Genomic DNA, 103,736 nt, shown 5'->3' with positions numbered 1-103,736 from the left:
ATACATTTAGCTGACCATTACTAATAAATTGATAGGTTTAGAAGTTAAGATGTATTTAAGACATTTTAATGAATTATTAATTACTATTCAGTTTTCAAAGAATAAGCCCAGAAGGGCATTTTTTTATGCGTTTTATCTCTTTTTTAATAAAAAAGGTTTTTTTAAAGTTCTTTTTTAGTTTTATTAATAAATATTATTCGGAGGAATAATGAATAATGATAACGAATTAAAAAATATTATAAATATAATAGAAAAAAAATATGGAAAAGAGACTATAATGTTTCTAGGAGAAGTTCCAGAAATTGATTTAGAAACATTTCATAGTGGAAGTTATATTTTAGATGATTTATTAGGGGGTTTCGGGTATCCTAAAGGAAGAATTATAGAAATATATGGGCCTGAAAGTTCAGGAAAAACAACACTAACTTTGCATGCTATTGCAGAAGTTCAAAAAAATGGTGGGCTCGCAGCGTTCATTGATGCAGAGCATTCGATAGATCCATCTTTTGCACAAAAAATTGGCGTAGATATAGAAAATCTTATTTTATCTCAACCTGATTCAGGAGAACAAGCCTTAGATATCGTTGACATATTAGTCAAATCAGGAAAAATTGATCTTATAGTAGTAGATAGTGTTGCCGCCTTAGTGCCTGAAGCAGAACTAAATGGTGAAATGGGCGACCAACAAATTGGTGCACAAGCTAGACTTATGTCAAAAGCACTAAGAAAAATTACTGCGAATTCAAATAAAAATAAAACAACAATAATTTTTATAAATCAAATTAGAGAAAAAGTAGGTGTTATTTTTGGTAGTCCAGAAACAACTCCTGGAGGTAGAGCTTTAAAATTTTATTCATCAATAAGGGTTGAAGTGAGAAAAGGAAGTCCTATTATCGAAAATAAAGATATTATTGGTGCCGAAATAAAACTTAAAGTTGTAAAAAATAAAATAGCTCCTCCTTATAAAAATGCTCAAACAGAATTTTATTTTAATGCAGGAATTGATAAAATAAGTGAATTAGTAGATATTGGAGAAAAAATAGGTAAATTTACTAAAAAAGGTTCATGATATTATATTGACGGCAATAGTGTTGCTCAAGGTAAAAAAAATATGAGAGAGTATTTAAGTGAAAATGTAAATTTACAAAAAGAAATAATAAATTTTATTAAAGAAAATTAAAGTTTATTATAAAGTGTAATTATTGTTTTTAAATATTGTATAATATAGGAATGAAAAATATAATTGATGTAAAAATTGAAATTCAAAAAAATTCAAGAATAAAATATGAATATAACAGAAAGACAAATTTAATAGAAGTTGACCGTATTTTACGTGGAGATTTTGTTTATCCATGTAATTATGGTTTTGTACCTAACGCTTTAGATTGAGACGGGGATGAATTGGATGTGTTACTATATTCTGATGAAACATTCCAACCAGGTGTTTTATTAAAAGCTAGAATTATAGGTGCAATGAAAATGATTGACGATGGAGAAACAGATACAAAATTAATTGCAGTTCATGCCGATGATTATCGTTTGGATAATATTCAAACTTTAGAAGACTTACCTGAACCTTTTTTAAAAAATGTTGAAACTTTCTTTAGTACATATAAAAATTGAAAAAGACCAGGAATTACAAAAGTCTCTGGTTTTGAAAATGTAAATTGAGCATTACATGAGTACGAAGAGTGTGTACATTTAATGAATAAATATGGTTCAATGGACAAAAAAGAATTTATTAAAAAAATGCAAAAAGAACATCCTGAAAAGTATGAGTAAAATAAAAATGCTAGAAAACTAGCATTTTTGATTAAAAAAAGTATAAAAAAATGGTACATCATACAGGGTTCGAACCTGCGACCCACTGGTTAAGAGCCAGTTGCTCTACCTGCTGAGCTAATGATGCACTCTAATTATATTCTTTTTATAAAAATAAAAATTATTTTTTTAAAAAAAGGAGATTTTTAAAATGAAGAAAATAAGAACAAGATATGCTCCAAGCCCAACAGGTTATTTACATATAGGTGGTGCAAGAACCGCTTTATTTAATTACCTATTTGCGAAGCATTATAAAGGTGATTTTATTTTTAGACTTGAAGATACCGATATCAAAAGAAATGTGGTTGGAGGTGAAGAGTCACAATTAGATAATTTAGCCTGATTAGGAATAATACCAGATGAATCGCCACTTAATCCTATAGAAAAATATGGTAAGTATAGACAAAGTGAAAAAATAGATAGATATAGAGAAGTTTTGGAATATTTATTTAAATTAGGTGTGGCCTATAAGGCTTATGATACAACAGAAGAATTAGAACAACAAAAACTTGAAAGTGATCAAAAAGGTATTCCAAACTTTAGATATAATAAAAACTGATTAAAATTAAGTGATGAAGAGAAACAAAAAAGGGATAAATCAGGGGAATATTCTATAAGATTAAGTATTCCTAAAAACGAAGAATTATCTTGAAACGACATTGTTAGAGGAAAAATTTCTTTTAATTCTAACGATATAACAGATTGGGTAATATTTAAATCTGATGGATATCCAACATATAACTTTGCGGTTGTTGTAGATGATCATGATATGGAAATTACTCATGTTTTAAGAGGTGAAGAACACATTGGCAATACTCCAAAACAATTAGTTTTATACAATTATCTAAAATGAGAAAAACCAGAATTTGGTCATTTAACAATTATTACAAATATGGAAGGTAAAAAACTTTCTAAACGTGATACTAGTTTAAAACAATTTATTTCGGATTATAAAGAAGAAGGCTACATACCACATGGAATATTTAATTTTTTAACATTATTGGGTTGAACTTCAAAAGATGGTTCTGAATTAATGACACATGATGAAATAATAGAAAAATTTGAACCTGAAAGACTAAGTAAGAGTCCATCTAAGTTTGATATTTTAAAAATGAATTGATTTTCAAAACAATATTTAAAAAATATGAATAATCTAGATTTAATAAAATTATTTAGAAATGAAAAATTATTTTCAGAAGAATGATTATTTCTCTTTATTGATACTTTTAAACAAAGTTCAACTACTATAAAGGAATTATTTTCAAATTTAGAAATTTATAAAAATCCAACAAATAAAGAAATCGAATTCACTAGTGAAGAATTAATTGTTGTTAGAACTTTTAAAAAGATGTTAGTTGAAAAAATAAAAGACAGTAAATTTACTGTAGAAGATATTCAAGAAGTTATACAAAATGTACAAAAAGAATTAAATGTAAAGGGTAAAAAATTATTTATGCCCATTAGATTAGCTTCTACTTCTCAAGAACATGGTCCAGAGTTAGCTAAAGCTATTTATTTATTTGGATACGAATTTATTTTAAAATCATTGGATAAATATTAAAATGAAATTAAAATTTTTATCGTTAATAAATCAGAATGGTGAATCTAATAAAATTCAATTCGAAGTAGAGTGTAAGTTGAATGTAAATGGTAAGTTTACTTCATTTGAATTTATAGATCCACAAAGCAAAGAAAAAAATCTCATCGAAATTAGTGAAGATGAAATTAATATTTTTTCATCTAGTGCATCTATTTTCTTAAAATATAATCAAAAAATAAAATTTGATTATGAAATTGAAAATCAGATTTTACCTCTTAGTTCAAAATGAACGAATAAAGACTTTTCGAAAAATAAATATAACTTTACATATTCTCTAAGTAGTTCTGATTTTGAAATTGGGACCTATCAAATTTCTATTGAAATAATTCGAGATTAAAATACTAATTAAAAACAAACTGAATATTATGGTTTGTTTTTTTACAAAAACTATTTTATTTTAATTGTAAGTTTTAAAAAAGGGTAAAAGAAAGATATAAGGTTTGGTATTGTGAATTTATTCTTTTAGTTAAAATAATGTATAATTTAAATATTAGGATAATGGTTATTGATTACACTATAAAGAAGGGATTTTTATGGACAAAATTTACAATCATAAAGAAGTAGAAAAGGGTATTGAAAAAAAATGAAGAGATAAGAAATTTTTTATGACACATGATGTTAAAAAGAAACCTTTTTCAATTTTGCTACCTCCACCGAATGTAACAGGAAAATTACATATTGGGCATGCTCTTGATTCTTATATTCCGGATACAATTATTAGATTCAAAAAGTTAAAAGGTTTTGATGTTTTATGATTACCTGGTATGGATCATGCGGGTATCGCTACTCAATCTAAAATAGAAGATATTTTATTTAAGACAACCGGACAAACTAGACATGATTTAGGTTATGAAGCATTTATAAATAAAATTTGAGAATGAAAAGAAGAGTATGCGAATTATTTTAGAAATCAATGACAAACACTAGGTTTAGCTTTAGATTATTCTAGAGAGCGTTTTACCCTTGATGAAAATAGTAATGAAGCAGTATTGAAAGTTTTTGTAGATTTGTACAATAAAGGTTTAATTTATAAAGGTGTAAGAGCGGTGAGTTGAGATATAAAATTACAAACCGCAGTTTCTAATATCGAAATAAATAATGTACCAACCGAACAAAAAATGTTTTACATTAAATATTATTTAGAAAATTCTAATAAATATTTAACAGTTGCAACTGTGAGAACCGAAACTTTATATGGCGATGTAGCATTGGTTGTTAATCCTAAAGATAAAAGGTTTACTAATTTAGTAGGGAAACGCGTTATGCACCCTCTTAGAAATGTTTTAATACCTATTATAGAAGATAGTTATGTTGACCCAAAATTTGGAACAGGTATAATGAAATTATCAACCCATGCAGAAAGTGACATTGAAATAATTCAAAAACATGGTTTTGAATTAATTGAAACAATTGATAAATATGGTTATTTAAAAGTTCCTAATTCTCAATTTAATAAGATGGAACGCTTTAAAGCTAGAGATGCAATTGGTGAATATTTAAGTAAAAATAATATGCTAGAAAAAGTTGAAATAACAACTTCTAATATTTCAATTTCTGATCGTTCTAAAACAGTTATTGAAACTTTAATATTACCTCAATGATTTTTAAAAATGGATTCATTTAAGGAGTTGATATTAAAAGATTTAAAATCAAAAGACGGGGTCGAGTTTTTACCTAAAAAATATAAAAAAACAATGAAGCAATGAATGGATAAAGTTTATGATTGAACTATTTCAAGACAGCTTTGATGAGGACATCAAATTCCTGCTTGATATAAAGATGGTGAAGTAAAAGTTCAAATCGAGTCACCTGGAGAAGGATGAATAAGAGAAACTGATGTTTTAGATACTTGATTCTCATCTGGATTAGCACCATTTGTATTTATGGGTTGACCTAAGAAGAATAGTATTTTAAAAAGATATTATCCAACTAATTTAATGGTTGCGGGGACTGACTTAATTTTCTTTTGAATAGCTCGTATGTACTTTTTTGGGCTTGAATTTATGGATAAAATTCCGTTCAAAAAAGTTATGTTACATGGGCTTGTTCGTGATTCTCAAGGTAGAAAATTTTCTAAATCATTAAACAATGGAATAGACCCTATTGAAGTCATCGAAAAATATGGTTCAGACGCTTTACGTTGATCTTTAATTACTAACTCAACCCCTGGATTTGATCTCAAATTTTCGAATGAGAAAATCGAGAGTGCTTGAAAGATAAATAATAAATTATGAAATATAGCAAATTACATTAATGAATTGCCTGAAAATCATTCAAATGAAATGGTTGATGCAGATAAATGAATATTGGATAAATTATCAGTATTGTCAAAAAACATTAATCGTTTAATGAAAAAATATGATTTTACAGTAATTGGTTCTGAAATTTATAAATTTATTTTTAATGATTTAAGTAGTTGATATTTAGAATTTATTAAAGTTAACAATAACAAAAAAACAACATTAGAAATATTTAAAAAAGTTTTAATAATTCTCCATCCTTTTATGCCTTTTATAACTGATAAAATTTATTCAGAATTATATAAAAGTGAAATTTTAGAATATAAATGACCTAGATTTTATAAAAAAGACAAATCTAAGTATATTGATAGTGTTATTTTAGTTGTAAACGAAATTCGTAAATATCGTGAAGAATACAATATTTCAAAAAAAGAAGTTATCGAATATTTTACAGACATAGAATTAGATATTCATTCTCGTAATATCATTAATAAAATGACAAATTCAACATTTAAACAGAATAATGATTATTTAATTTCAATAAAAGGAAAATCTTTATTTATTGTTGTTTCTGATGATCAAAAAAATCAAAATAAAATTTCTTTATTAAAGAAAATAGAGACAACAAAATTCGAAATAAATAGAGCCGAAAAAATCCTTTCAAATAAGAGATTTGTAGAGAGTGCACCTAAGGAAAAAGTTGATGCTGAAAGACAAAAATTAGAAATGCATCGTAGTAATTTAGAAAAATACGAAGAGGAATTAAAATGAAAATATTAAGTGGTAAAGAATTAGCAAAACAAGAAACAGAAAAACTAAAAGAATTAGTAAAAAAAATAGATCCGGATGATAAACCTGTTCTTTCTATTGTTCAAGTAGGGGATAATCCAGCTTCTACAAAATATGTAAATGCTAAATTAAGAAAGTGCGAAGAAATAGGTATTAAAGGGATTTTACATAAATTTCCTGAAACTATAAGCCAAAATTCGTTGCTTAAAAAATTAGATGTAATTAACGAAAGTTCTACTGGTGTAATAATTCAATTACCTTTACCAGATCATATTCCACAACAAGTTATATTGGATGCTGTTCCTACAATTAAGGATGTTGATGGTTTAAGTAGTCGAAATGAATTTATTTTATACAATGATATCGAAGAAAATCATTTTGTTCCTGCTACTGCTAGAGCAGTTTTGGAATTAATGGAATATTATAACATCGATGTAAAAGATAAAAAAGTTTGTGTAGTAGGCAGAAGCCATGTTGTTGGTAAACCTCTTGCGCATATAATAAAAAGAATGGGCGCTGACGTAGCGACGTATAACGAAAATACAGGTGTTAAGGGAGTCGAAACCGGCGATATAGTCATTGTCGCAATTGGTGTTGCCGAATATATAAAAGAACAAAATATAAAAGAAGGTGCAATAGTTATAGATGTAGGTACAAATTTAGATGCTAAATTAACTGAAAAATTAGTTGGTGATGTGGATGCTGAGTCCGTTTCTAAAAAAGCTTCCGCATTATCTCCTGTTCCTGGTGGAGTAGGGCCTATGACTGTTGTTTGCTTATTAAAAAATTTATTAGATATTTATAGATAATTAAAAAGAGGATAAAATGAGAAAAATAGCTATTTTAACATCTGGTGGTGATGCTCCAGGTATGAATAACGCCGTTAGAGCGGTGGTTAAAGGTGCTAAATCAAATGGTTTAGAAGCGTTTTTAGTTTATGAAGGTTATAAAGGTTTATATAACGATAATATAGTTAGTGCGGATAATGTTGATTTAGATTTATTTTTAAATCAAGGTGGTACTGCAATTTATTCAGCAAGATTTCCTGAGTTTAAAAAACCAGAAGTAAGAGAAGTTGCAATTAATAATCTTAAAAATAGAGGAATAGATGCTTTAGTTGTTATTGGTGGTGATGGAAGTTATCAAGGAGCTCAACTTTTACATCAATCAGGAATTAAAACAATTGGGTTACCAGGTACCATTGATAATGATATAGCTTCAAGTGATTTTACTATTGGTTATGATACAGCATTAAATACAATAGTTGATGCGATTGATAAAATAAGAGATACTGCTCGTAGTCATAAAAGAATTATGATAGTTGAAGTTATGGGTAATGGTTGTGGTGATTTAGCACTTTACTCAGGTCTTGCAACAGGTGCAGAAATTATTGCTACTAAAGATTTTCAACCTTCAATGGAGGAAATTGCAAATACATCATTACAATTGACTAAACAACCTAACCGTAGAAGCGTAGTTATTGTTGTTTCTGAAAAGTGTTATGATATTAAACAACTTGAAAAAATAGTACAAGGTAAAACAGGTTGAGATACACGTATAAACCCATTAAATCATATTCAAAGAGGTGGAAAACCTTCGGCTCAAGAAAGAGTTTTAGCAACGTTATTAGGTTCTAAAGCAGTTGAGTATTTAATTAAAGGAAAATCAGGTTTGGCAGTTGGAATTTTGAATAATGACGTTGTTGGAATACCAATTTTAGAAGCTTTATCAATGAAAAATGCTTCCAAAGAAAAAGCGGTTCAAAGAGCTATTAAATTTAATAAATTGAACCAATCATAATAAAAAATAGTTAACAGTATATTAATTTATTGTTAATTATTTTTTATTTTATTATTTTATGTTATAATATTATTGATTCTTACGTAAGGTAAGTGTGAGATCCTTTTAAAGATCACTTCTTGAGACATTAACCCTCCTTTCAAATTAATAATTAAATTAGAACAAAAAAGATTAAAAAACACTTGTTAAAGGTGTTTTTTAATCTTTTATTTTCAATTCGAAACCAATTATGATAATCACTTTTAATTATTATTTTCAATATCTTAATTTGTTAAAATGTTAAAAATAGTTGTTTTTTAATATATAATAATTTTATGAAGAAAAAAATTTCGTACAAAGATATTGCTGAACAAGCAAATGTTTCGGTTTCTACAGTTTCAAGATTTTATAATGATGGTTATGTTTCAAAAAAAGCTAGAGCTAAAATCACTGAGGCAATAGAAAATAATAATTTTTATCCTAATACTGGAGCAAGAATAGTAAGAGGTAGAGATAATTCAGTTTTTATTATTATGCCCATATGAGCTCAAAATCTTTATTCTTCAATTGTGAGTGGGATAACAATAGCTTGTGCTCGTAAAGGAAGAAGGGTTAATACAACTTATGCTGGTAATTCTACTAAAGAATATATTGATGCAATTAGATACGCTTTTTCGTGGAAACCATCTGCAATTGTCGTTTTTGTTCCTCAATACTACAAAGAATTATTTGATTTTTTAAAGGGTTTAGAGGACATTACAGTAATATTATACGAACATCAAGTTAACGGAATTAACTCAATAAAAGTCGATATTACGAAAGGTTTTTACACATTAACTGAAAAATTACTGAATTCATCAGCCAATAGAAACGAAGATGGATCGTTAATAAGTAAAAAAGTTGCATTCATAAGTGATGGTAGACTTTCGAATACTCAAAAAACCGAAAGATACCAAGGTTTCGAGCGTGCATGCGTTGATAATAATTATGATTATTATGAATATAGTTTTAGTTCTAAAAAAACTCTAGAAGATATTGCTCAAATTTCTAAGTTTTTAAGACAATACAATATTCATAATGTTGTTTGTTCGACTCACGAAACTTATGTAGCTTTAGCTCAAGCACTAGGTACTAAAGAATATAATTACACTGATATTGGTTATCAATCCATATATGATAATATTAAAAAATATGTAGCTAAAATTTTTATTGATTATCCAAATTTAGGCTTTAGGATTGAAGATATGATTACTAAACATAAAATAAATAATGAAATAATAACAAAAACTATACCAATTGAAATTATCGAAACCGCAAAAAGATAAATCTTTTTGGTTTATCTTTTTTAATTAAAAGGAGAAAAATGAAGAAAAGAAATTATAAAATGATTTTTGAATTTTTAACACCAATAGTTTGAAACTTTAATGATGATATGAAAAATAAAAATAACATTTATAAAACTCAGTCTAAATTATTCAAATTTGTTTATATATTATTGGTTATTTTAGCTTCTTTAGTATCTGTTTTGTCGATTGCTACAACTGCTAAAATATTTGGGCAAGGCTGGAAAAATTTTATTACAATACTACAAATTTTTACTTTTTTCTTTTTTATTGTTGATTATATACTACATTTATTGACGTATAGAACATATAAAAAAATAGATAATCATACTATGTTGTATGAGAGCTCATATAAGTTTATTTTTTCAATTAAAGGTATTGTAATATTGCTATCCATTTTGTCTTCGTTACATATTATTGAATATTTTATAGAGGTAGATTCTACTTCGCAAAAAGCTTTCGAATTCTTTAAGTTACTTAATTTTTTTAGATTTGCAAGACTTTTTTGAATTTTAACAATTTTTACTCCTTTTGCAATAATTGCTGCCGCATTCAAAAAGCAAAAAAAAGTTTTAACATATGTTTTACTTTTAGCTATATTGTTAATATTTATTTTTGCCATTATCATTTGAAGTAACGAAACATCTTATTTAGAGGAACAAAGAAATAACTTTTTATTGTCCAATAAAATAAAACCAAGCGAAGATTCATGAAAAATTTATCTTGAGGCACAAGAATCTAATAATAAAGAACTTTATTTAAAAGAACATTTATATTATGATCAAGATAAAATAGCTATTTATGATGCCATTTTCCCAAATTACGACCAATTAAAATCGGGTTATGTAATTACATTTTTAGATGCAATATATTTTGCAACTATTACGTTAACAACAATTGGTTATGGAGATTTACTACCACATTCTCCAATAACAAAAATAATAGTTTCAGTAAATGCGTTAGTTGCTTTAGCGATAATTGCAATTCCATCTGGTATTATCGCCGGTTCGTTTTTAAATGAAATGCAAGAGCATTTAAAAAAACAAAAGAAAGAGAAGTCGAAGTTAAATAATGAAAAGGAAGTAAAAAATGATTAAATTAGGTTCACATATATCTTTTAAGAGTCCTGGTTATTTGGTTGATTCCGTTAAGGAATCTATGAATAATAATGCAAATACAATGATGATTTATTTAGGCGCCCCACAAAATACTAAAAGAGTTAGTGTTGAAAAGTTTAATCTTGAGGAGTATGAAGCTAGATTTCAAAATTTTATACCTAAAGAAGACATCATAGTTCATGCTCCTTACATTATAAATCCCGCATCTTTAGAAAAATCTAGTTTTGCAAAAGAATTTTTAATTGAAGAAATCAAGAGAATGAATTACTTAGGTTTAAAATATTTAGTTTTACATCCTGGGGCATATACTATTTATAGCGAACAAGAAGCATTGGATGAATTAGTTCAGACCTTAACATATGTAATCGAAAATACTTCAGATGTTGTCATATGTATTGAGACTATGAGTGGTAAAGGAACTGAAATTGGAACAAATTTTGAACAATTAAAATTCTTAATAGATTTTGTTAATTCTGAACGTCTTAAAATTTGTTTAGATACATGCCATATGTGAGATTCTGGATATGATTTGCAAAGTTATGATGAGTTTAAAGAGGAATTAATAAGATGAGATATATTAAAACATGTTAAAGTTATACATTTAAATGATTCTAAGAACGAAGTTTTTTCACATAAGGATAGGCATGCAAATATTGGCCGCGGTACAATCGGATTAGAAACATTAAGAAAATTTGTTCATGATCCAGATTTTGATAACATTCCTATTATTTTAGAAACACCCGTACCAGAAGATGGACCAATTTATGATCAAGAAATTGAAATGTTAATTCGAAAATAAATTATTTATTTTTTAAAAAACCAAAATTAAAAAAAAATTTTTAAAAAAATAAAATTAAATTATAATATAAATACTATTTATACAATATTTAAATAAAACATGTAAAGGAGCATATTATGGCAAGAGAAGGTTATACATTAGTTTGTACAGTATGTAAAATGGAAAACTACATTTCTAAGAAAAACAAAAAAACTCACCCTGAAAAAATTGAACTAAATAAATTTTGTGCAAAATGTGGTGCACATACAGCTCACAGAGAAAAGAAATAATAATATTTTTGATGCTTTTAGCATCTTTTTTATTATTTTTTTATTTAACATATATAATTTATATAATAAAGGAAGGTAAAAATGAATAGAACAAAACTTGATATTTTTTTTAACAACAACCCTGAAGTTGATGCTCTTATATCTGAAGCTCCTCAAACAAGATTGTGATATGCTGGAGTTCAAACAACTGATGGTTTTATTATAATAGAAAGAAATAAAGCAACACTTTTTGTTGATGGTAGATATATCGAATACGTTAGAGCAAATGCTAAAAATGTTGATGTTCAATTATTACAAAGAACAAAAGAAGGAAGCTCAATAAAGAAATTCTTTGAAGAAAAGAAATTTAAAAAAATAGCCTTAGAGAAAGATTACTTAATTAAAGATGTTGAAAATTACATTTTGTCATTAACAAATTTAACCTCTAAAGATGTAGTATGAGTAAGTGCTCAAGAATTAAGAATTTTAAAATCAAAAGAAGAATTAAAATATTTACAAGAGGCTGTTAATATTTCGTTAAAATCACTCGAACAATTAAAAGAATGAATTAAACCTGGTATGAATGAAAAAGAAGTTGCGGCCAAATTAAATTATTTACTAAAAATGAACGGTGCCGAAAAGGAGGGTTTTGATGAAATAGTTGCTGCTGCACAATATGCTTCTGAACCTCATCATCATCCAAGTGAGAATAATTTATTAATTGAAAATCATTTGTTAAAAGTTGATTTTGCCGCAAGATATAAAGGTTATACAGCTGATATAACAAGAACTTTTGTAGTAGGTGACCCTAAAAAAACAAACCCTGAGTTATTAAAAATTTTAAAGATAGTTGAAGAATCGGCTGCAGAAGGGCGTAAAATAGTTCGTCCAGGTATTAAAGCTTCAGAAATTGATAGAGTTTGCCGTGAATATATTGAATCAAAAGGATATGGTAAATATTTTGTTCATTCTACTGGGCATGGTCTCGGTATTGATGTGCATGAATTTCCAAATGTTTCTTCATCTAGTGACGTTATTTTAGAACCTGGTATGGTTTTAACTGTAGAACCAGGTATTTATATCGAAGGTCTTGGTGGAGCAAGAAATGAGGATGATGTATTAGTAACAGAAGATGGTTACTATGTATTATCAAAACCGGAGGAAAAGAAAAATAATTTCTTTTAATAGAGGTTAAGTATGAAAATTAATATTATTGATTTACAAAATCTTGACAAGGAGAAAATTGACAAGGTTTCTATTGACACAATAAATAAAATTAGAAATTTTATTGAAAACAAAACAGATGATTTTTTAAAAATGAATTCTTCTGAATTGGCAGAACATTTAGATTTATCTCAATCAACAATTTCTAGATTTGCAAAAGGGTTAGGTTTTAAAAGTTATTCTGATTTTAAAATATATGTTTCTAAAAGATTGCAATTAAAACAAGATACTTATGATGATAATATAGATAATTCAAATATTAATTCTATCAATCAAGTTTCCAACAACATAAAAACCCATTATATATATTCGGTACAAAAAACTGTTGAAAGATTTATAGACAGTAATGATTTAATGGGATATATCAATACAATAAGAGAAAATAAGGTTAATGTCATTTTCGCAATCGGAGAATCTGGAATGGTGGGACGTTATTTTTCGTGAAGTATTAGAAAAATTGGTTTTAATACTATATTTGTGGATAACATACACTCATTTTTTGGTTACTCGAGTTTAATAACATCTTACAAGAAAACTCATGTAACAATAATTTCAAAAAGTAGAAAAACATTAGAAGTTAAAAATATTATTAACTTTTTAATAAAAAACAACGTTACTTATTCAATTTGAACTAAAAATACAAAAATAAAACCCGAAAATTGTAAAAATATACTTCTTTTAGAAAGTATTGAGCAAAATTATCGTATTAGTCATATTGGATCAAAAATTTCAGCATTCTTAATTAGTGATATTATTTTTTCTTACTTATCATCAGTTATTGATCAAAAGAAAATAATTTTTAAAGAAATTAACAATCAAATAAAAGAATGAAATTCATTGCTTCCTGATATGGAACAAAAAGAAGAAAACTAAAGAAAGAGGCAATTTAAAATGCCTCATTTTTTTTAGTTTTCTTTTTTATTTTGCTTATAAAATGACATGAAAAAAATTATTCCCTTATATTAAAGGGATAAAAGAATTGAAAGAAAATTATTAAAAAAAATAGATTATTATATAATATTAAAGCAATATAGGAATATTGCCAAAGTGGGAGATATTTTTAATTAAAATATCGTTGGACCACAATATCGAAAGGATACATAAATATGGCAAAAAAAGAAATTCAAAGAATTGCTAAATTGCAATTCCCTGCTGGTAAAGCTAAACCAGGTCCAGCTTTAGCTGGTGTTGGTGTTAACATGCCAGAATTTACAAGAGCATTTAATGACGCGACTAGAGATAGAGGTGACGAACCAGTTCCAGTAAAAATTATCGTTTACAAAGATAAAACATTTGAATTCCAATTATTCACATCTCCAGCATCATACAAAATTAAACAAGCTGCAAACTTACAATCTGGATCAAAAAATTCTAAAACTACAATTGTTGCAACAATTTCAAAAGACCAATTAAGAGAAATTGCTGAATATAAATTACCTGATTTAAACACAAATGATATTGACGCCGCTATGGCTACAATTGCTGGTACAGCTAAACAAATGGGTGTTTTAGTTGAAGGATACGACGACATTTTTAAAGCTAAAGCCGCTGCTAAAGCCGCTGCTAAAGCCGAAAAATTAGCACAATTAAAAGAAGCAGAATTAGAAGCAGATTTAGCTAATTTAGCTGAAACAAAAGGACAATCAATTGAAGTTAAAACAATTTCAGATGAAGAATCTGAAAATATAGAAGAAGGAGCAAAATAATTATGGCTAAAAGATTATCAAAAAACCTTAAAAACGCTCGTGAATCATTTGATAGAACTATTGCTTACGAATTAGAAGAGGCTATTGAATTAGCTAAAAAAACTTCATATGCAAAATTTGACGCTTCAATTGACTTAGCTTTTAATTTAAACTTAGACGTTCGTAAAGCCGACCAACAATTACGTGGTGCAGTATTACTTCCACATGGTACAGGTAAATCAATTACTGTATTAGTAGCAACAAATAATGTAGAAAAACAAAAACTAGCTAAAGAAGCTGGTGCCGACTTTGTATTAGATGGTCCGGCGCTTGAACAAAAAATTAAAGAAAATGACTTTAATTTTGATGTTATGGTTGCAGATCCAACAATGATGCCTTTATTAGGAAAATACGGTAAAGTTTTAGGTCCTAAAGGTTTAATGCCAAACCCTAAAACAGGAACTGTTACTCCAACTCCAGAAAAAGCTGTTGAAGAACTTAAAAAAGGTAAAGCTAACTATCGTACAGATAAAGCTGGAATCGTACATTCATTAATTGGTAAATCAAGTATGGATACTGAAAAACTAGTTGAAAATGCTAAAACTCTTATTTCTTTAATCAAAAAACTTAAGCCAGCTGCTGTTAAAGGTACATATATGTTGAATTTAACAGTTTCAGCATCAATGGGACCAAGTGTAAAGATTAAAATAGAAAAATAGGTTTAATACCTATTTTTTTATAAAATTTTAATTTTAAAAATTGCAATTTTCACAATTGCAATTTTTAAAATTAAATGTGGTTAAATATTAAAGCTAATATAATAGTAATACCTATACCTGTTATTAGACCAATGATTGCTGGTCAAAATAGCTTAATTTTTTCTACAGAAAATTTTTTCATAATATGTCCTTATTATTTTTTATAAATATATCGTAATTATAACATTATTTTTAAAAAATATGAAATTTATTCCTCATCATCTCATTCAAATTCAAATCCAAAAATAGATACTGTATCTCCTTTTTGGATGTTTTGCTTAATTAATTCGTCTCAGACACCAATTTTTTTCAATATATTATTAAATCTAACTAAGTTATCGTAAGTATTAATCGGGGTTCTATAATATAATTCTTCAACTTTTTTTCCGCTAACGTTAAAGTAACCTCTATATTCCTGTTTTACTATAAAATCTGGCTCAAATTCGATTACTTTGTACTCTTCCTCATCTTCTTCATCTATTGTTGAGTAATCAAAGTTTTTAATTAGATCTCATAATTTACCTTTTAATTCGTTTAAATTTTCTCTAAAAATAGCAGAAATTTTAACGATTGGAATTAATGGATATTTTTCCTTAAATTTAGATATATTTTTTTCAAAATTTGGTAAATCACTTTTATTAGCAACAACTAATTGAGATTTATTTTCTAATTTTAAATTATATGATTTTAATTCATTGTTTATTATTTCGAAATCTTCGATTGGATTTTTTTCTTCAGAACCAAAGTCAATAATATGTGCAATAACTTTGCAACGCTCAATATGTTTTAAGAATTGTGTCCCTAAACCTTTGCCTAAGGAAGCTCCTTTTATTAATCCTGGTAAATCTGCAACAGTATATGAATTATCGAAAAATTCAACCATACCTAGTTGTGGTACTAATGTTGTGAATTCGTATTCTGCTGCTTTTGCTTTAGCATTGGAAATAGCACTTAATAAAGTAGATTTACCAGCAGATGGTTTACCAACAATACCTACATCAGAAAGTATTTTTAAAACTATTTTTGCTTCAAAACTTTCTCCAGGCATACCGTTTTCGCTTATTCTTGGTGCGGTGTTTTTTGGTGTTTTAAATTTATTATTACCACGACCACCTTTACCTCCGGAGGCAATAAGGTATGGTGTATTAGGTTCTATTATGTCTGCAATTTGTTTATCATTTTTATAAACTAATGTTCCAACAGGGACTTTAATATATGTATCTTTTGCGTTTGCTCCGTATAAATTTTTTGGACCACCTTTTACTCCGTCTTCGGCTTGAATTATTTTATTACTATAAAAACTTAGTAATGTATTTTTTCCAGAATCTCCAATAAAATAAATGTGTCCACCTCGACCACCATCTCCGCCGTCTGGACCACCTTTATCAACGTGAGCTTCTCTACGGAATGAGATCATACCATCTCCACCCTTTCCGGCTTTTAGTTTAACCGTAACTTCATCAATAAATTTTGCCATTTATAACCTCCTGTTTTTAACTTTAAATTAATTATTTTAATAAAATTATTATTTAAAAATATTGAATTTATATATATGTTTTTGTTTTAAAACTATTGTATTAATTATATCATAATAAAAAATGAGTTTTTAAGCTAGAGATATAAAATATTACTTTTTATCTCTTTTTAATTCATAAATCATATCTCTAAGTTCGATTGCTTTTTCATAATCTCTTTGTTTTGAAGCTTCTTCCATTTTTTTAGTTAATTCTTCTATTATGTTGACTATCTCTTTTTTCTTAAATTTAGATTTTCTATTTAAAATTAAATCTAATGAATTGTTTGTGCCGTCACCATAAATAGATTCGGGTATTTCTTTTAAAATAGTTTTTGGAATTATATTATGTTTTCGGTTATATTCCTCTTGTATTTTTCTTTTTTCTATATTATCTTCTATACATTCTTTCATTGCTTGAGAAATTTTATCTGCATAAAATATTGCCTCACCTTTGGCGTTTCTAGATGCTCTACCAACTATTTGCTTTAAGCTAGTAGCACTACGCATGAAACCTTGTGCGTCAGCTTCTAAAATTAATACTTTTGTAAGTTCAGGTATATCTATCCCTTCTCTTAATAAATTTATACCAACAATTGTTTCGTAGTCTCCAAGCCTAAATTTTCTTATAATTTCATTTCTTTCAAATGTATTGTGTTCAGAATGCACATATCAACTTTTTATTCCTAAATTAATCAAGTATTCATTTAACTTTTCCGCACTTTCTTTCGATGTTGTAAGCACAATAGTTCTACCATCACTCTCTCTTTCTTTTATTATTGTGTCATAAATATCATCAACTTGATTTAAAGTTGGTTTAATACTAATTTTAGGATCAAGCAATCCTGTTGGTCTAACATACATTTTAGCAATATTATTTTTTGAAATATTCATTTCATATTCGCTAGGTGTAGCTGAAATAAATATTTTGGTAAAGTCAAAATTTTCAACAACTTCATCATAACTAAGGGGTCTATTTTCTTTAGCGGAAGGTAATCTAAAACCGTAGTTAACCAAATTGTCTTTTCTTGCTTGATCACCTTTGTACATACCACCCATTTGTGGCACAGTAAGGTGCGATTCATCTATTATCATTAAAGAGTCTTTTGGTAAATAGTCTAATAAAGTGTATGGTCTTTGCCCTATTTCACGGCCATCAAGGTACATTGAATAATTTTCGATGCCTTTACACATTCCGAATTCTTCCATTTCATCAATATCTGAAGTTATTCTTTGACTTAATCTTTGCGCTTCTAAAATTTTATTTTTACTATTAAAATAATTTAATTGTTCTTTCAATTCTTTCTTTATTTTTGGGATTATTATATCGTAAACATTATTGTCAACGGCATATTCATCTCCTGGAGAAAGAATATAAGCTATATGTTTCTTAATTAAGTTTTTGTTAAGAGGATCAACATTTGCAATTTCTTCAATTTCATCACCAAAAAAAGAAACACGTATCGCTTCATTTTCTTTGTCAGAAGGATAAATAAATACATTGTCACCTTTTACTGCAAAATTACCATTTTTCGGTGCTAAATCATTTCTTTGGTATTTTACTTTTGTTAAGTCTCTTATGAATGTTTTTAATTCTATATTTTGACCTTTAAAAAATCTATAAAAACTTTTTTTGTAGATTTCAGGGTTTAATGCACCATAAATTGCACTAACACTCGCAACCACAATTACATCTTTTCTATTTAAAAGAGAATTTATGGTGCTTAAACGCATTATTTCTATTTGTTCGTTTGTTTGCGATTCTTTTTCTATGTAGGTATCGGTGTCTGGTTTATAAGCTTCAGGCCTAAAATAATCAAAATACGAAATATAATATTCTACAGCATTATTAGGAAAAAAAGATTTTAACTCTGAATATAATTGACTAGCCAAAGTTTTATTGTGTGATATTAAAATTACGGGTTTATTAATTCTGCTTATGACATTAGCAATGGTAAAAGTTTTTCCCGACCCAGTAACACCATTTAATACAATATTCTTTTCATTGTTTTTGATTTTATCAACTATAAAATTTATTGCTTCAGGTTGACTTCCAGACGGTATCATTTTTGATTCTAATTTAAAATTGCTCATATGTAAATTATATATAAAAAAACGAACTAAAAGTTCGCTTTTGGTTTTATTTTAAAAGTTTTGCTGCGTTTTTATCAATTATTACTGTTACATCATTGTGTGATTGTAAAAAGCTAGCTGGTACATCTTCAGTTATAGGTCCTTGAATCATTTTAAATATAGCATCTGCTTTATGTTCGCCATCAGCAAGTAAAATTATTTTTTTAGATTCTAAAATTGTACCTATTCCCATTGAAATTGCAGTTTGAGGAACGTCTTCTTTTTTATCAAAGTATTTTTGATTTGATTCGATTGTACTTTGAGTTAAGTTAACTTCACGAGTCCTATCTGTAATTTTTGAACCAGGTTCATTAAATGCTATATGACCGTTTGTACCTATTCCTAATATTGTAAAATCAATTCCACCTTTTTCTTTAATTAACTCTTCGTATTGTTTTGCATTTAATTCTATATCTCCGTTACCTAGAGGTAGATTAATATTTTCTTTTGAAATATTAATGTGATTGAATAAAACATCATGCATAAAGTAGTAATATGAACATTTGCTTTCTCTCGGTATACCTACATATTCGTCTAAATTAAAACTTGTTAATTTAGAAAAGTCTAATTCACCATTTTTGTAGTATTCAATTAAATTTTTATATGTTGCTATTGGAGAGTTTCCTGTCGCAAAACATAAATTTGTGTTTGGTTTATTATTTATTTGTTCTTTAATAATTTTAGCAGCTTCAAAAGCTACTTCTGTTGCGTTATTTTTTATAATTACTTTCATATTTATCCTTTTATTTTTTTACCATCAATATAAACTTCTTTTATCTTCAAAGTTTCGTTGTCTAAGATTACTAAATCAGCTAAAAATCCGGTTTCAATTTTACCTAAATTTTGTATATTTAAATATTTAGCCGAATTATATGATGTCATTTTAACAGCATCGTTAAGTGAATAACCAATTTTGACAATATTTTTAAATGCATCATGAATAGTGATTCCAGAACCTGCTATAGTGTTTGTACCTTTTAATGTGATTAAATTTCCTTTTTTAATAACAGGTATATCACCTGAAACATTTTCCCCATTAGGTGCATAAGCAGGTTTTATAGAATCAGATATTGCTATTATTTTATCTACACCTTTTAATTTAATAGAAAAATCAATAGATTCCTTTGAAACGTGTAATAAATCTATTATTAATTCTGTATATACATCATTATTATATAGAGCCGCTTCCAATAATCCTGGATTACGAGAATCTACACCTGACATGGCATTTCACATATGACAAACTGAGTAACATCCATTTTTAAAGAAATTGTCAGCAATTTGGAATGAAGCACTGCTATGTCCAATTGAACCAATAATTCCTAATTTAGATTGCATATATTTAAAAACATCTAGATTTACCATTAATGGGTCAAAAGAAATTTTCTTTAACATATTGTTTGAGGTTGCATACATTTTATCGATTCTACTTTTTGTACCTTTAATTAAATATTCAGGTTTATGTGCCCCTTTTTTTGACATTCCAATGAAAGGACCTTCGATATGTATTCCCAAATTACGAGAAACTCATTTTTTATTTTCTGAAACATCTTTCAAAGCTTTTAAAATAGTTTTTCAAGAGTTTGTCATTGCAGTTGGCATAAATGAAGTAACACCATGTTTTGCAAGTTTTCTAGAGATTATCTCAACAGCTTTAGTACCATCCATAACATCTTGGTTATATATACCGTGAATATGTGTGTCAATAAAACCTGGAACTAATATATTTTTACCTTCGCCTTCCTTTTCGACAACTTTAAATATTTTGTTATCCATTATGTATACATCAGCGTTTTGTATTGTACTTTCAGGATTAATGATTTTTACATTTTCAATTTTAATAATATTTTTATTCATGTTCAATAACCTTTCTTAAGTTAGAGTTATTTTTATTTAGTAAATCCACTGCCTGTTTATAATCAATGTTTTTTAATATCATAACTATGGCTGTTTTAGCGTTTTGTCTAGCTTCATTATATTTTTCTTTTGCATAATCAAAATCAACATTTGCAATATCTACTATCATATTTATTGATCTTTTTACTAATTTTTCGTTTATAGGTTTGACATCGATCATGTATTCATCATATACTTTTCCGGTCTTTATTGCTGTCATTGTTGAAATTGAATTCAATATTAATTTTTGCATTGTAGCTGCTTTTAGTTTTGTTGATCCTGAAATAACTTCGTTACCTAACTCTAATACTAATGTAAAATCAGCAAATTCTTCGATAGCACCATTTTTGTTATTTGATATTAAAACTGTTTTTGAACCTTTTTCTTTGGATTTTGCAAGAAAACCTTTTACATATTTGGTATTTCCTGAAGCGCTTAAACCTATTACTAAGTCGTTTTTATTAATTTTATTTTCAATTGCATTTGATTCTCCGAGCTTAAAATCGTCTTCATTCATTTCAAGGGAATCTAAAACTGCATCGTCACCGCCGGCTATTACATATTTAAATCAATTTTTTTCTCCATAAGTTGGATAAAAATCTAATGCATCTAGCATTCCTATTCTTCCACTAGTACCTGCACCAATATAAAAAACTCTTCCATTTTTATTAATAGATTCAATACACATTGATGCTATTTTTTCTATGTCTTTTGAATGTTCTTTATAAGTATCAGCAACTTTATAGTTCGCTTCAACAAATAAATTGTTTAATTCGTTTAATTCGTATTTATCTAATTTTTTTATATTGTTCCTCAACTTTTAATATATTAGGTTCAAACATATTTTAGTTTTAAAACTTATTACTAAAATATAAATGAATAATATATGTTTTTATATTTTTATATATAACAAAAAGTAGTTTTTTTCAAAAATATAATGAATACTTTATGCAAAAATATTTTTATCTTTTTTAAAATGTTTAAATAATATTGAGCGACCTAATAGTTGCTCGACTAATGAAAGGTTATTTTATTTAATAAAAATGTCTAAAAAAATGTCAAATAAATTATCCTCATTACACAAATCACAATATGCATATATTGCTTTATGAATATTATTCGCAGTATTACTTGTGGCAGTTGTACTTCTAAGTACACTATACACAAAACCTGAAGATGCGGCCGCTATCGCATCAAGAGCGAATACTATTGCTGCAATTGCGCTATTATTCGTTATTGTGTTTTTAGGAGCAATCGTTGCTACAGTTTATGTACACGGTTTTGTGCTTAAAAAAGCTCAAAAAAATTCAATTTCAAAATCTGGAGGTAAAAAATAATGATGTCAATGTCAAAAAATAACCAACAAACCAGTTTTTGAACAAAAGTAATGTCAAAATTAAGCTCAATTGGTGCTACACTTATGTTCCCTATCGCAGTTTTACCAGTTGCAGCCGTTCTTTTAAGAATTGGTGCTGAAATCCCAACAGATACAGCATTCTCAAAATTAATTCAAGAAATCATTATCAAACCTGGTGCTGCAGTATTTGATAATTTACCAATTTTATTTGGTGTAGGTTTAGCTTTTGGATTTACAAAAGATAAACGTGCGGAAGCCGCATTTGCCGGATTAATAGCTACATATATTGTTATAGCTTTAGTTCCTTCATTTACAACAGGATTCTACGGAAATGTTGCATTTAGTGAAGGAAATGGTTTTGAAGCCTTATTTGGTGGAAAATATAATGCGGTTTTAGGAGGAAACGTACTTAATGGACTTGCAATTGGTGCTTTAGTTGCGTATGTATACAACAATACAAATTCAGTTAAATTACCAAAAGTTCTTGGTTTCTTCTCAGGAAAAAGATTAGCTCCAGCATTAGCTATCATTTCTGGTTTAGTATTCTCATTCGTATGAGCAATTGTTTTCCCATGAATAGCATACGTAATTTACTTAATTTCTAAAGCTATGTCAGATGCAGTTTCAATAAAAGAAGGTTCAGATTTTGAATCAGCTAGATGAACAAGAGCTGCAATTATGGGAGTTTATGGATTTATAAATAGATTATTAATTCCATTTGGATTACACCACATTCCAAATAACTTATTCTGATTCCAATTAGGAACATTCGCTAAAGAAGGTGGTGCAGCAGGCGAAACAGTTAACGGAGATATTTTCATCTTCTTACAAGGTGTTGCTAAAGGTAACCCTGGTGGAATCTTCCAAGCAGGATTCTTCCCAATGATGATGTTCGGTTTACCAGCTTTAGTTTTAGCATTTGTTAAAACAGCTGCTACAAAAGAACAAAAAACAAAAGTTATTGCTTTATTTGGTTCAGCAGCCGTAGTTTCATTCTTGACAGGTATTACAGAACCAATCGAATTTGCGTTCTTATACATTTCACCACTTCTATACTTCATTCACTCATTATTAACAGGAATATTTGCATTTATTACAGGTGCATTCGGAATTCAATTAGGATTCGGATTTAGTGCTGGATTTATGGACTTCGTTCTTTCAATTCCTAAATCATTAAGAATTATTAATGAATCTGGTTACGAAGGTGCTGCTAAAGTTATGGCAAATCCATTCTGAATTTTACCATTAGGATTATTAACAGGTGTAACATACTACTTCACAGGTTACTTCATGATTACAAAATTAAACTTAAGTACACCAGGACGTGGAGCCGGAGTTATTGCAGATAGTGAACAAGAAGAAACAACTTCTACAACAGAAGAAGGTGAATTATCAGCAAAAGCTAAAAAAATTGTTAGTGCATTTGGTGGATGAGACAATATTGTTGAATACAACAACTGTGCAACAAGATTAAGATATACAGTTAAAGATTCTTCAAAAGTTAACGAAGAAGAACTTAAAAAATCAGGAATTTTTGGACTATCAAAAGTTTCAGATACAGGATATCATGCAATTGTTGGTGTTGAAGCAGAAAGTTTAAACAACGAAATAGTTTCAAACAAAGGTGCAAAATTACAATAATATAATTTAAATAATATAATAAAAATTCAAGTATTTAAGATGCTTGAATTTTTTTAAATAAAAAAGTTCTAATTAATATTTACTTAGAACTTTCAAGTTTTAAATATGCAACTTGTGCAATCATTGCTCCATTATCGGTGGAGTATTTTAGCGATGGAATAATTGCATCTTTGTGTAATTTTAAAAATTCATTTCTAAGAAAAGTATTTGCGCTAACACCACCGCCTAATACAATACTTTTTGGATTATATTTTTTTATTGCAACACTCATCTTTTCAATTAAATATTCAACAGCAATTTTTTGAAAACTAGCGGCTATTTTATTTTTATCAATTGAATTATTTTTCATTTTTTCAGAATTAATTAAATTTAAAACCTGAGTTTTTAAACCGCTAAAAGAAAAATCTAATTCATTTTCTGTTTTAGGCTTTGTAAAGTTAAAAAAATCTCCTTTGTAATTTTGATAAATCTTATCTATTAATGGTCCTCCAGGAAAACCTATACCAGTTCTAGAGGCAACTTTATCAAACGCTTCTCCAACAGCATCATCCAAGGTTTCGCCTACAATTTCAAAATTATTGTAATCTTTTGCATATAAAATTTGGGTATGTCCTCCTGAAACTAATAGGCATAACGATGGAAAAAAAATCTTTTCTGTTATTGTAGCAGACAAGAAGTGACCATGTAAATGATTTACCGGAATTAGAGGTTTATTCATAGATATAGATAATGCACTCGCAAATAAATAACCAATTTGTAAAGAACCTATTAATCCAGGTTCTTTAGTATATGCTATATAATCAATCTCGGACAAATTATATTTTTTCATGATTTCATTTTGTAGTATCGCTATATTTTTAACATGTTCTCTAGATGCCAATTCAGGTATAGTTCCGCCATATTTTTCAAAAATATCAGTTTGAGAAATTGATCACATATCTAATATTTTTCCGTTTTCCATTATTGCAATTGAAGTGTCATCATGAGAGGTTTCTATGCCAATTATTTTCATTACTTAATTTCTCCTATTTGAGGCATTTTAATGTATAAAGGTTCAATTTCCAATAAATTTTTAGTTTTGAAAATATCTTTATAATTTACGAAATTTAATTTCATTTCAAAATAATTTATCTTACTTTTTTGTTTACCGTTATCATCTAAAATTTTAATTGATGTTTTAATTTCTTTATTTAAATCTAGTTTGTTATAAAAATACATTTTTTTACCTTGAGCATCAATAAAAAAATCTTTTTGATTTGGATTTTGAATTTCTAAGATAAAAAAAGAATTTGTGTAAAATAAGTTTTTATTTTCCAACATTGCCATTGTCCTTAAAAAAACCAAACTAGATCTTACTCCTGTGAAGAAACCAGGACCGACATTTGTATAATATGCATCAATTTTTTTATTAGTTAAATTGTTTCTACTTAATATTTTTTTGTATTGATCGACAATTAAATCGACTTTCTTTTTATAACCTTCTAAAATTATTGAATCAACTACATTAAAATTATTATCAAATAAAAAAATAATAAAATCAGTTGATGAAGTGTCTAAAAATATATTCATTTTATTTCTCCTCTAATTCAATAAATCTTTGGTCATTAATTATACTAATCTTAATTTTTGTAAAATTATCAAACTGATATTTTAAATATTCAGACCATTCGATGGCAACAATATTATCTTCGAAATAATCTACAAATTCGTCTAAATCTCCCTTGTAGTTATATAAATCAATATGTATAAGTCCGTTATATGTTTTCATGTAATTAAAACTTGGAGATGTAATTTTGTCTTTTATTTCTAGTTGTTTTGCTAACAACTTAACGAAAGTTGTTTTGCCTGAACCTAAATCACCGTATAATAACAAAATTTTATTTTTCTTAATCAATGGTAATATTTTTCTTATAAAATCATCCAATTCTTGTAAATCATTAATTTTTATTTTCATCATTATTTTCTCAAAATTTATTTATATCTTTTTTAGTAGCTACTACGACCGCTTCTGGTCCAACATGAATCAAAATAACAGAAGGAATAAATGCACTTTTTGCTATTATGTCATATTTGTTTTTTATATATTCTATATAATAGTTAATTGTCTCTAAATCAGAAGATATTATCAATATATCCGTATTATAATTATGTTTTTTTAATTTAGATTCAATTTCTTTCTCTACCGTTCTATTAAAAACTAGACCTTTACCTTGTTTTAAAAGCTCTCCGTTTTCGAACCTTATCAATGGTACTACTTTAAGGAGTTTTGCAAGTGTGGCTGCAGCGGGTGTTAAACGTCCTCCTTTAAGTAAATAATTATTATATTTCGGTATTAAAGTAACGTCTAAATCTTCGTCTCATGGCTCAACCTGTTTTATCGAATATTCTAAATCATTAGTTTTTTTATATGTTTTAATAAATTTATTAACTTGCATTTGCAGTGTTCCTGAAATATTTACCGATTCAATAACTCTAAGTTTAGGATAATCTTTTTCTAAATTTTTTAACATTGAGTATTGACTTGATAAGTATTTTGAAATAGGAAAAACCACTATTTTATCATATTCTTTTGATAATTTTTCGATCATTTTGCAAGAATAACCTATTGGTGTAGCGGATGTAGAATATGTTTTAGTTTCTAAATTAAAATTTTCAAAAATATTATAATGACTAATATCTATTCCATCATAAAAATTTTTACCATCAATTTCAATAATTAGAGGTAAAAAATAAAAACCTTTCGAGTTTGCTTCTTTTTCTGTTAAACCAATTGATGAATCCACTACTATTGCTATTTTTTTCATACGTATATTATAATATAAAATAACAATTAAATGTGTTATAATATAAAAATGATTATATGCAATGTTTTAAATGAAAATTTCGCAAATACAAGTATTGTTTTTGTTAATTCAAATATTAAAAAAATTAATAAAATTTATGGTGATAAAATAGTATTTTTTGTTGACGAAAACAAGAATGTTTCTTCGATAAATATTTTGGATAATAAGAAGTATTTTATTGAAAATAATAATAAATTTTTTAGATTAAGTAGCGAGCAAATTAATATCATTAAAGATGAGGCTAATAAACTAGGATTAGTGATAAAACCTATAAAAATGTTTCAATATGGTAAAATCCTAAAAAGAATTATTCATGAAAAAAGTAATAAATTGTTTGTTTTAGAGGTTAATTTTAATGAAGAAAAAACTACTCAAATAATAACGAATACATTGGATACTTTAGAAGGAAAAGTGTGTGTGTTTGCTAGAATTGGTGCAACCACCTTCTCAGGACTTGAAATTTTAAGTGGTAAAGTTATGAATATAGAAAGTAACGGTATGGTAACAAGCTATAAAACATTAGGAATTGAAAGAGATGGTTTAATTTTTGGCGATGAGACACAAGTGGGACAGGAGTTTGATTTATGTCAAGACATTTAGTTTTAAAAGACCTTGAAAAAAGAGGTATTCTCAAAGATACAAGTAATATTGAAAAGTTTTATAAAACTGACGATGAAAGTGCTGTTTACGCTGGTTTTGATCCTACAGCTGATAGTTTACATCTTGGTAATTATATTCAAATTGCAATACTTTTAAGGTTTAAATCATATGGTTGAAAAGTTATTGGTGTTTTGGGTGGTGCTACCGGTATGATTGGAGACCCTTCTTTTAGAGATAGCGAACGTCAATTGCTTGATAGCGAAACTTTAAATAAAAATAAAAATAAAATTAGACAACAACTAGAAGGATTTGGGATAGAAGTTATTGATAATTTTGAATTTTATAAGGATATGAATTTTTTAACATTTTTAAGAGATGTTGGAAAATTAGTAAACATATCAACAATGATTAATAAAGATTCAGTTGCTAGAAGATTAGAAAAGGGATTGAGTTTTACTGAATTTTCATATCCGTTGATACAAGGGTGAGATTTTCTTCAACTTTATAAAAAGTACAATGTACGTGTCCAATTTGGCGGTTCAGATCAATGAGGAAATATTACAACAGGTTTAGAAATAATTTCTAAAGTTGTTGGAAACGATCATGAAGCTTTTGTGTTTACTTCCGGGCTTCTTACTGATGAGAATGGTAATAAATTCGGTAAATCCACAGGTGGAGGTAGTTTGTGACTCGATAAAGAACGTACAAAGCCTTTTAATATGTATCAATTTTTAATAAAACAAACTGATACTATAGTAGAAAAATTACTTTTATGATTAACTTTTTTACCTATTGAAAAAATAAATGAAATTATGGAAATTCATAATTCTAATACATCATCTCAATATGCTCAAAAAACACTAGCATATGAGGTTATTAAAAATATTCATGGAGAAAACGAGGCTATTAAATCAAAAACAATAAGCGAAATTTTATATAATAAAAAACTTGATTTGAGTAGTTTTGATTCTAATATTTTATCTTCTCTTGAAAAAGAAATACCTTTAGTAGAAATTAAAAAAGACTCTAATTTAATAGAACAATTAATCAATAAATCAATTTTAAAATCTAAAAGAGAAGCAAGAGAATTTATCCAAAATAAGGCAATTAAATTTAATTTAAAGCCAGTAAACGAAGATTTTGTTGTTTATTCAGAATATTTTAACAACAAATACGCGTTATTGCACGTTGGTAAAAAAATTATTTATATTGTTAAAATAATTTTTTAATTTTAATAAATAAAAAAATCGCATTTTGCGATTTTTTTATTCTTCTTCTTCATCGTATTTATCGTTATTTGAAGAATTATTACCTTCTTCGTAACTAGCAGTGTATTTACAATTAGGAAAATTACTACATCCGATAAATTTTTGTCCTTTTTTATTATTTCTAATAAGTAATTTATTTCCACATTGTGGGCAATTTTCATCAAGTTCAATTAATTCAAATTGAACTACACTCATTTTATCTGTAGCTTGTTCTAATGCCACTTGAAATTTGTTTCAAAAAGCTTCCATTAAATTATTTTTTTCGAGTTCATTATCTGCAATTTTGTCTAATTGCTCTTCAACTGAAGCTGTATACAATTCATTAAAAATATCTGGAAAGGCATTTATTAAAGAATCACTTACTTTTATACCAAATTCTGTAGGTACAAGTTGTTTACCTTGCATATTAACATAAGCACGATCTTTTATTATTTTAATTGTTGAAGCAAAAGTTGAAGGTCTACCTACTTTTATTTCATCTAGTTTTTCAATTAATGTTCCATCATTATATCTTGGCGCGGGTTTTGTCTCATGTTCTTCAAAATTAAATTGTTCGACAGCAACAATTTGATTTAGCTGATAATTTGGATCATTTTGTTCTAATTCTTTATTTGTAACTATATAATAACCATCAAAAATAATTTTTGAATAAGTGTTTTTAAACATATATTCTTTAGTTTTATAAGTATATTGTTTACTTTCTCTAATAGGTTGTTTTATTAGCGCCATTAAGGTGTTTTCATAAATTAATTTATAAACTTTTAACTCACTTTCTGACATTTCGGGATACTTACTTTTTGCTAATTCTGGAGTCAGTTCTAAATCTGTTGGTCTAATAGCTTCGTGGGCATCTTGATCACCACTAAAGCCTTTTATTTCTTCAGCTATATAGTCTTTTCCTCATTTTTTAGCAATAAATTTATGAGCTTCATTCACAAAAGTTTGCGACATTCTTGAACTATCGGTTCTTGGGTAGCTTATTAATCCTCCGTCTCCATAACCCTCATAAAGATTTTGTGCAGCAGATTGTGTAGAAGAAGAACTTAATGGGCTTTTTTTGTATAATGTAGCTTGTTTGAAAGGTGTTAATGCTCCAACTTTTCTTTGACTTTTTGCTATATTAATTACTTCTAATTTTAGATCTATGTTTTCAAAATCTTTTTTAATTTTATCGATATCTTTTGTTTCGATTCATTCTCTTCTTTCCGAAATATTTTCAGAATTAAAATACATAGCTAAAACATCATTATTTACTAACTTTGCATTCAACTTGTAATATTGCTCAGGTATAAAAGCATTTATCTCTTTTTCTCTATCTACGACAAGCTTAAGCGCAATTGATTGAACTCTACCCGCAGTTGGCGTACCAGGAGAGTTTTTGAATTTTTTTCTGATCAATTGACTTACTCTAAAACCAATGATACGATCTAACATTCTTCTAGATTTTTGTGCATCAACTAAACCTTCATCTAGTACGCTTGCCTTTTCAAAAGATTTTAAAATTGCATCTTTTGTTATTTCGTTATATTTAATTCTTGAGTACATTTCAGGTTTTATTTTGAAATATTCAACAATATGTGATCCTATCGCTTCACCCTCACGGTCAGGGTCTGTTGCAATGTAAACATGTTTAGCTTCTTTTAATGCACTTTTTATTCCGCTAACTAATTTACTTTTGCCTCTTTCTAGAGAATAAGAAGGTTCTCAATTTTCAAAATCAATACCTAAACCGTATTCTCCGCTTGTTTTCATTTTTAAAAAATGACCTACTGAAGCAATAACTTCATAATCGTCACCTAAATATTTTTTAATTGTATTTACTTTATTTGGTGACTCGACAATAACTAAATTTTTCATAACCATAAATATATCACAATTATTAAGTTTTTTGTCAAGTTTTTCATTTTAATATTTATTAAATTTATAATTTAAATTTCTTAAAATATTTTTAAGAAAATATACAAAATTTTATATAATTAACTATGAGTATGTATAGAGTACTCCTTGGCAAATATTGCCCAGAAAGACCAAAAGGAGATAAAAAATGGTTAAATACGAAATTATGATGATCGTTGATCCTAAAGCAGACTCTAAAATTGCATTTGATTTACTTAATGAAGTTTTCGGTGCAGGAGTTAAAAAAGCTGAAAAATTAGAGAAAAACGAATTAGCATACGAAATAAATAAATCTAAATTTGCACAATACATTCAAGCAGAAGTTGAAACGGAAGCTAACTTACCTGCGGAATTTACACGTCGTGCAAATATCATTAAACAAATTTGAAGAACACTTGTAATTAATTTAGATAGCGAAAAAGGTTTAAATAGTTCTAAAAAAGAAAAACCAAACAGAAAAAGAAGAACATTCAAACCATACGATAAAAACAACACAAGAAATGAAAATAACTCAACTGAAAATACTGAAAAACCAAGAAGACGTACAACAGTAAAAACTGAAAAAGTTGAAAAATAATTTTCGAGAAAGAAAGGTAGTTATTTAATATGAATAAAGTTATTTTAATAGGTAGATTAACATCTACCCCTGTGTATAACGCAACAAGCTCAGGTGTAGGATACACAAGATTCACATTAGCAATAAATAGAAGAATATCAAATTCTTCTAATAATGAAATTACTGATTTTATTAATGTTATTGCTTGAAGATCTACAGCAGAATTAATTGCGAAAAACACAACAAAAGGTTCTAAAGTTATGATAGAAGGTAGTATACAAACAAATACTTATACTTCTAGAGAAACTAATCAATTAGTTAGGTCGTTTGATGTTGTTGTTGATACATTTGAATTCTTGGAATCTAAAGATGAATTCCAAAGAAGATTGAGAAATAACGACAATAACAACCAACAAATGTCAAATAATGGATTTAATAATAATTTTAATAATAACTATCAACAACAAAATAATTTTAACAATCAAAACCAATGACAAAATAATAATTCGGTTCAAAATAATGTTATGAATAGTAAACATAACTTCGAAGATATTACAAGCGGATATTCTGAAAACGAAAATAATGAACCGGATGACCAAGAGGTTTTTGGTTAATATTTCAAGGAGATTAATATGGCTTACAACAAACGTAAAAAAGTTTTTTCAAGTAGAAGAAAAGTGTGTTCATTTTGTGAAAACAAATCTAACTATGTTGACTACAAAGACGTTGAATTATTAAACGGTTATGTATCAGCAACTGGACAAATTAAATCAAGATCAATTACAGGTACATGTGCAAAACATCAAAGAAAAGTATCTACAGCTATTAAAAGAGCTAGATTTATTGCTTTAATGCCTTACACAGTAGTTCGTGTTCGTAACTTATCAAAATAATTAAATTAATAAGTTACTACAAATTCATAATAAAAACCTCTCAATTTAAGTTTTGAGAGGTTTTTGTATTGATTAAATTTTAATCAGTAATTATTTTATTTTTGTTTACAAATTCTTTTTTAGAAGAACTTAAAATCATTATTGTGGCAGCAAAAGTTGCAAACGGAACGATGAATCCAATTAATAACAAAGTTCTAATTTTGTCTTTTGTATTTATAGCTAAAATAATATGAGTAACAAGTATTACTATAGAAAATGCAAATAATAAAATTCCTATTATTATAGAACCGATTAAAACTCCCTTAGCACTATTATAAACTTCACTTTTGTTTGTGTAATAATTACCATATCCATAATTGTTATAATTGTTGGTTGCTTTTACAGCGCTTGTTACGTTTATGGCTATAATTACTATTATAAGTATTAAGATAAGAATTTTACTTAATAAATTTGTTAAAGCTAATTTTTTATTTTTATCCATTTTTACCTTTCTTTTTTAATTAATCAATATAATTCTAAAAAAAAAAAAAAAAACGGAAGTATTTTTTCAAAATTTTATTATTCATTTTTTAAATTAAAAATTTTTCAAAGTAGACATAGGTAAAAAATGTATTTTTGAAAGTGATATAATTTTATATAGATAGGAGTTATTATGGATTTTCATGAAAAAAATTTAGCAAGACAAAGTATTAGAGAATATGATTTAAATCATCCACTTTCTGAAAAAGAAAAAGAATATATTATAGATGCAATTAAAAATACACCAACTTCTTCGAACTGACATTCATCAAGTGCTATTGTTATTACTGATAAAACTATATTAAATAAAATAGCGGAACTTTATCCTAAAGGAACTCACATTAGAACAGCTTCTATTTTTGTTATATTTTTAGCAGATTTTAATAGGATGAATATGGTTTTAAAAAGTAATCCTGATGTTAAATTTAATAAGAATTCAACAGAAACATATACTATAGCTGTTGGTGATGCATTTATTCAAGCTACTAGTGCACAAGATCAAGCAATCGATTTAGGTTTAGGAACATGTTTTGTTGGTTTTGTTAGACATATAGCAAAAGAAATAATTGAACTATTAAATATAAAAGGGCAAGCATTTCCGGTCATTGGTCTTACAATTGGTAATAAACTTAATAACAATACTTTAGTTAAGCCTAAAATTAATCGTGTATTTATGAATAATTATGATATTGAAAGAATATCTTCGGATATAGAGGAATATAATCCAAAATTAGTGGATTATATAAAGAAATCTTTTCCAAATATAGATCCTTTAAATTATGTGGACTCTTCAATAAATTCGGCGAAAAGACATTCGGTTCAAACTGAACTTATTGAAGAAATTTGAGATTTAGAACTAACTAAATAAAAAATGAAAGGAAGTTTTCCTTTCATTTTAATTTTATTAAATATCTGATGTATTTTTTGTTGGTGTATATTCTATTAATTTATTATTGTCAAATTGGAATTCTGTAGGAATATTTGTTTTTTCAAAACCATTAGGGAATAGTCATGTTTTTTTAACTTTATTTTCTTTAAAAAGTTTTTCCATACTTTCACGATATGAATTTTGTTGATCTTTCCCACCACCATAAATTAAATCATATTGTGGTAGGTTATAATCTCCGAATAAACCTTTATAATTATATCCTTCTGATCTAAAAGCAGATGATAATCCGGTTTTAGCTCCTTGAAAACTTGCGTGATATACAGAAACCATTTCGTTATTTTTTGTTCTCACACCACTTCCCGAAGCTCCACCACCCGGAACATAATTTCTTGGTAGATATTCAAGACCGTATAAAATGTATTTTTTGTTATCGTCAGAAACATATAAGTTATCAAATGGTTTTTGTTTTGCTCCTACGGTTGGTGAAGAAATGAAAGCGTCGACAACACCTGGTTTGTCTATAAAACCACGCCAAGCAACATTGTATGATAAAAAGTTACCACGATCAAGTTTCTCTTTTGTTCTTTTATCGAACTCGTCTTCTGTCACAGTTTTATTATAATAATCCCCATCAGCATTTGTTCATAAGCTATAACCATGTTCACGAACTTTCATTTGATCTTCTTCAACGTATTGTTTTATAAATCAATCAAATCAGTTGTTAGATTTTGATTTAGGATAACCTAAAATAATTAATTGATCCAATTTATTTAAGTCTACATTTCTAGATAAAATAGGATTATTTATTTTTTCATAATTCTTTAAATATGATTCTGATTTAAACTTAACTTTATCTTCGTCCTTTCAATTTGCATAATCATTTGTTATTCATTTTGCAAATTCTTGAGGACTTTTACCTTTTAATTCGTTGGTTGAAATTTTTTCGAAATCAATTTCAAATATTGAAAAATCAAGAAATTCTTGTACATCCTTATATTTTTCTTGCTGTTTATTTATCAAATATTGTGATGGATTTGTTTTTAAATAATCTTTAGCATCAAAAATTCTTTTTAACGATTCTTTTTGAATAACTCCTGTATTATATTTATCAGAATCTAGTGGTATTACTTTTAATTTTGAATAATCACCTCTAACAGATTCCTTATTTACATTTGTTATTGACATTCCCGCAAATCTACTTGGATTTATTGCATCCGCAACATGTAAGTTTGTACCAAAGTAAAATTTAGTTGGATAATGTCCGCTTTCAGGTAACTCGTAATCCATAATTCAAATGGTTCCTGCAATAACATCCTGAGAGTCTATAAATTTATTTTGAATATCTCACATACTTTGTGCTTTTCTTATAAAGTTTTCTGCGTTTTGTTTGGTTTGTTCGTTTATTTCATTATCTGATTTTATTTTATTTAAAACAACATCTTTATATTTATTTAAGTAATCTGTGTAAATTCTAGCTGCGCCATTTTCATCGCCATTCATTTGTTGAACTAATGCTCTAAAAATATCGATTGTTATTTGCTCTAAATAATCTTGAAGAGGATTTTCCATAGTATCGCCGTGTGCTTCGTTAATTCTTCTAATAAATTCATCTTTTGCGTTTTTGTCGTTTATTTTTTCTGCAAATTCTTTTAATTTTTCAGGGTTCTTAACGTGCTTTCTTAATAGGTTTCTTTGATTTTCATCTTCACTAGCTAAATAATTATTAATTTCTACGTGATATGTAATGTAAGATGCATCTAAATAATTTTTGTTTGTTATTGTTCTAGCTAAACCTTGATCGTTTCCAGGTTTTTTTCCTAAAGAATCTACTCACGAATCTTTTTTACCTATTTCCATTACATCATTTAAAGCTAAACCTTCTACACTATTGTTTGATCCATATTTTGGTAATGTAAATCCTTTATATACAGCACTTTCGTAAGGGCTAAAACCAACTTCCTCGGCCTTTTTATTGAAGAATTTTATGTTTTCGTCAGTGTTTGATGTTAATTCTGGTCTAATTGCTTGTAAATCGCCTGCACTTTTTATATAGTTCTTTAAAGCAGTTAAATAAATGTTATCGTCATATTTAAATTTTTCGATTGGAGTTTTTTTAACGTATTCTGTTATTTCGTTGTTTGATGTAGGTTTTTGCAATCCGCCTAATTCAGTTCCGCCGTATTGTTCTCCGTTTTCATCAGTACCTTGTTGGTTGTTTTTAAAACCAGAAAGTTGAATTTGTTTAACTTCTGATGTCTCTCTAGTTAATCTATTTTTAAATGTAACATAAAAAACAACATTTCCTGTTTTGTTTGGATTTTCTTCTCCTTCTACACCTTTTGCGTTATTTACTTCTATATCTAAGAATCAGGCATATTCATCGGTAGGTACAAATTTATCTAATAACATATTTCTAATAGCTTGTGAAGGCAAAACTTCAGATTTATTTTGATTTCTAATAGATTCAAATGCGAAATTAAAATGTGTTCCTTCAGTTGGGTTAGTAACTACTTCAGTGAATTTTTGTTTAGATAATTTTTTTTGTTCTTCGGTTGCAGGTTTTTCCGCTTCCTGAGTTGCTGATAAAAATAAATTAAGTAGTTGTTTATTTTTGTTAGATACATTAGTTTCGTTATTAGCATCATCAATTTTTGAATTAATTTCACTTCTTTTTGATTGGTCAACTATCCTTCTTGAAATTTCTTTTGTTGTTTTTACTAATTGTTCAGAATTACCATTTTCTAATATTGATTTTTTTATTTCGTTATTAATTGCATCGAGTGCTTTATCATCGCTCGCTTCTCTAATTTTGTTGATAAATTCGTCCTTGTTAACATCGTTTGGTAAGAAATTTATTAAATCAGTAACTTTATTCTTTTTGATATCAATTGCACTTGTAGGTTGATCTTCATTTTCTGAGCTATTAGTAGAATTGCTATTAGCTTTTTCAGAAGATTGTTTATTGTTTGCTCCACACGAAATTGCGGTGACAATCGAAGTCATTCCGAATGTTAAAGATAACAATTTAGTTCATTTATTTTTTTTCATTTTTTATCTCCTATGAAAATTCTCATGTTTCATCACTATCAACAACTTCATATCCATTTGCTTTTAGTTGTTCGATTAAAGCGATATTTTCTTTATCCACTTTTATTGTATTTTTAAGTTTACCCAATGATATTAAAGTTCTTAATTCGTTAATACCACTTGTACTTAAAGTTGTATTTCCTTTAATGTAAACATATTGAGTTTCATTATTATTTGAAAAGGTAATTTTGGTTTCGGGTGGTCCTGGTTCTCCTATAACCATATTTTTAGAAAATCCGGCATCATTTAGTTCGTTTGCGTAAATGTCGAAGTAAGAACCAGTATTAAATAAATTAACTTTTCTAAGTCTTCTTTGTGGTTTTTCTGGGTGAACTATGTCGGTGAATACTAAATTTTTGAGTGATCTAATTTGTGGGACTCTGCTAAAATCTAAATTCATTGGGTACGAGTAATCTCCACTACTAAAAAAAGGTTCGTGGTGTCTTGCTCAATATACCAATCTTAGACCGTCGTTGATACGTTTAAATTTAGCAACATCATTTGGAGCATTTTCTATTAAGTCACCTTTATCAAATGAAATTGTATTAAATACTAATCTTGTAGCTAATTTTGAACCGGGTTTATAATCAAAACCTACGTTATAATCAATGCTGTTTACTCAAGCAACATTACGGAAAGAAAGTGGGTTAAGATTTCATTCTTCTTTTAACGAATTACCTTCTGTGTATAACGAAAGTTCGTCAATTTCTTTATCTTCAAGTTCAATTAATGATGAAGTATTAGAAGCTGCCGCATCAAAAAATAATTCTAATTGCGGTAACTTTTTGGGTAAAGCTTTTAAAATGTCTTTGAATTTTTGACCTGCTGATTTTTGACCCATGTTTAATATTCTATATGAAGTTATTTCAACTTTATCTTCTGTAAGTTCTTCAATTAATGATTTGGTTTTTTCGTAAGCTCTATCATCACTTGCGTCAATACTTACAACAGTACCTTTTTCTCTCTTGATGGCAGGGTCATTATTGGTTCTTGTAAGTTCATAAATTTCTATACCATCAATGTTTTGGATATTATATTTTTGAAATTTAGGATCACTTTTTATATTTCTTTTTTCTCATCCAGGGTATAAGCCGTCTTTAATTTGTCCGCCAGTTCTCCACATTCAATCATTATATCCAAACGCTCTTTTTTCAATATTATCTCTATAATATCTATTTAATGTTTGGTTATGACCATCGGGAACGGCACCTATATGACTGCTTATTTCACCTTTTTCATTTATATATGAACCTTCCGCTCCTAAAGTATGACCTTCCTTGAAAAGATTCTCTACATCGTTAGAAATCTTTGTTAATTTAGTTTGATCTAAATTACTCATTAATCATAAAAGTCTCTCATATTTTATCTTTTCATATGGTTTTCCTTCATATAATTTTTTATGTTCAGGCCACTCCCTTTGTCCTTGCTCTGTTAAAAAATTAACAAAGTTTTTTTCGTTTTTAGGATCAAATAACAATCCAAATCTATCCTCAAATTTGCTAAAAGTATTTTGATTAGATGGTCTACTAAAATAAAGTTCTCAATCTCAAGTTTTACCAGTTTGTTCAGTTTGTTTTACTATTTGTTTGTAATCTTCTATGTGTGCTTTAAATAAGCTTTTATTAGTAAATAAGAAATCTGTAGCTTTTGTAACTTGAGCTTTTCTAAGTTCTTCTGTTGCTTCAATGCTTGTGATTTTAGTCCCTATTAAATCAATATATTTAATCCTATTATTTAATTTATTATTAATATCATATTCTTCTACAACCGGTTCTTTCGGAAATTCTCTTTTTACTCTAACTCTAACTCCATCAATAACTGCCCTATTATCTGACGGACTAGGTTCTGGATCTTTAACTTCTTCAGGTACAGGTTCCGGCACTACTTTAACAATTGGTGAAGGTTGTTCAACTGGTTTTGACTCGGGTTTTTCTATTGGTTTAGGTATTGGTTTAGGAGTAATTATTTTGGGTTTTTCTATTGGTTTAGGTATTGGTTTAGGAGCAATTTTTTCTCTTTTAGGATTTATTTCGTTTTTGATTATTTCTTTTTCTTTAATTGGTTCTGGTTTAGGTTCTTCAATAGGTTTTGGTTGTGGAATTTCTTTTAAATTATCATCAATTATTGAAGTTTCACCTCTGACAATATCTAAATTATTTTTATTAATTAATTTTGGTCTTGTATTTTCTATTTTAAATTCGTATTCATTTGAATTTTTTCCTGATGAAAAATTATAAACACTAGCGGCCAAAGAAGTGGAAATAGCTAACGAGGAAATAATGATAGCCACATTTATCTTATTTTTCTTTAATTTTAAAAAATGCATTATTTTCCTCCTATTAAATTTAAATCATAAATTTGAACTATGATCATTGGATATCGCCTTCTTGTTCGTCGTATGTACTTACGTTGTATCCACTATTTCTCAATTGATTAATTAAATTTGTTTCATCTTGTGGAACTTCGATTATAGTGTTTCTACTAAAAGTATTATCACTAAAATCAATTAATGTATTTAAGTTATTAAATCCGCTCGGGTTGAGAGTATGACCTTTTGAAGTTCCTTTAATACGTATTTTATTGGTTGTTTTTCCGTTACTAAAAATAATTTTTGATTTAGGAACATTGAATGAATTTCTATCAATAATATCATAGAATTGAGCATTATTTAATTCGTTAGTATCTATTTCGAAATAATCTCTATCATTAAATAAAACTAATCTTCTTAATTTTCTTGTTCCTGGATTTTTATGCTCTATATCATTAAAAACTAAGTATCTTAAAGATTTCATTGCAGGTACCCTACTTAAATCTAAACCAACAGGATAACTGTTGCCCGCTTCGTTTCTGTCAGGTTTTAATCCTGGACCAAAACCACCTTGGAATATTTTTTCATTATTTCTAACTCAATATGCCATACGCAATCCGTTATTAACTGAAGTTGCATCTACTCCGTTATCTGTCTTAATAAAATCTTCCTTGTCAAAAGATAAACTATCAAATGTAATTCTTGAAACTATTTTTGCATCGGAGGCATATCCGAAACTTACGTTATAGTCGGCTGTATTAACTCAAGCTGCCCCTTTAACTGCTCATGGATTTAAGTTTCATTCTTCAACTAAAGAATTTGTTGTTGTATAAAATGCCATTTCATCAATTTCTTTATCTTTAAGAGCTCTTAATGATGAAGTGTTTGTACTTTCTAAGAATAATTCTAATAATGGTATTTTATTAGGTAATGCCGCAAAAATATCTTTAAATTTTTGTGAACTGTCGTTCTTACCTATATTTTTAAATCTAAATCCCACAACTGGAATATTTTTTTCTTTTATATCATTAATTAATTTGAGAGCTTTTTTATATCCAATATTATTACTTGCGTCAATTGTAATAACATCTGCTTCATTTAATTTTCCTTCTTCTCTTGTATCTCTTGTTAAGTGATCGACTTTAATTCCGTCGCCAGGTTGAATATCTAAATTATGTTCGCTTGCGTAATTTGAAGTTACATCTCTATTACTTCAACCATAATATCCACCGTTTGCAATTTGTTCAGGATTACGAGTATAAATGGTTTTAAATCCAAAAACTCTTTTTTCGGTGTTATTACGTTCATATTCTGCTGTAACTTTATTTACAATTGGTGAGTATGTATGAGAGTCTAATTCCCCATTTTCAGTTATGTAAATATTAGGATCATCTGGGTCTATAAAATAACCTTGTTCTAGTTGTTTTCTAGCATTTAGTGTAGGGTTTTTAAATTTTTCGAAATCAATATATGTTATAAGAGCAATGTCGCTAATTTTAATTTCATGGCGGTTACCGGCTCTATCGTAATACTCATAGGTTCCTGGTATTTGTTTTATTTGGTCATATTTTTGAACCCCTTCATCTGTAAGGAATTCTTTTATTTTATCTCCATTTTGTAGCAGTCTACCAAATTTATAAACTATGTCAATATAATAATCTTCGTTTTGTCTAATTAGTGATTTTTTTGCTGTCTCAGTTTGTCTTGAGTCCAAATTAAATTCATTTAGAATAAACTTAAATGTATTTATTTTAGTTGAAATCGATTTTCTCGCGTTTTCAGCGGTTCTTGCAATTAATTGATCAGTCACAGTAATACCATTTAAATCTGGTGTGATTTCAGCTCTATAAGGAACTCTGTTAACAATCCCTTTTTCAACATCATTTCTAAAATCCTGTCTTTCCGGAAATTCTGTAACACTAACTTCTACTTCTCCAAAGTTTTGATAAACTTTTTTAATTGTTTTGGTTTTATATTCTTCTTTGGGTTTAGGTTTAGGTTGTTCTTGTGGAGTTAATTTAGGTTCTTCTTTTGGTTTGATTGGTTCTTTTATAACTTCAGGAATAACTTCTTTTGGTTTTTCAATTTTTGGTTTTTCCTCAATAGGTTTCGGCCTGTCAATAACTACATTTTTAATTGGTTTAGGTTGAGGTTTTTCAATAGGTTTCGGTTCAGGTTTTTCTTTGATGTTTCTATCAACAACGCTTGGAGTATAAACGTCTAAATCTAAATTATTTTTGCTAATAATCTTAGCATCACTACTTGTTATTACAAAACCTGGTTGATTATAGTTAGAGTTTAAATTGTTAGTAGCATAAACTACCACACCAGATAAAGCACTAACTGATGCACTTGTAAGTCCTATAATCAAGTTAACTTTTACTTTTCTACTAAACATATTCATTTCTCCTTAATACAATTAAATTATATTCTTTTAATAATTTAAAAAATATTTTACCAAATTTTTTAAATAGCAAAACATTATTACTTTTATGCCTTGTATATAGGTATATATAATTATTTTATAATTATAAAAATTCATTTTTTTAGTTTTTTTATTATAAATTTTTATTATTTTATTCTTTTTTTATTTTTTATACCTTATTTTTGTAGAATAAATTTGTTATTAAAAATAAAAAGGAGTTTTAAAATGGTTATTCATAAAAAAATATTTCAAGGAATTAATTTAAGAATGTTTTTGGCTTTATTGTTTTTTGGGTTTTTGCCAACTATTTACAATACAATAAGAATTTATTGACTAGGTCAAGTTCCTAATGTTTGAACCTTTTCTATTGCTGCTCAAATGCAATGAGTTCAATTGTTATATGAAATTCTTCAAGAGTCCTTTATATTACCTTTATTTTTCTTTGTTGGAGCCGTTATTAGTCAAAAAGAAAAATTAATTAATAGGTTGAAAACAGGTATGTTATTTACTTTTTCAATTTATTTACTTTTAACATTTATTGTTATTGGAGCTGCTAGGCCTTTAACAATAGCGATGGCTCAAAATGAGTCTATTATTGATCAAACCGTTGCTTATGTTAGGTTAGAGTCTATTGCAAGTATTATTAACATAATGTTTAGATTTATTTTGGTTTCCTTAATAACAATGAAAAAAGACAAAAATATCTATATACCATTATTTTTACAATTATTTTTAATTATAATTTTAGATATTTTTTTCATTTCTAATTTAAGTATTTCTTTACAATTAGGAGTAAATGGTGTTGCTATAACTAATATAATAGTTTCGTCTGTTTTGCTTATAGTAAGTTTTATCTTGTTACATTATGAAAAAATTAATATTTGAAAACTTTCTAAACTAGATTTTAAGTGATTTAGAGAATTTTTGCCAATAAGCGGATTGTCTGGTTTAGAAACTTTAGTTAGAAATTTATTTTTTATGTTCATGGTTGTTAAAATGGTAAATATGGTTGGTTCAGCTGGTGATTTTTGAACTGCAAATAGCTTTATTTGAGGCTGATTATTACTTCCTATATTACAACTTGGAGAGTTAATCAAAGCTGAAGTTGGTACGAATAAAGAAAAAGCTATTAAAAATAACACATTTGGATATTTTGTTATTGTGAGTTTAGTTATATTGATTTGATTTTTAACAATCCCGGGGTGAGATCCTTTTTTAAAAAATGTAATGGGATTAAAAAATCATAAAATAATTTATCATTTAGCTTTAATTAGTTTAGGTTTTTATATTACTTTTGCGTACAACAATATTATTGATAGTATATTTTATGGTTTTGGTAAAACAAATTACATGTTATTTCAATCGTTATTTGTCAATATAACTTTCTTCGGAATAATGTTTATACTTTATAAGACTAATGTTTGAATTCCGAGTTTAGAATCAATAACACTAATGTTTGGTGGAGGTATAGCGGTCGACTCTCTTTTAACATTTGGAATGTTTTATTGATTTCTTAAAAAAAGAAAAATGAGTATATCGAATTTAATTAAAAAATAGATGCCTAAAACATCTATTTTTTGTTAAGCTATTTTTCTTAATAACTCAAGAACTTCTGCTTCTGTTGATAATTCTACTGCTTGACTTGCCAAATCTTTCATTTCTTGAAAACTTAATTTATTTACTAATTCTCTTGTTGGTAAAACATTTGATGCACTCATTGAAAATTCATCTAATCCGAGTCCAACTAATAAGGGAACCGCTCTTTTATCACCAGCCATTTCTCCACACATACCTGCTCATTTTCCGTGTTTGTGTGCTCCATCGATAACATGTTTAACTAATCTTAAAATTGATGGATTAAGTGGTTGATATAAATAAGAGATATTTTCGTTCATTCTGTCTGCTGCCATTGAATATTGAATTAAGTCGTTTGTACCTATTGAAACAAAATCCGCATACTCTGCAAACTTATCTGAAAGTATTGCTGCCGCAGGTGTTTCCATCATTAATCCTACTTCAATTTCATTTTTGTTTTTAATGTTTGGATATTTAGGTTTTACTTCTTCATATGCTTCGTCAAAAACGGCTTTAGCATCTAAAAATTCCTTAACATTTGTTATCATCGGAAACATAATAGCTACTTTACCGAATTCACTCGATCTTATTAAAGCACGTAGTTGTGTTTTAAATATATCTGGATTTTGTAAACAAAATCTAATTGCGCGATATCCTAAAAAAGGATTCATTTCTTCTGGGAATTTAAAATATTTAAGAGTTTTATCTCCACCAATATCAAGAGTTCTTATAACAACTCTTTTTCCATTCATACGTTCAACAACTTCTTTGTAAGCTGCAAATTGTTCTTCCTCTGTTGGTCAATGATCGTTATCCATATATAAAAATTCTGAACGGAATAAACCAACCGCTTCTGAGTCGTTTTCTAAAACAGCATCTAAATCTTTTGGTGTACCAATATTTGCTGCTAATTCAACATGATGATCATCTTTGGTTTTTGATTCTTTACCTTTTAATTCTTTGATTCTTCTTAAATAGTCATCATATTCATTTTTGAGTTTATTGTATTCGTTCATTTCATCTTGATTTGGATTAACAATAACCTCACCTTTTGCACCGTTAAGAGCTATAATGTCGCCATTTTTGGCATTCTTCATTATTGTGTTAGTACCAACAACTGATGGTATTCCTAAACTTCTAGCCATAATAGCTGTATGTGAAGTTGGCCCTCCAATGTTAGTTACAAAACCTTTAACATATTTTTTGTTTAATTGCACCGTTTGAGATGGACTTAAGTCCTCTGCTACAATAATAACTTCTTTATTAATGTTTAATAAATCAGGTTCTTCAATACCGTTAATTACATACAATAATTTTTTTAATACATCTTTTATGTCCGCAGCTCTTTCTCTCATATATTCATCTTCCATATTTTCGAAAATAGATGCAAATTCATTATAAAATGTTTTTATTGCGTATTCAGCACTAATTTTTTCGCTTGTTATTTTATTATTAATTGTTTCTATTGCAACAGGATCTAAAACAAATCCCATGTGAGCATCAAAAATTGCTTTGTGTTCTTCGTTGCTAGCCAATTCTTTTGTTTTGTTTAACTTCTCTAAAACAACATTTCTAGCATTTTCATATAGTTGGACTTCTTTTTCTACATCTTCGGTATTAGTAGTTATATCTACCGGAAGTTCTTCGATTTTAAAAACTTCAGCAATAGCAATTCCGTTTGATGCGCCTATACCTTTTATTTTCATAATTTTACCTCACTTTGTTTGTGTTATTGACTTTAATTATTTTTTAATTATTTAAACATGTAAAAAATTTATATCATTTAAATGAATAAAAAAAACATGAAAACAATGCCATAAAATATCCTTAAAAACTAATAAAATTTATGTTAAATTATTTTTAAGATAAAATGGACTTTTTTATGCGGCTTTTCGTAATAATAATACATTATTTATGCATTAAATATATAAAATAAAAAAATAATTTCATTTTTTAAAAATATAATACAATTATAACTATGAATAATAAAAAATCAACTAACACAGATTCAAATTTAGTACCAGATTTAAAGAAAAAAAATATGGATTTTAAAAAAATACAAAAATATAAATCAGCTTTTTTTAAACAAGAATCTACATCAAATAATCAGGATATACTTCTAGTTAATAACGATGCAGCTATTGAATTAGAAAAAGAAAAACTTAAGTATAAAATGGGTATATACTTAAAAAACAACAAAAAAGTTAAAATAGACTTAAAAATATTATTTCAAAGATATTGATGAAGAGTTTTAACTATTTTAGTTGCTGCAATAGTATTTAATTTAGGTACTTACATTTTCCTAAGGCGTGCCCAAACCATACCTTCTGGTGTCACAGGTATACCTACTTTAATCAATTATGCTTTTGAATCTACTAAAAAATATTTTTCACTAATATATTTGGCGATAAATGTTCCATTATTTTTAATATTTGGATGAAAAATTAAGAGGTCTTTTTTAGTTTTAACTGTATTATTTATGCTTTTTCAAATTTTAGTTCAAACAACAATTTTTGATCAAGAATCAGTTTTAAATTTTTTTAACGAAAAATTTGTTTTAACTAGCAAAGTGAATTTAAAAGAAGTTCATGATAACGACCCTTCTAATCTACTTTATACAATGATTGGAGCAGCTTTAATAGGTATTGGTATTTCTCTTTCTTGAAAAGCTGGTGGATCAACCGGAGGAACAGACGTAATTGGTTATTATTTTTCGATGAAAGCTAAAAAAAATATAGGTTTTACATTAAGTATTATTGGTTATGTAACCGCAATTATGTTTCTAATTATTTTTGCTTTTTTAAGACCTAATGAAGTCGAAGATGCAAACGGTAATAAACATAAAGTTATTTTTGGAGTTCGAGAAATTTCGACTTTTATATATGTTTTTGTGATTAATTATGTAGTTGATTTAATATATCCAAAGTATAAAAAAGTAACTCTTTCTATTGTAAGCAATACACCTGATAAGATACTTGCTTATTTTAAATTAATTGAATACTGACATTCGTATAGAATTGAAAGATTTAAATCTGGTTACACCGGTAAACAGGGCGTAAAGATAACTACGTCAATATTAATTTTAGAGTCCCCAAACTTAATTCATGATTTAAAATTCATAGATCCAAATATATGAATTTCGATTACAGATGAGAGAAAAATAGTCGGTAAATTTAATACAAATTATGTTGAATAGCGGAAAAAACGCTATTTTTTATTTATTTAGTTTGTAAAACGAAAAAAATATAAATATATAGCGAAAGGAGGTGAAATGGTTTTGAATCAACTAAAAGAAATTGAAAAAGATAAAATGACAAGTATTAAACCTGGATTTGCTTTTACTTCTTTAATTGCCGGAATTCCGCTTTTTATAAATTCATTGGCTACAGTGTTAGGTTTTTTTAGAACGGCTTTTAGTAAAAAAGGTGAAATTAAAGATAAATTAACAACATTTAAGTGAGATGATGATGTAAAAAACACGAATAATGATCAATATACTATTTTATAATTTGAGTTAACAACTTTTATTTATTAATTAAATAAAAAAAAGTATAATTAAAATAATATGAAGAATTTATCGCAATTATTAGATTTTAAGACGACTGAAATGAGAATCGCAGAGTCTGCGCTCAAGAAAATTAATAAACTTGAAAAAATAGTTTCCAAATTTACAGATGAAGAATTAAAGTCAAAAACACAATTTTTTAAAGATTTATTAAAACAAGGTTATACACTTGATGATATTAGAAATGATGTATTTGCTGTAGCGAGAGAAGCGACAAAAAGAGTTTTAGGAAAAAGACCTTATGATGTCCAAATTTTAGGTGGTATTTTACTTGATTTAGGTTCAGTTGCAGAAATGAAAACTGGTGAGGGTAAGACTATTACTTCTATTGCTCCTGTTTATTTAAATGCGCTTTTAGGAAAGGGTGCTATTGTATCAACTGTTAATGAATATTTAACAGAGCGTGACGCAAAAGAAATGGGTGTTGTTTTTGAGTTTTTAGGCTTAACAGTTGGAATTAATAAAGCTCAAATGGATCCATATAATAAACGTAAAGCATATGCTTGTGATATAACTTATTCTGTTCATTCTGAATTAGGATTTGATTACCTTAGAGACAATATGGTTCAAACAATTGGAGAAAAAGTCCAAAGAGGTTTACAGTTTTGTTTAATTGACGAAGTTGATTCAATTTTAATAGATGAAGCTCAAACGCCGTTGATAATTTCTGGCGGAGAAACTGATGAAAAAAGTTACTTTGCTGCCGACCAATTTGTAAGAACTTTAGGTTCTGAGGATTATATTATTGATGAGGAAAGCAAGGCTATTGCTTTAACTCATTCCGGTATTGCGAAAGCGAATAAATTTTACCAAACTGAAAATATTTATAATATCGAGAATTCTGAAGATATACATTTAATTCAAAATGCTTTAAGAGCACATAAAGTTATGAGAATTGATGTTGAGTATATAATAAGAGAAGGTAAAATTGAACTTGTTGACGCATTTACAGGCCGTATTATGGATGGCCGTAGTTATTCTGAAGGTTTACAACAAGCTATACAAGCAAAAGAACAAGTAGAAGTAGAACCAGAAACAAAAACGCAAGCAACTATTACATATCAAAATTTCTTTAGAATGTTTAAAAAACTTTGTGGTATGACCGGTACAGGAAAAACAGAAGAACAAGAATTTATAGATATTTACAATATGAGAGTTAATGTTGTTCCGACAAATAAACCTATTGCTCGTGTTGATGAGCCTGATTCAATATTTGCAAATTATACAGATAAGTGAGAAGCTGTTGTTAATAAAATTAAAGAATTATATGAAAAAGGACAACCCGTTTTGGTTGGTACAGCACAGATTGAAGAATCAGAGTTATTACATAAATTATTATTAGAAAAAGGAATTCCACATACTGTTCTTAATGCTAAACAAAATGCGAGTGAAGCGGATATAATTTCTAAAGCAGGACAAGTTAAATCAGTTACTATAGCGACAAATATGGCCGGAAGAGGAACAGATATAAAACCTTCACAAGAAGCAATCGCATTAGGTGGTTTATATGTTCTAGGTACTGATAAAGCAACTTCAAGAAGAATAGATAACCAACTTAGAGGTCGATCTGGGCGTCAAGGAGACGTTGGAACAAGTAAGTTTTTTGTTTCTTTAGACGATCAATTAATGAAAAGGTTTGCAAGTTATGATTCGCTGATAGAAGCGTATGCTGATTCTCAAGGCAAGGAAATAACTTCGAAAAATTTAAAATTTGCATTTAATCATGCGCAAAAGAAAATCGAAGGATTTAATTATGATTCAAGAAAATCGGTTTTAAATTATGATGATGTTATTCGTCAACAAAGAGATTTAATTTATTCTCAAAGAGATTTAATACTAGTAACTACAAACATTCAAAAAGTTGTGAGAGGTATGATAACTTCTTCTGCTAGGTCAATAGTCAAAAATAGAGAATATACACTACATAATCATTCTTATAATTACGCCGCTCTTGTAAATTTCTTAAATGAAAATATAGGTAAATTAGTTGAGTTTAATTTTAATTTAGATGAAATTAGTTCGATTCACGAGACAGATCTTACCAATTATGTGTCAAATATTATTTTAAATGTATTTGAAGAGTGGATAAAAAACGCTTTAGAGTATTCAGATACAGAAACCATTAATTCAGTTGTTAGAGATACTATAATCAGTGTTTTAGATGATAAATGACAAACTCATATTAACAGAATGGACAAATTGAGATCGAATGTTAATTTGGTTCAATATTCACAAAAAAACCCGTATCAAATTTATACTGAAGAAGGAACTAAACTATTTGATGCAATGATTGATGATATTGCTTATGAAGTTATGTTATCTGTTTTTTCAAATAGAATTGGTAGAAAATCTTTATTAACAAAAGAAATAAAAAATGATCCTGTTTTCCAACAAATAGCTCAAAATTTTTCGTTTGATGTCAATAAATCACTAGAAGAACAAGAACAAGATTTAATTAGTTTTTATAATGCAATTAAAAATAGATTGAATGAAATACAAGAAAACGAAGAAAACACTAACTAAATAAAAAATCAAAGCAACTATTGCTTTGATTTTTTATTACCATCTTTACTGTTAAATGTTTGTATCAATCTTACACATCAATTCGGAAGAGTTTGAGCGTCTTCAGATGGTTCTTTTAATAGTAGAATGCCTACTATGGAAATTAATGAAACAAGTACAATGATAATAAACCCGATTATTGCATAAACTAAAGTGTTATTATAACCTAGTGAATTACCAATTATTGGTATTAAGGATACTATTATTGTAAATACTGTGAATATAATATATCCTAATCCTCAAATTAAAGAGAACATCCAACACATTTTTCTTATATTATTATTTTTATACTCATGAGGTAAATTCAAAATAACACCTTGAATTCCTCATAAAAATAATCCTGATAGAAATCCAAATATATATAAGAAAACATAACCAACAATATTTTCTTTAATTACAGAAGTTTTAAAAATAACCAAAGATAATATATAAAATAAAATTCCTAGTCCTAATAGTAATGCTATATATCATTTTCTTTTTATATTGTATTTAGAATAAGCACCAACAGTTAATGGTCCAATAAAGACTGCTGATAAATATATTATTACTCATATTTTAAGAGTTTTATTAAATTCATTTGATATTCCGGAAATATCTTGAAACATCTTCATTGTAAAAATAACTGGAAAAACTGAAGCACTTAATCATCCTCCAAACAATAAAATTCATGAGTAAGTTTCTTTAGTTTTTAAGTATTTTCATAAAATTCTAAATCCGTTTTGTTCTTTTTTTGCGTATGTAATTTCAGCTTTTGTTGGAACATCAAACTTTAAACCGAATATTATCATAACAATTAATGGTATTAAATTGAGTGAACTTAATATTGTTAATATTAATTGTCAATTTTTAACTATGGTTTTAGAACCTTCGATATTTGTTGTCACAAAGGGCAATATAGCAATTATAGTACCAAGAGGATAAGTTAAAATACCAAAAGAAGAAAGCATAGATTTCTGTTTTTTATTAAAAAAACTTGCAACAACAGGTTGTGTTAAAATTATTGTCATTGTTCCACCTATTGCCATTAAAGTACGCATGATCAAGAATAATGCATAATAGCCGTTAGAGTGAGGTAAATATTGTGCGGGTATCCCGAATAATGTTAGGGAAATAGCTATTATTGTTGTTTTTTTGTGAAATAATTTTACTAACAATAGTGCTACAACTACTGAACCAATACCTCTTCCGAGAGTTATACCTCAATTAGTTGCTTGTGTCATAAAATCAAATGATTTATCTTTGATAATTCTAAAATGAGCTAATATTCCGAAATTATCACCACCTTCTATGTATCCCTGGCCATTTAAGGCTCCTGCAAAACCTCAATTAGTTATAAAAATTAAATATGAGAATATTATAAAAAATCATAAAAATATACCATATCCAACTTTATGTTTTTCGCTATAAAATTTCAAAAAATTAATTGCCTTATCAATCATTATTTTAACCTTCTTTTTAAATCTTAATTTTACTTAATAAATAATACAACAATATTATTAAAATTAATAAAAAAAATGCAAAAAATGCACTTTTTTTATTAAAAAACAATGTTTTTACTTTACTTAGTCTGTTTTAATTGAATTTTGATATCAAAAATTCCTTTTGTTCTCATAAAATATTTTTATAATTTGGATCCTCAGGAGTGTTAATATTAAACAAATTTTCTTTAGTTGCTAAATTAATTTTAGCTTTAAATGATGTTTTTAAAACTATTATGTTTTTATCTTTAAACTCAAGGTTAGTATTTTCAAAATCTATTTTAGAAGCTTTATTTGGTTCTAGATTATTAAATAATTTTTTTATGAAATCTTCTTTTTTTGTTATATCATCTTTAATTTTATTATATTCATTTTTTAATGATTCAAAATCGTTGTATTTTGTTAGTTCATTTTCTTTAACTTCTATTGAGTTTTCATCTTGAAATCCAACATAATTTTTTATAGTTTCAAAATTCATATTTTTAAAACCATCTACTTCTAATGTTACTTGGTCATATAATTTCGCTGGTGATACATTTTTTAAATACAAACTAACAACTAAAAATAGTTTACCTTCAAAATCGTTAGCGTATGAATTAAAATAAACATTATATTTTTTGTCAAAAATATTTATTAATTCACCCCTCGCACCTAATAAATAAAAATCTTTTTCCTCTAATTCGTTACTTGTAGGTATTTTTTTCAAGTTAAAAAGTTGTCTTCAATATTCGTTGTTAGCATCCACATTATTTGTCGTTTTTATAACAGGATTTGAGATATAAGCACTTGCATAACTATTTTTTACTCTTTTGTTATAGCTTCCGAAGTTGAAGCTTTTTAATTGTTCTTTTTCTGAAATTTGATTATTTTTGCTTGCTACTATAGCTCCTGAAATACTTGCGATAGAAATTCCTATTATAAGAGACCCGAAAATTATTTTCATTTTTTTATTCTTCATTATTACCTTCCTCGAATGCTTGATTAATATCCAACACTAGTTCATTTATTCCTGCTTTTGTTTCCGATGAAACTATAAAATATTTATTAAATTTAAATTTATCTCTATTTGTTTTAATGCTTTTTATTAGAGTGTTTTTATCTTTCTGTCTTAACTTATCTGCCTTTGTAAAAACTAAAGTATATTCAAGATTTATTTTATTAAGAAATTCAATAACGTTTTCATCATTTTTCGTAATACTATGTCTTGAATCGATCAAAAGATAAAGTTTTACTAAATTTTCTCTTTTGATCAAAAATTCTTCAATCATTTTCATCATTTGATCTATTTTTTCTTTAGAAAGTTTTGCGTATCCATACCCTGGTAAATCTACAAAAACAGCACCGAATTCATTTTCAAAAAAATTTAGCATTTGGGTTCTGCCAGGTGTTTTTGAAACCCTTGCTAATTTTTTGTTATCAACAATGCTATTAATTAAACTGCTTTTACCAACGTTTGAGCGACCTCAAAACGCAATTTCGTTATTGTTGTGTTTGTATCAATTATCTATTTTGTTTGATGATTTTATAAATCTAAACATCTTTTTCCTTTTCTTTCAATGATTTTATTAATGAAGAAGAGTATTTTTTGTATTTTTCGTCAGGTAGAATAAAAATAGTTTCTAAATTTTTATTTAAAATTTTGTTACCCGCTGCTAAGTCAAATTCATATTCCAAATCTTCAGAATTTCTAATTGACCTTATTAAATATTTTACATTCAATTCTTTTGCTAAATTTGCAATTAATTGATCTTTGCCACTTAAAACTACAACTTTTTCTAAGTTTTTTATTTCTTCTTTTATTATATTTATGTTTTTTATTATATCATTTTTTTCTTTATCCGGGTTTTGGGCCACAACTAAATAAACTTTGTCGAATAATTTCGCTGCTTTTATTAAAATAGATTTATGACCTTTATGAAAAGGATTAAAAGATCCTGCATATATCGCTTTATGACTCATAAATCTTTAATGCATTTTGAGCAATAAGCAATTCTTCATTGGTTCTAATTACAAAAACTTTAATTTCTGACTCATTACTTGAAATTAATTTAAAATCGTCTATTTTAGATTCGTTCAACAAGTCATCTAAAACTATATTTTTAATATTAATTTTGTTTAAAATTAACTTTCTTATAATCGGATTATTTTCTCCTATCCCCGCTGTAAATACTATCGCATCTACTTTGGGCCCTATTTTGTTAATATAATTAACTAAGTAATCTGCAACTTTTTGAGAGTACATTTCAAAGGCGAAAAGTGCATCCGGATTATTATTTTCCATTTCTTTTTGAACATCACGCATATCACTTGAAATGCCGGAAACGCCAAGTACACCACTTTTTTTATTTAAAATTTCTGTTATTTCTGTAATATTTAAACCTGTTTCTTTGATTAAAAATTCATGAATTGACGGATCTATATCTCCTGAACGTGTCCCCATCATAATACCCGCCAACGGTGTTAAACCCATAGAAGTGTCAAATGATTTACTTTCTTTTATCGCACATAAACTAGCGCCATTTCCTAAGTGAACATTAACAAAATTTACTTTTTCTTTATCTAATATTTTTTCTAATTTCAAAGTTATAAATTGATGGGAAATTCCATGTGCTCCATATTTTTTTATGTTATATTTTTCTGTTAATTCTTTAGGAATTGCATATGTGTAATTTATTCTATCTATTGTTGTGTGAAACGCAGTATCAAAGTCGGCTGAGAGTTTAGAATTTGGGAAGATTTTTTGGAAACCGCGAATTGTTTTTATGGCTGCTGGATTGTGCAAAGGTGCGTATATTGAGACGCTATCAATTATTTTAATTTCCTTTTCTGTTAATTTGGTTGTTGAGTTGAAAAATTTACCGCCTTGAACGACTCTAAAACCTATATATTCAATTTCTTCTTTATTTTTTATCAAGTTCATTTTTTGCATAAGTTGATAAATGCCTTCAACTGCATCGTCATGATTTTTTAATTCTAATTCTAATGTTTGTTTTTGTTGTTTGCTTTTTATAATTACTAAACCATTTTTTAAACCTATTCTTTCAGCTAAACCATTAGCTAATAATTTTAATGAATCTTTTTCAAAGATACTTATTTTTATGGAACTACTTCCAGGATTAACTGCTATTATTTTACTCATTTTTACCTCCTATTTGTAATGCTGTAATGTAAATTGTATAAATAATATCTTTTTTACTTGCTCCTCTTGATAAGTCGTTTGCAGGTTGGTTTAAACCTAATAATATCGGACCAAATGCATCATAATTAGCGAGATATTGTGCTAATTTATATCCAATATTTGCAGAATTAAGGTCAGGAAAAATAAAAGATGTAAATTCACATTTATTAAAGTTTGTATCTTTTATTTTTCTAGCTCTAATTTTTTTATCAAAAGCAGCATCAAATTGAACTTCTCCGATTATTTTACGCCTTTTAGTGTTTTTTTGTAGTGTATTACTTATATTTCTAATTTCTTGAGTTTGTGTATTTTCCACGCTTCCGTATGTGGAATAACTCAAAAAAGCAACATTACTTTCTACATTCAATTTTTCTAAAAAGTTAATATGGTTTTTACCGATATTGTACAACGTTTTTTCATCTATGTTAATATTAACTGAAGGATCACTAAAAAAAAGAGTGCTATTCTCTTTTACTAAAAACATGATTGATGAAATTCTCTCTACATTATCATCTAACCCAATTACTTTTAGTGCAGCTCTGATAAAATCGGCACTAGTATATGAAAGTCCACCTATGACTCCATTAAAAAAACCTTTTTTAAGCAAAATTAAGCTAGAATATAAATCATCATATTTTTCAAAAGTTGATTCAATGCTCTCAATATTTTCTTTTCCGTTTCTTATTTTTTTATAAAATTCTTTTTTATCATAAAGATCTTTTTCGTAATCTTTTTTTATACTTTCATATTTAAATAATTTTATTTTATGATTATCCTTGAAGATATCAATCACTTCATCTATCAATGGATCATTATCGATCATTAATATTTTTACTTCGTAATTTATTTTATTTATTCTTTTATCTATTTCTTTGTAAAAATTCATTTTTTTCCTTTTTTCTTATATTAATTTTAAATAAATTTTTGAAATAATTAAAAAACAATTTTATTTTCATAAATATGAAAAAAGTAAAGTATTAATATAATAATTAAATATTTTTTATTTATGTATTTAATCTTATTATATAATTTTGGTGTCTAGGAAGTAAAATAAATAACAAACAAAAAACAAAAAATGCATAAAAGCATTAAAAAATACTTAGTTAGTTATAAGGTTCATCAAAATGATTTAATTTATAATAAACAAAGTTCTAATGTACACTTTGTTAATTTTATTTATTATTTTTTGATGATTATTTTACAAATATTCTAGAAATATTTGATAGACAATGAAGAAAGGAATTAATGAAAGCAATTTTCAGAAAACGATTAAATTCTGAGAAAAAACAGAAATTGAACAATAGTGATTCTGGTAAATTAAGAAAAATATTATCCAAAATTTCAGGTGCATTTATGTTGCCTATATCTATTATGTCAATTGCCGGTTTATTTCTTGGAGTTGGGGCCGCAATTAGTGGTCAAGGTGCAGAAGGTTCTGCACTACAAACTTTTGGTAATGCTATAACTGCATTAGGTGATCCAGTTTTTGCGGCATTACCATTGTTATTCGCATCTGCGTTCGTTATAGCTTTTACAGACGAAGCTGGTGTTGGTGTTTTTGCAACAATAATTGGTTATATGGTTTTTATCGCGATTCAACAAGTGTTTATTTCGCCGGTTGAAACAGATGTATTCTTGCAAAACAAAGAAACTAAAGAGTTTATTTTAAACTCTCAAAACGAAAAAATAAAAATCGGAAGAGAACTTATTGGTTATAAAGTTCTATTTACACAGGGTGGACGTAATCCTGAGACATTAAAAAATTTAGTTGGTACAACTTTAGGGTTTAGAGCCTTACAAACATCTGTATTTGGTGGTATTGCAGTTGGTTTAACTGTCCAATATTTATACAACAGATTTCATGTAATTCAACTACCAAAATTCTTATCATTCTTTGGTGGTAAGAGATTTGTGTCAATAATAACAATCCCCGCTTCTTTTGGGTTAGCGTTGTTGTTCTTATTATTTTGACCATGAGTAGGAGTTGGTTTAAACCACTTTGGAAGCGCACTACAAAAAGTTCCATATGGTATTGAGTCATTGATCTTTGGTTATTTCGAAAGATCTTTAATACCATTTGGTTTACATCACGTATTTTATGCGCCGTTATGATATTCTAGTGCTGGAGGAAGTGTTAATGAAGCACTTAATGCATGACAAGATTCTATTAAAGCTAGCGGTGATACACTTAACGCAGGTGCATCACTATCTGCATTAATTAATGAAGTTTCAAGTAATCCGGATAAGTTTAAAGGTGATTCGACGGCTGCTGTTAACTTATTGAAATTTTCATCTAATGTAATTGATTGATCTATTACAAAAGCAAATGGAGAAACAATTAACTTTAGCAAACCATTATTTGAATTTATTGCTAAAGATTTAGGTATAAAAATTGGTAGGTTTGCTGACGGTAAGTTTGCGGTTATGATGTTTGGTTTACCAGCAGCTGCAGTTGCAATGATTTTTGCAGCACCAAAAGAAAATAGAAAAGTAGCAGCGGGTACAGTGTTACCAGCCGCGTTTACTTCATTAGTAACTGGTGTTACAGAACCAATTGAATTTACATTCTTATTCTTATCACCGCTATTATTCTGAGGTTTCCATGCGTTTACAATAGCAACATCATTTATGTTCGCTAATTTATTAGGTGTTCACATACCTATGGTATTTTCAGGTGGAATTTTAGATTTAACATTATATGGTATTATTCCTTTTGCTAAAGGAACTCAATTCTACTATGTAATTGTTTTAGGTTTAGCTTATGCACCAATTTATTTCTTGGTATTCTATTTCTGAATTAAAAAAGCAGATTTAGCAACCCCAGGTCGTGGTGGAAATACTAAATTATTTACAAAAAAAGACTTTTTAAGCAAGAAACAAACTGAATCAAATTCAGAAAATTCTGAATTTAGTAGTATTGATCAACAAGCTTTAGCTTTAGTTCAAGCTTTTGGCGGGTTAGATAATATTAAGGCATTTAATAACTGTGCTTCAAGACTTAGATATGATGTTAAAGACATAAAAAAAGTTAATGCTGATTCTATTAAACAAGCAGGAGCTTTCGGTGTTAAGTTCGAAGGCGAAACACATGTTCAAGCTATTTTAGGGCCTACAGCTGAACAAGTTAATTCAAAGATTAAATCACAAAGAGATTTAATTGCTAAGTGAGAGCAGACACAAAAAGATAACAATGCAACAATTCAACCGGAAGTTAAATCAGTTGAATCGCCTACAACAACTGAAACTAAAGAAGTTGAAGAAAAGATTGTATCTAATGAACAAATTATTACTAAAAAAAGTGTAAAAATACAAACTGTTGCAAAAGGTGAACTATTACCTTTAGAATCACTTAATGATGGAGTTTTCTCTGAAAAATTAATGGGTGATGGTTTTGTAGTTAGATTTGATGCTAATAAAGTAGGTAATGTTTATTCCCCTGTAAAAGGAAGAATAGTTTCTTTATTCGATTCTAAACATGCCTACGGTATCGAAACAAAAGAAGGTGTTAAAGTTTTAGTGCACATTGGTATTGATACAGTTAAATTAAATGGTGAAGGCTTTAAATCACACGTAAAATTAGGTAAAAAAGTTAATGCTGGAGATAAGTTGGCTACAGTTGATTTATCTTTAGTTAAAGAAAATGGTTACTTATCAGATGTGGTTGTTATTGTTTTACAAGAAGGTTCATTAAATAAATACGAACCTATCGAAGGAAAAACAAGAGCATTAACAACGAGTGAAATGGTTGGTTTAATTAAATAAAAATAATAAAAAATAAAAATTCTCGCATCAAGCGAGAATTTTTCGTTAAACTAACAATAATCTTATCCTTTTAATATAATAATTAATATTATTATCGCAATACTCAAAAATACAACTGACATAAATAATGGAAAATTATATTTTGCTCTTTGTCACGCAGGTAAAAATAATCCAGTTGATTCGTATTTAATATTTTTATGTTTTGGATTATCTTTTATATATTGTTCTAATTGTTTTTCTTTAAAATTAGTAATTTTTTCTTTTGAATTTTTATGAAAAGATATCATAATTAAAGATAACAAAATGAGAGCTACGATTAAAATTATTTTTGCTCATAAGGGTAAGGATGCTAAACCTCTATTTGAGCCGAAATTCATTTGGGCTGAATTTAAAATTACGTTAAAACTATTATTTGTGGTCACATTTCCTCTTTCTTTAGAATAATTATAAATAACTATTGCATTTATTTTAAATGAATTTATTAAAATTTTATAATAATAATATATTTTCGAAATGGTATTTATAAAAGTTAAAATGTTCAATTTAAAAAATGATACAATTATTTTATAAATTCAATAAGTTGTGTTAAATTTATTTTAGTCGATACCTAATCATATTATTTCTTAATTGAACCTTTTTAGATTGATATAAGATTAACTATTTACTTTTTATTTTTATGATTCTATTTTTTACGGTTACTTATTTTAATTATGGTTAAGATTAATGTTAAGTTTAAAAATAAAATTTAAGGTAATAAAAATTACATCATAATTAAATTGAATTTTGAAAAAACGAAATATAACATTTTGAAAGGAGATTAAAATGCTAGGAATGATTATAGGGATCATTTTTTTGGTAGTTATTTTATTATTCTTAATTATTGCTTTAATTTCTTCGATTAAGGTAATACCGCAATCTAAATTTGCTATTGTAGAACGTTTAGGTAAATATAATAAAACTTTAGAAAATGGAATTAATTTTATAATACCTTTTTTAGATAGAGTAGTAGCAAGAGAAAATTATAAAGAAAAAGTTCTTGATTTTCCAGAACAAGATATTATAACTAAAGACAACGCGACAATTAAAGTAGATACCGTAGTTTATCTAAAAATAACAGACCCTAAATTGTTTATTTATGGAGCTGAAAACTCTATGAAAGCTATCGAAAATCTATCTGCTACAACATTAAGAAATTTACTTGGTGAATTAGAATTAGACGAAACCTTAACATCTAGAGATACAATTAATTCAAAATTAACTTTAATTTTAGATGAAGCTTCAGATTCTTGAGGAATAAAAGTTCATCGAGTTGAAATTAAAAATATAATACCTCCAAGAGACATTCAAAACGCGATGGAAAAACAAATGCGTGCAGAAAGAGAAAAAAGAGCAAATATTTTAGAAGCAGAAGGTTCAAAAGCTTCTTCTATTTTAATTGCTGAAGGTCAAAAAGAAGCTAAAATATTACAAGCCGAGGCGGATAAACAAGCTCAAATATTAAAGGCGGAAGCTAAAAAAGAAAGTGAAATACTAGAAGCGGAAGGTAAAAGAAAAGCAATTAATATAATCAACGAAGCTAATCTTAATAATGAAATTTTAACATTAAAAGCAATTGAACAACTAAAAGAAATAGCAAATGGTAAGGCTACAAAAATATTCTTGCCGTCTAATTTATCATCTATTGCTGGAACTATGTCGTTAGCATCCGAATTATTTACTAAAGAAAAAACTGAGAAAAAATAAAGTTTATTAATATTAAATAAAAATAAAAATAAAAACGATAACCTAATATCAAGATATATCGTTTTTATTTTTTAAATTAATTTGCATAAATATGAAATTTTTTTATATTATATATCAAGTTTAAATACAATTTTTAATTGTAATTTAATATTTTTATTATCTAGAATATAATAAAAGTAGATATATATGTATAGTTTTAATATACGGAGGTAAAAATGTACAAATATAAAGCAAAATTAGTTTCAAGTGGTGAAGTTGTAGCGAAAGCAAATACACTGGAAGAATTAGAAGGTTTAATCAAAGGATTTCGAAGAGGTCAAAAACATGGTATGCACACACAAGGTAATGAAAAAATAGAGGTAATCCATGTTGAAAGAGATCATTTAAAAGGTGAAAACTACTCTAAGGAACATTTAATTAAAATAGTTTAGTTTTTATAATTATTTAAAAAAGCAACAAAATATTTTAAATGTTGCTTTTTATTTTCCTAAAAGTAGCGGTATTCCGAAAATTATAAAAGATATAGACACGTTTATAATTATTATTCAAAATAGTGAAAAATTTTTCTTTGCAAGCCAATATGAATATAAAATACCGACTGTTATAAAAATTTTTAATAAGGCATTTTTATAACCCACAAATAAATTATCATTACTTAATATTGCATATTTATCTATACTTTTATTAAATATAATTTCAGGAGCGTATATTCCTATAAATAGTTGTATTGCTAAACTGATAATTATTCCTGAAACGATAGGTTTCATAATTGTCATTAAATTTTGAATAAATGTACTACTTCTAAATCTATTTATATATTTCATTGCTAGTAACATCATTAGAATAGCTGGTATACAAAATATAAGATATGTTAAAAATATCGCCAAATAACCTCACCATTCACCGTTTGCGATTAAATAACCTGTAAAAAAAGCAAATTTTGTTGAAACAACCCCGGGGGTAGTGTTTGAGACAGTAAAAACTTTATTTATTGTATCAGAATCTATTTGTGAACCAAAAGTTGAACTCATTAAGTTTCACATTCAACTAAAAACAGGCATAAATACTTGACCGCCACCAAAAACAATTAGTGATACTAAAATGAGTAATGGTATTGAAACTAGAAGTGCTATCATTATTTACCACCTTTATTTTTATAATATTTAAATATAAAATACATTAACGAAACACTTATTATTGCGACAAAAGGAATGTTATATGGAGATGGAACGAATAAACAGTATCCTGCTGTGAATAAAATAACTGGTATTCATATATATATTGGTAAGGATTGTTTCGATTGTTTTATGTATCTTTGAGCAAATCTCAATAAAAAAGCAATTATTGAAATTAAAACACCAACAGAAATTATTTTTATATAGTCTGACGGTATGAATTTAAATAATAATAAAAATCCGAAAGCCATCAATACATGTGGTAGTATGGCAATTAGAGTTATTAGTGAACCTCAAATTTTACCTAGACGCTTCACTGAAATGTAAGATATAGTTTCTATTACAGAAGCACCAGGTATCATATTGGTTACAATTACAATGTCATCGAACTCAGCTTTTGTTAATCAACTTTTTTTATCAACAACTTCTTTTTTTATTATCGGAAGTAAAGCGTTTCCACCCCCGAAACCAACAAAAGTTACTTTAATTATTAAAATAAAAACAGATCAAAATCTTTTTAAAAAACTTTCTTTATTTTTCATTATTAACCTCGATAAATTATTATAATATTTTCTTTTGCATTTCAAAAAATATATTATAATATTTTTACATATAGCAAATATGGCGATCGTGGTGAAGCGGCTAACACAGCGGGTTGTGGTCCCGTCATTCGCGGGTTCGAATCCCGTCGATCGCCCCAATAATGCTATATTTTTTATTTTTTTAAATGGCTATTTTTTTCTCAAAAACAAGAAAAATACTATAATATTACCATAAAGTAATATATAATAGGGAGATACATATGAACTTCAAAAAAATAAAGAAAGTGTTTTTTTTAAATATAGGATTGGTGCTTCCGATTGCATCTTTATCATGCTCAAATCAATCTATAAAAAACGAAGATCAAGAACCGAAAAATTTTAATGATTCTAAAAAACATGATGATGTTATTAAGGTTTCGAAACTTTTAAATATTGATTTAAATTCTGAAGAAAACCAATTAGATTGGGTTGAATTCAAAGAACAATACTCAAAAATTCAATTTGATGAAAGTAAATCATCTGAATTTTTATCTAAAAACTGAATTACATTTCTGGCTAATTTAAATCAGTTTTATTCTAGACCATACCCTGATAATTCTGAAAATAAAGGTTGATATTTATTTCCTAACACTAATGCAGGAAAACATAGTCAGTTATATATTCATGTTATAGGTGTAGACCCAAAAGAAACACTTTTACAATCTCATAAACACATTAGTCTTCCGGATTTTGATACAAAATTAAATTCAAAGCTTACACAATTTTCTAAAGAATCTATGTTTGATTCAAATGAACGAGATAGTCAAGCTATTTTTCTAACAAAAAGAAGAACAGTTATTAAAATATCTAAGTCAAAAGGAAAAATAAAAGTATTTTATCCGAGTTATACTTTTTTAGCTAAAGATATTAATTCTAACTTTGTTAGATCAATTTCTATAAGTAATGAATATATTAATTTCTTGTTTAACGGAAATATTAATTCTAGAACTCAAAGTGATTTTGATAAATTTGAAAACATGACATTTGAAATTGGCGTTCCGTATAAATCATTTTTAATTTTAAAATAAGATAGTTTTTGAAAAACTGTCTTTTTTGTATTTAAAATAAATTTTATTTTTTTAATAAAAATGTTAAAATATAAAAAGATTATATTTATATTGAAATAATTTAATCGAATATTAAAAAAATAACGGTGAATTCACTTGGGTGTGCCTAAATAATTAGAGGTGCTAGGTGTTCGAAATCGTTACGATAAAAAACAAACTAAAAGGAAATTTAAAATGACAGAAAACAAAAAAGTTGAAAACAACACAAAAGAAACAAAAGAAACAAAAGAAACAAAATTACCAATCGTTTCAAGAACAAAATTATTAGAAGCAGGTGCATACTTTGGGCACAAAACATATGCTTGAAACCCAAAAATGAAAGAATTTCTTGTTCCTAATAGAAAAAATAGAGGTGCTCACATAATTGATATTTTTAAAACACAAAAATATTTAGAATTTGCTTATTCTTTAGTAAGTTCGTTAGCTGCTAAAAATGCTCAATTTATTTTTGTTGGTACAAAAAAACAAGCTAAAGATGCTATTAAAGCTGCAGCTGAAAGAACTAACTCGTTATATGTAACAGAAAGATGATTAGGTGGAACTCTTACAAATAACGAAACAATTATGAAACGTGTACAAAAAATGGAGGAATTAGAAGCTAAAGCAGCTGATAATTTTAAAGGTTACACAAAGAAAGAAGCGTTAAACTTCACAAAAGAACTTGAAAAATTACATAAAAACTTAAATGGAATTCGTTCAATGAAACGTTTACCAAATGTTATGATTGTTGCAGATCCTATTCAAGACGAAATTGCTGTTAAAGAAGCAAAAAGAAAAGGATTAAAAGTTATCTCACTTCTTGATTCTAACGCTAATCCAGATTTAGTTGACTTCGGAATTCCTGCAAATGATGATTCAGCAAAATCAATAACACTTATAATTACAGTATTAGCCGATGCTATTGCTAAAGTAAAAGGCGGACAACAATTATTTGCGTACCAAGACGATGAAAAAGTTGTTTTACCTGAATTTCAACCAAAAAATACTTCAAACAATGAAGTAAAAGAATCTAAAAAACAAGAAGAAAATAATTAATTAAAGGGGTCATTATATGTCAGTAAACAAAATGGAATTAATCAAAGAATTAAGAGCTAGAACAAATTCTCCTTTTGGAGATGTTAAGAAAGCTTTAGAAGCTACAAACTATGATATTGAAGCTGCTATCGATTGATTAAAAGAAAACGGAATCGTTAAAGCTGCTAAAAAAGCTGGTAGAGTTGCTGCTGAAGGAGCTGTTACAGTTGCTGGTAACGAAAAAAGAGCTATATTAGTTGAAGTAAACTCTGAGACAGATTTTGTTGCTCAAAACGAAAAATTCTTAAGTTTATTAAACAAGGTTGCTGCAGCTTTATATGAAGCTAAAGCCACAACACTTGAAGAATCTTTAACTGTTACATTAGATAATGAATTAACAGTTGAACAAGAATTATTAAACGCAACAGCGGTTATTGGTGAAAAAATTTCATTACGTAGAGTTTTAGCAGTTGAAGCTAAAGAAGATGAAGTTTTAGGTATTTATGTTCATGCAAATAGTCAAATTGCTTCAGTTACAGTTTTAAAAGGTAAAAATTCTGAAGTAGCTAGAAATATATCAATGCATGTATCTGCATTAAACCCTGAATTTGATAAAGTAGAAAGTATTCCTCAAGAACGTTTAGAATCAGTTAAGGCAGGATTTACAAAACCAACAGGATTTGAAAGTAAACCAGAAAAAATTCAAGAAAAAATTGTTGAAGGTTGATTGGATAAACAACTTTCAGAATTTGTTTTAGAAAAACAACCTTATGTTATTGACGATTCATTAACAGTTGAAAAATATTTAAAAACAACTGATTCTAAATTGGTTAAAACCTATAGATTTGAAGTTGGTGAAGGTATTGAAAAAGTACAATCAGACTTTGCTTCTGAAGTTGCAAGCATGGTTAAATAATAAAAAAAGTAAAGTTTGTTCTTTACTTTTTTTATTAAACTGACATTTTGTTAATTATAGATATTATTAATTTCTCATAAGAATCTATAACATTTTCAATATCTTCTAAGTTATTTTTTATTAAAACTCTACTTTCTTTAGCGTCAGCAATTTCAAATGACATAGATATTCCGTAACCTGGATAATTAATTGTTGTGTCTAATCATTTTAATTCTTTTATGTTTTTAATCATATCTGTAAGTATTTTTAAAGAGTTTTGGAGCCCAATTTTAGATTGATTAATTATTTCGTTTAATTTTTCAATCCTATCTTTTTGTTCGGTTATAACTATTTCATTTTGCTTTATTTTTTGATTTAATTCTTCTATTTCTCTTTTTAAATTTTTCAACTCTTCTTTTTTAGAATTTAATTCTTCACTAATTTTTCTTTTTTGTTCTTCTAAATTTTGTATATTTAGATTATTTCTTAAATTATCTTCTGTTAATTGTTTTATTATATTCTCTTTACTTTCTAAATCGGAATTATAATTCTTAATTAAAATTTTATATCTTTCAATTTCTTTATCTTTTTGAGCAATAATTTCTACTAATTCATCATATTTTTTATTTTTTTCTTGTAATTCTAATTCTTTTTCGTTAATTAATTTCAATAAATTACTTATATCTTCTTTTGATTTTTCTAACTCTAATTTTAATTTATTATTCTCATTAATTACTAATGACAATTCATTATTTAAATTATTATTATCATCTATTAAAGAAACAATTTTTTCTTGTTTTTCTTGATTATTTTTAGTTAAATTTTTGATTTTAATATTTAATTCATTAATATTAGAGTTCAATTGTGCTATTTTTTCTTGTTTATTATTATTTTCTTCTTTTATTTGCTCTAGTTCTAAATTCATTTCTTGAATTCTTTGGTTTAAAGAGTTAATTTCATTATTATTATCACTAATTATGTTTTTAAGATTTAATATTTCGCTTTTATTGTTTGCTATTTTTATATTAAAATCTTCTATTTTTATTTCTTTTGATTTAATAATTTCATTTTTAGAATTTAATTCACTATTTAAATTATTTATTACTCTTTTTTGATCTTTAAGTTTATTTTCAGTATTCTGACTTGACTTTTTTAATTCTTCAATTAATTTATTATATTCGTGATTTTGATTTTCAATTATTAAAATTTGATCATTTAATTTCTTTATTATTTTACTTTTATCTTTGCTGTCGGGCGATAATAGTTTTATTGTTTCTAGAATTCTATTATATAAAACTATATTTTCTTTGTGTGCGTTCATTAGTAAGTTTGTATTTAATTCTAATTTACTTATTTTATTAGAAATTGTCTTTATAAATTTAATATTTTTATTAATCTCTAAAACAAGTTGTTCTATTTTATGTTCAATATTATTTATATTTTTACTTATTTTATTAATTTCCAATAAATTCTCTTCGTTTTGACTTTTTAAAAGTTTATTATTTTCTGCGAGAATAATGTTTTTGTTATTTCTATTCAAAATAATTTCTTTTGCATTTCTAGAAATAATTAACTCATTTTCTTCTATTTTAGAATTTAATAATTTTGCTTTATTTTTCTTTTCAATTAATTCTAAATTTAAATCAATAATTTGATTTTCTAAAACAATATTATTATTTATTATTTCGTTTACATTATCTTTTGCTAAATTATAGTTTTTATCAATTGTGTTTGTGATATCTAAAATAATTTGAATTACATCAATTAAGTTATTAACTATTTCATTATTTATAAAGATATATTTTTCTAAATTATTTTTATCTTTTCTATTATAAAAATCATTGGTAATTCTCTTTTTATCTTTGATTTTTTTAAGATTTTCTTGATATGTATGGATATTTGCTTCATTTACTATCTTTGGAATTATATATTCAAACAAATTAAGATTAAGTTCTAAATTTTGATTAAAAATTTTTATTGATGTATCGTTATATATATTCAGAATTGCTAGGTCGATTTCATTCATGTCTTTTATCTTTATTTTGATAGTATTAATTTCTTTTTCTAAACTAGAATAAAAACGTTTTACCATTTCTGTTTCTTGATTTAAAATGTTTATTAAAGATTCATTTGCTTTTGTTTTATCTTCGATTAAATATTTCTTATAACGTAAAATATCTAAATTTATATTATGTATTTTTTTATCTAACTCAAACTTGGACTCAATAGTATTTTTAAGAATAAACGAATTATAGTAATAATCATCTATATGCAATTTATAGTTATTTATTTCATTGTCAAAATAGTTATTTTCTATTTTATCTAAAAAAGAATTATTAAGTTCTTGGATTTGTCTATAAGTTTCTATGTATAGTTCTTTATTTGTAATTTCTATATCATTTAATTGGTTTATACTATGCATTAAGTCTAAATTAAAAATTTTGAGTAGTCCTTTTAATTCTTGATTAACTTCGTTAATTATGTTTTTATTTTCAATTTCATTTATATCTATGTAATTTATACTTATTTTATAAATATCATTGTTTAAATAAATTTTATTTTTTATTAGATTTTCTATATTTTTAAATGAATTTAATAATTTATTATTACTCAATTCTACTTTTAAAGTATTTTTTATTTTTTGGTTATTTTCTATCTCTTTTTCTTTGTTTTTCTTTAATTCTTCGTAGTTTATATTGTTCTCATTTTTTAGTGACTCAATTTTTGAATTTATCTTTTTAAAATCTATTGTTTTGTTTTCTAATTTTTTTATTTCAATATTGAATTTATCTTTTTGCAGCGTTGTTTTAAAGTCGCTATTCGAATTAAATTTTATTTGTTTCTTATTAGTTCAACTAATAGGTATTGTTGCTGTTATTAAACTTCCAACTACAATGCTACTTAAAATTAAATATTTATGTTTTTTCTTCATTTTCCTCCTGAATAATAATTTATTTTTTTGAAAAAATGAACAAAAAAAGTAAAAACAGTATTGATGTTTTTACTTTTAACAAAATATTAATTTCTTCTTGATTTACTAAAATCAAAATTTTCGATTATATTAATAGATTTATCAAAAACTTCATCTTCGCTCAATTCATTAGTATCTATTATTACATATGGTATTTTATATTTTGTGGTTAAATTAATAAATTCCTTTTTATAAATAGAATGTAATTCAAAAAAATATTCAAAATTTTTATTAAAATTATCTATTTCAACTTTTCTTCCTCTTTTTAAAATTCTATTTTCAACATTTTTAAAATTAATATCAAGAAAAATTGCAAGATCAGGATTATTATCTAAATTTATTAAATGCTCAGACATTTCTAAAAAAGCTTTTAGGTATCTAGATTCTTTTTTTGAAAGTGTGACGATTGCAAAAATTATATGCTCAATATTAAACCTATCTAAAAATATATGTGTATCCTTATGTGAATTTTTGTTTAAAAATTTTTTATTAGCAATATTAAATGAATTTTCTAAGGATTCAGTGATATATGCTTGAAAAGATAAATCAATATTTGGCTTTTGTGAATAAATTCATTCTAAATATTTGTTAAAAATTTCATCATTTTCACTAAATTCTTCCAATAAAACAGAGTTTTTATATTTTTTATTTAAAAGTTTTGATAAAGTGCTTTTTCCGCTACCTATCATTCCGCTTACAGATATAACCATTATTTCTTTCTTTCTAAAATTAATTTATTTTTATGTTTTTCGATTATTTCAATTGTTTTGTTAAAAACCTCTTCTTCATTTAAGTTTTTAGTATCTATTATCACGTAATTCAAATTATATTTTTTAGCTTGTTTTTCGAAAGTTTTCCTGTAAAGTGCAAAAAGACTTTTGAAGTATTCTATATTTTCAGAATAGTGATTTATCTCTACTTCTCTACCTCTTTTAAATAGTCTTTTTTCAAATGTCGAATAATCTAAATCTAAATAAATTGCTAAATCAGGGGTCTCCCTATTTTTTATTAAGTTATTAAACATAGCATCATACCCCTTTAAATAGTTATCGCCTTTTTTAGAGAGTATAACTGATGCAAATATGTAATGCTCTATGCTAAATCTATCTAAAAATATATGGTTTTTATCCATTGAATAATTTAATTCATAAAATTTATCTATTATCTCATTTAATTTTGTTGTATGATTTTCAATTACGTACGCTTGAAACCCCATTGTCAAATTTTCTCTTTTTGAATATAATCACTCTAAAAATTGATTAAAAACCTCATCGTTCTCTTCAAATTCTTCAAGTAATAGAGAATTTTTGTAAAATTTTGTTAATTTTTTTGTCAAAGTACTTTTACCACTACTTATCATTCCGCTAATTCCAATAACCATCAATACCTCCGGATATTTTTATTGAAATATTAGTATAACAAAAAAATAATATGAATTTTTGAAAAAATTTTTTTATTTCTTTTTATTTATTTAAATAGTTTTAAAATAATAGAACATTATAATTATTATTTAGGAGTAAATATGTTTTTAAAAAAACCTGAGGGAACGTTGGAAATTATCACCGGCCCAATGTTTTCTGGAAAAAGTGCAGAATTATTAAAAAGATTAAAAATTTTAGAAATTGCAGGAATAAAAACTTTAGTTTTTAAACCTCGTTTTGATAATAGATTCAGCGAAACTATGGTTGTTAGCAGAACCGGGGCAAAAACGGATGCTATTGTAATTGAAAAAGCAAAGGAGATACTAGATAATTGAGACTCTAGTGTTAAGTCTGTTGCTATTGATGAAATAAATTTTGTTGATGATGGAATTTATGAAGTAATAGATTTTTTAGTTTTAAATGGAGTTAGGGTAATAATAAGCGGTTTAGATATGGATTTTATGCGAAGACCGTTTGGTGTTACTCCACATCTATTGGCTATTGCCGATTATGTGACTAAATTAAAAGCTGTTTGTTTAGTATGTAAGTCTGATGCGGCATTTTCTTTCCGTAAAGAAATTAATAGCGAATTAAATTTGTTAGGAGACTCCGAATACGAACCTAGATGTAGAAAATGCCATATTATTGGTGAGAAACAAAAAAATGATACTTATTTTAAAAAGTAAAAAGTGCTATTTATCGATAAATATATAGCGCTTATATTTATTTTTATTTTTTCACTTATTTTAAGTTACAAAAAATGTATAATAATTACAAGATTATTTATTAAGAATAATCTCTTAAAAAATATCCCAATCAAGATTAAAAATATAATTAAAATTTATTAAAAGAGGAAAAAATATGAAACGTTTATTATGTTTATATAAGCCAAGCAATGATAAAAATTATCCGTGAGCTTTAAAACACCCAAAAGTTAAATCTGCTTTAGCGTTATTTAAAACACGTAAAGATGCTATGAATTGATTCTTAGAATTAGGATACGATTGTGCTACTTATTTTCAAACTGAAAAAAAAGTTTTTGGTGGTCTTTTTATTTCTGAAAAAAACGAAGATGGAATTTTTGAATTTGAAGTTAATACTGAAAGATACGATGGTAACGTTGATGAATCTGATATTCTTAGAGAATTTAATGTTGATCAAAAAACTGGTTTAAGAAATTATGAAGAAGCTGGAAAATACTTAAGAGAAATTGTTGATTTTAAAGTTTTACGTGATCATGAAACTTATTTCCCTGCTGATGACGATTTTGTTATTGAAAGAAAGAAAAACCCTAAAGATATTCAAATTGAAAAATTACAAAAACAAATTGAGGAATTACAACTTTTATTACAAAGCAAAAACGTAGATTCACATGAAGTTTCTGTATTACTTGCAAAATTAAATGATACAAATTCAGACAAAGCTGCTTTACAAAGAGAAATTGAAATATTAAAAGCAAGAGCTGAATCTTATGATAATGTTGAAGTTAAAAAAGAAGTAGAAGTTAGAGAAGTAATTAAAGAAGTACCGGTTGAAGTCGTAAAAGAAGTTGAAGTAATTAAAGAAGTACCGGTTGAAGTCGTAAAAGAAGTTGAAGTAATTAAAGAAGTACCGGTTGAAGTCGTAAAAGAAGTTGAAGTAATTAAAGAAGTACCAGTTGAAGTCGTAAAAGAAATTTATACAAATGATAATGATTTAATTAAATATCACTATATTAGAGACCTTTCAAAAGAAGAACAATTAGAGTCATTAGCTGTTTTTGCTAACAAATTAGAAAAAATTTCAGATAAAGTAGTTGAAGAGAAAATAACTTCAATTCAAGATAGACAAGATATTAAAAACGAACTATCTTATTCGTTATCAGTTGCTAAAGAGTTGAAAGAATATTATAATGAAGATGTTAAAAAGACAAAATTATTAAAATTAATTATAGAGTCTTTAACAAAATCAACTAGTAGATTATCGACAAAAATATTTGCAAGAGAAGATGTTGCGCATGCACCTGAAAATTTTGTATATGTACAATTAGAAAATGGCGAAAATATTAGATTATCACAAGAAATTTCTTTTGTTATCTACAATAGAAAATATGTGGCTTTTGTCGAAGAAAAAGATTACTCATATGCTTTTGTTGCTCAAAGAGTTTCTAATAAAGATCATTTATTAGTATTTACTGATTATTCAAATAGTGTAAAACAAGAAACTATTGTAAAAACAAAAGAAATTTATGTAAATGAGAGTGATTCGTTCTTATTCTGATCGGTATTATTAATTTCATTAGCATTTGGAGTTTTAATAACATTAGTTTTCATGCTTTGATTAGGATATGTACCTACATTAGCATAATTAAATATAATATAAAAAATAATAGGGAGCCTTTACCCTGTTATTTTTTATATTTTTTGTTTAGCTATTATGGGTTTTTAAAAGTGGAGAATTATACCAAATTTCCCAAAAAGCATTTTAAAAATTTGGTATAATAAATATTATGGCTATAAAAAGAGAAAAAATGTTAGAAATAGTAAATCATCTCAAAAATTTTGGTTTTGTTTTCCAAGGTAGTGAAATATACGGAGGATTGTCAAATACATGGGATTATGGACCGTTAGGTTCTTTATTAAAAGATAATATTGCGCGTGCTTGAAAGTTAGAATTTATTACTAAAGAGTCTAATAATCATTTGATTGATTCTAAAATTTTAATGAATCCAAATGTTTGAGTTACCAGCGGTCATGTTGGTAATTTTAGTGACCCACTTATTGAAAATAAAGTCAATCAAAAAAGATATCGTGCAGATAAATTGATTCAAGAAATTGATGAAAATATAATACCAGAAAAAATGTCTAACGACGAAATGAGAGATTTTTTAGTAAAAAATTTACCTGAATATGAGGGTTCAAAAACAGATTGGTCAGAAATAAGAAAATTTAATTTGATGTTTCAAACTCATCAGGGTGTAGTTGAAGGCGAAAAATCTGTTGTTTATTTAAGACCGGAGACAGCTCAAGGTATTTTTGTTAACTTTAAAAATGTTTTGAGAACTTCAAGATCTAAATTACCTTTTGGTATTGGACAGATTGGTAAGAGTTTTAGAAATGAAGTTACACCTGGTAATTTTATTTTTAGGACTAGAGAGTTCGAACAAATGGAACTTGAATTTTTTACACATCCTGACGAAGCTAACAAATGATTTGATTATTATATAAATAAAGCATGAAATTTTGTTAAAAAAATAGGAATTAAAGAAGAAAGTATTAGATTAAGAAAGCATGATGAATCAGAACTTTCACATTATTCAACAGCAACAAGTGATATTGAATTTAAATTTCCTTTTGGATGAGGCGAATTATTAGGTGTTGCAAATAGAACTGATTTTGATTTAAAGTCTCATTCTGAAGCGACTGGTGAATCGTTAGATTATTTAGATCCGCAAACAAATAAAAAAATAACACCATATGTAATTGAACCAAGTATAGGATTAGATCGCTTAATGTTGGCTGTAATTTCAGATGCTTATAGTATCGAAACATTAGAAAATGATGAAAGAGTTGTATTAAAATTTCCTATAGAAATTTCGCCATTTAAATTGGCTATTTTGCCTTTGATGAAAAAAATTTCTCAACCTGCTATTGAGCTTTATAACAAATTGCTAGAAAAAGGAATTAGCGTAAGCTACGATGATGCTGGTTCTATTGGTAAAAGATATAGACGTCAAGATGCAATAGGTACATATTGATGTGCGACTATAGATTATCAAACATTAGAAGATAACACAATCACATTAAGAAATAGAGATACAATGGAACAAATTAGAATTTCTATCGATGATATTACTAAATATTTATAAAACTTAAAAAGGAGTTTAATTAAATGGCGACAATTCCAAACGAAATTGTTAATGAAATAATTTCGAACTCAAATATTGTAAATGTTGTGTCTAATTTCCTTGCTCTTAAACGAAAAGGGAATAATTATTCCGCACTTTGTCCTTTTCATTCTGATAGTAACCCGAGTTTTAGTGTTTCGCCGCAAAAAAATATTTATAAATGTTTTTCTTGTGGAGAAAGCGGAAATTCACTAACTTTTGTTATGAAAAAAACGGGTAAAAATTTCGTAGAAGCATTGGAATTTTTAGCAGAAATGATCGGATATACTTACGATTTTTCTAGTTATAAATTTAATCCTTTATCCACCTTTTCAAATGAAGAATTAAATTTATTTGAACTTTTGGATGCCGCAAACACTTTTTTAAAGACACAATTATTAAAATTTGAAAGTGCTCAAAAATTTTTAAATGAGAGACAAGTAAATAATTTTGATTTATTAAATACTTTTGATTTAGGTTATTCAAGAGAATCTGATTTATCTGATTATCTAACCAATAAATTACATTATTCCGAAAAAGAAATGATAGATGCTGGTCTTCTAAATAGCGATTTGTATAATTTTTTTAAAAACAGGATAACATTTGCTATACGTGATAATAACGGTAAAGTTGTTGGTTTTAGTGGTAGAACTTTAGATCCTAAAATCAAAAGTAAATACATCAATTCACCTGAAACTAAATTATTCAAAAAGTCTAAAATTTTATATAATTTTCATAATGCAAAAGAATTTATAAAAGCAAAAAAAGAAATTATTATTGTAGAAGGTTTTTTTGATGTAATTGCACTTTATAAATCTGGTGTTAAAAATGTTGTGGCATTAATGGGTACGTCACTTAGTGAAAATCATATATTTAATATTAAAAGTTATAAAATAAAGTTATTTTTGGACAATGATCAGGCAGGGATAAGTGCATCATTGAAATCAATACTATCATTGTATAAACACGGAGTCCATGATGTAGATGTTATTATAAATACTTATAATAAAGATCCGGATGAAATTTTTAAACAATATGGTAAAAATAAAATTTTAGAACTTTTAGAAAATACTAAAAATTCTTTAGATTTTATTTATGAGCATTTTATAAATAAAAATAGACTAATGGATAATAGAGATTTCAGTAGTTTACAAAATTTTGAAAATGATATTATAGAGTTTTTACAATATTTACCAGAAAAATTTTCTGATTATATAATTAATAATTTTTATAAATCATATGATTATAAAATTGAAGTTAAGAAAAATGATGTTGAATACGAACTAAAAGATGATACTTATCTTGAAAATACAATTCCTTTAGACGAAAATTACTTGATACCTAATTATGTGCCTGCTGAATTTAACGAACAAAATCTAAGATCTTCAAATAATAATTTTATTAATAATAAATATATCGATAATAATTCAATAAATCTTTTAAGCAAAACAATTAATAATAATATACAGATTAAATTTTTGATATATATGTTAGAAAATAAGTATATCAATGATAAAATCGACCAATCAGATAATAGATTTTTCTTTTTGAAACATGAATTATATAAAAATATATATACTAAGATACAACAAATGCACAAACAAAGTGATAACTCAGAAAATTTTTTAGATAGTCTAGAAGATGATTTTGAAGTAAGTAGTAATATAAAGAATATTATTAGGATAAAAAAAGAAGAAGTTTTAAATGATTTAAAAAATATTTTTTCACAATTAATATACTTAAAAAATAAAAACTCTAATATAGATCAAACTTCTATAAATTCCTTTTTTGAAGAATATTCAAAAAGAATTAAAAAAGAATTAAATTCAAATGACGAAGAATGAGAAATTAGTTTAGATCCATTAATAAGAGCATTTACTAATGAATTCATATCAAAAAATAAAAATAATATGGCTAATATTGATATGTCTCAAATTGATTTAATAAGAGCTTACAAATCAAGAAACGTAAAAACAACCATTAATAAGAAAAAGCCAAAAGGAGAATAAAATGAATAATTATGATTTAGTAATTGACATTTTAAAACAAGAGTTAAAGAGAAAAAAGAAAACTTTTTTTACTCAAGAAGAAGTTTTTGATATCTTAGATAAAAGAAAACTAAGTATATCACAAGATGACGAGTATGACGGTATTACCGAATTTTTTGAAGTTCTTATGGAGCATAAAATCATTAGTAATAAAGTTGATCAAGGTGATGATGAACTAATTGATAATACATGATCAAAAGAATTAGAAAATAATACTAAAAAATTATCAAAAAATAAAGATAAAAAAACTTTAGAATTTAATGAAGATTCTGAAGAAAATGAGCTTGATTTTGATTCAGAAAACGATGAACTAGATCCTGATTTGTTTGAAGATGATGAAGAAATAGATTCTTCAGATGATGAAAAGACAGAGTACGATTATTCTAATGATGACAATGATGAAATAGATTCTGAAGAAGACGAAGATTCCGAAGAAGAACAAGAAGATGATGATTTATACTCATCATCGGATGATGAAGATTTTGATTTAGATTTGAATTTTGATCCTAACCAATCTATATTATTAGAAACAGAAAATAAAAAAACAAGTAACTTAGCAAATAAATTAACAGAAACAAATGATATTGTTAAATGATATATGCGTTGAATCGGTAAATATGGTAATCTTTTAACCGATGAAGAGGAAGCTGAAATTTGTCGTCAAATAGAAAAAGGTGGATTTAGAGGAAAAAGAGCTAGAGATAAATTAGTATTACGTAATTTACGTCTAGTTATCAATAATGCTAAAAAATACAAAAATAGAGGGCTTTCTTTTATAGATTTAATTTCAGAAGGAAATCAAGGTATAATGAAAGCTGTTCAAAAATTTGATGTTTCAAAAGGTTTTAAATTTTCAACCTACGCAACATGATGAATTAGACAAGCGATTACGCGCGCGGTAGCTGATCAAGCTAGAACTATTAGAGTTCCTGTTCATATGGTTGAGACAATTAACAAAGTTTCTAAAATAGAACGCGAACTTCAACATAATTTAGGCTACGAACCATCGGATAAAGAAATAGCTGATGAAATTAATAAAATCGCTGGAAATAATGATTTTACAGCTGATAAAGTAGCGTACATTAAAAAAATTAATATTGATCCAATTTCTCTTGATAAGCAAGTTGGTAAAGAAAACGATTCTTCATTTAGTGATTTTATTAAAGACGAAAACACAATTGGACCAGTTGATTTTTCAGCTCATGAAGAGTTATCTGATTTAATTTTAAAAATGATAGATGAAACATTAGAAGAGGATGAAAAAGAATTAATTTGTAAACGTTATGGTGTTGGCTATGATAAAGATGGTAATCGTTATAGAGTACATTCTTTAGAAGAATTGGCAGTTTCTAGAAACAATGTTTCTAAAGAAAGAATTAGACAAATTGAAAATAAAATATTAAGAAAACTAAGAAATAATCCTAAATTTGGTAAAAATTTAAAAGATTATCACGCATAATATGAAATTAAAAGAATTAATCAATGAACTTGAAAAAATGTACCCTTTATCAAATAAAGAGATATGGGATCCTTCTGGATATTCAGTTAAAACCCAACAACATAAAAAAATAACAGGTATTTTATTTGCAATAGATTTAACAAATGATGTTCTAAAATTTGCAATCGAAAAAAAATGTAACTTAATTTTAACCCATCATCCTTTTTTATTTGAAAAAGATAAAAAAACAGAATTTTTAAAAGCGCCTTATAAAAAGGAAATTGTTTCTAAGTTAAAAGAACATCAAATAACTTCTTATTCTATGCATACCAATTATGATTGTTCGTTATTAGGAACTTCATATCAAATAGTGAAATATATTGGTTTAGAAGAATATTTTGATTATACTTCTCCAAAGTATAGTGCTATAATAAATAAAAAAACTTCATTAAAAGAAATTGTTTTTTTATTACAACAAAAATTAGGTTTACATTCTTTTAGAACAAATCTAGATAAAGAAGATTATGATAAAGCATTTAATAATATTGCTTTTTTGAGCGGTAGCGGTTATATAGGTCAAATAATAGAAATGAAAGATAAAATTGATTTATTTGTAACAAGCGATCTCAAATGAAGTGATTGAATAACATACAAAAATACTAATGTTAATATATTAGAAATACCTCATTTAGATGAAGAAGTTTTTGCTTATCATTTACACGAAATTGTAAGAACTAAATTTAACAAGATAAATAATTTGCATATACACAAAATGAAATTACCTTATAATAATGTTCTAGAGGAGAAATAAATGAGCAAAATAACATCATATAATAATAATGTTCCGATATATTCTGAAGAAAAAACTTTAGAATATATCGAAGTTTTAAAAAAGTTTTTAAAAAATAAATTAAAAAGAGCCAATGCAACTGGTTTCATAGTTGGTATTAGCGGTGGAATTGATTCTGCATTAACTTATTCTTTAGCTAAATTAGTTGCTCCGAATACTACAATTGGTGTTGTTATGCCCATATCATCAATGAGCGATTATGACTTAAAACATATTAGTGAATTGGAAAAAACATTTGGTCAAGAATTTATCAAAGTTGATTTAAGTAGTGTTTTTGAAGAGCAATTAAAACAATTGAATATTTCTAATAAATTAGCTATAGCAAACATTAAACCTAGGTTAAGAATGACAACTTTATACGCTTTAGCTCAAGAAAATAATTCGTTAGTTTTAGGTACTGATAATGCTGATGAAGTTTATATTGGTTACTTCACAAAATATGGAGATGGTGGAGCAGACTTATTACCCATTTCTAGGTTAACTAAGGGCGAAGTTAATTTTATGGCTAAAATTCTAGGAGTTCCAGAAAGTATTTTAAGAAAGAAACCATCTGCAGGGCTTTGAGAAGGACAAAACGATGAAGATGAGTTAGGTTTTAGTTATTTAGAACTTGATTACTATATAAATCATTTAAATGATAAGGATAAAATTAATTCATATATTAAAGATGAATCAATAGAAAGAATAAAACATAAGCATAAAATTTCTAAACATAAAAGAGATGGCGCTTATAAGCCAAATAAAATAAAATAAAAGGAGAAATAATATGGCAGGACATTCACATTCAGCAAATATAGCACATAGAAAAGGTGCGCAAGATGCGGCTAGAGGAAAAATTTTTCAAAAATTATCTAAGGAGATCTATGTAGCAGCAATGTTAGGACCAGATCCGGATACTAATCCTACACTTAAATTAGCTATTTCAAAAGCTAAATCAAAAAATATGCCAAAAGACAATATTGAAAGAGCTATTGCTAAAGCTAAAGGTTCAAAAGACTCGGAATCATTCATTGAATTGTTATTTAATGCAACAATTAGTGGCGGAGCTACATTTATGGTTTTAGCTTTAACAGATAACGTTAATAGAGCGAAATCTAATGTGCAATCATATTTTAACAAACAAAATGCAACACTTGGAAAAACAGGTCAAGTCCCTTACGCTTTTGATAAAAAGGGAATAATTGAAATATCTAAAACATTAGTTTCGGAAGATGATTTAATGATGGTGGCACTAGAAGCTGGAGCTGAAAATATTGAAACAAATGATGATACTTTTGTTATCTTAACAGAGCCAGATAGTTTTACTGAAGTTAAATCTAAATTAGAAGAAGATTTAAAGATTAGTGAATTTATCCAATGTGAAGTTACATACATTCCAAATATGTATGTTGAATACGATGACGAAAAGAAAGAAAAATTATTTGAATTCATTGATAAATTAAAAGATGACGATGATGTTCAAGAAGTTTATCATAATATTCAGGAGTAAATTTAATGAATTGAATTTACGAAATTTATAAAGGAATTAATAGCGGGATTCAAAATGATAGCGCTTCCAAAATAATATTAGTTTTAATTTTTTTACTAATATTACTTTCTATACCGACAATTTTATCGATAACTTTACCTTTTGCAAAGAAACTTTTAAATAGCAATATAAAAGTTTATTTATATGCTTTTTCAACAGGTTTTTTTATTATACTTGCGACTTTTGGTTTTTTACGAGAATCAATAGAGCAGTCTTCTTTATATGCTTTTAATAATAATTTTTCAACGAATAAAACGTATTTATATAATATATTTTTAGTTGGTGGTGGTTCGCTTTTGGGCCTTATAATTGCAATAGTAATTAAATTTGTTATCTCATACAAACTTAACCAAAAATTGATGAAATCCAAAAAATTAAGTGTTTTTATTCACGAACATAATCATTCCGACGGAGAGATACATCATCATTCCCACGAAGAATTTATGTCAAACAAAGACGATAGAATAAATTTGGTTGAAGATACAATTTTTGTTGAAAAAGTAGAAAAAAAGTTAAAAATAATTGCTTTACTACTCCTATTAACACATAGAATACCTGAAGGTTTACTAATCGGGTATAGCTTGTCTCAAAATATACTTTCGGGATATTATGCAGAAATGCAATTGTCGGATGGTGGAGTTACAACTTTAACTGCTGCGTATCTTTTTTCTTTAATATTACATTTAATACCCGAAGAGTTAATTTTTTATGTTAGATTACGTGAATCAGGGTTTTCTCCTCTTAAATCACTAATGATTTCGTTTTTAGGATTATCACTTTTCTTACCTTTTATGATCATTGGTGTTTTTGTTAATATAGGCAATGAAAAATACATAAATTCTTTAATTTATTCAACAATTGGTACTATATTTATTTTCACTTCTTTAGTTGAGTTTTTACCTGAATTCTATCATTGAATTCTTAATAAAAGAAAATATTTTTTTGTTATATTAATGATGTTTATTGGAATATTATTTGCAATTTTTGTTTTATCATTCCATTCACACAGTCATTAATTAAATAGGGCGACAAATAACGATTCGCCCTTTTTGTTATTTAAGTATAAATAAGAATGTAAATAATGTATAATTTAATTAAAGATTATTGTTTTTGAAAGGAATTGATGAATACTAAAAAAAAATACTTTGCATTTGCGTTTTTATCTATTCTTTTAGTTTTAATATTGATAATTTCCATCTCTATAATCTATGTTAAAAATGTAAATATACATACACATTGATTAATAATTGAATTGTCGGTTGTTGTTTGATTGATTTTAACATCATATTCTATAAATCAAACTATTTTGTATTTTGCTAAAAGTAGAGAAATAATTAAAAAATCATTTAATGGATTTGTAGAAGATATAATGGATTCTAATTCTATTGGTTTAATTATTTATGATGTTGATAAAAAAATTTTATATACGACAAAATACATAAGAACTAAATTTAAAAAAGATTTTATTGGCAGAAATATTTTTGATTTTTTTAAAGAAATAAACCCAAAATATAAGGATTTAAATTTTGATGCTAATAATTTTATTATTAGTAATGAGAACAATGATTATGAAGTTCAATTTTGACCTTTAAATAATGTTGTTGTGATAAGAGATATAACTGCAGAATCAATTTATAAGAATGAAATTTGAGAGCAAAAGCCCGTTATTGCAGAATTGGAAATTGATAATTATAGTTTATATCAATCAATTCTTTCTGAAGAACAATTATTTAAAATTAATTCTATAGTAATTAATATAATAAACGAATGTGTTAAAAAATATAATATTATTTATAGACAATATACTAATGGTAAATTTCTTATTTTTACAAATGAATTAACTCTAAAGGAATTGATTGAAAATAATTTTGATCCGTTTATGAATATACAAGAAGATATTTCGAGAGAAGAAATTAATATTAATAAGCTATCATTAAGTATTGGTGTTGCTCATGGTTGAAATTCTTTAAATGAAAAATTAGAACAAGCGAAAAAAGCTTTAGTTCAAGCTCAATCGCGTGGAGGGGATCAAGTTGCAATATTTTCAAATTTTATGCCACATAAATATTATGGTTCTAATAATGAAATACTTCCGGATAATAATAGAACAAAAATTAGAGAAGTTTCTAGTTATTTTTCAAAAAAACTAGAAGATACAAAAATAAAGAATGTTATCATTTATGGTCATAGGTTAGCAGATTTAGATGCTCTTGGCTCTGCTTATGCAATACATTTGATTGCTAAAAAATTTGGTAAAAAATCATATATATGTAGTGAAACGTACGACAGTACTGTAGAAAATTGGCTAGAATCAAACCCTTGATTTAATAAAAATCAAATATTAATAAATAGAAAACAAGCTTTAGAATATAGTTCTGTTGATGCATTAATTGTTTTAGTTGATAATTCTGACCCATTAAGAACAGACAATCCTAATTTACTTGTAAATACTAAACGTGAAAATATTTTTATTTTTGATCATCATAGAGTTGCAAAACAAGTTGATTATGCCTTAAAAACTAACATTTTTATTGATACAAGTTCTTCGAGTGCTTCTGAAATAGTAACCGAAATATTAATGTTTTTATCATATAAAAATATTTTAGACACAAATGGGGCTCAAATGTTATTAAATGGTATATATTTAGATACAAATAATTTCTCAAAATCAGCTACTCCAAGAGCATTTGAGGCCGCGGCTTGGTTAGGTTTAAAAGGAGCTAATCCAGTTATTAGTAGAGATTTATTAAAAATAGATGAAAAAACTGAAAAAGTAATTGAATCAATGCTATCAAATATAACTGAAATAAAAGAAGGTTTTTACTTAGCTTATTCTGATATTGAAGTAACTAATGATGTTATTTCTATAGCAGCAAACGAAGTTTTAAAAATTAAAGGTCGTGTCGCTTCTTTTGTTGTAGCAAAATTAAAAGGCACTAAAAAATACAAACTTAGTGCACGTGGGATAAATACAAATGTTCAAATAATTTGTGAGGCTGTTGGTGGTGGCGGTCATTTTAGTGTAGCAGCCGCAGAAAGTGATGAGCAATTAGAAGTATTTATTGATAATATTAAACAAGCAATTTCCCAAAATGGAAATAAGGAAGGATAAAAATGAAAATAATTTTAATTAAAGATTCAAAAGACGGAAAAGCTAACACAATTATTGATGTATCTCCAGGTTATGGTACTAATTATTTAGTTAGAAATAAAATTGGTGTTCCGTATAACGAGAAAAATTATGCTGAATTACAAAGAAAATTAAATAAATTAGTATCAGATGAACACCAAACAAGACAAGAAGCTCATGAGTTAAAAAATAAACTAGAAGATTTAGTTTTAAAATTTGAATTAAGCGCAAATATTGACGGAAATAAGAACTTAAATGTTCATGGTTCTATTTCTACTAAAGATGTCGAAAAAGAAATTTCAAAACTCGGTTTTAATGTTCCTAAACATGCTTTTCAAAAAATTCATTTAATTTCTGAAGGAAAACATGATGTCGAAGCTATCTTATATAAAGATATAGTTGCCAAAATTAGAATTGAAATAAAAATAAATGTACACAAATAATAAATTTAACAAAACTTTAAAATATTCTAATTTCGAAAAATTATCTTCAAAGTTTTTAACAAATACGCTTTTTCATGATTATAATATTGAGAGAAGTGTGTTGGCAGTCATGATATCAGTTGAAGATAAACAAACAATGGGTGTAGAGTATTTAAATTCTGATGTTTTCTTTTATGCAGATAATAGACAAGTTTTTGAATTTATAAAATTGAAAAGAGATTCTAACGAGGGTTCTATAGTATCTTATTCTTTTACTGATTTAAGTAATTTCTTAGCATCTAATGATGGATTAGCAAAAAGATTTCCCTTAGTAGATCAAGGACTACTTAACGATTTATCAACATTAATAGTTAATGAAAATAATTTTTTAAATTATATTCAAAAATTAATCGATTTACACAAGTTAAGACTATTGGAAGTTTTTTATAGTGACACTATAAATTCTATGAAAAATAAAACTGATGTTAAGTTCCAAGATTGTGTAGAAGACTTCGAAAAATTTGTCATTAATAATAAGGTCGACACCGTTGATAATAGTAGTTTTATTTCTCTTTCAGAAGCTACGAAAAATTATGAAGAGCAAATGCAAAAAATTATGGAAAGTGATGGTTCCTATAATGATGATAGAATTTTTACAGGATATCATGGAATCGATAAATTTACAAATGGTTTTAAAGGTGGTCAATTAATTGTTTTAGCTGCTCGTCCTGGTGTTGGGAAGACTGCTTTAGCATTAAACATTGTAAGTAATATTTTAAAAAATCCAAAGCGTAATTGTGCTTTCATATCTCTAGAAATGCCAGTAAATGAATTGGTGATAAGATATTATTCAGCAAATTCTAGAACACCAATGCGCAAAATATCAGACCCAAAGCAATTATCACCTCAAGAAATTGATGTATTAAAAGAATCTTTCAACAATAATGCTTTAGATAGACTATATTTTGATGATTCGCCTTCTAGCAAAATATCAGATATTATTTGAAAAATTAAATATTTATCAAAAGAATTACCAACTAAATTAGATTTTGTTGTTGTTGATTACTTACAACTTTTAAGTGGCGGAAATTTGTCTAACGGAAATAGACAAAATGAAGTTTCTATAATATCAAGAACACTAAAAACGCTTGCTTTAGAACTAGAAATACCAATTTTAGCACTTTCACAACTTTCAAGAACTGTCGAACAACGTGAAGATAAAAGACCACAACTACACGATTTAAGAGAATCTGGTTCAATTGAACAAGATGCAGATATCGTTATATTTTTAAATAGATCGAATAAATTTTTACAAGAAAAAACAAATACTGAAGATAGAAATAACCCTATAAAAATAGATTTAACCATCGCTAAAAATAGAAATGGACAACCCGGTATTTCTAATGTATATTTTGAAGGAAATATTGTGTTATTTCAAGAAATTCAAGAAGATAATTATTAAAAGGAGAAGCGGAATAATGGATTCTTATTATTGATGATTTAAAAGTAATATTAAAGTAGGTATTGCTCATGGATAGTTATTATTATTATATTTTTATACCAATACTGCTAGCTTTATTTTTTTTAAGTGGCGTATATAGTGGTTGCGAAACTGCTTATTCAACTTTAACAAAAGCTAAAATATATGAAATGGTTGAAAATAAAGAAAAATTTTCTAAAATAATAGAAAAACATAGTAATAGATACAATAGAATTTTAACAACAATATTGATTGCGAACAATATAGTCAATGTCTTATCTGCGACTATGACTGCATTATTATTAGGTAAGGTGTTTGAAAACTATACAAATGCTTCGTTTTTAACAACTATAATTTCAACGGCGTTAGTAACCCCTCTTTTAGTTATTTTTGGAGAAATTACTCCTAAATTATTAGCAAAGACAAATCCTAAAAAGTTTTTAAAAATGTGAAGTTGGTGAATTGATGTTAATTATTGATTTTTTTGAGTTTTAACATGACCAATTAGCAAATTGTCTAAAAAAGTTTATGTTACGCATTCAGAAGAAGATTTAAAGAATATAATTAATATAGCTCAAAATGAGGGTGTATTACAAACAGGAGAAAGTTTATTAGCTCAAAATGCACTTGATTTAGATTCTACAAAAGTATCTTCGCACTACATTAGAATGAAAGATGTAACATATTTAAATTATAAAACTAGTATAGCGGATGCTCTCAAGGTTTTTGCAGAAACAAATTATTCAAGAATACCTATTGAAAAAGATAAAAAAATGATAGGAATAGTACTATTAAAAGATATTTTTTTACTTAAAAAAGGTCAATTATTAAAATACGTTAAACAAGTTCCGCAAATTTCATCAAATTCGATATTATCAAGTGCTTTAGAAAAAATGAGAAGCGCGCAAGCACAGATGGCTTTTGTGGTTGAAAATAATAGTAGCACAGATGTTTTAGGAATTATAACCATCGAAGATATTGTTGAAGAAATTGTCGGAGAAATATATGACGAATATGATGATGATGAACAAATTTATGAAATTTCATTAGAAAAATCTAGAGTACAAAGTGATGTGATAATGTGAGATTTATTCAAACAAATTGAAATAGATTCTTCATTACTAGAAGATAGTGAACACGATTTAACTTTAAGAGATTTTATACTATTAAAAACTTCTAAAACGAGACTTTACAAAAATGCTAGATATGTTTTAAATGATAAAGTAGCATTTAAAATCATTGAAATTAGCAAAGAAAAGAAAAAAATATCGACTGTTGAAGTAACAAAATTATAAAAAATAGACATTTTAACATAAGTTAAAAGTCTATTTTTTTATTTATTTTTTACCTAGCATGCTAAACATATTCTTTTTATAAACTTCGACACCAGGTTGATTAAATGGATTTACTCCAAGCAAGTATGCACTCATTGTTAATGATCTTTCAAAGAAGATGAAAAGAGCACCTAAAGTAGATTCATCAAATTTATTAAATAACATATGAATAACTGGTATTTTACCAACTTCATAATGAGCTTGTGAAGTAGCTTCAAAAGCTGTATTGTTAATAGAATGCAAGTTGTTTTTATCTAAATATCCTAGCTTATCATAATCTACTTCGTCTGTAGTGAATTCTATATTATCTTGTGGATTTTTAAGTGTTAAAACTGTTTCAAATAATATTTTATTACCATCTTGAATCATTTGACCTAAAGAGTGTAGGTCTGTGGAGAAAATAGAACTTGTAGGTCATATTCCTTTTCCGTCTTTACCTTCTGACTCTCCGTATAATTGTTTTCATCATTCCATAAAATATTGCATTTTTGGTTCGTATGAAACCATCATTTCAATAGTAAAGTTATTTTTTGTATGTAATAAAAATCTAGCGACGGCATATTGATAAGCTTCATTTTCACTAATTTTATGCGAACTTAACTCTTTGTTTGTTTCGTTTGCTCCATCTAATATTTTTTTAGCATCAATTCCAGCACATAAAAATGGGAATAAACCGACAGCAGTTAAAACTGAAAATCTACCACCGATATCATCGGGTACTATAAATTTTGTGTATCCTTTTTCACTTGCTAATTCGAATAAAACACCTTTTGATTTATCCGTTGTTGCAACAATTAAATCTTTAGAATTTTCTCCTTCTTTTTCTTCTAAAATTTTTCTAAATTCCCTAAAAGCTATTGAAGGTTCAAGTGTTGTTCCTGATTTGGAAATAACATTAATTGCAAATTTTTTATTTTTTACATAATTCAATTTTGCTACTAATGTTTCAGCTGAAATGTCATTTCCAGCAAATAATAATTCCATTTTTGGTTTTTTCATTGAGTAAGGACCATAAATAAAATCATAACCAGATTTTGCACCTAAATAAGAACCACCAATACCGATTACAACAACAACTTCAACTCCATTTTTGTGTCATTCGTTAGCTTTTTGTTCCATTTTTGAAAATTCTTCTTTATTATAATTTTCGGGTAGATCATATCATCCAAGTCAATCTTTTTCAGCAACGTTTTTATTTAAAACATCATTATGAATTTTAGTGACATTATCTTGTAGTGAATCAATCATTTTTTTATCTAAATGTTGAGATGTTTTTTCTAAATTGATTTTTAAATATTTCATTAATTCTCCTTTAATAATTTAAATTATTAAAATTATATTATAATTTCACAAAAAATAATATTGTTTTTTAATCGTTCTTGATATTGTAAGTTATCTTACCAGAAGAATATGTGTAATTTTTTTGTTCGTTTTCAACGTCTTCTAATTTATACTCATATTCTTCTATTTCTGGAAATTTTTTTCTAAATAAAAACATTATAAAATCATATACCATAATCATTGCTCGAACATCGTTTTCACAATATCTTTTCAATTCCGGAACTACATTTTGTTCCCATACATTATCACTTATTCCGTTAACATGTCTTAAAATAGCGACTTCCATTGCCATAGTTCCTTTTTGGATTACTAGTTCAGAATAAGGTGTTATTTTAGATCTAAGGTCAAAATTCATTTTATTAATATATTTTTCAATTCCTTTTATTGAATAAAAGTAATTTAAAAATTTTATATGTATTCTTGTTTTTTCTAAAATCTTATTATTTTTCTCAAGATTAACGTTTTTATCATCACTAATTTCAATGTCATTTCCGTTTTCTAAGAATGTAAAATAATCCTTAATTTCATAACTATTTAATTTTGAATGTCCAAAGCAATCTAGTAAGTCAATTGTATTGTTATTTATTTTATTTATCTTGTTATCAAATTCGCTTTTTTCTTTGTAGATTTTATTAAATTCATTGATAAAATCAACATCATTATCCTTGAAAGCTTTTTCAACAAGTTTTTTAATCTCTCTATTTCTAGTGTTTTCATAACTTTTATTATAAACTACGTAATAATCATAATCATCGCTATGTATTTGATCTATCATTTTTACTAAATCGATAAGTTTTAAATTTTTGGTATCGCAAACAATATTCTTTTTATCTATCTCATTACCGTTTTTTGTTATTATTATGGATACTTGATTAACAATTTGATTGTAAGGTCCTATGTTATTTAAAGGTGGATAAAGTTCTGCAAAACCTTCATAATCATATCAACAAATTTTGGCATCTTTTTTATGTAATTTTTTAATTTTATTTAATGCAGCTATTGTAAAAAAGTTATCAGTTTCATTGAATTTTTTATTCTCATCTATTATGCTTTTGATATTATTTTTCGAAATATTTTTATAGTATTTGAAAGAAATTCTTTCAAATTTATCTTTTGTTAAGAATTTGAATATTGCATATTTTTCTTCTTTATCTATTCCTAACATATCATCAAAATAAATATTATTAATCTCATGGTTAAATGTATTTAAATTACCGTTAAGTCAATTTTCTACTAAGTTTTTCTTATCATTTTTATTATTAAATTGTAAAAAATGTACTATTGCATCTAGATTAATATTTTTAAAATCAAAATAGGATTTAGTAATTATTTTTTCATAAAAATCATAGTTAAAAATTGTGAACGCATAATCAGAATCATTATTTGATTTTTTTTCATTTTTAAACGGTATAACAATTTGTCCTTCTCTGTAACTAGTTATATCTTTCTTTGAATAATTAAAAAGAAGTAAATCATTAAAATTCAAAGAAATATTATTTTCTGGAAATATCATATTTTTAGATGCTTTTAAAAAACTATACACTGAATTATTTTTATCATATTTATTATTTATGAACAGTAAGTTATCACCAGATTTTGTTATAGCCTCCGAAAATTCTTTCAACATATCTGTAAGGTTTTTTCCTGTTGGTTTAGATATTGATTTATTAGGTGACGCAGCAAAAGATTCGTAAAATTCAATTTTATTTTTTGTAATTTTTCCATTTAATTTTGTGTATGGGTTTATTAAAATGGTGGACATATCTCTTATGATAAGATTATTTTTGATAAATAAATTATTTGCAAAAAAGAACTTATAATATAGTTCATATTTAGCTTTAGTATAACTTAAAAGAACTAATTTATCGTTTTTCTTATCAAAAATTAAAAAAGGTAAATTGAATAAGAAATTATTTTCTCCTTCTATTAATGAATATCCGATAGTTCCGTTAATTATAACGTCAATTTCGGGATCTGCAATAGCATTTAATGTTTCATTTATTTTCACTTCAATACTATTTTTTGTACTTATGTACTTAGGTTTTTTTAAATTATATTTTTTTAAATAATAATTAATTGCATCGTTATTATATCTATCATAATTATCTTTAAATACTTTTATATAATCATTTTGATTTACAAAATTACCTTTTGACACAGCTCCAAAATCATGAAATACACTGTCTTCGTATTCAAACTTTGAGTAGTCAAATAAATTTCCGTTCTCATCAGTTTCTTCCCCAAATTCAATAAAATTATCTATTGAATTTGATTCGTCAAAAATATTATTTATATAATTGACCAAATCCTTTCTTTCTCAAATTAGGGCCGGATTTAACCCGAATGTTTTTTTAAAAATGTTTCAAGATATATTTATAATTTTCATTATTTATTCTCCTTATTAAAAACTAATATAAATTATTATAAGTTTTATTTATATTTTAAAAAAATAAAAAATTATTTTTTGGTTTGTTATAATATTTTTGTAAAGAATTGTAATAAAAGAAAAAGAGGTTTAAATGAAAAATACAAAAATATTTTTAAAAGTTTTTAGTTCTATTGTTGGATTTTCAACTTTTGCTACTGTCATTTCTTGTTCAAATAAACAAGATATGTCTAATGGAGAACCAACCAAAAATAAAGTATCTAAAGACCAAACTAACGATAATCCAAATGCAAACATTAATGAAATAGACTTTGAAGTTAAAAAAATATTTAATCAAAATTTTGAAAAAGAATATTCAAGTTCACAAGTACAAAATTTAATTAATGCTATTAATTCTAATTCTGTTTTGTTTTATGACTATAAAGCTAAGGCGCTATTATCTGCTCCTGAAGGTACAGAAAGACCTAATTGAAAGGAAAATAGTTACGCGAATGTTTTCGATGCTAGCGAATTAACAATTGGTGGTAAATATAATCTATCTAATGCTATAAATCCTACTTTTGAAAGTAGAGGAGTAAAGAAAAGTGCACCAAAAATAGAATATGTCAAAAGTGATAATAAGATTACAATAGCATTCAAATACACTAAGCATAACGGTGGTTCTAAAGATGTAACTGTATCGGATAATCAATATAAATTAATTATAAATTTATAAATTTAAACACCTAGTTAAATAGGTGTTTTTTATTTCTCAAAATGTACAGTATATATTGTTGTTTAGCTTTTAATTTATGTCAAAATAATGTATAATTTAATAAAATATATTTTATTAAAAGGAGTACTATGGCCGACGATAAAAAAATAAATGAATTTTTAAATGAAGAATCAAACGAAAAAATAAAAAATACCGATTTAGAGTTTGATTATGAAGAAGAAAATAGGCTTGTTTTTAAAAAGAAGGAAACTATAGTTGTCGATGAAGAGGAAGAAGAAATACCTCAAAATAAAGAGGAATATACTGTTAGTTCACAAATAATTGAAAAAGAAACAGACGGTGTATTTCCTGTTGTTATTGACAATGAAATGAAACAATCGTTTTTAGAATATTCTATGAGTGTTATAGTTTTTAGAGCATTACCGGATGTTCGAGATGGATTAAAACCCGTTCACCGTAGAATACTTTATGATATGGCAGAGTTAGGTATTACACCTGGTTCACAACATAGAAAAAGCGCCCGTATTGTTGGTGACGTTCTAGGTAAGTATCACCCTCACGGAGATAGTTCGGTTTATGAAGCAATGGTTCGTATGGCTCAAGATTTCTCGATGAGATATCCTTTGGTTGACGGTCACGGTAACTTTGGTTCTATTGATGGCGATGAAGCGGCTGCTATGCGTTATACAGAAGCAAGAATGTCTAAATTATCCGCCGAAATGTTGGATGGAATTAAGAAACAAACTATTGATTTTGTAGATAACTATGACGGTAGCGAAAAAGAGCCGAGTGTTCTTCCGTCTCGTTTTCCTAATATTCTTGTTTCGGGAGCCTCAGGAATTGCTGTTGGTATGGCTACAGAAATACCGCCTCATAATTTAGGAGAAGCAATTGACGCAACTATTGCATTAGCTAAAAATCCAGAATTAAATGTTCGTGATTTGATGCAATATGTAAAAGGTCCAGATTTTCCGACCGGAGCTATAATTCTTGGTACTAAAGGTATTATTGATGCATACGAAACAGGTAAAGGAAGTATTACAGTTAGATCTAAAACAAAAATTATCGAAAAATCTAATGGTAGAAATCAAATTATTGTTACAGAAATACCTTACGCAATTAAAAAAACAACTTTAATTCAAAAAATAGTAGATTATCATAAGACAAGAGAAATTGAAGGGATTTCAGATCTTAGAGATGAATCTAATAGAGAAGGTATAAGAATTGTTATAGATGTTAAAAAAGGTTACAACCCACATGTTTTATTAAATAAACTTTATCAAAAAACATATTTACAAACTACATATAGTGCAAACATGGTAGCTTTAGTTAACGGAGAACCTAAAGTTTTAAATTTAAAACAAATTTTATCTGAATATATTGCACATCAAAAAAATATAGTTTCTCGTAGATTGAAATTTGACCTTAATAAAGCCGAAGAGAGAGCACATATATTAGAAGGTTTAAAAATTGCAATTTCAAACATTGATGAAGTAATTAAAATTATTAAAACTTCTAAAACTGAGTCTATTGCTCAACAAAGACTTTCTGAAAGGTATGAGTTAACAGATAGACAAACTAAAGCAATATTGAGTATGAGCCTTGGTCGTTTAACAGGGTTGAGCATTGAAAATATGGAAGCAGAATTAGCTTCATTATTAAAAGAAATTCAATATTATTTAGAAATTTTAAGCGATGAACAAAAATTAATTGAATTAATAATTTCCGAATTAGAAGCAATTAAAAATAAATTCAACGATGAAAGACGTACTTTTATAGATGTTGCCGGAATTGGTAAGATAAGTGATGAGGATTTAATACCTGTTAAAGATATAGTTATAACAGCTTCAATAAACGGTTATGTAAAAAGAATTAATCTTGAAGAATATAATACTCAAAGACGTGGTGGTGTAGGTTCTATTAGTATGAAAACCTACGAAGATGACGATATTTCATTAATATTAAATAGTACAACACATAGTGATTTATTATTATTTTCAAATTTTGGTAAGGCTTATAGTTTAAGAGGTTATCAAATTCCAGAAGGTTCTAAACAAAGTAAAGGGATACCTTTTATTAATCTTATTGAAAGTTTAAATGTTAAAGATGGTGAAAAAATTATTTCTATAATTAGTGTTGATGAATTTCAAAGTGATAATTATTTAGCGACAATAACAAAAAATGGTATTTTTAAAAAATCGGATTTATCATTATTCAAAAACGTTCGTAAGAATGGTTTGAGAGCATTTAGTTTAGCTGAAGGAGATGAGTTAGTACGTGCATTTATAATTTCAGATAATGATAACATTCTTGTGGCAAATAATTATAAAAATATTGCTATTTTTAAAGCTAACGATATTCGTCCAATGGGTCGTACAGCTCGTGGTGTAAGAGGTATAAAACTAGAAAAAGGTCAAAGTGTTATAGGAGCTTCAACAAATAGAGATGGTTCGTTAATACTTTCATTAGGAAGTAAAGGTTTTGGAAAACTTACAAACGAACAAGAATATCGTTTATCAAAACGTGGTGCTAAAGGTGTGACAGGAATAAATCCTGAAAAAGCAGGAAAATTAGTTTTTGCGCGTTTTGTCGAAACTTCCGATGAGTTGTTGGTTATAACAACAAGCGGAATAACAATACGTACAAAGATTAGTGAAATTAGTCAAACATCTAGAGCTACAAAAGGGGTTAAAATAATTAGCTTAAGAGATAAAGACGAAATCACCGCAGTAGAAATAATTAAAGGCGAAAAAGAAAATTAATATAAGGCTATGTATGAAAAAAACAAATTTGAAAGATGCTTTTAAAAATATTGTTAAAGATAAAAAAGTAGGTAGATTACGCAAAAGTTATATAGAAGCAACAAATTATTTTAAGAAAGGTAATTTCTTAATATTAGCAGTAGGTTTTATTTCTGGTTTAATTTTTAAAGATCTTGTTTCATCCTTAGCTAATGATATAATCTTAGGAGCAATAAGCAGCATTTATAATTTTAAAAATGCGGATATTAATAGTTTAGCTTGACATGGAATTAAATATGGAAAATTCATTGGTATTTTAATTAATTTTATTTTAATTACTTTTGTTTTATTTATTATATTAATAGTCGTTTTCTTTATTAAGTCTTTTATAACAGATTTTAGAAAAAAAAGCAATCCGCCTATTGAAGAGACTGTCGAAAAACAAATTAGTATAGAGGAACAAATTTTAGAACAACTTAAACTTATAAATGATAAATTAAATAATTCTACCCAAAATATTGAATAAAAAACAAAATCAAAATGTTGATTTTGTTTTTTATTCAATACCATTTTTATTTTTAAAATTCATTTTAATTGGCGATCCAGTAAAATCAAAACTTGCTCTAAGTTGATTTTCTAAGAATCTTTGATAAGAAAAATGTAAGAATTTTTTATTATTTACAAAAAAAGTGAAGGTAGGAATTTTAGCTTTTTCTTGTCTTACATAATAAATATTTAATCTACCTCCATTAAAAGATTGAGGAGGTTGTATAAGTTGAGTTTCTAATAATAAATTTGAAAGTAATGATGGTTTAATATCTCTTTCTAAATTGGTGCGCACTAAATTAAGAGTATCTACTAATTTATTTATTCTTTGGTTAAATTTTGCGGATATAAATACAAACGGAACTCAAGGAACAAAGTGGAATTTATTTCTCATTTTTTTCTCGAATTCAGCCATAGTATTCGTTTCTTTTGATACTAAATCTCACTTATTTATCACTATTATTATAGGTTTTTCATTTTCTAGTGCGTAGCCAATAATTCTTGAGTCAAAATGTGAAATTTCTTCATTTGTAGCATCGATTACTATCAAAGATAAATCAGATTCTGATAACGAATTCATAGCACGCATTAACGCATAATGATCTACACTTTCAACTAATTTAGATTTTTTTGTGATTCCCGCTGTATCAATAACTTTATATAATTTGTCGTCGATAAAAATTTCTGATTTCACACTATCTCTAGTTGTTCCGGCTATTTCAGAAACTATAGATCTATTTTCTTTTGTTAAATTATTTAATAACGAACTTTTTCCTGCGTTTGGTCTACCAATTATAGAGAGGCTAAATGCATTTTCTTCTTGAGAATCTGAAAAGTCTAAATATTCTATTGCTTTATCTAAAACGTCACCAACACCTTCTCCATGAAGCGCAGATATCGGGAATATATGATCACAACCCAGTCTATATCAGCCATAATCAAAATCCTGCATACTTTCTAATTTATTAGCAACAGCAATTATTGGCTTATTACTTTTTCTTAATATATTCATTATAAACATATCATCATTAGTTATTTCGCTTTTTCCATCAAATAAAAAGAGAATAACATCTGCTTCTTGAATGGCAATTTTTGCTTGTATTTGAATTTGTTCTTGAAATGGTCTATTTTCTATTTCAATACCACCAGTATCAATTAATTTTAATTCATGTCCCGATCAATTTATTTTTTCGTATAATCTATCTCTTGTGACTCCTGGTTTATCGTATACTATTGAAACTTTTTTACCGATAAAACGATTGAAGAGAGTACTTTTACCAACGTTTGGTTTTCCTATTATTGCAATAGTGTTTTTCATATTACTCCTTAATTATTTTGATTTTTCCAAAGCAAGATTAATTATTTTTTCTACAACTTCATCTATAGTTAAAGCGGTGCAATCTATATATTCGCTATCTTCTGTTTTGTGTAAAGGATCAACAGCTCTATTCATATCTTGTTCATCTCTTTTTTGAACTTCGTACAATATTTCTGCAAAACCGGTGTTATAACCTAAAACCTCATTTTGTATCATTCTTCTTCTTGCACGTTCTTCCGCTTGAGCTCATAAAAAGATTTTAACTTCAGCGTGTGGCATTATTTTAAATGTAGTATCTCTTCCGTCGATAACAAAACCTTTTCTTTTTTTGGTCATATGTCTAATATAATCAACAACAAATTCTCTCACTTCGGGTATTTTAGCCACATTTGGTGTAATTTGAGAAATATAATCAGCTCTTATTTGGTGAGTTACATCAACACCTTTCAAAAGAATACGATCATCATCTAAAAGTTGAATCATACCTTGTTCAAGAGTTTTTATTACATTTTCTTTATCTCTAGTATCAACGCCCATGTCAATTACATTTTTAGCAATTGCTCTATAAAGACTACCGCTATTAATAAAAGTATAATTTAATTTATTGGCAATCATTTTAGAGACAGTAGATTTGCCCACTCCACTTGGTCCATCAATTGCAATATTAACCTTTCGCATAAAGTTCTCTCTTTCTATTTTTTAGATATTTTATTTATTATTTCTATAATTTCAGGGTTTATTTTTAAATTTTCATCAAAATCATAACCATTCATTAAATTACTATAATTTTTAGACAATTCTAATTTTAATTTAAAGGATTCGTCAATTAAGAATGTTAGTTCTTTTGAATAATTGAATTCTGAAAAATTTAAATTTTTCATTGATTTAGAAAATTCAATATCATAATCTAAAATAGGTTTAAAATTTCCATCAATATTTTTCTTAAATCATTTCATTTCTTTATTAAGCTCTTTATTTTCTTTATTTGATAAAATCATTAGAATAATTTCATCTCTACTCTTACTATAGTTTTGATTCATGTAAACTCCAAAACATTAATTAAAAAACACCAACTAATTTTAAAATAGGTAGTTAAGTGTTTTCTTTTTTTACTTGTTTTACCCTCTAAAGTGCCTTATATTTTTATAGTATATTTATGTTTTATATTTTATATTATCCCTAAATATTAATTTATTATATCATATTTAATAACTGTATTTATAAAAGTTAGTTTCATTTTAATATATTTTTCCTTTTTTGGTTTTTTATAATTAAAAACATATTTATTATTTGTGTGAAATAAAAAGATATTTTTTGTAACTTCCTTAATTTTAGGAGTATTAATGTTTTTTGTAGGAATTCATTTTTATATTAATAAAGTTGAAAATAAAGAAAATTATGTTAAAAAGTATGACAATAAGATTTATACCTATATTTTATCTGGTGCTCTAAAACATACAGGTATTCATAGGTCAAATCGACTACTAACTTATAAAGAATTATTTGTTATAAATAAGGTACTGCCAAATTCATCGTTGAAAGATTTTGAATTAAGTGAAATCGCTCCTAGAAACGAAGAAATTTATGTCCCTTTCGAGAATTACAAATTAAAATGGTCGGAATTAGAAAATATTGAACAATTATTAAAGATTAATATTCAAAAAAGATATGCTAAATTGATAATAAACCATAAAAAGAAGTATAAGAAGACTTCATGAGCACAAATTTCAAATATTTTCGGAATTGGCCCAAGAATAATTTTGAAGTTAAAGAATTTTTTAATTCTAGATTAAAATATTTAAATGGTTTTTTATTATTATCTAGCATATTTATATTTATTTTTACATTAAATTATTCTTATTTAATTTTAATTATTCTAACATCTTTTTCTTTAATATTCATTGATAAGAAATCTAAAAAAATAATAATATTATTATCGATTATACTTAGCTGTATTTGTTTAGTTAAAAGACTTTTAATTTATGACTCAATTCAATTTTCTAATTATGTTTATGTAAGTAAAATAAGAGATAATTTTATTTACGTAAAAACTTATTTCAATGTTGAATATATGTTTAAGAATAAAAGTAAAATAGAATATAAAATTTTTGAAAACTTACATATAGTAGGTTTAATAACTAATTTTTGTGATACAAAAATTCTTGAACCTAAAGTTTTATCAAAAGTAACACAACTAGATTTAAGATATTACTTTTTCTCTTTTTATAATAATTTTTCTAATTATAAAGAGTTAGTTACACCTATTGTTTTCGGACATTATTTCAGTTTTAAAAATGAATTAATTAAATTGACTAGTGAAATTGGTCTAATTCATTTAATAATTATTAGTGGTTTTCATTTTATTATCTTAAAAAAGATATTGAATAGATTTATAAAAAATAAGATATTAATTTTAATTTTTATGACAATATATTGAAGTCTTTGCTCGAATTCTGTTTCTATAAATAGAGCTTTCTTGATGGCTTTATTTTCGGAAATTAAGAATTATAAAAACAACAAAAATAACTATATAATGTGTGTTGTAGTCATTTGTTTATCTTTTAAAAGTAATAATAAATTAGAATTAGGTTTTTGATTGTCTTTTATAATAAGTTTTTTATTGATCAACACAAGTATTAAAAAAACATTTTTAAACAAAATTTTAATATATTTTTTGATATGACTAATTTCAACGTTAATTTTACTAACTAATGGTAAGAAAATTAATATTTTAGGAATATTTTTAATTTTGTTTCTTACACCATTTTTTGAATTATTTTTTGTATTATTATTAATTGCTTTTTGTGTTCCTATAATATCTATTAATTTATCAAATTTCATGTTTTTTTCGATTAGATCCGTTTCAAATATTAAAATTATTTTAGATTTAGATCTGAATACTTATAAAAATTTGATTTTTATTTTAATTTATATGATTATATGATTTACAACAAGAGAAAAATATATATAATTAAAATATGATATTTATATATGGTAACGAAGAATATTTTATAAATAATAAAATAAATGAATTAAAAGACAATTTTTTAGACGAGAATATAATTTATTTTAAAGATAATTATACAATTAGTGAGTTAATAGAATCCGTTTCTAGTTTTGGTTTATTTTCAACACAAAAACTTATATTGGTTGAAAATTTTGAAATAATTGATTCTAAAAAAATAACAAAAGTACAAAATGAGTTATCCGAAGTTTTAATAAGTGCTCTAAAAAATAATAGATTACATAAAGTTGTATTTATACATAGAAAAAATTCATTTGAGAGAAATAATTTTGTCAAATTTTTGATTGAAACCGCAAAGGTTTTTAATTTTGAAAAGCTAGATTCTAAATCTATCGTCAATTTTATTGTTTCTTATATAACTTCAAAAGGAGGAAAAATAAGTTTTTTTGATGCTACTTCCTTATCTAATAAACTACCTAATAATTTATCAATAATAATAAACGAAATTGATAAAATGCTAAAGTTTAATAGTCAAATTAATTATTCCTTAATAAATAACAACATTCAAAATTATGTTTTAGAAGATTCTTTTGCTTTTATGAATGCCATCGAAACTAATAATTTAAATAATATTTACCAAAAATATAAAGAAAGATTTAACGAAGGTGATGATATACATCTTTTAATCGCGCAGTTAAGAAATATTTTTTCATTATCATATAAACTTCATATACTTAATAATAAGCTAAAGATGAATTATTTTGATATATCTTCTAAGTTAAAAATTCCAGAATGAAGAGTAAAAAAAGTTTTAAAATTGGTTAATATTTTTGGAATTAAAAAAATTAAAAATATTTTAATTAATTTAGGTATTGTTGATTTGCAATCTAAAAGTTTAGGGGTAGAAAACTATGAAATATTTGAAACATTCTTGATTACAAACTTCACAAAATAAATATACAATTAATTACTTGTTTTTACAAAAAGAAATACTTGTTGATAGTAATAAAAAAAATTCTATAGAGTATTATAAAAAAATAATAAAAAAAGTTGCCTTATTAAGTGAAAAAGGGATAAAAACAATTATTGTATTACCTGATATTTATCTTAGTTTTTTTAGAAATTTATATAGGGTTTCTGAGCAAACTATAGATGAATACTCATCAAAAAATCTAAAATATAAACTAGAGAATTTAAAAATTTTTTGTAAAAATATTATATCTCTAGATAATGTTTCAATTTATTATAAATTAACTTTTGACAATATAATTTCTATATCTAAAATAATTAATAAGCGAAAGAAAGAGGAAGTTGATAATAATGTAAATACAGAATATATTTCTTTTAGTAAAACAAGTATTATGGATTATAATGATCTTATATATACTCAAGAGATAGATTTATCAGAAAAAAATGAAAATAAAGAACGTCTAAGTTTATTCGATAATTTAAACGATATTTACAACGAATTTATTTATCTTTTTTATGTAAGCGGTTTAGTTTTTGAAAATGTTTTTTATTCTTTTGATAAAAAAATAAAACAAGATATTTTGGATCTAAAGAAAATTTTATATGACAATTTATTACTTTTTAAAAAGAAAAATAATACAAAAATTTTACTATACAATAATAAAGAAACTCTCAAAACTAATCTAATCGATAATAACGTTTTTGATGATATTTTTTTAGAACAAACAATTAATGATGATTTTTTAAAAAGTTTTTACGATATGGATAGATTAATCAAATTAAAATATATACCTGTATATAACTTTAATTTATTTTTAGAATCAAAATCATTTGAAAAAATATTTAAATTAGAACAAATGTTATTGATTATACAAAAAATATTTTTAGTTCCTAAGAATATAGCTTTTTTTCCTTTGCAAAAATATAAGAAAGACAATTTTACGAACGTAATTTCAGTTTTAAATTATGATGATATTGTAAATAAATTTATTTTTGATTTTATAATAAAAAGGTCTTTTGATTTTAATTTTTTAATTTCAAAAAAAGTAAGATTATTGTTTTTTAAAAACTTCTTTTTAAAAAAAGAAGTTTTTAGGATTAAATTATTTGTAGATGATCAAAAAATTGAAATAGCATTTAATTTATCCAATAAATCAATTAAACTAAATAAAAATAAGGTTTTAGCACCATATGAAGTTAAAGTCTTAGACTAACTCTTTTTTATTTTTAGAAGTACAAAAAGATATGCTCTTTTTATTCTGCTTCTGGTATATCTTTTGCTAACGCAAGAATCTATAAAGTCAAAATAATTATCATGATATATATTTTTTTTAAATAAATTCTCCATACCTTCGGAGATCATTTTAAATTTTTCTATTTCTTCTTTTGGTAAGTTTGTAACTATTTTTTTAAATTTTCCATATGTATTTTCTATTAAAAATTTACTTTTAATACTTTTTAATTTCATTGGAGTAAAAACTGAAATGTCTTCATTATTCTTTAACATTTCTCTTATTTTGCTTGCGCTCGCAAATTTATTATTAGTATTATTTGAATGAAATTCTATAGTTCTTGTGTGACAATATGGCTCAATTTTATAATTATTATTAATTATTGTTTTTACGTATTCTAAGCCTAAAATATCATTTGGCATACTTATGTTTGCGCCACTCAATTCATTAAGTGCCAAATTTGATGCTCTCGGGAAACTGTTACCCCCTTGTTTTAGATATTTTTTAACTAAATAGTTATATTTATCTTTATTATTATTTATAGTTTCCGCTATTTTTTTAAAAACATTTATATCACTAGTTTCGCTACCAAAAACAAGAGTATCTACACCTTTTTTGTATAATTTTTCAATACTTTTTTGTGCAAAAATATGTGCAGCTTGCGATGAAATATTAACATCTAATTTTATAAATTTCGAAACACCATATTTTTTTGCTATTTTTCTTCTTTTTCAATATGATGTACATATAAATTCTCCTCTTTGAGAGAATTTATGAGATATTGCCACGTATATTCTAGAGTTAGGAAATTTGTTTTTGATTCATTCTAATTGATAAATATGACCGTTGTGAAAGGGGTTATATTCTACTACAATTCCTACTTTTCTATATTTTTTTAGGTGCTTCATGATTATTATTATAACAAAATAACTTTGTCAACTTCTAATTATTTAATATATAAACTTGTTCAAAAATGTCGTTTGCATTATGAATATACACTCAATTAGACTATTTTTTATATTTAAAAGTAATTTATTTTTTTCTTTTTTAAAAGCTGTTTTGTATTATAATATATAAGCAATATTTAAATATTTAATAAAACCACAAGGAGGATACCATGGCAATTGTACCAAAACGTAAAACATCAAAACAACGTAAACATAAAAGACAAACTCATAGTGCACTAGATGTTCCAAACTTAGTAGAATGCAAAAATTGTTCAAAGATGATCGAACAACACGTAGTTTGCAAATTTTGTGGTTTTTACGCCGGAAAGAAAGTCGCAAACTTTCAAGCATTAAATGACAGAATCCAAAAATAATTTTAAATAGTGATCATTCACTATTTTTTATTTTCCTTTTTTAGTCTTAATTTAAATAAAAAATTAAATATTAAACGGAGGAAAAAATGATACTTTATAAAATTGGAGAAATTGTATATAAAAACAAAAATAATTTAATATTCGAAAGTAAGGGCGATGGTTACATGCTAAGTGTTCCTGATTTAAATAGATTTGAAGTAGGACAAAAAATAAAATTGTATATATATGAACATGCAACTGACTATGTAAAAAAATATTTTGGATTTAAAGATTTTAAAGAAAGAATATTATTCTTAGACTTAATATCAATTGATAAAATTGGCCCAAAAATTGGTTTAAACATTTTAGAAAAAGGATGAGAGAACATTGCTATAGCAATAGCAAACAATAACTGAACAATACTGTCAGAGTGTTCTTTTGTGAGTGAAAAGACAGCAAAATTAATATGCGTTGAGTTAAAAGATAAATGATCTAAAATGGTTAAGAAAGAAGATTTAAAAATTAGTGATGAAAGCAGGAAAAAACATGAATTAAAAGAGACTTTATTTATGTTAGGATTTAAAAAGCAAGAAATTGATTTTGCTTTAAATAACATTAAAGAAAAAAATAATATTGACAAAATGGTTGAAGAAGGAATTAATTTAATAACTATAAATTATAAAAATGAAAATCAGAGAACTCAGGCCTAATAATTTTAATGATTTTATTGGTCAAAACAATCTCAAAAAAACTTTGGATGCCATGGTAGAAAGCTCAACGAAACAAAATATTCCTTTACCTCATGTTTTATTATATGGACCACCAGGTATGGGAAAAACTACTTTAGCAAGTATCATCGCAACTAAAATGAATAAAAAAATTCACTTTATTCAAGGTGCAAATTTAGAAAAGAAATCAGACATTATAAATGTTCTTTCTGTTATAAATAGTGGAGATATAGTTTTTATAGATGAAATTCATAGTATAAACAAATCTATTGTAGAATTTTTATATAATGCAATGGAGGATTTTGTTTTTGACTTAATCATAGGTGTTGACGGAAATTCAAAAGCCATAAGGATGAAAGTCAAACCTTTCACTTTAATAGGTGCAACTACTAAATTAAATTATATACCACAACCTTTTAAAGATAGGTTTGGATATATCGGAAGACTAGTTAATTATAATAATGATGATATATTCAAAATACTAAGAAAAACATCTAAAAAACTTAATATTGTAGTTGATGATATTTTGTTAAAGGAAATTGCGGAGTATTCTAGAGGGACACCAAGGATAGCGAATCATTTAATACAAAGAATCAATGATTTTGCTATAACAATAAATAATGGTCAGATAAATATAAAAATAGTAAAAAAAGCATTAAAACATCTTGAGTTATATAAGTACGGTTTAACAAAAGAACATATTCATTATTTAAATATTTTGAGAGATGGCTTTGACGAAAAACCTGTATCTTTAAATACTATTTCCAGCTTATTATCGCATGAAAAACAAGATATTTTAAATGAAATTGAACCCATTTTACTTTATTTAAAATTAATAAAGAAAAATTCTAGAGGAAGACAAATTACTTCAGAAGGAATTGATTATTTAATTAAGTTGAATTTAAGTTATTAGTAAAATACAAAACGCTAAAAAAAGACAAAAAATATGGTAATATTTAATAAGTATGAAATATATTAAAAAATTATTATCAATTAATAATTGAAAAAGATTTATTTTGAATATAACTACAATACTTATAGCATTGTTGACTATTGTTTTTGGTAGCGTTTTTTATATAGGAAAAAATGTTAATAAATCAATAGAATATGGTGGCGGTATTGAAGTATTAATTCAAGTTAAACAAGATGGAACAAATGCGAATAATGAATTAACAGAAGAGGTTAATAAATCATTATTTAATAGATTAACTGGTGGTACCGGATTAAACGGAGTATCTGTCTACAGTGAAGGTGACGGAAAAATACGTATAACAAAAAGTGGCCGCATTTCTGAATCAGATAGAATTGCTTTTGAAAAAGCTATTGTGGAAAAACCCATTTTAACTATAACAGATTCAGATATTAAACCTTTATTTTACGATGGTGTTTTTAACCGGAATGGTTCTTTAGAAGATGGTACTCCTCAAAATTGAATACCACCTTTTAAAGTGGATGGTGCATCATATGTTCCGAATCCAACAACAGGTGGAAGTGATGTAAGCATAACATTAGATGGTATTGATGCTCAAAAACAATGAGCTGATGCAACAGAATATGCAACTAAAAGAGCAGATCAATTATTATTGATTTGATTAGATATAGATAAATTGTTAACAATTGCTAAAAATAATTATCCGGATGAGTGGAAAAAATCTGGAGAAAATTTATGAAATTTTGTCCATGTTAATGAAGAATTAAAAGATAAAGAAGGCAAGGCTAACCAAATAAAAGAATTTATTTTAAATATTCGCCAAAAATATTTAATTAGTGTTGCTCAAGTTAACTATCAAATTAACGGAGACAAAGTAAGTATTACTGGTAATTTTACTCGTGATAGCGCAATAGATCTTGCTAATAAAATTAACTTCGGTTTAAGCAAGTACGATTTAAGTGTTTTATCAAGCATATATGTTGATGCTAATTTAAATTCCAATTCATTCTTTTATGCAATGATTGCTGGAATAATTATATTTTCTATGATTTCAATTTTTATGATTGTAAATTATGGTCTTTTAGGTTCTTTAAGCACAATTGCTATGGCGCTATATATTTTTCTAACTTTATTAATTTTTACAGCATTGAGAGGAGAATATTCTCCTGCCACTTTAGCTGCATTAATAATTGGTATAGGTATAAGCGTAGATGCAAACGTAATCACTTATGAAAGGTTAAAACAACAAGTTTATTCAGGTGATACCCTAAAAAAATCCTTCAAAAACTCTTCTAGAAGTTCGTTAACTTCGATTATAGATGCCAATATGACTACAATAATTGTTGGGTTTATTTTGTTTTATTTTGGTACTAAGGATGTAAAAGGGTTTTCAATTACTTTAGTTTTATCTACGTTATTTACATTATTTTCAATGCTAGTGTTTTCGAAATTTATCGCAACATTAATGGTTAATACGGGTATTTTTGATAATAGATTGTGATTATTAGGTATTTCTAAGAAAAAAATCGGAAAAACTACCAATTTCAATTCTAAAGTCGCTAAATTTAATTATATAAAACAATCAAAATGATTTGCCTTATCTTCGTTTATCTTCTTAATAATTGCCGCTATTGTTTTTGGAGCTTTCGCAGGATTTAATAATTCTTTTTGAGACGGAGTTAATAGATCTATAGAATTTAGTGGTGGAATTAATATAACCATTCAAGGAGATTTTGAAAAAAATACAAATCTAAATTATAAACAAGCTCAAGAAATATCTAATAGTTTAATAAATTCCGCAACAAACTTAGGTATCAACGACGCTGGGGATATTATTAAAATTAATGGATTAAATTCTAACGACAATTATGTTGTTTTAATTAGGACAAAACAAGATTTAACAAATCAATTTCAATCTATCAAGGATTTTGTTTTAAATATAAATGATGATGTTTTAGTTACTAATTATTCTGTTTCTTATTCTGAAGCTACAAAACTTGTTCAAAACGCTTTAATAGCTACAGGAATTAGCTTTATAGGAATAATTATTTATATGTTAATTAGAATGAACTGAACCTTTGCAATAGCTGCTATAATTGGTTTGATTCATGATTTTTTAGTTGTCCTAGCATTTATATTCATAACAAGAATTCAAGTTAATACAATAATAGTTGCAGCGATGTTGTCTATATTAGGATTAAGTATTAATGATACAATAGTTACATTCGATAAAATAAGAGAAACAGTTAAGGTT

Annotated in this window: 90 protein-coding genes and 2 tRNA genes (1 of these 92 only partly in view); 57 read left to right on the top strand and 35 right to left on the bottom strand. The window is 26.2% G+C overall.

Features of this window, described 5'->3' with window-relative positions:
- Positions 1 to 208 precede the first annotated feature (208 nt).
- A complete protein-coding gene (gene recA, locus KQ876_RS02630; protein WP_205851978.1) occupies positions 209 to 1,180 on the top strand; it encodes a recombinase RecA in 972 nt (323 codons plus the stop codon).
- 50 nt (positions 1,181 to 1,230) lie between these two features.
- A complete protein-coding gene (locus KQ876_RS02625) occupies positions 1,231 to 1,782 on the top strand; it encodes an inorganic diphosphatase (RefSeq protein WP_205852689.1) in 552 nt (183 codons plus the stop codon).
- A gap of 51 nt (positions 1,783 to 1,833) precedes the next feature.
- On the opposite strand, the gene KQ876_RS02620 is transcribed toward KQ876_RS02625, so the two are convergent.
- Positions 1,834 to 1,909 (bottom strand) — tRNA-Lys (locus KQ876_RS02620).
- A 63-nt stretch (positions 1,910 to 1,972) separates the two neighbouring features.
- Here KQ876_RS02620 and gltX point away from each other — a divergent pair.
- From gltX to rplA, 13 genes are all read left to right on the top strand, one after another.
- A complete protein-coding gene (gene gltX / locus KQ876_RS02615; RefSeq protein ID WP_205851980.1) occupies positions 1,973 to 3,382 on the top strand; it encodes a glutamate--tRNA ligase in 1,410 nt (469 codons plus the stop codon).
- Position 3,383: 1 nt separating this feature from the next.
- Positions 3,384 to 3,758 carry a hypothetical protein gene (locus KQ876_RS02610; RefSeq protein ID WP_205851981.1) on the top strand — a complete coding sequence of 125 codons (375 nt, stop codon included), beginning with the start codon at positions 3,384 to 3,386 and terminating at the stop codon, positions 3,756 to 3,758.
- A 196-nt stretch (positions 3,759 to 3,954) separates the two neighbouring features.
- The gene (locus tag KQ876_RS02605) at positions 3,955 to 6,441 is read left to right on the top strand and encodes a valine--tRNA ligase (protein WP_216490153.1); all 2,487 of its coding nucleotides are present in this window, start codon (positions 3,955 to 3,957) and stop codon (positions 6,439 to 6,441) included.
- Positions 6,429 to 7,259, top strand: coding sequence for a bifunctional 5,10-methylenetetrahydrofolate dehydrogenase/5,10-methenyltetrahydrofolate cyclohydrolase (locus KQ876_RS02600; protein WP_205851983.1), 831 nt, complete (start codon positions 6,429 to 6,431; stop codon positions 7,257 to 7,259). Before KQ876_RS02605 ends, KQ876_RS02600 begins: the two co-directional genes overlap by 13 nt.
- Before the next feature lie 16 nt (positions 7,260 to 7,275).
- Positions 7,276 to 8,250, top strand: coding sequence for a 6-phosphofructokinase (pfkA, locus tag KQ876_RS02595; protein ID WP_216490150.1), 975 nt, complete (start codon positions 7,276 to 7,278; stop codon positions 8,248 to 8,250).
- A gap of 314 nt (positions 8,251 to 8,564) precedes the next feature.
- Positions 8,565 to 9,554, top strand: a complete 990-nt coding sequence (locus KQ876_RS04435; RefSeq protein WP_308699353.1) for a LacI family DNA-binding transcriptional regulator — start codon at positions 8,565 to 8,567, stop codon at positions 9,552 to 9,554.
- 38 nt (positions 9,555 to 9,592) lie between these two features.
- Entirely contained in the window at positions 9,593 to 10,669 is a 1,077-nt protein-coding gene (locus tag KQ876_RS02585; RefSeq protein WP_216490148.1) for a potassium channel family protein, read from the top strand.
- The gene (locus tag KQ876_RS02580) at positions 10,662 to 11,489 is read left to right on the top strand and encodes a deoxyribonuclease IV (protein WP_205851986.1); all 828 of its coding nucleotides are present in this window, start codon (positions 10,662 to 10,664) and stop codon (positions 11,487 to 11,489) included. The genes KQ876_RS02585 and KQ876_RS02580 overlap by 8 nt, the downstream gene beginning before the upstream one ends.
- A 116-nt stretch (positions 11,490 to 11,605) precedes the next feature.
- Positions 11,606 to 11,758 (top strand): 50S ribosomal protein L33, encoded by a 153-nt coding sequence (gene rpmG / locus KQ876_RS02575; RefSeq protein WP_174892645.1) that lies wholly within the window; start codon positions 11,606 to 11,608, stop codon positions 11,756 to 11,758.
- A gap of 81 nt (positions 11,759 to 11,839) precedes the next feature.
- A complete protein-coding gene (locus tag KQ876_RS02570) occupies positions 11,840 to 12,922 on the top strand; it encodes a M24 family metallopeptidase (protein WP_205851987.1) in 1,083 nt (360 codons plus the stop codon).
- A gap of 12 nt (positions 12,923 to 12,934) precedes the next feature.
- Positions 12,935 to 13,834: a MurR/RpiR family transcriptional regulator gene (locus tag KQ876_RS02565; protein ID WP_216490146.1), complete on the top strand. Its 900-nt coding sequence runs from the start codon at positions 12,935 to 12,937 to the stop codon at positions 13,832 to 13,834.
- 233 nt (positions 13,835 to 14,067) lie between these two features.
- The gene (rplK, locus tag KQ876_RS02560) at positions 14,068 to 14,667 is read left to right on the top strand and encodes a 50S ribosomal protein L11 (protein ID WP_205851989.1); all 600 of its coding nucleotides are present in this window, start codon (positions 14,068 to 14,070) and stop codon (positions 14,665 to 14,667) included.
- 14 nt (positions 14,668 to 14,681) lie between these two features.
- The gene (gene rplA / locus KQ876_RS02555; protein ID WP_374962877.1) at positions 14,682 to 15,365 is read left to right on the top strand and encodes a 50S ribosomal protein L1; all 684 of its coding nucleotides are present in this window, start codon (positions 14,682 to 14,684) and stop codon (positions 15,363 to 15,365) included.
- Between the two features lie 247 nt (positions 15,366 to 15,612).
- Here the strand turns inward: rplA and obgE are convergent, their stop codons facing one another.
- From obgE to KQ876_RS02530, 5 genes are all read right to left on the bottom strand, one after another.
- The gene (gene obgE, locus KQ876_RS02550; RefSeq protein ID WP_205851991.1) at positions 15,613 to 16,881 is read right to left on the bottom strand and encodes a GTPase ObgE; all 1,269 of its coding nucleotides are present in this window, start codon (positions 16,879 to 16,881) and stop codon (positions 15,613 to 15,615) included.
- A 150-nt stretch (positions 16,882 to 17,031) separates the two neighbouring features.
- The gene (uvrB, locus tag KQ876_RS02545; RefSeq protein ID WP_216490144.1) at positions 17,032 to 19,011 is read right to left on the bottom strand and encodes an excinuclease ABC subunit UvrB; all 1,980 of its coding nucleotides are present in this window, start codon (positions 19,009 to 19,011) and stop codon (positions 17,032 to 17,034) included.
- A gap of 46 nt (positions 19,012 to 19,057) precedes the next feature.
- A complete protein-coding gene (gene nagB, locus KQ876_RS02540) occupies positions 19,058 to 19,783 on the bottom strand; it encodes a glucosamine-6-phosphate deaminase (protein WP_205851993.1) in 726 nt (241 codons plus the stop codon).
- Between the two features lie 2 nt (positions 19,784 to 19,785).
- Positions 19,786 to 20,907, bottom strand: a complete 1,122-nt coding sequence (nagA, locus tag KQ876_RS02535; protein WP_216490142.1) for an N-acetylglucosamine-6-phosphate deacetylase — start codon at positions 20,905 to 20,907, stop codon at positions 19,786 to 19,788.
- Positions 20,900 to 21,763, bottom strand: a complete 864-nt coding sequence (locus KQ876_RS02530) for an N-acetylmuramic acid 6-phosphate etherase (RefSeq protein WP_216490140.1) — start codon at positions 21,761 to 21,763, stop codon at positions 20,900 to 20,902. The genes nagA and KQ876_RS02530 overlap by 8 nt, the downstream gene beginning before the upstream one ends.
- A 226-nt stretch (positions 21,764 to 21,989) precedes the next feature.
- Here KQ876_RS02530 and KQ876_RS02525 point away from each other — a divergent pair, with 226 nt between their 5' ends.
- Both KQ876_RS02525 and KQ876_RS02520 read left to right on the top strand, forming a co-directional pair.
- The gene (locus KQ876_RS02525) at positions 21,990 to 22,283 is read left to right on the top strand and encodes a hypothetical protein (RefSeq protein ID WP_216490138.1); all 294 of its coding nucleotides are present in this window, start codon (positions 21,990 to 21,992) and stop codon (positions 22,281 to 22,283) included.
- Complete coding sequence (locus tag KQ876_RS02520) at positions 22,283 to 23,944, top strand: PTS transporter subunit EIIC (protein WP_205851997.1); 1,662 nt, start codon at positions 22,283 to 22,285, stop codon at positions 23,942 to 23,944. The genes KQ876_RS02525 and KQ876_RS02520 overlap by 1 nt, the downstream gene beginning before the upstream one ends.
- A gap of 79 nt (positions 23,945 to 24,023) precedes the next feature.
- Here KQ876_RS02520 and tsaD read toward each other — a convergent pair whose 3' ends face one another.
- Genes tsaD through KQ876_RS02500 form a run of 4 tightly spaced genes read right to left on the bottom strand, consistent with a single transcriptional unit; the run spans position 24,024 to position 26,748 of the window.
- Positions 24,024 to 24,956 (bottom strand): tRNA (adenosine(37)-N6)-threonylcarbamoyltransferase complex transferase subunit TsaD, encoded by a 933-nt coding sequence (gene tsaD / locus KQ876_RS02515; protein WP_205852683.1) that lies wholly within the window; start codon positions 24,954 to 24,956, stop codon positions 24,024 to 24,026.
- Positions 24,956 to 25,513, bottom strand: coding sequence for a hypothetical protein (locus KQ876_RS02510; protein WP_216490136.1), 558 nt, complete (start codon positions 25,511 to 25,513; stop codon positions 24,956 to 24,958). The genes tsaD and KQ876_RS02510 overlap by 1 nt, the downstream gene beginning before the upstream one ends.
- A 1-nt stretch (position 25,514) precedes the next feature.
- Complete coding sequence (tsaE, locus tag KQ876_RS02505) at positions 25,515 to 25,901, bottom strand: tRNA (adenosine(37)-N6)-threonylcarbamoyltransferase complex ATPase subunit type 1 TsaE (RefSeq protein ID WP_205852000.1); 387 nt, start codon at positions 25,899 to 25,901, stop codon at positions 25,515 to 25,517.
- The gene (locus KQ876_RS02500) at positions 25,882 to 26,748 is read right to left on the bottom strand and encodes a DegV family protein (RefSeq protein ID WP_216490134.1); all 867 of its coding nucleotides are present in this window, start codon (positions 26,746 to 26,748) and stop codon (positions 25,882 to 25,884) included. The genes tsaE and KQ876_RS02500 overlap by 20 nt, the downstream gene beginning before the upstream one ends.
- Positions 26,749 to 26,796: 48 nt before the next feature.
- Between KQ876_RS02500 and tapR the strand changes: the two genes are divergently transcribed.
- Both tapR and tyrS read left to right on the top strand, forming a co-directional pair.
- Complete coding sequence (gene tapR, locus KQ876_RS02495) at positions 26,797 to 27,387, top strand: TyrS-associated PheT N-terminal domain-related protein TapR (protein WP_216490132.1); 591 nt, start codon at positions 26,797 to 26,799, stop codon at positions 27,385 to 27,387.
- Entirely contained in the window at positions 27,372 to 28,616 is a 1,245-nt protein-coding gene (gene tyrS / locus KQ876_RS02490; RefSeq protein WP_205852680.1) for a tyrosine--tRNA ligase, read from the top strand. The genes tapR and tyrS overlap by 16 nt, the downstream gene beginning before the upstream one ends.
- A 36-nt stretch (positions 28,617 to 28,652) precedes the next feature.
- Here tyrS and topA read toward each other — a convergent pair whose 3' ends face one another.
- Positions 28,653 to 30,512, bottom strand: a complete 1,860-nt coding sequence (gene topA / locus KQ876_RS02485) for a type I DNA topoisomerase (protein ID WP_216490130.1) — start codon at positions 30,510 to 30,512, stop codon at positions 28,653 to 28,655.
- Positions 30,513 to 30,699: 187 nt separating this feature from the next.
- On the opposite strand from topA, the gene rpsF reads away from it, so the two are divergent.
- From rpsF to rpsR, 3 genes are read left to right on the top strand one after another with little or no spacing between them, the layout of a single operon-like run.
- Positions 30,700 to 31,128, top strand: coding sequence for a 30S ribosomal protein S6 (gene rpsF, locus KQ876_RS04430; protein WP_205852005.1), 429 nt, complete (start codon positions 30,700 to 30,702; stop codon positions 31,126 to 31,128).
- A gap of 29 nt (positions 31,129 to 31,157) precedes the next feature.
- Positions 31,158 to 31,721, top strand: coding sequence for a single-stranded DNA-binding protein (locus KQ876_RS02475; RefSeq protein ID WP_216490128.1), 564 nt, complete (start codon positions 31,158 to 31,160; stop codon positions 31,719 to 31,721).
- Positions 31,722 to 31,739: 18 nt separating this feature from the next.
- Positions 31,740 to 32,000 (top strand): 30S ribosomal protein S18, encoded by a 261-nt coding sequence (rpsR, locus tag KQ876_RS02470; protein ID WP_205852007.1) that lies wholly within the window; start codon positions 31,740 to 31,742, stop codon positions 31,998 to 32,000.
- A gap of 79 nt (positions 32,001 to 32,079) precedes the next feature.
- Here the strand turns inward: rpsR and KQ876_RS02465 are convergent, their stop codons facing one another.
- The gene (locus KQ876_RS02465; RefSeq protein WP_216490126.1) at positions 32,080 to 32,481 is read right to left on the bottom strand and encodes a hypothetical protein; all 402 of its coding nucleotides are present in this window, start codon (positions 32,479 to 32,481) and stop codon (positions 32,080 to 32,082) included.
- Between the two features lie 171 nt (positions 32,482 to 32,652).
- Here KQ876_RS02465 and KQ876_RS02460 point away from each other — a divergent pair, with 171 nt between their 5' ends.
- Entirely contained in the window at positions 32,653 to 33,387 is a 735-nt protein-coding gene (locus KQ876_RS02460; protein ID WP_216490124.1) for a nitroreductase family protein, read from the top strand.
- A 36-nt stretch (positions 33,388 to 33,423) separates the two neighbouring features.
- On the opposite strand, the gene mip is transcribed toward KQ876_RS02460, so the two are convergent.
- From mip to KQ876_RS02445, 3 genes are read right to left on the bottom strand one after another with little or no spacing between them, the layout of a single operon-like run.
- A complete protein-coding gene (mip, locus tag KQ876_RS04425) occupies positions 33,424 to 36,456 on the bottom strand; it encodes an Ig-specific serine endopeptidase MIP (protein WP_216490122.1) in 3,033 nt (1,010 codons plus the stop codon).
- Positions 36,457 to 36,466: 10 nt separating this feature from the next.
- Positions 36,467 to 38,821, bottom strand: coding sequence for a putative immunoglobulin-blocking virulence protein (locus KQ876_RS02450; protein WP_216490120.1), 2,355 nt, complete (start codon positions 38,819 to 38,821; stop codon positions 36,467 to 36,469).
- A gap of 37 nt (positions 38,822 to 38,858) precedes the next feature.
- Complete coding sequence (locus KQ876_RS02445) at positions 38,859 to 41,201, bottom strand: putative immunoglobulin-blocking virulence protein (RefSeq protein WP_216490118.1); 2,343 nt, start codon at positions 41,199 to 41,201, stop codon at positions 38,859 to 38,861.
- A 252-nt stretch (positions 41,202 to 41,453) separates the two neighbouring features.
- Here KQ876_RS02445 and KQ876_RS02440 point away from each other — a divergent pair, with 252 nt between their 5' ends.
- The gene (locus KQ876_RS02440; RefSeq protein ID WP_205852013.1) at positions 41,454 to 42,785 is read left to right on the top strand and encodes an MATE family Na+-driven efflux transporter; all 1,332 of its coding nucleotides are present in this window, start codon (positions 41,454 to 41,456) and stop codon (positions 42,783 to 42,785) included.
- Between the two features lie 23 nt (positions 42,786 to 42,808).
- Here KQ876_RS02440 and ptsP read toward each other — a convergent pair whose 3' ends face one another.
- A complete protein-coding gene (ptsP, locus tag KQ876_RS02435; protein WP_205852670.1) occupies positions 42,809 to 44,509 on the bottom strand; it encodes a phosphoenolpyruvate--protein phosphotransferase in 1,701 nt (566 codons plus the stop codon).
- A gap of 272 nt (positions 44,510 to 44,781) precedes the next feature.
- On the opposite strand from ptsP, the gene KQ876_RS02430 reads away from it, so the two are divergent.
- From KQ876_RS02430 to secA, 3 genes are all read left to right on the top strand, one after another.
- Positions 44,782 to 45,999 (top strand): YitT family protein, encoded by a 1,218-nt coding sequence (locus KQ876_RS02430; RefSeq protein ID WP_205852015.1) that lies wholly within the window; start codon positions 44,782 to 44,784, stop codon positions 45,997 to 45,999.
- A 75-nt stretch (positions 46,000 to 46,074) separates the two neighbouring features.
- A complete protein-coding gene (locus tag KQ876_RS02425) occupies positions 46,075 to 46,311 on the top strand; it encodes a hypothetical protein (protein WP_205852669.1) in 237 nt (78 codons plus the stop codon).
- 57 nt (positions 46,312 to 46,368) lie between these two features.
- The gene (secA, locus tag KQ876_RS02420) at positions 46,369 to 48,891 is read left to right on the top strand and encodes a preprotein translocase subunit SecA (RefSeq protein ID WP_216490116.1); all 2,523 of its coding nucleotides are present in this window, start codon (positions 46,369 to 46,371) and stop codon (positions 48,889 to 48,891) included.
- Positions 48,892 to 48,908: 17 nt separating this feature from the next.
- On the opposite strand, the gene KQ876_RS04025 is transcribed toward secA, so the two are convergent.
- The 6 genes from KQ876_RS04025 to KQ876_RS02390 form a co-directional block, all read right to left on the bottom strand.
- Complete coding sequence (locus KQ876_RS04025) at positions 48,909 to 50,369, bottom strand: hexose phosphate transporter (RefSeq protein WP_205852018.1); 1,461 nt, start codon at positions 50,367 to 50,369, stop codon at positions 48,909 to 48,911.
- Between the two features lie 133 nt (positions 50,370 to 50,502).
- Positions 50,503 to 51,366, bottom strand: a complete 864-nt coding sequence (locus tag KQ876_RS02410) for an MAG1430 family protein (protein ID WP_205852019.1) — start codon at positions 51,364 to 51,366, stop codon at positions 50,503 to 50,505.
- Positions 51,356 to 51,946 carry a ribosome biogenesis GTP-binding protein YihA/YsxC gene (yihA, locus tag KQ876_RS02405; RefSeq protein ID WP_205852020.1) on the bottom strand — a complete coding sequence of 197 codons (591 nt, stop codon included), beginning with the start codon at positions 51,944 to 51,946 and terminating at the stop codon, positions 51,356 to 51,358. Before yihA ends, KQ876_RS02410 begins: the two co-directional genes overlap by 11 nt.
- Positions 51,939 to 52,367 carry a pantetheine-phosphate adenylyltransferase gene (coaD, locus tag KQ876_RS02400; RefSeq protein ID WP_216490114.1) on the bottom strand — a complete coding sequence of 143 codons (429 nt, stop codon included), beginning with the start codon at positions 52,365 to 52,367 and terminating at the stop codon, positions 51,939 to 51,941. Before coaD ends, yihA begins: the two co-directional genes overlap by 8 nt.
- Positions 52,357 to 53,547 (bottom strand): acetate/propionate family kinase, encoded by a 1,191-nt coding sequence (locus KQ876_RS02395; protein WP_216490111.1) that lies wholly within the window; start codon positions 53,545 to 53,547, stop codon positions 52,357 to 52,359. The genes coaD and KQ876_RS02395 overlap by 11 nt, the downstream gene beginning before the upstream one ends.
- Positions 53,540 to 54,472, bottom strand: coding sequence for a phosphate acyltransferase (locus KQ876_RS02390; protein ID WP_205852023.1), 933 nt, complete (start codon positions 54,470 to 54,472; stop codon positions 53,540 to 53,542). The genes KQ876_RS02395 and KQ876_RS02390 overlap by 8 nt, the downstream gene beginning before the upstream one ends.
- A gap of 359 nt (positions 54,473 to 54,831) precedes the next feature.
- Between KQ876_RS02390 and KQ876_RS04420 the strand changes: the two genes are divergently transcribed.
- Positions 54,832 to 57,348, top strand: coding sequence for a PTS transporter subunit IIABC (locus tag KQ876_RS04420; protein ID WP_216490109.1), 2,517 nt, complete (start codon positions 54,832 to 54,834; stop codon positions 57,346 to 57,348).
- A 62-nt stretch (positions 57,349 to 57,410) separates the two neighbouring features.
- Here KQ876_RS04420 and KQ876_RS02380 read toward each other — a convergent pair whose 3' ends face one another.
- Entirely contained in the window at positions 57,411 to 57,770 is a 360-nt protein-coding gene (locus KQ876_RS02380; protein WP_205852025.1) for a hypothetical protein, read from the bottom strand.
- A gap of 400 nt (positions 57,771 to 58,170) precedes the next feature.
- Here KQ876_RS02380 and KQ876_RS02375 point away from each other — a divergent pair, with 400 nt between their 5' ends.
- Both KQ876_RS02375 and KQ876_RS02370 read left to right on the top strand, forming a co-directional pair.
- Entirely contained in the window at positions 58,171 to 59,091 is a 921-nt protein-coding gene (locus KQ876_RS02375; protein WP_241006921.1) for an SPFH domain-containing protein, read from the top strand.
- Between the two features lie 215 nt (positions 59,092 to 59,306).
- Positions 59,307 to 59,522: an MAG6790 family protein gene (locus tag KQ876_RS02370; RefSeq protein ID WP_205852026.1), complete on the top strand. Its 216-nt coding sequence runs from the start codon at positions 59,307 to 59,309 to the stop codon at positions 59,520 to 59,522.
- A 48-nt stretch (positions 59,523 to 59,570) separates the two neighbouring features.
- Here the strand turns inward: KQ876_RS02370 and KQ876_RS02365 are convergent, their stop codons facing one another.
- The gene (locus tag KQ876_RS02365) at positions 59,571 to 60,227 is read right to left on the bottom strand and encodes a chromate transporter (protein WP_308699363.1); all 657 of its coding nucleotides are present in this window, start codon (positions 60,225 to 60,227) and stop codon (positions 59,571 to 59,573) included.
- Entirely contained in the window at positions 60,227 to 60,808 is a 582-nt protein-coding gene (locus KQ876_RS02360) for a chromate transporter (RefSeq protein ID WP_205852027.1), read from the bottom strand. The genes KQ876_RS02365 and KQ876_RS02360 overlap by 1 nt, the downstream gene beginning before the upstream one ends.
- 82 nt (positions 60,809 to 60,890) lie before the next feature.
- On the opposite strand from KQ876_RS02360, the gene KQ876_RS02355 reads away from it, so the two are divergent.
- The 4 genes from KQ876_RS02355 to tsf all read left to right on the top strand — a co-directional run bounded on the left by KQ876_RS02355 (position 60,891) and on the right by tsf (position 63,844).
- Positions 60,891 to 60,966: transfer RNA gene (locus KQ876_RS02355), tRNA-His, on the top strand.
- Positions 60,967 to 61,068: 102 nt separating this feature from the next.
- Complete coding sequence (locus KQ876_RS02350) at positions 61,069 to 61,875, top strand: hypothetical protein (protein ID WP_205852028.1); 807 nt, start codon at positions 61,069 to 61,071, stop codon at positions 61,873 to 61,875.
- A 213-nt stretch (positions 61,876 to 62,088) separates the two neighbouring features.
- Positions 62,089 to 62,949, top strand: coding sequence for a 30S ribosomal protein S2 (rpsB, locus tag KQ876_RS02345; RefSeq protein ID WP_205852029.1), 861 nt, complete (start codon positions 62,089 to 62,091; stop codon positions 62,947 to 62,949).
- Between the two features lie 16 nt (positions 62,950 to 62,965).
- Positions 62,966 to 63,844, top strand: a complete 879-nt coding sequence (gene tsf, locus KQ876_RS02340) for a translation elongation factor Ts (RefSeq protein WP_205852030.1) — start codon at positions 62,966 to 62,968, stop codon at positions 63,842 to 63,844.
- Between the two features lie 34 nt (positions 63,845 to 63,878).
- Here tsf and KQ876_RS02335 read toward each other — a convergent pair whose 3' ends face one another.
- From KQ876_RS02335 to KQ876_RS02325, 3 genes are all read right to left on the bottom strand, one after another.
- Positions 63,879 to 66,755: a hypothetical protein gene (locus KQ876_RS02335; RefSeq protein ID WP_216490107.1), complete on the bottom strand. Its 2,877-nt coding sequence runs from the start codon at positions 66,753 to 66,755 to the stop codon at positions 63,879 to 63,881.
- Positions 66,756 to 66,841: 86 nt separating this feature from the next.
- A complete protein-coding gene (locus tag KQ876_RS02330; RefSeq protein WP_205852032.1) occupies positions 66,842 to 67,504 on the bottom strand; it encodes a deoxynucleoside kinase in 663 nt (220 codons plus the stop codon).
- The gene (locus KQ876_RS02325; RefSeq protein WP_205852033.1) at positions 67,504 to 68,175 is read right to left on the bottom strand and encodes a deoxynucleoside kinase; all 672 of its coding nucleotides are present in this window, start codon (positions 68,173 to 68,175) and stop codon (positions 67,504 to 67,506) included. Before KQ876_RS02325 ends, KQ876_RS02330 begins: the two co-directional genes overlap by 1 nt.
- 141 nt (positions 68,176 to 68,316) lie before the next feature.
- On the opposite strand from KQ876_RS02325, the gene KQ876_RS02320 reads away from it, so the two are divergent.
- The 13 genes from KQ876_RS02320 to KQ876_RS02260 all read left to right on the top strand — a co-directional run bounded on the left by KQ876_RS02320 (position 68,317) and on the right by KQ876_RS02260 (position 84,271).
- Positions 68,317 to 68,901 carry a thymidine kinase gene (locus tag KQ876_RS02320; RefSeq protein ID WP_205852034.1) on the top strand — a complete coding sequence of 195 codons (585 nt, stop codon included), beginning with the start codon at positions 68,317 to 68,319 and terminating at the stop codon, positions 68,899 to 68,901.
- Between the two features lie 175 nt (positions 68,902 to 69,076).
- The gene (locus KQ876_RS02315) at positions 69,077 to 70,561 is read left to right on the top strand and encodes an MAG3090 family protein (protein WP_216490105.1); all 1,485 of its coding nucleotides are present in this window, start codon (positions 69,077 to 69,079) and stop codon (positions 70,559 to 70,561) included.
- A gap of 142 nt (positions 70,562 to 70,703) precedes the next feature.
- Positions 70,704 to 72,062, top strand: a complete 1,359-nt coding sequence (locus KQ876_RS02310; RefSeq protein WP_253282239.1) for a glycine--tRNA ligase — start codon at positions 70,704 to 70,706, stop codon at positions 72,060 to 72,062.
- A 23-nt stretch (positions 72,063 to 72,085) separates the two neighbouring features.
- Positions 72,086 to 74,089, top strand: coding sequence for a DNA primase (dnaG, locus tag KQ876_RS02305; RefSeq protein WP_216490103.1), 2,004 nt, complete (start codon positions 72,086 to 72,088; stop codon positions 74,087 to 74,089).
- A 1-nt stretch (position 74,090) separates the two neighbouring features.
- Positions 74,091 to 75,587: an RNA polymerase sigma factor gene (locus KQ876_RS02300; RefSeq protein WP_205852039.1), complete on the top strand. Its 1,497-nt coding sequence runs from the start codon at positions 74,091 to 74,093 to the stop codon at positions 75,585 to 75,587.
- A gap of 1 nt (position 75,588) precedes the next feature.
- Positions 75,589 to 76,377 carry a Nif3-like dinuclear metal center hexameric protein gene (locus tag KQ876_RS02295; protein WP_216490101.1) on the top strand — a complete coding sequence of 263 codons (789 nt, stop codon included), beginning with the start codon at positions 75,589 to 75,591 and terminating at the stop codon, positions 76,375 to 76,377.
- Positions 76,378 to 77,169, top strand: a complete 792-nt coding sequence (gene nadE / locus KQ876_RS02290; protein WP_205852658.1) for an NAD(+) synthase — start codon at positions 76,378 to 76,380, stop codon at positions 77,167 to 77,169.
- Between the two features lie 13 nt (positions 77,170 to 77,182).
- Positions 77,183 to 77,905: a YebC/PmpR family DNA-binding transcriptional regulator gene (locus tag KQ876_RS02285; RefSeq protein WP_216490099.1), complete on the top strand. Its 723-nt coding sequence runs from the start codon at positions 77,183 to 77,185 to the stop codon at positions 77,903 to 77,905.
- Between the two features lie 5 nt (positions 77,906 to 77,910).
- Entirely contained in the window at positions 77,911 to 78,960 is a 1,050-nt protein-coding gene (locus tag KQ876_RS02280; protein WP_205852043.1) for a ZIP family metal transporter, read from the top strand.
- 107 nt (positions 78,961 to 79,067) lie between these two features.
- Positions 79,068 to 81,056 carry a DHH family phosphoesterase gene (locus KQ876_RS04415; protein ID WP_216490097.1) on the top strand — a complete coding sequence of 663 codons (1,989 nt, stop codon included), beginning with the start codon at positions 79,068 to 79,070 and terminating at the stop codon, positions 81,054 to 81,056.
- A 2-nt stretch (positions 81,057 to 81,058) separates the two neighbouring features.
- The gene (rplI, locus tag KQ876_RS02270) at positions 81,059 to 81,517 is read left to right on the top strand and encodes a 50S ribosomal protein L9 (RefSeq protein ID WP_205852045.1); all 459 of its coding nucleotides are present in this window, start codon (positions 81,059 to 81,061) and stop codon (positions 81,515 to 81,517) included.
- Positions 81,504 to 82,958 carry a DnaB-like helicase C-terminal domain-containing protein gene (locus tag KQ876_RS04410; protein ID WP_216490095.1) on the top strand — a complete coding sequence of 485 codons (1,455 nt, stop codon included), beginning with the start codon at positions 81,504 to 81,506 and terminating at the stop codon, positions 82,956 to 82,958. The genes rplI and KQ876_RS04410 overlap by 14 nt, the downstream gene beginning before the upstream one ends.
- Before the next feature lie 68 nt (positions 82,959 to 83,026).
- Positions 83,027 to 84,271, top strand: a complete 1,245-nt coding sequence (locus KQ876_RS02260) for a hemolysin family protein (protein WP_216490093.1) — start codon at positions 83,027 to 83,029, stop codon at positions 84,269 to 84,271.
- 42 nt (positions 84,272 to 84,313) lie between these two features.
- On the opposite strand, the gene KQ876_RS02255 is transcribed toward KQ876_RS02260, so the two are convergent.
- Entirely contained in the window at positions 84,314 to 85,612 is a 1,299-nt protein-coding gene (locus KQ876_RS02255) for a glucose-6-phosphate isomerase (protein WP_205852048.1), read from the bottom strand.
- 67 nt (positions 85,613 to 85,679) lie between these two features.
- The gene (locus tag KQ876_RS04405) at positions 85,680 to 88,037 is read right to left on the bottom strand and encodes a UU173 family protein (protein WP_205852049.1); all 2,358 of its coding nucleotides are present in this window, start codon (positions 88,035 to 88,037) and stop codon (positions 85,680 to 85,682) included.
- A gap of 133 nt (positions 88,038 to 88,170) precedes the next feature.
- On the opposite strand from KQ876_RS04405, the gene KQ876_RS02245 reads away from it, so the two are divergent.
- The 3 genes from KQ876_RS02245 to KQ876_RS02235 all read left to right on the top strand — a co-directional run bounded on the left by KQ876_RS02245 (position 88,171) and on the right by KQ876_RS02235 (position 92,019).
- Positions 88,171 to 88,752, top strand: coding sequence for a hypothetical protein (locus KQ876_RS02245; RefSeq protein ID WP_205852050.1), 582 nt, complete (start codon positions 88,171 to 88,173; stop codon positions 88,750 to 88,752).
- A 128-nt stretch (positions 88,753 to 88,880) separates the two neighbouring features.
- Entirely contained in the window at positions 88,881 to 91,514 is a 2,634-nt protein-coding gene (gyrA, locus tag KQ876_RS02240) for a DNA gyrase subunit A (protein ID WP_216490091.1), read from the top strand.
- Positions 91,515 to 91,527: 13 nt separating this feature from the next.
- Positions 91,528 to 92,019 (top strand): MscL family protein, encoded by a 492-nt coding sequence (locus KQ876_RS02235; protein WP_205852654.1) that lies wholly within the window; start codon positions 91,528 to 91,530, stop codon positions 92,017 to 92,019.
- Between the two features lie 30 nt (positions 92,020 to 92,049).
- Here the strand turns inward: KQ876_RS02235 and der are convergent, their stop codons facing one another.
- Genes der through KQ876_RS02220 form a run of 3 tightly spaced genes read right to left on the bottom strand, consistent with a single transcriptional unit; the run spans position 92,050 to position 94,397 of the window.
- Entirely contained in the window at positions 92,050 to 93,357 is a 1,308-nt protein-coding gene (der, locus tag KQ876_RS02230) for a ribosome biogenesis GTPase Der (protein WP_205852053.1), read from the bottom strand.
- Positions 93,358 to 93,369: 12 nt separating this feature from the next.
- Positions 93,370 to 94,035: a (d)CMP kinase gene (gene cmk, locus KQ876_RS02225; RefSeq protein ID WP_205852054.1), complete on the bottom strand. Its 666-nt coding sequence runs from the start codon at positions 94,033 to 94,035 to the stop codon at positions 93,370 to 93,372.
- A gap of 14 nt (positions 94,036 to 94,049) precedes the next feature.
- Positions 94,050 to 94,397: a hypothetical protein gene (locus KQ876_RS02220; RefSeq protein ID WP_205852055.1), complete on the bottom strand. Its 348-nt coding sequence runs from the start codon at positions 94,395 to 94,397 to the stop codon at positions 94,050 to 94,052.
- Positions 94,398 to 94,649: 252 nt separating this feature from the next.
- Between KQ876_RS02220 and KQ876_RS02215 the strand changes: the two genes are divergently transcribed.
- Positions 94,650 to 95,150, top strand: a complete 501-nt coding sequence (locus tag KQ876_RS02215) for an MAG0490 family ComEA-like DNA-binding protein (RefSeq protein WP_374962859.1) — start codon at positions 94,650 to 94,652, stop codon at positions 95,148 to 95,150.
- 733 nt (positions 95,151 to 95,883) lie between these two features.
- Here the strand turns inward: KQ876_RS02215 and KQ876_RS02210 are convergent.
- Positions 95,884 to 96,198 carry a hypothetical protein gene (locus tag KQ876_RS02210; RefSeq protein ID WP_205852057.1) on the bottom strand — a complete coding sequence of 105 codons (315 nt, stop codon included), beginning with the start codon at positions 96,196 to 96,198 and terminating at the stop codon, positions 95,884 to 95,886.
- A 137-nt stretch (positions 96,199 to 96,335) separates the two neighbouring features.
- Here KQ876_RS02210 and holA point away from each other — a divergent pair, with 137 nt between their 5' ends.
- Both holA and KQ876_RS02200 read left to right on the top strand, forming a co-directional pair.
- Positions 96,336 to 97,277 carry a DNA polymerase III subunit delta gene (holA, locus tag KQ876_RS02205; protein ID WP_216490089.1) on the top strand — a complete coding sequence of 314 codons (942 nt, stop codon included), beginning with the start codon at positions 96,336 to 96,338 and terminating at the stop codon, positions 97,275 to 97,277.
- On the top strand, positions 97,234 to 98,505 hold the full coding sequence (locus KQ876_RS02200) for a hypothetical protein (RefSeq protein WP_205852651.1): 1,272 nt from the start codon (positions 97,234 to 97,236) through the stop codon (positions 98,503 to 98,505). The genes holA and KQ876_RS02200 overlap by 44 nt, the downstream gene beginning before the upstream one ends.
- Here the strand turns inward: KQ876_RS02200 and KQ876_RS02195 are convergent.
- Positions 98,502 to 99,431, bottom strand: coding sequence for a nucleotidyltransferase (locus tag KQ876_RS02195; RefSeq protein ID WP_253282238.1), 930 nt, complete (start codon positions 99,429 to 99,431; stop codon positions 98,502 to 98,504). The genes KQ876_RS02200 and KQ876_RS02195 overlap by 4 nt on opposite strands.
- A 209-nt stretch (positions 99,432 to 99,640) precedes the next feature.
- Between KQ876_RS02195 and rpmF the strand changes: the two genes are divergently transcribed.
- The 4 genes from rpmF to secDF all read left to right on the top strand — a co-directional run.
- A complete protein-coding gene (rpmF, locus tag KQ876_RS02190; protein WP_174892728.1) occupies positions 99,641 to 99,844 on the top strand; it encodes a 50S ribosomal protein L32 in 204 nt (67 codons plus the stop codon).
- Positions 99,845 to 99,930: 86 nt separating this feature from the next.
- A complete protein-coding gene (ruvA, locus tag KQ876_RS02185) occupies positions 99,931 to 100,533 on the top strand; it encodes a Holliday junction branch migration protein RuvA (RefSeq protein WP_205852060.1) in 603 nt (200 codons plus the stop codon).
- Positions 100,508 to 101,464, top strand: coding sequence for a Holliday junction branch migration DNA helicase RuvB (ruvB, locus tag KQ876_RS02180; protein WP_205852650.1), 957 nt, complete (start codon positions 100,508 to 100,510; stop codon positions 101,462 to 101,464). The genes ruvA and ruvB overlap by 26 nt, the downstream gene beginning before the upstream one ends.
- A 52-nt stretch (positions 101,465 to 101,516) precedes the next feature.
- On the top strand, positions 101,517 to 103,736 hold the 5' portion of the coding sequence (secDF, locus tag KQ876_RS02175) for a protein translocase subunit SecDF (protein WP_216490087.1). Its footprint extends 339 nt past the window's final position; the window shows 2,220 of its 2,559 coding nt (coding positions 1-2,220); it begins with the start codon at positions 101,517 to 101,519; its stop codon lies beyond the right edge, outside the window.

Origin of the sequence: Mycoplasma sp. CSL7491-lung, assembly GCF_018913965.1 — a bacterium.
In the GTDB taxonomy this organism is placed as follows: Bacteria; Bacillota_I; Bacilli_A; order Mycoplasmatales; family Metamycoplasmataceae; genus Mycoplasmopsis.
Note: the sequence above shows the minus strand (reverse complement) of the source record. Positions and strands in the feature narration are given on the sequence as shown.